Origin of the sequence: Oceanobacillus sp. FSL W7-1304, assembly GCF_037969805.1 — a bacterium.
Taxonomy (GTDB): Bacteria; Bacillota; Bacilli; order Bacillales; family Amphibacillaceae; genus Oceanobacillus; species Oceanobacillus profundus.
In genome coordinates, this window is record NZ_CP150211.1 from 115,344 (window position 1) to 230,686 (window position 115,343).

121 protein-coding genes (2 of these 121 cut by a window edge) are annotated in these 115,343 nt (G+C 37.7%); 118 read left to right on the forward strand and 3 right to left on the reverse strand.

Annotated features, from left to right (window positions below; all coding sequences use genetic code 11):
* The 14 genes from NYE61_RS00575 to spoVM all read left to right on the forward strand — a co-directional run.
* Nucleotides 1-633, forward strand: partial view of a YicC/YloC family endoribonuclease gene (locus NYE61_RS00575; protein ID WP_339316594.1) — the 3' portion only. 234 nt of this gene lie to the left of the window's left edge; 633 of the gene's 867 nt are visible here — the last part of the coding sequence; its start codon lies beyond the left edge, outside the window; the stop codon is at nt 631-633.
* 336 nt (nt 634-969) lie between these two features.
* A complete protein-coding gene (locus NYE61_RS00580; RefSeq protein ID WP_095308538.1) occupies nt 970-1,230 on the forward strand; it encodes a DUF370 domain-containing protein in 261 nt (86 codons plus the stop codon).
* Nucleotides 1,231-1,269: 39 nt separating this feature from the next.
* Nucleotides 1,270-1,890 carry a guanylate kinase gene (gmk, locus tag NYE61_RS00585; protein ID WP_095308539.1) on the forward strand — a complete coding sequence of 207 codons (621 nt, stop codon included), beginning with the start codon at nt 1,270-1,272 and terminating at the stop codon, nt 1,888-1,890.
* Nucleotides 1,887-2,090, forward strand: coding sequence for a DNA-directed RNA polymerase subunit omega (gene rpoZ / locus NYE61_RS00590; protein ID WP_095308540.1), 204 nt, complete (start codon nt 1,887-1,889; stop codon nt 2,088-2,090). The genes gmk and rpoZ overlap by 4 nt, the downstream gene beginning before the upstream one ends.
* A 761-nt stretch (nt 2,091-2,851) precedes the next feature.
* Complete coding sequence (gene coaBC / locus NYE61_RS00595) at nt 2,852-4,054, forward strand: bifunctional phosphopantothenoylcysteine decarboxylase/phosphopantothenate--cysteine ligase CoaBC (RefSeq protein ID WP_095308541.1); 1,203 nt, start codon at nt 2,852-2,854, stop codon at nt 4,052-4,054.
* 2 nt (nt 4,055-4,056) lie between these two features.
* Nucleotides 4,057-6,465: a primosomal protein N' gene (gene priA / locus NYE61_RS00600; RefSeq protein ID WP_095308542.1), complete on the forward strand. Its 2,409-nt coding sequence runs from the start codon at nt 4,057-4,059 to the stop codon at nt 6,463-6,465.
* Nucleotides 6,466-6,497: 32 nt separating this feature from the next.
* Nucleotides 6,498-7,442 carry a methionyl-tRNA formyltransferase gene (fmt, locus tag NYE61_RS00605; protein ID WP_095308544.1) on the forward strand — a complete coding sequence of 315 codons (945 nt, stop codon included), beginning with the start codon at nt 6,498-6,500 and terminating at the stop codon, nt 7,440-7,442.
* 1 nt (nt 7,443) lies between these two features.
* On the forward strand, nt 7,444-8,787 hold the full coding sequence (gene rsmB, locus NYE61_RS00610) for a 16S rRNA (cytosine(967)-C(5))-methyltransferase RsmB (RefSeq protein ID WP_303448222.1): 1,344 nt from the start codon (nt 7,444-7,446) through the stop codon (nt 8,785-8,787).
* A gap of 111 nt (nt 8,788-8,898) precedes the next feature.
* Complete coding sequence (locus tag NYE61_RS00615) at nt 8,899-9,657, forward strand: Stp1/IreP family PP2C-type Ser/Thr phosphatase (protein WP_095308546.1); 759 nt, start codon at nt 8,899-8,901, stop codon at nt 9,655-9,657.
* A complete protein-coding gene (gene pknB, locus NYE61_RS00620; RefSeq protein ID WP_339316598.1) occupies nt 9,654-11,816 on the forward strand; it encodes a Stk1 family PASTA domain-containing Ser/Thr kinase in 2,163 nt (720 codons plus the stop codon). The genes NYE61_RS00615 and pknB overlap by 4 nt, the downstream gene beginning before the upstream one ends.
* A 4-nt stretch (nt 11,817-11,820) precedes the next feature.
* On the forward strand, nt 11,821-12,702 hold the full coding sequence (gene rsgA, locus NYE61_RS00625) for a ribosome small subunit-dependent GTPase A (RefSeq protein ID WP_118888945.1): 882 nt from the start codon (nt 11,821-11,823) through the stop codon (nt 12,700-12,702).
* A gap of 2 nt (nt 12,703-12,704) precedes the next feature.
* Nucleotides 12,705-13,361 carry a ribulose-phosphate 3-epimerase gene (gene rpe, locus NYE61_RS00630; RefSeq protein WP_118888944.1) on the forward strand — a complete coding sequence of 219 codons (657 nt, stop codon included), beginning with the start codon at nt 12,705-12,707 and terminating at the stop codon, nt 13,359-13,361.
* A gap of 2 nt (nt 13,362-13,363) precedes the next feature.
* Nucleotides 13,364-14,017, forward strand: a complete 654-nt coding sequence (locus NYE61_RS00635) for a thiamine diphosphokinase (RefSeq protein ID WP_339316601.1) — start codon at nt 13,364-13,366, stop codon at nt 14,015-14,017.
* A gap of 40 nt (nt 14,018-14,057) precedes the next feature.
* Nucleotides 14,058-14,141, forward strand: a complete 84-nt coding sequence (gene spoVM / locus NYE61_RS00640; protein ID WP_095308552.1) for a stage V sporulation protein SpoVM — start codon at nt 14,058-14,060, stop codon at nt 14,139-14,141.
* A gap of 128 nt (nt 14,142-14,269) precedes the next feature.
* Here spoVM and rpmB read toward each other — a convergent pair whose 3' ends face one another.
* A complete protein-coding gene (rpmB, locus tag NYE61_RS00645) occupies nt 14,270-14,458 on the reverse strand; it encodes a 50S ribosomal protein L28 (protein WP_095308553.1) in 189 nt (62 codons plus the stop codon).
* Nucleotides 14,459-14,799: 341 nt separating this feature from the next.
* Here rpmB and NYE61_RS00650 point away from each other — a divergent pair, with 341 nt between their 5' ends.
* The 13 genes from NYE61_RS00650 to NYE61_RS00710 all read left to right on the forward strand — a co-directional run bounded on the left by NYE61_RS00650 (nt 14,800) and on the right by NYE61_RS00710 (nt 26,215).
* The gene (locus NYE61_RS00650; protein ID WP_095308554.1) at nt 14,800-15,162 is read left to right on the forward strand and encodes an Asp23/Gls24 family envelope stress response protein; all 363 of its coding nucleotides are present in this window, start codon (nt 14,800-14,802) and stop codon (nt 15,160-15,162) included.
* 31 nt (nt 15,163-15,193) lie between these two features.
* Nucleotides 15,194-16,852: a DAK2 domain-containing protein gene (locus tag NYE61_RS00655; protein WP_095308555.1), complete on the forward strand. Its 1,659-nt coding sequence runs from the start codon at nt 15,194-15,196 to the stop codon at nt 16,850-16,852.
* 888 nt (nt 16,853-17,740) lie between these two features.
* Nucleotides 17,741-18,043 carry an urease subunit gamma gene (locus NYE61_RS00660; protein WP_095308556.1) on the forward strand — a complete coding sequence of 101 codons (303 nt, stop codon included), beginning with the start codon at nt 17,741-17,743 and terminating at the stop codon, nt 18,041-18,043.
* Between the two features lie 13 nt (nt 18,044-18,056).
* Entirely contained in the window at nt 18,057-18,380 is a 324-nt protein-coding gene (locus tag NYE61_RS00665) for an urease subunit beta (protein ID WP_095308557.1), read from the forward strand.
* On the forward strand, nt 18,377-20,089 hold the full coding sequence (gene ureC, locus NYE61_RS00670) for an urease subunit alpha (RefSeq protein ID WP_095308558.1): 1,713 nt from the start codon (nt 18,377-18,379) through the stop codon (nt 20,087-20,089). Before NYE61_RS00665 ends, ureC begins: the two co-directional genes overlap by 4 nt.
* A gap of 10 nt (nt 20,090-20,099) precedes the next feature.
* Complete coding sequence (gene ureE / locus NYE61_RS00675; protein WP_095308559.1) at nt 20,100-20,555, forward strand: urease accessory protein UreE; 456 nt, start codon at nt 20,100-20,102, stop codon at nt 20,553-20,555.
* Nucleotides 20,548-21,234: an urease accessory protein UreF gene (locus NYE61_RS00680; RefSeq protein ID WP_095308561.1), complete on the forward strand. Its 687-nt coding sequence runs from the start codon at nt 20,548-20,550 to the stop codon at nt 21,232-21,234. Before ureE ends, NYE61_RS00680 begins: the two co-directional genes overlap by 8 nt.
* Before the next feature lie 187 nt (nt 21,235-21,421).
* Nucleotides 21,422-22,033 carry an urease accessory protein UreG gene (gene ureG, locus NYE61_RS00685; protein ID WP_303448221.1) on the forward strand — a complete coding sequence of 204 codons (612 nt, stop codon included), beginning with the start codon at nt 21,422-21,424 and terminating at the stop codon, nt 22,031-22,033.
* Nucleotide 22,034: 1 nt separating this feature from the next.
* A complete protein-coding gene (locus tag NYE61_RS00690) occupies nt 22,035-22,859 on the forward strand; it encodes an urease accessory protein UreD (protein WP_303448219.1) in 825 nt (274 codons plus the stop codon).
* 336 nt (nt 22,860-23,195) lie between these two features.
* Nucleotides 23,196-23,732: a sigma-70 family RNA polymerase sigma factor gene (locus NYE61_RS00695; protein WP_095308564.1), complete on the forward strand. Its 537-nt coding sequence runs from the start codon at nt 23,196-23,198 to the stop codon at nt 23,730-23,732.
* On the forward strand, nt 23,716-24,591 hold the full coding sequence (locus NYE61_RS00700) for an anti-sigma-V factor rsiV (protein WP_118888941.1): 876 nt from the start codon (nt 23,716-23,718) through the stop codon (nt 24,589-24,591). The genes NYE61_RS00695 and NYE61_RS00700 overlap by 17 nt, the downstream gene beginning before the upstream one ends.
* Before the next feature lie 100 nt (nt 24,592-24,691).
* The gene (locus NYE61_RS00705; RefSeq protein ID WP_303448218.1) at nt 24,692-25,510 is read left to right on the forward strand and encodes a polysaccharide deacetylase family protein; all 819 of its coding nucleotides are present in this window, start codon (nt 24,692-24,694) and stop codon (nt 25,508-25,510) included.
* A 243-nt stretch (nt 25,511-25,753) separates the two neighbouring features.
* The gene (locus NYE61_RS00710) at nt 25,754-26,215 is read left to right on the forward strand and encodes a HicA family toxin-antitoxin system (protein WP_095308567.1); all 462 of its coding nucleotides are present in this window, start codon (nt 25,754-25,756) and stop codon (nt 26,213-26,215) included.
* Nucleotides 26,216-26,276: 61 nt separating this feature from the next.
* Here NYE61_RS00710 and NYE61_RS00715 read toward each other — a convergent pair whose 3' ends face one another.
* Nucleotides 26,277-27,533: an NCS2 family permease gene (locus NYE61_RS00715; protein WP_095308569.1), complete on the reverse strand. Its 1,257-nt coding sequence runs from the start codon at nt 27,531-27,533 to the stop codon at nt 26,277-26,279.
* Between the two features lie 197 nt (nt 27,534-27,730).
* Here NYE61_RS00715 and sdaAB point away from each other — a divergent pair, with 197 nt between their 5' ends.
* The 9 genes from sdaAB (at nt 27,731) to rnc (ending at nt 35,986) form a co-directional block, all read left to right on the forward strand.
* Nucleotides 27,731-28,393, forward strand: coding sequence for an L-serine ammonia-lyase, iron-sulfur-dependent subunit beta (gene sdaAB, locus NYE61_RS00720; RefSeq protein ID WP_303448217.1), 663 nt, complete (start codon nt 27,731-27,733; stop codon nt 28,391-28,393).
* 22 nt (nt 28,394-28,415) lie between these two features.
* A complete protein-coding gene (gene sdaAA / locus NYE61_RS00725; RefSeq protein WP_095308571.1) occupies nt 28,416-29,291 on the forward strand; it encodes an L-serine ammonia-lyase, iron-sulfur-dependent, subunit alpha in 876 nt (291 codons plus the stop codon).
* 30 nt (nt 29,292-29,321) lie between these two features.
* Entirely contained in the window at nt 29,322-31,355 is a 2,034-nt protein-coding gene (recG, locus tag NYE61_RS00730) for an ATP-dependent DNA helicase RecG (RefSeq protein ID WP_303448216.1), read from the forward strand.
* Between the two features lie 142 nt (nt 31,356-31,497).
* Complete coding sequence (fapR, locus tag NYE61_RS00735) at nt 31,498-32,079, forward strand: transcription factor FapR (RefSeq protein WP_095308573.1); 582 nt, start codon at nt 31,498-31,500, stop codon at nt 32,077-32,079.
* Nucleotides 32,076-33,074, forward strand: coding sequence for a phosphate acyltransferase PlsX (gene plsX / locus NYE61_RS00740; protein WP_303448215.1), 999 nt, complete (start codon nt 32,076-32,078; stop codon nt 33,072-33,074). The genes fapR and plsX overlap by 4 nt, the downstream gene beginning before the upstream one ends.
* A gap of 4 nt (nt 33,075-33,078) precedes the next feature.
* Nucleotides 33,079-34,017, forward strand: a complete 939-nt coding sequence (gene fabD / locus NYE61_RS00745) for an ACP S-malonyltransferase (protein WP_303448214.1) — start codon at nt 33,079-33,081, stop codon at nt 34,015-34,017.
* Nucleotides 34,017-34,757 (forward strand): 3-oxoacyl-[acyl-carrier-protein] reductase, encoded by a 741-nt coding sequence (gene fabG, locus NYE61_RS00750; RefSeq protein WP_095308577.1) that lies wholly within the window; start codon nt 34,017-34,019, stop codon nt 34,755-34,757. Before fabD ends, fabG begins: the two co-directional genes overlap by 1 nt.
* Nucleotides 34,758-34,965: 208 nt before the next feature.
* On the forward strand, nt 34,966-35,199 hold the full coding sequence (gene acpP / locus NYE61_RS00755; RefSeq protein ID WP_095308578.1) for an acyl carrier protein: 234 nt from the start codon (nt 34,966-34,968) through the stop codon (nt 35,197-35,199).
* Between the two features lie 100 nt (nt 35,200-35,299).
* Complete coding sequence (gene rnc / locus NYE61_RS00760; protein ID WP_095308579.1) at nt 35,300-35,986, forward strand: ribonuclease III; 687 nt, start codon at nt 35,300-35,302, stop codon at nt 35,984-35,986.
* Between the two features lie 47 nt (nt 35,987-36,033).
* Here rnc and NYE61_RS00765 read toward each other — a convergent pair whose 3' ends face one another.
* Complete coding sequence (locus tag NYE61_RS00765) at nt 36,034-36,255, reverse strand: DUF1128 domain-containing protein (protein WP_095308580.1); 222 nt, start codon at nt 36,253-36,255, stop codon at nt 36,034-36,036.
* A 530-nt stretch (nt 36,256-36,785) separates the two neighbouring features.
* Here NYE61_RS00765 and smc point away from each other — a divergent pair.
* The 82 genes from smc to dpaA all read left to right on the forward strand — a co-directional run.
* Nucleotides 36,786-40,352, forward strand: coding sequence for a chromosome segregation protein SMC (gene smc / locus NYE61_RS00770; protein WP_303448212.1), 3,567 nt, complete (start codon nt 36,786-36,788; stop codon nt 40,350-40,352).
* 13 nt (nt 40,353-40,365) lie between these two features.
* Entirely contained in the window at nt 40,366-41,367 is a 1,002-nt protein-coding gene (gene ftsY / locus NYE61_RS00775) for a signal recognition particle-docking protein FtsY (protein ID WP_095308582.1), read from the forward strand.
* Between the two features lie 80 nt (nt 41,368-41,447).
* A complete protein-coding gene (locus NYE61_RS00780) occupies nt 41,448-41,765 on the forward strand; it encodes a putative DNA-binding protein (RefSeq protein ID WP_095308583.1) in 318 nt (105 codons plus the stop codon).
* 13 nt (nt 41,766-41,778) lie between these two features.
* Nucleotides 41,779-43,122, forward strand: coding sequence for a signal recognition particle protein (gene ffh, locus NYE61_RS00785; RefSeq protein ID WP_303448210.1), 1,344 nt, complete (start codon nt 41,779-41,781; stop codon nt 43,120-43,122).
* Nucleotides 43,123-43,460: 338 nt separating this feature from the next.
* Nucleotides 43,461-43,739 (forward strand): 30S ribosomal protein S16, encoded by a 279-nt coding sequence (gene rpsP, locus NYE61_RS00790; RefSeq protein ID WP_095308586.1) that lies wholly within the window; start codon nt 43,461-43,463, stop codon nt 43,737-43,739.
* Nucleotides 43,740-43,748: 9 nt separating this feature from the next.
* Complete coding sequence (locus NYE61_RS00795) at nt 43,749-43,976, forward strand: KH domain-containing protein (protein WP_095308587.1); 228 nt, start codon at nt 43,749-43,751, stop codon at nt 43,974-43,976.
* A 252-nt stretch (nt 43,977-44,228) separates the two neighbouring features.
* Nucleotides 44,229-44,618 carry a YlqD family protein gene (locus NYE61_RS00800; RefSeq protein ID WP_095308588.1) on the forward strand — a complete coding sequence of 130 codons (390 nt, stop codon included), beginning with the start codon at nt 44,229-44,231 and terminating at the stop codon, nt 44,616-44,618.
* Between the two features lie 19 nt (nt 44,619-44,637).
* Nucleotides 44,638-45,150 (forward strand): ribosome maturation factor RimM, encoded by a 513-nt coding sequence (rimM, locus tag NYE61_RS00805; RefSeq protein WP_095308589.1) that lies wholly within the window; start codon nt 44,638-44,640, stop codon nt 45,148-45,150.
* Nucleotides 45,150-45,890 (forward strand): tRNA (guanosine(37)-N1)-methyltransferase TrmD, encoded by a 741-nt coding sequence (gene trmD / locus NYE61_RS00810; RefSeq protein ID WP_095308590.1) that lies wholly within the window; start codon nt 45,150-45,152, stop codon nt 45,888-45,890. Before rimM ends, trmD begins: the two co-directional genes overlap by 1 nt.
* 162 nt (nt 45,891-46,052) lie before the next feature.
* The gene (gene rplS / locus NYE61_RS00815; protein ID WP_095308591.1) at nt 46,053-46,397 is read left to right on the forward strand and encodes a 50S ribosomal protein L19; all 345 of its coding nucleotides are present in this window, start codon (nt 46,053-46,055) and stop codon (nt 46,395-46,397) included.
* 144 nt (nt 46,398-46,541) lie between these two features.
* Complete coding sequence (gene lepB, locus NYE61_RS00820) at nt 46,542-47,111, forward strand: signal peptidase I (RefSeq protein WP_095308592.1); 570 nt, start codon at nt 46,542-46,544, stop codon at nt 47,109-47,111.
* A gap of 4 nt (nt 47,112-47,115) precedes the next feature.
* The gene (ylqF, locus tag NYE61_RS00825; protein WP_251658728.1) at nt 47,116-47,967 is read left to right on the forward strand and encodes a ribosome biogenesis GTPase YlqF; all 852 of its coding nucleotides are present in this window, start codon (nt 47,116-47,118) and stop codon (nt 47,965-47,967) included.
* Between the two features lie 145 nt (nt 47,968-48,112).
* Nucleotides 48,113-48,883, forward strand: coding sequence for a ribonuclease HII (locus tag NYE61_RS00830; protein ID WP_303448209.1), 771 nt, complete (start codon nt 48,113-48,115; stop codon nt 48,881-48,883).
* Between the two features lie 23 nt (nt 48,884-48,906).
* Nucleotides 48,907-50,655 (forward strand): hypothetical protein, encoded by a 1,749-nt coding sequence (locus NYE61_RS00835; protein WP_095308596.1) that lies wholly within the window; start codon nt 48,907-48,909, stop codon nt 50,653-50,655.
* Nucleotides 50,652-50,918, forward strand: coding sequence for an EscU/YscU/HrcU family type III secretion system export apparatus switch protein (locus tag NYE61_RS00840; protein WP_095308597.1), 267 nt, complete (start codon nt 50,652-50,654; stop codon nt 50,916-50,918). Before NYE61_RS00835 ends, NYE61_RS00840 begins: the two co-directional genes overlap by 4 nt.
* Before the next feature lie 225 nt (nt 50,919-51,143).
* On the forward strand, nt 51,144-51,998 hold the full coding sequence (locus NYE61_RS00845; RefSeq protein WP_303448208.1) for a peptidoglycan-binding protein: 855 nt from the start codon (nt 51,144-51,146) through the stop codon (nt 51,996-51,998).
* 397 nt (nt 51,999-52,395) lie between these two features.
* Complete coding sequence (gene sucC / locus NYE61_RS00850) at nt 52,396-53,556, forward strand: ADP-forming succinate--CoA ligase subunit beta (RefSeq protein WP_095308599.1); 1,161 nt, start codon at nt 52,396-52,398, stop codon at nt 53,554-53,556.
* Between the two features lie 45 nt (nt 53,557-53,601).
* Entirely contained in the window at nt 53,602-54,504 is a 903-nt protein-coding gene (gene sucD / locus NYE61_RS00855; RefSeq protein WP_095308600.1) for a succinate--CoA ligase subunit alpha, read from the forward strand.
* Between the two features lie 284 nt (nt 54,505-54,788).
* Nucleotides 54,789-55,493 (forward strand): DNA-processing protein DprA, encoded by a 705-nt coding sequence (gene dprA, locus NYE61_RS00860; protein ID WP_275669469.1) that lies wholly within the window; start codon nt 54,789-54,791, stop codon nt 55,491-55,493.
* A gap of 113 nt (nt 55,494-55,606) precedes the next feature.
* A complete protein-coding gene (topA, locus tag NYE61_RS00865; RefSeq protein ID WP_339316617.1) occupies nt 55,607-57,685 on the forward strand; it encodes a type I DNA topoisomerase in 2,079 nt (692 codons plus the stop codon).
* A gap of 158 nt (nt 57,686-57,843) precedes the next feature.
* On the forward strand, nt 57,844-58,161 hold the full coding sequence (locus NYE61_RS00870; protein WP_095308606.1) for a hypothetical protein: 318 nt from the start codon (nt 57,844-57,846) through the stop codon (nt 58,159-58,161).
* Between the two features lie 306 nt (nt 58,162-58,467).
* Nucleotides 58,468-59,388, forward strand: coding sequence for a tyrosine recombinase XerC (gene xerC, locus NYE61_RS00875; protein ID WP_339316619.1), 921 nt, complete (start codon nt 58,468-58,470; stop codon nt 59,386-59,388).
* A 10-nt stretch (nt 59,389-59,398) separates the two neighbouring features.
* Nucleotides 59,399-59,944 carry an ATP-dependent protease subunit HslV gene (gene hslV, locus NYE61_RS00880; protein WP_095308610.1) on the forward strand — a complete coding sequence of 182 codons (546 nt, stop codon included), beginning with the start codon at nt 59,399-59,401 and terminating at the stop codon, nt 59,942-59,944.
* Between the two features lie 274 nt (nt 59,945-60,218).
* Nucleotides 60,219-61,613, forward strand: a complete 1,395-nt coding sequence (hslU, locus tag NYE61_RS00885; RefSeq protein WP_339316621.1) for an HslU--HslV peptidase ATPase subunit — start codon at nt 60,219-60,221, stop codon at nt 61,611-61,613.
* Nucleotides 61,614-61,640: 27 nt separating this feature from the next.
* Nucleotides 61,641-62,420: a GTP-sensing pleiotropic transcriptional regulator CodY gene (codY, locus tag NYE61_RS00890; protein WP_095308614.1), complete on the forward strand. Its 780-nt coding sequence runs from the start codon at nt 61,641-61,643 to the stop codon at nt 62,418-62,420.
* Between the two features lie 456 nt (nt 62,421-62,876).
* Entirely contained in the window at nt 62,877-63,272 is a 396-nt protein-coding gene (gene flgB, locus NYE61_RS00895) for a flagellar basal body rod protein FlgB (RefSeq protein ID WP_118888934.1), read from the forward strand.
* Between the two features lie 3 nt (nt 63,273-63,275).
* A complete protein-coding gene (gene flgC / locus NYE61_RS00900; RefSeq protein ID WP_095308618.1) occupies nt 63,276-63,725 on the forward strand; it encodes a flagellar basal body rod protein FlgC in 450 nt (149 codons plus the stop codon).
* A 19-nt stretch (nt 63,726-63,744) separates the two neighbouring features.
* On the forward strand, nt 63,745-64,050 hold the full coding sequence (fliE, locus tag NYE61_RS00905) for a flagellar hook-basal body complex protein FliE (RefSeq protein WP_118888933.1): 306 nt from the start codon (nt 63,745-63,747) through the stop codon (nt 64,048-64,050).
* Between the two features lie 295 nt (nt 64,051-64,345).
* On the forward strand, nt 64,346-65,935 hold the full coding sequence (fliF, locus tag NYE61_RS00910) for a flagellar basal-body MS-ring/collar protein FliF (protein WP_118888932.1): 1,590 nt from the start codon (nt 64,346-64,348) through the stop codon (nt 65,933-65,935).
* Nucleotides 65,936-65,947: 12 nt separating this feature from the next.
* Nucleotides 65,948-66,961: a flagellar motor switch protein FliG gene (fliG, locus tag NYE61_RS00915; protein ID WP_095308624.1), complete on the forward strand. Its 1,014-nt coding sequence runs from the start codon at nt 65,948-65,950 to the stop codon at nt 66,959-66,961.
* Entirely contained in the window at nt 66,954-67,712 is a 759-nt protein-coding gene (fliH, locus tag NYE61_RS00920) for a flagellar assembly protein FliH (RefSeq protein ID WP_158586215.1), read from the forward strand. Before fliG ends, fliH begins: the two co-directional genes overlap by 8 nt.
* Complete coding sequence (gene fliI / locus NYE61_RS00925) at nt 67,709-69,031, forward strand: flagellar protein export ATPase FliI (RefSeq protein ID WP_118888930.1); 1,323 nt, start codon at nt 67,709-67,711, stop codon at nt 69,029-69,031. Before fliH ends, fliI begins: the two co-directional genes overlap by 4 nt.
* A complete protein-coding gene (fliJ, locus tag NYE61_RS00930) occupies nt 69,031-69,477 on the forward strand; it encodes a flagellar export protein FliJ (protein ID WP_118888929.1) in 447 nt (148 codons plus the stop codon). The genes fliI and fliJ overlap by 1 nt, the downstream gene beginning before the upstream one ends.
* Nucleotides 69,478-69,482: 5 nt before the next feature.
* The gene (locus tag NYE61_RS00935; RefSeq protein ID WP_118888928.1) at nt 69,483-70,070 is read left to right on the forward strand and encodes a hypothetical protein; all 588 of its coding nucleotides are present in this window, start codon (nt 69,483-69,485) and stop codon (nt 70,068-70,070) included.
* 26 nt (nt 70,071-70,096) lie between these two features.
* On the forward strand, nt 70,097-71,464 hold the full coding sequence (locus tag NYE61_RS00940) for a flagellar hook-length control protein FliK (protein WP_339316628.1): 1,368 nt from the start codon (nt 70,097-70,099) through the stop codon (nt 71,462-71,464).
* Between the two features lie 9 nt (nt 71,465-71,473).
* Nucleotides 71,474-71,944: a flagellar hook assembly protein FlgD gene (flgD, locus tag NYE61_RS00945; protein WP_118888926.1), complete on the forward strand. Its 471-nt coding sequence runs from the start codon at nt 71,474-71,476 to the stop codon at nt 71,942-71,944.
* Nucleotides 71,945-71,956: 12 nt separating this feature from the next.
* Nucleotides 71,957-72,328, forward strand: a complete 372-nt coding sequence (locus NYE61_RS00950; RefSeq protein WP_118888925.1) for a TIGR02530 family flagellar biosynthesis protein — start codon at nt 71,957-71,959, stop codon at nt 72,326-72,328.
* Between the two features lie 84 nt (nt 72,329-72,412).
* On the forward strand, nt 72,413-73,204 hold the full coding sequence (gene flgG, locus NYE61_RS00955; RefSeq protein WP_095308640.1) for a flagellar basal body rod protein FlgG: 792 nt from the start codon (nt 72,413-72,415) through the stop codon (nt 73,202-73,204).
* A 45-nt stretch (nt 73,205-73,249) separates the two neighbouring features.
* Nucleotides 73,250-73,468 carry a flagellar FlbD family protein gene (locus NYE61_RS00960; RefSeq protein ID WP_095308642.1) on the forward strand — a complete coding sequence of 73 codons (219 nt, stop codon included), beginning with the start codon at nt 73,250-73,252 and terminating at the stop codon, nt 73,466-73,468.
* Nucleotides 73,461-73,880 (forward strand): flagellar basal body-associated protein FliL, encoded by a 420-nt coding sequence (fliL, locus tag NYE61_RS00965; RefSeq protein WP_118888924.1) that lies wholly within the window; start codon nt 73,461-73,463, stop codon nt 73,878-73,880. Before NYE61_RS00960 ends, fliL begins: the two co-directional genes overlap by 8 nt.
* A 34-nt stretch (nt 73,881-73,914) precedes the next feature.
* Nucleotides 73,915-74,910, forward strand: coding sequence for a flagellar motor switch protein FliM (gene fliM / locus NYE61_RS00970; RefSeq protein WP_118888923.1), 996 nt, complete (start codon nt 73,915-73,917; stop codon nt 74,908-74,910).
* On the forward strand, nt 74,900-76,069 hold the full coding sequence (fliY, locus tag NYE61_RS00975) for a flagellar motor switch phosphatase FliY (protein WP_339316634.1): 1,170 nt from the start codon (nt 74,900-74,902) through the stop codon (nt 76,067-76,069). Before fliM ends, fliY begins: the two co-directional genes overlap by 11 nt.
* 17 nt (nt 76,070-76,086) lie before the next feature.
* Nucleotides 76,087-76,449, forward strand: a complete 363-nt coding sequence (locus NYE61_RS00980) for a response regulator (RefSeq protein ID WP_095308650.1) — start codon at nt 76,087-76,089, stop codon at nt 76,447-76,449.
* Between the two features lie 46 nt (nt 76,450-76,495).
* Nucleotides 76,496-77,125, forward strand: a complete 630-nt coding sequence (locus NYE61_RS00985) for a flagellar biosynthetic protein FliO (protein ID WP_251658737.1) — start codon at nt 76,496-76,498, stop codon at nt 77,123-77,125.
* Entirely contained in the window at nt 77,118-77,783 is a 666-nt protein-coding gene (gene fliP, locus NYE61_RS00990) for a flagellar type III secretion system pore protein FliP (RefSeq protein WP_095308654.1), read from the forward strand. Before NYE61_RS00985 ends, fliP begins: the two co-directional genes overlap by 8 nt.
* 50 nt (nt 77,784-77,833) lie before the next feature.
* On the forward strand, nt 77,834-78,103 hold the full coding sequence (gene fliQ, locus NYE61_RS00995; protein ID WP_095308656.1) for a flagellar biosynthesis protein FliQ: 270 nt from the start codon (nt 77,834-77,836) through the stop codon (nt 78,101-78,103).
* Between the two features lie 3 nt (nt 78,104-78,106).
* On the forward strand, nt 78,107-78,886 hold the full coding sequence (fliR, locus tag NYE61_RS01000; protein ID WP_118888920.1) for a flagellar biosynthetic protein FliR: 780 nt from the start codon (nt 78,107-78,109) through the stop codon (nt 78,884-78,886).
* Between the two features lies 1 nt (nt 78,887).
* Nucleotides 78,888-79,967, forward strand: a complete 1,080-nt coding sequence (gene flhB, locus NYE61_RS01005) for a flagellar biosynthesis protein FlhB (protein ID WP_118888919.1) — start codon at nt 78,888-78,890, stop codon at nt 79,965-79,967.
* A 98-nt stretch (nt 79,968-80,065) separates the two neighbouring features.
* Nucleotides 80,066-82,102 (forward strand): flagellar biosynthesis protein FlhA, encoded by a 2,037-nt coding sequence (gene flhA / locus NYE61_RS01010; protein ID WP_303448198.1) that lies wholly within the window; start codon nt 80,066-80,068, stop codon nt 82,100-82,102.
* Nucleotides 82,099-83,202 (forward strand): flagellar biosynthesis protein FlhF, encoded by a 1,104-nt coding sequence (flhF, locus tag NYE61_RS01015; RefSeq protein WP_251658739.1) that lies wholly within the window; start codon nt 82,099-82,101, stop codon nt 83,200-83,202. The genes flhA and flhF overlap by 4 nt, the downstream gene beginning before the upstream one ends.
* On the forward strand, nt 83,192-84,052 hold the full coding sequence (locus NYE61_RS01020; protein ID WP_118888916.1) for a MinD/ParA family protein: 861 nt from the start codon (nt 83,192-83,194) through the stop codon (nt 84,050-84,052). Before flhF ends, NYE61_RS01020 begins: the two co-directional genes overlap by 11 nt.
* 5 nt (nt 84,053-84,057) lie before the next feature.
* Nucleotides 84,058-85,101 (forward strand): chemotaxis response regulator protein-glutamate methylesterase, encoded by a 1,044-nt coding sequence (locus tag NYE61_RS01025; protein WP_095308668.1) that lies wholly within the window; start codon nt 84,058-84,060, stop codon nt 85,099-85,101.
* 52 nt (nt 85,102-85,153) lie between these two features.
* The gene (locus NYE61_RS01030) at nt 85,154-85,594 is read left to right on the forward strand and encodes a chemotaxis protein CheW (protein ID WP_095308742.1); all 441 of its coding nucleotides are present in this window, start codon (nt 85,154-85,156) and stop codon (nt 85,592-85,594) included.
* Nucleotides 85,595-85,597: 3 nt separating this feature from the next.
* A complete protein-coding gene (locus NYE61_RS01035; RefSeq protein WP_118888915.1) occupies nt 85,598-86,233 on the forward strand; it encodes a chemotaxis protein CheC in 636 nt (211 codons plus the stop codon).
* Complete coding sequence (locus NYE61_RS01040) at nt 86,226-86,723, forward strand: chemotaxis protein CheD (RefSeq protein ID WP_285844415.1); 498 nt, start codon at nt 86,226-86,228, stop codon at nt 86,721-86,723. The genes NYE61_RS01035 and NYE61_RS01040 overlap by 8 nt, the downstream gene beginning before the upstream one ends.
* Before the next feature lie 428 nt (nt 86,724-87,151).
* Entirely contained in the window at nt 87,152-87,934 is a 783-nt protein-coding gene (locus NYE61_RS01045; RefSeq protein WP_095308674.1) for a FliA/WhiG family RNA polymerase sigma factor, read from the forward strand.
* A gap of 150 nt (nt 87,935-88,084) precedes the next feature.
* Entirely contained in the window at nt 88,085-88,363 is a 279-nt protein-coding gene (locus NYE61_RS01050) for a hypothetical protein (protein ID WP_240033746.1), read from the forward strand.
* A 13-nt stretch (nt 88,364-88,376) separates the two neighbouring features.
* Nucleotides 88,377-88,802, forward strand: a complete 426-nt coding sequence (locus tag NYE61_RS01055) for a hypothetical protein (protein ID WP_095308678.1) — start codon at nt 88,377-88,379, stop codon at nt 88,800-88,802.
* A 186-nt stretch (nt 88,803-88,988) separates the two neighbouring features.
* Nucleotides 88,989-89,765, forward strand: coding sequence for a 30S ribosomal protein S2 (gene rpsB, locus NYE61_RS01060; protein ID WP_095308679.1), 777 nt, complete (start codon nt 88,989-88,991; stop codon nt 89,763-89,765).
* A gap of 97 nt (nt 89,766-89,862) precedes the next feature.
* Complete coding sequence (tsf, locus tag NYE61_RS01065) at nt 89,863-90,747, forward strand: translation elongation factor Ts (protein ID WP_095308681.1); 885 nt, start codon at nt 89,863-89,865, stop codon at nt 90,745-90,747.
* 306 nt (nt 90,748-91,053) lie between these two features.
* Nucleotides 91,054-91,776, forward strand: coding sequence for a UMP kinase (pyrH, locus tag NYE61_RS01070; RefSeq protein ID WP_095308683.1), 723 nt, complete (start codon nt 91,054-91,056; stop codon nt 91,774-91,776).
* A 3-nt stretch (nt 91,777-91,779) separates the two neighbouring features.
* Complete coding sequence (gene frr, locus NYE61_RS01075) at nt 91,780-92,337, forward strand: ribosome recycling factor (RefSeq protein WP_095308685.1); 558 nt, start codon at nt 91,780-91,782, stop codon at nt 92,335-92,337.
* A 245-nt stretch (nt 92,338-92,582) separates the two neighbouring features.
* Nucleotides 92,583-93,341: an isoprenyl transferase gene (locus NYE61_RS01080; RefSeq protein ID WP_095308687.1), complete on the forward strand. Its 759-nt coding sequence runs from the start codon at nt 92,583-92,585 to the stop codon at nt 93,339-93,341.
* 15 nt (nt 93,342-93,356) lie between these two features.
* Entirely contained in the window at nt 93,357-94,148 is a 792-nt protein-coding gene (locus NYE61_RS01085; protein ID WP_095308689.1) for a phosphatidate cytidylyltransferase, read from the forward strand.
* Between the two features lie 289 nt (nt 94,149-94,437).
* The gene (gene rseP / locus NYE61_RS01090) at nt 94,438-95,712 is read left to right on the forward strand and encodes an RIP metalloprotease RseP (RefSeq protein ID WP_095308691.1); all 1,275 of its coding nucleotides are present in this window, start codon (nt 94,438-94,440) and stop codon (nt 95,710-95,712) included.
* 171 nt (nt 95,713-95,883) lie between these two features.
* The gene (locus NYE61_RS01095; RefSeq protein WP_095308693.1) at nt 95,884-100,173 is read left to right on the forward strand and encodes a PolC-type DNA polymerase III; all 4,290 of its coding nucleotides are present in this window, start codon (nt 95,884-95,886) and stop codon (nt 100,171-100,173) included.
* A 254-nt stretch (nt 100,174-100,427) separates the two neighbouring features.
* On the forward strand, nt 100,428-100,898 hold the full coding sequence (gene rimP, locus NYE61_RS01100; protein ID WP_095308696.1) for a ribosome maturation factor RimP: 471 nt from the start codon (nt 100,428-100,430) through the stop codon (nt 100,896-100,898).
* Nucleotides 100,899-101,007: 109 nt separating this feature from the next.
* Nucleotides 101,008-102,108 (forward strand): transcription termination factor NusA, encoded by a 1,101-nt coding sequence (nusA, locus tag NYE61_RS01105; RefSeq protein WP_095308698.1) that lies wholly within the window; start codon nt 101,008-101,010, stop codon nt 102,106-102,108.
* 13 nt (nt 102,109-102,121) lie between these two features.
* Complete coding sequence (locus NYE61_RS01110) at nt 102,122-102,403, forward strand: YlxR family protein (RefSeq protein WP_095308700.1); 282 nt, start codon at nt 102,122-102,124, stop codon at nt 102,401-102,403.
* A complete protein-coding gene (locus tag NYE61_RS01115) occupies nt 102,393-102,692 on the forward strand; it encodes a ribosomal L7Ae/L30e/S12e/Gadd45 family protein (RefSeq protein WP_095308702.1) in 300 nt (99 codons plus the stop codon). Before NYE61_RS01110 ends, NYE61_RS01115 begins: the two co-directional genes overlap by 11 nt.
* A 20-nt stretch (nt 102,693-102,712) precedes the next feature.
* The gene (gene infB, locus NYE61_RS01120) at nt 102,713-104,845 is read left to right on the forward strand and encodes a translation initiation factor IF-2 (protein ID WP_095308704.1); all 2,133 of its coding nucleotides are present in this window, start codon (nt 102,713-102,715) and stop codon (nt 104,843-104,845) included.
* Nucleotides 104,842-105,120, forward strand: coding sequence for a DUF503 family protein (locus tag NYE61_RS01125; RefSeq protein WP_095308706.1), 279 nt, complete (start codon nt 104,842-104,844; stop codon nt 105,118-105,120). Before infB ends, NYE61_RS01125 begins: the two co-directional genes overlap by 4 nt.
* A 47-nt stretch (nt 105,121-105,167) precedes the next feature.
* Nucleotides 105,168-105,512 carry a 30S ribosome-binding factor RbfA gene (rbfA, locus tag NYE61_RS01130; protein ID WP_095308708.1) on the forward strand — a complete coding sequence of 115 codons (345 nt, stop codon included), beginning with the start codon at nt 105,168-105,170 and terminating at the stop codon, nt 105,510-105,512.
* An 87-nt stretch (nt 105,513-105,599) separates the two neighbouring features.
* Complete coding sequence (gene truB, locus NYE61_RS01135) at nt 105,600-106,499, forward strand: tRNA pseudouridine(55) synthase TruB (protein WP_303448195.1); 900 nt, start codon at nt 105,600-105,602, stop codon at nt 106,497-106,499.
* A 17-nt stretch (nt 106,500-106,516) separates the two neighbouring features.
* Complete coding sequence (locus NYE61_RS01140; protein ID WP_095308712.1) at nt 106,517-107,455, forward strand: bifunctional riboflavin kinase/FAD synthetase; 939 nt, start codon at nt 106,517-106,519, stop codon at nt 107,453-107,455.
* A gap of 146 nt (nt 107,456-107,601) precedes the next feature.
* Entirely contained in the window at nt 107,602-107,871 is a 270-nt protein-coding gene (gene rpsO / locus NYE61_RS01145; protein WP_067730023.1) for a 30S ribosomal protein S15, read from the forward strand.
* A 313-nt stretch (nt 107,872-108,184) separates the two neighbouring features.
* Nucleotides 108,185-110,296, forward strand: coding sequence for a polyribonucleotide nucleotidyltransferase (locus tag NYE61_RS01150; protein ID WP_095308744.1), 2,112 nt, complete (start codon nt 108,185-108,187; stop codon nt 110,294-110,296).
* A gap of 221 nt (nt 110,297-110,517) precedes the next feature.
* Nucleotides 110,518-111,462: a polysaccharide deacetylase family protein gene (locus NYE61_RS01155; RefSeq protein ID WP_303448194.1), complete on the forward strand. Its 945-nt coding sequence runs from the start codon at nt 110,518-110,520 to the stop codon at nt 111,460-111,462.
* Between the two features lie 118 nt (nt 111,463-111,580).
* The gene (locus NYE61_RS01160) at nt 111,581-112,804 is read left to right on the forward strand and encodes a pitrilysin family protein (protein WP_118888913.1); all 1,224 of its coding nucleotides are present in this window, start codon (nt 111,581-111,583) and stop codon (nt 112,802-112,804) included.
* 386 nt (nt 112,805-113,190) lie between these two features.
* Nucleotides 113,191-113,433: a YlmC/YmxH family sporulation protein gene (locus NYE61_RS01165; protein WP_095308718.1), complete on the forward strand. Its 243-nt coding sequence runs from the start codon at nt 113,191-113,193 to the stop codon at nt 113,431-113,433.
* Between the two features lie 327 nt (nt 113,434-113,760).
* On the forward strand, nt 113,761-114,600 hold the full coding sequence (locus tag NYE61_RS01170) for a 3D domain-containing protein (RefSeq protein ID WP_118888912.1): 840 nt from the start codon (nt 113,761-113,763) through the stop codon (nt 114,598-114,600).
* 212 nt (nt 114,601-114,812) lie between these two features.
* A protein-coding gene (gene dpaA, locus NYE61_RS01175) for a dipicolinic acid synthetase subunit A (protein ID WP_095308722.1) crosses the window boundary here: on the forward strand, nt 114,813-115,343 show its 5' portion. Its footprint extends 354 nt past the window's final position; only the first 531 of its 885 coding nucleotides appear in the window; the start codon lies at nt 114,813-114,815; the stop codon falls past the right edge of the window.

Genomic DNA, 115,343 nt, shown 5'->3' on the forward strand with positions numbered 1-115,343 from the left:
GAATTAATAGATCAGTATGTGACTCATCTCGACAGAGCAAAGCAAAAATACCACTTGAATGGTGAGATTCCACTAACAGTTTTATCATCAATGCAAGACTTTTTTCATATTAAGGATACTGGTGGTTCTTTGGAAAAAGTACATCAGCTTATTCTGGAAGGAACATTGGATGCATGTAAGCAAGTTTCGGTTATGCGACAGGAAGAAGGAGTCTATTTAACAAATGATTTGACAGAAAGGCTCCGTTCAATCACTGAAACGGTGTTACAATTGCGTACGAAAAGAGATATCGTACGTAAGGAATATCAAGAAAGAATTATGGAACGTATTCGTGTTTATGTAGATGATGAAATTTCTAAAGATGGGAAATTCTATCAAGAAATTGTCTTGCTGGCAGAAAAAGGGGATATTACAGAAGAAATAACAAGACTATTAGGTCATATCGAGCATTTTGAGAGAACGATGAATAGCAAGGAAGCCGCAGGTAGAAAACTTGACTTTATTATTCAAGAGATGCACCGAGAAGCAAACACAATTGGTTCAAAATCAACTGATGTTTCAATCAGTGAATGGACAGTTTCGCTCAAAAGTATGATCGAAAAAATGAAGGAACAAGTGCAAAATATAGAATAATAAAGGCTTTGTCTGAAAACCATTGTGAGCAAATATAGTTAATATAAAATAATGCTTCAATTCATATCAAATTCCTTGAAAGATATGCAATAAACCTTTACTGTTTTATTTTTTAGTGTAAATTTCCACTAGGATAAAGTATAATATATATAATCTTGCCTTGATAATAAGATTGTATATAGATTTTTTACGGTATGTGAATAAAATATATAAAAAACAAAGCGAAATTTGTTGGCAGATAAGTTAGTCTAAACCTTTCTTATTTGCATAAGTGCAATGAAGGCATTTACTGGTGCATGCCAAGTTTTCTAAGAACTTTTGCAAGGGGGAAGTCAGTTGAGCTTGAGTTTAATTAATATCGGTTTTGGAAATGTGGTGTCGGCAAATCGTATTATTTCGATTGTGTCACCAGAATCTGCACCGATAAAACGGATTATTACAGTGGCTAGAGAAAATAATAAATTAGTAGATGCTACATATGGAAGACGAACTCGCGCTGTGATCATAACAGATAGTGACCACGTCGTTCTATCTGCTGTTCAGCCGGAGACGGTTGGACAACGGGTAATTAGCAATGATGAAATTTCAGATGAATAGATTATCCATCTATTCTTTAGAGCTTTAGGAGGTACTATGTTGATTGAAGAGAAAGGGATTTTATTTATTCTTTCTGGTCCTTCAGGTGTTGGTAAAGGAACAGTAAGAAAAAAACTATTTGAGGAAGCATCGGAACTGCAATATTCCATTTCGATGACAACAAGAGATATGCGCCCGGGTGAACTCGATGGAATCGATTATTTTTACAAATCCGTTGAAGAATTCGAGACGCTAATAGAGCAAAATCAGCTATTAGAATATGCGAAATATGTAAGTAATTATTATGGTACTCCACGTAAATATGTTGAAGAAACGTTAGCCAAAGGGCAAGATGTCTTTTTGGAAATTGAAGTGCAAGGTGCCTTACAGGTAAAAGAGAACTTTCCTGAGGGCGTATTTATTTTTCTTTTCCCGCCGAGCCTCGAAGAACTTAAAAATCGTATTGTGAATCGTGGTACTGAGTCACAGGAGTTAGTGGTTAATCGATTGAAGGAAGCTCGAAAGGAAATTGAAATGATGGATGCTTATGATTATGTTGTTGTAAATGATCGTGTTGAGCATGCGGTAGACAAGGTAAAAGCAATTATTAAAAGTGAGCATTTAAAACGAGAACGAGTTGCTAAACAGTATAAAAAAATATTGGAGGATGAATTAAAATGATGTTAGAACCATCAATTGATGCATTGCAAGAGAAAATAAAATCAAAATATACACTTGTTACGTTGTCAGCAAGACGAGCAAGAGAATTAAGTGATACAAAGGATATGATGATTGAAAAACCAAAATCTCATAAGTATGTTGGAATGGCGTTGGAAGAAATAGAAGCTGAAAAATTATATATTGCAAAAGATAATAAATAATGAAGTTTACCCTCCGTTCTTTTCTCACGGAGGGTATTCTTGTCATTGCGTCATTTATAAAGTAGCTTTATACAAGATATATGTATTGCGATATGTTATAACTAAATTAATGCAATAGTTGTAGTGTGATAATAAAAAATGCGTCTTGAACGAATGAAAAAAAACAGAAGATATACTGTTCTTTAATTGACAGAAAACCAACTGAGCCTAAGGTAGTGCTTATAATAATTAATAGTGTAACTACATATCATCGCATTTGAAGGCAATTGCGAACTAACTGCTTTGGTAGGAGCAACTGTCGCCGTCCGGAATCGCTTCAGACGGATGCGCACCTTAGCGCACGGCTTCAGTCTTTCCGGAAGAAAACCACTTCCCGTGAGTTTTCAGACACGTGTTATTCCCGCAGGACAAGGAATGCTCCGTCAGCTTTTACATCGCACGAAGAAAATTGGTTTTTATTTTAGAGGAGTCACCGGCCTACGCTCATCCGGACTGGTTAGAGCAACGCTTTTGTTTTTGATAACGTTGTTGTAATAGCCAATAAGCCAGTACGAGCGAAGTGTATTTCCAAAGCAGTGCAAAGGCTCTATACCCCATCGCACATTTGTTCGCAGTTTAATCCTGTTATGTAAAAACAACAACTTTATTTTGATAGGAAAAGTACTCGTAGTCCAATTTTTTACTAAACTTGCTTAAGTACAAGGATAGTATGTTTTAGGGATGTTTCCAACTAGATATTAGGTTTGAAAGGGGTAAAATAAATGGTTAATCAAAAAAATATTCTACTCGGAGTTTCTGGTGGAATTGCCGTGTATAAAGCATGTGCGCTTGCCAGTAAATTAACTCAAAAAGGCGCAAATGTGAAAGTAATGATGACAGAAAGTGCAGCTAAATTTGTTTCACCATTAACGTTTCAAGCTTTATCAAGAAACCCTGTATATATTGATACATTCGATGAAAAAAATCCAAAAAAAATTGCTCATATTGACGTTGCAGATTGGGCAGATATTGCAATTATTGCACCCGCGACCGCAAATATAATTGGTAAACTTGCAAATGGCATTGCTGACGATATGTTATCAACAACACTATTGGCTACGGAAGCGGATGTTTACATTGCACCTGCAATGAATGTTCATATGTATGCCCATCCTGCAGTTATACAAAATATGAAACAACTTGAGGATTGGGGCTACCACTTTATCGAACCCGGAGCAGGTTACTTAGCCTGCGGGTATGTTGGAAAAGGTCGATTAGAAGAACCTGAAAGTATAATTGCAGCAGTTGAAAGTCATCAGCTTAAAGAGCAAATGCTTGCCGGAAAAAAGGTGCTAATATCGGCTGGTCCAACACGTGAAAAGGTTGACCCTGTACGCTTTTTTACAAATCGATCCTCAGGAAAAATGGGTTATGCACTTGCAGAAGTTGCTGCAGAACTAGGTGCTGAAGTGACACTTGTTTCTGGTCCTGTTTCGGAGCGTATTTCACACCCAAAGGTTAAACGGGTTAGCGTATTGACTGCTGAAGATATGTATAAAGCAATGCACGCACATTTTGCAGACCAAGATATTGTGATAAAAGCTGCTGCTGTAGCAGATTACAGACCAAAACTTGTACATGAACAAAAAGTTAAAAAACAAGATGGTAATTGGCAAATTGAAATGGAGCGTACGAAAGATATTCTAAAATCACTTGGTGAAATGAAAACAAATCAATTCTTGGTAGGGTTTGCTGCTGAAACAAATAACCCACTCGAATACGGAGAGAAAAAGTTATTGCAGAAGCATTTAGATGCCATCGTTGTGAATGATGTATCAGCAGAAGGTGCGGGTTTTGAAGGGGATACCAATATGGTGACCTATTTAAATAAAGCGATGCATCAAGATGAGGTTTCTATAGCTTCAAAAAGGGAAGTAGCAGCAAGAATCTTAGAATTTATTGACCGTGATATGAAGGATGAATGAATTTGAATATAGCTAGAGTTATTGTTGATGTACCGTCAAGTTCAACGAACCAAACGTTTGACTATGTAATACCTGAAAAATTTCAAGAAATGCTTACAGTAGGGATGCGTGTAATTGTCCCCTTTGGCCCCCGTAAAATCATGGGGTTTGTTGTAGATAGAGTAAGTGAATCTTCTTTTACCAAACTAAAAGAAATCATAAATGTTTTAGATTTCACACCAGTGTTGACAGAAGAATTGCTTGAACTCGGAAAATGGGTGGCTAATGAGACGCTTAGCTTATCGATTACTGCATTACAAGCAATGCTTCCGCAAGTATTAAAGTCGACCTATGAGAAGGAACTTGTGCGTATGACAGAGGAGCAGCTTCCTGAAGCGTTTGAACTATTATTTGCTGGTCGAGACTACATTCCATTTGCGGAGTTTGAAGCAGCCTCTATTCGTTACTACCAGCTTCAAAAGTTAATTGAAGCAGGAGATATTTCCGTTGATTATCTTGTGAAATCTCGTATTACCAAAAAGCATGTAACAATGGTTAAACCTACAAAAGATATGTACTTGTTAGAGGAAGCATTACACGATTTAAACAAAAATGCGAAAAAGCAAAAACTCCTCCTTTCGTTTTTTATGGAATATGAAAAGCCGATTGAACAGCAGGAATTATTAAAGAAAGTAGGGACCACCAAAAGTACAGTTAAGACGCTCGTTGATAAAGGTTTGCTGGAAACCTACCAACAGGAAGTAATGCGTGACCCCTATCAAAATCGTGAATTCGAGAGAACAACACCACTGACTTTAACCAAACAACAAGAGGAGGCAATTGCACCGATTAATGATGCAGTTCAAGCGGACAAGCATGATGTTTTCCTGATTCATGGGGTTACAGGCAGTGGTAAAACAGAAATTTATTTACAAGCGATTCAAGAAGTCTTGAATAAAGGGAAAGAAGCAATTGTACTTGTGCCGGAAATTTCATTAACACCGCAAATGGTCAACCGGTTTAAAGGCAGGTTTGGCTCCATGGTTGCTGTAATGCATAGTGCGCTTTCAGCAGGAGAAAAATATGATGAATGGCGCAAAGTTCAGCGAAAAGAAGTGAAAGTCGTTGTCGGGGCTCGTTCAGCCGTTTTTGCTCCATTCGAGAATTTAGGAATTATTATTATTGATGAGGAACATGAAACGACCTATAAACAAGAGGATCAGCCACGCTATCATGCGCGTGATGTTGCTATTCATCGCGGGAAAACCAATAGCTGCCCAGTTATTTTGGGAAGTGCCACTCCAGCTTTAGAATCTTATGCAAGAGCCAGTAAAGGCGTTTACCAGCTAGCAACTTTAAGTGAGCGGACGAATCAGATGGACATGCCGGAAGTGAAGATAGTTGATATGCGGCAGGAGTTACATGCTGGAAATCGTACAATGTTTTCCAGAGACTTAATGGAAAAGATGGAACAATGCCTTGAAAATAGGGAACAAATCGTATTGTTGCTTAACCGAAGAGGCTATTCAACTTTTATCATGTGTCGAGACTGTGGACATGTAAAAGAATGTCCACATTGTGATATAGCTTTAACGTATCATAAAAACAGTAATCAAATGAAATGTCACTATTGTTCTTATGAAGAAAGGGTACCTGTTGTCTGCCCAGAATGTGAAAGTGATTTAATTCGCTATTTTGGTACAGGGACACAACGTGTGGAGGAATCATTAACAAAGCTTCTACCTGAAGCAAGAGTGATTCGTATGGATGTTGATACTACTAGAAGAAAAGGCGCACATGAAAAGCTGTTAAAGCAATTCGGGGAAAAGCAAGCAGATATATTATTAGGAACACAGATGATTGCGAAGGGGCTAGACTTTGAGAATGTTACACTAGTTGGTGTTCTGACAGCAGATTCAATGCTGCACCTTCCAGACTTCCGTTCATCAGAGAAAACATTTCAACTGTTAACGCAAGTAAGCGGTCGTGCTGGAAGGCATGAACTTCCTGGAACGGTAATCGTTCAAACATATACACCAGAGCACTATAGTATTGAGCTGGCAAGTCAGTATGACTTCCAAACCTTTTATAAACGGGAAATGGCTATGCGTAAAGCTTTTCAATATCCACCCTATTATTTTTTAGCACTTGTAACGGTTTCTCATGAGAATCAAGTGAAAGCTGTCCAGACAACACAACAAATTGTCCAAATGCTTTCGCAGCATGTCGGAGATGGAACGGTATTATTAGGGCCGACACCGTCTCCTATTCCGCGGATCAAAGATAGATATCGCTATCAATGCATGATAAAATATAGAAACGAACCAAACTTACGAACCTATTTAAATAAATTAAAAGCTATTTTTGCAGACGACATACGGAAAAACGATTTGCTAATTACCGTCGATATGCAACCTTACCATATGATGTAAGACAAGCTATTGAATAGAAAGAAGGCTATAAAATGAAACGAATTGTTTTTATGGGTACACCGGATTTCTCTGTTCCGGTTTTACAAACACTAATTAATTCTGAATATGAAGTTGTGCTAGCTGTTACACAACCAGATCGTCCTAAAGGGAGAAAGCGTGTTATTACGCCTCCTCCAGTTAAAGTAGAAGCAGAGAAAGCAAATATTCCAGTATTTCAGCCAGAAAAACTTAAGGATGAATACGAAGAAATTCTATCCTACAATCCAGATTTGATCGTAACTGCTGCATATGGCCAGTTGCTGCCAAACGAATTGCTTGAAAATCCACCATATGGCTGTATTAATGTACATGCATCATTATTACCAGAATTGCGTGGTGGAGCTCCAATCCATTATGCAATCATGGAAGGAAAGAAAGAAACAGGAATTACCATTATGTACATGGTTGAAAAATTAGACGCTGGAGATATTCTCACGCAACGAGCAGTTCCGATTGAACGAGATGATCATGTTGGGTCAATGCATGATAAATTATCGCAAACAGGCGCATCGCTTTTAATGGAGACCTTGCCAAAGCTCTTCTTAAATGAATTGCAACCAAAAAAACAAGACAACTCAAAAGCTACGTTTGCATCAAACATTAAAAGAGAACAGGAAAAAATTGATTGGAACCAAGATAACATCGCTATTTACAATCAAATCCGCGGCATGCATCCATGGCCAGTTGCATTTACGACATATGAAGGAAATGTGATGAAAATCTGGTGGGGAAATCCCGTTGAGACACTATACGACGGAAGAACTCCGGGTGAAATTGTTGAAAAAATAGGTACAGAAGGATTTGTCGTTGTTTGTGGGAACCAAAAAGGGATAAATGTAACAGAAATTCAGCCCGCAGGCAAGAAGCGAATGTTTGTAAAAGATTACCTGCAAGCTTCAGAAGATCGTATTAAAATTGGAACGGTATTAGGTGAATAATATGACAGTATATCAGCTGCGAAACACAATTCTGGATTTATTACTTCGCATTGAGAAAGATAGTGGATTCAGCCATTTACTAATCGACAATGAGATGAAATCCAAGCGAATTGCTCCAAAAGATGAAGGGCTATTAACAGAAATTGTTTATGGTACAATTCAGCGGAAAATGACTTTAGACTATTATTTAGACAGTTTTGTGAAGAAAAATAAGAAAATGGATGCCTGGGTTCGTATGCTATTACGAATGTCTGTGTATCAAATGGTTTACCTAGATAAAGTTCCTGATCATGCAATAATTCATGAAGCAGTGGAAATTGCAAAACAGCGTGGTCATAAAGGAATTGCTTCTTTTGTTAATGGTGTATTACGTAATATACAGCGTAACGGTGTACCAGATATAAAAGGGATCAAAGATGATGCAAAAAGGCTCTCTATCGGGACAAGCCATCCCGAATGGCTTGTGGAACGATGGATGACAATGTATGACTATGAAACGGTTAAAGCGATGTGTGAAGCCAATCTGACGAAAAAGCCGATTGCCATTCGAATTCAACCGATGAAGATTACGAGAGAGAAAGCGATGCGCAGTTTAGAAGATCTTGGCTTTGAAACAAAAGCATCTCTTTTTTCAGAACAAGGTATTATTGTGGAAAAAGAGAACATTCTGCATACGGAATTGTTTCGACAAGGCTATGTAACAATTCAAGACCAAAGCTCGATGCTTGTTGCAGAAATGTTAGAAGTAGAACCAGGCATGAAAGTACTGGACGCATGTAGCGCACCAGGCGGTAAAGTAACGCACATCGCTGAAAAAATGCGGGATGAAGGGGATATTCATGCATTTGACCTGCACAAAAAGAAAGTTAAGCTTATTGATGATAAAGCGCATCAACTGGATTTGACGATTATTGATGCTAAACCTGGCGATGCTAGAAAGCTTGATGAACTCTATGAGGAAGCTACCTTTGATCGAATTTTGATTGATGCTCCTTGCTCTGGATTAGGAGTAATCCGTGGAAAGCCAGAAATCAAATATCATAAAAACGAAGAAGATATCAAAAGGTTAGCGGTAATTCAATCGGAAATACTTGAACATGTAGCACCATTGCTTAAAAAAGACGGATTGTTGATTTATAGCACATGTACAGTCGATGTGTTAGAAAATGAAAAAGTAGTGCAAAATTTCCTAGCTAATCAGCATGACTTTCAAATCGATGAAACGTTTTTTGAAACATTACCAGCTACATTAAAGTATGCACAAGGAATAACTGATATTGGTCTACAGTTATTTCCTCATGATGGGACGGATGGATTCTTCTTAACACGCTTGAAAAAAAATTAATAAATTTGGTTCTTTTATTGGGAAAATTGTGCAATACTTTAAATGACGTTTTTAACCTGAAAATAACACGTAATTTACGTATATATTACTTGAAAGCAAGGGGGGAATAAGATGGAAGGTTATTTTCTAACAGATCGTGGTAAGATTCGGGCTCATAATGAAGATTCAGGTGGTCTATTTTATAATACAGATGATCAGCTAATTGCGATTATCGCTGATGGAATGGGTGGTCATCAGGCGGGAGATGTAGCGAGTCAGCTTGCTACAAAATTAATGAAACAAAAATGGCAAACAACAGATCGCGTAAATGCTCCAGATAAAGCCGAAGTATGGCTATCGGATACCATTTCAGATGTGAATCAATCTATATATGAACATTCGTTGCAAAACAAGGAATGTGAGGGAATGGGCACGACCATTGTTGCGGCCATTTGTACAGACGAATTTTTAACCATCGCACATGTAGGTGATAGCCGTGGCTACCTTTTAAATGAGAATGGTTTTAAACAAGTGACAGAAGACCACTCATTAGTAAATGAGCTATTACGTTCGGGACAAATCTCAGAACAAGATGCAGAATGGCATCCAAGGAAAAATATAATATTGAAGGCTGTGGGTACGGAAGAAACTGTTTCAGAAGATATATTAACCGTAGAATGGGAGGCAGGAGATAAGCTACTCCTCTGTTCTGATGGTTTGTCCGATAAGCTGAGTGAACAGGAAATGGCTGCTTATTTAACAGCAACGGGAGACTTGAAAGAAACAGGCTTGGAGATGATCAGATTAGCCAATGAACGAGGCGGAGAAGATAATATTACACTTATTCTCTTACAACATGGATCTTCGTTGGAAGCGGGTGAAGATGAATGAGAAGTGGTCACCTTTTAAATGAGCGCTATAAGATAATTGAAAAAATTGGCGGAGGTGGAATGGCGAATGTATTCCTTGCACGGGATACGATTTTAAACCGTGATGTTGCAGTAAAAGCGTTGCGTATGGAGTATATCCATGATGAAGAATTTATTGCACGCTTTGACCGGGAAGCGCAGTCAGCTACAAGTCTCTCCCATCCGAATATCGTTAATATTTTCGATGTAGGTGAAGAGGATCAAGTCCTCTATATGGTTATGGAATATGTGGACGGAATGACACTAAAGGAATACATACAAAATAATGGTCCAATTGATGTGCGTGTTGCATTGGATATTATGAAGCAACTAATATCTGCAATTGCGCATGCTCATGCAAACGATATTGTACATCGCGATATTAAACCGCAAAATATTTTAATTAACAGCTTTGGCCAGGTGAAAGTAACTGATTTTGGTATTGCTATTGCGTTAAGTGCAACATCTTTAACGCAAACAAATTCAATACTCGGATCGGTTCATTATTTATCTCCAGAACAAGCCAGAGGCGGTATGGCAACAAAAAAGTCAGATATCTATTCAATTGGAATTGTTCTCTATGAGCTATTAACAGGTAAACTTCCATTTTCAGGACAATCTCCTGTATCAATTGCATTAAAACATTTACAGACGAATACACCATCTGTAAGAAGGTTTAACCAAGATATTCCACAAAGTGTAGAAAATATTGTTTTGAAGGCGACTGCAAAAGATCCATTTCATCGGTATGAAAATATTTATGAGCTAGAGGAAGCAATTGAAAATGCATTACATCCCGATAAGCTGAATGAGCCTTTATACGCTCCACCAGTCGAGGTTGGAGAAGAAACAAAGGCAATTCCGATTATTACAGATCAGCAAATAGAAGAGGATATGGATCAGGCTACATTAGTTCATCAATTCGATGATGGCACAAAAAATTATCCTGAAGATCATCCAGCAGAAAAGAATGCAGGCAAAAAGGCTAAGAAAACGAAGAAAATAAAGGACAAAAAACCAGCCAAAATGAAGCCGCCTAAGAAAAAACGTGGCAAGAAAAAATGGATTATCATAATCGTTGTGTTACTTCTTCTTGCAGCAGGTATAGCAGCAATGTTCATAATTCCCGATCTGATGCAGCCGAAGGACATTATTGTCAAGGATGTTTCGGAGATGGAAGTTGAAGAGGCACGGGAAGTACTGGAAGCAGATAAATTTATTGTTGAGGAAGAGGAGACATACTCAGATGAAATTGAAGAGGGTCTAGTCGTACAAACGGATCCAAAGGCCGGAAGATCTGCGAAAGAAGGTAGTACTGTTACACTATTTGTAAGCCAAGGAAAAGAACGTGTGACATTTGAAGACTATGTAGGACGCGATTTTAGCCAGGTGAATCGATTACTGGAGGATGAAGGCTTTACGAATATAATAACCATTGAAAAGCATTCTGATAATCCAGAGGGCGAAATTATAACACAAATTCAGCCAGAACCAGGAAGTGAAGTTGTACCAAGTGAAGAAAGAGTTATTTTTGAGGTCAGCATTGGGCCAGAAGCGATTAGATTAAATAACCTCGCAGGAATGACGGAAGATGAGGCAAGGTCTTACTTAGAAGGTGAAAATCTTGTTATGAATGTGATAAAAGAAAATTCTGAAACGGTTCCTGAAGGAGAAGTCATTAGACAAGATCCAGCCTCTGGAGCTGAAGTGGAAGAAGGTTCAACGGTTAACGTGTATATTTCGAGTGGACCTGAAGCAAGGCCACCACGATCACACACAATAAGTCTTACTGTTCCGTACAATCCTGAAACAGAGGACGATGAGGAAGACCAAGGAAACGAAGGTAATCAAGGTAACCAAGGAAACGAAGGAAACCAAGGAAACCAAGGGAACCAAGGGAACCGAGGGAACGAAGGAAATCAGGAAGAAGATTCAGAACCCGTAGAACAGATTGTTCGCATTTATATTGGAGATGCAAACAACGAAATATCAGATGTGTACAGGGAAGAAGTAATTACAGAAGATCGTGAGTTTGAGTTTACATTAACGATTGCCCCTGATAGTGAAGCGGAATATACAATTACTAGAGACGACGAAGTCATACGAAACAGAACGGTTTCCTATGATGGCGAAGAGGAGTGAATCGATGGCAGAAGGAAGAATTGTTAAAGCTTTAAGTGGATTTTATTATGTGAAATCAAATAATATGATTTACTCCTGCAAAGGTCGGGGTGTTTTTCGGAATCGGAAAATCACCCCGCTTGTTGGGGATTTTGTAGAGTTCGAGGAAAGCAATCCCGGCGAAGGATATATTATGGAGATTAAAGAAAGAACGAACGAACTCGTTCGTCCACCGATAGCAAATATCGATCAAGCGATAATTGTTAGCTCTGCTGCTTCTCCGGATTTTAGCACTCTGTTATTGGATCGTTTTCTAGTGTTAATAGAATCGAAGGAAATAGAGCCGGTTATTTTTATCACAAAGATTGATTTAGTTTCTGCAGAAGCACGTCATGACATTGAAGCATATCAAGCTATATATAAGAAAATTGGTTATGCTGTCGAATTAATTTCATCCAAGCAACAAGATTTGCTTCCTGAATTGAAGCATTACTTCAGGAATAAAGTATCTGTTTTTGCAGGACAATCAGGTGTTGGAAAATCAACGCTTTTAAATGTATTAAAGCCATCTTTATTGCTAAAGACCGCAGAGATATCTAAAAGTCTTGGTAGAGGAAAGCATACGACAAGACACGTTGAACTGATGCAGGTAAATGGTGGACTTGTAGCAGATACACCTGGTTTCAGTGTGCTTGATTTTAATGAAATCGAAGCAGAATCATTATCAGATTGTTTTCCTGAAATGAGGGAGATACAAGAGTATTGTAAGTTCCGAGGCTGCATGCATTATAAAGAGCCTAAATGTGCTGTTAAGGAAGCGGTGGAAACGAACGATATTGCGCGCTTCCGTTATGATCATTATTTAAGTTTTCTAGAAGAAATACAATCACGAAAGCCGAGGTATTAATTATGACTAAAATTGCACCATCTATTCTATCGGCAGACTTTGCCAAACTAGGTGAAGAAATAATCGATGTTGAAAAAGGCGGGGCGGATTATATCCATGTTGATGTAATGGATGGACATTTCGTGCCTAATATTACAATTGGACCGTTAATTGTCGACGCAATCAAGCCAGTTACAAGCCTGCCGCTGGATGTCCATTTAATGATTGAAAACCCGGATCCGTACATTCCTGTATTTGCTGAGGCTGGTGCTGCCATCATAACAGTACATCAAGAGGCATGTACACATCTCCACCGTACACTTCAGCTAATTAGAGCAAATGATGTAAAGCCTGGGGTAGTAATTAATCCAGCAACACCAGTAGAAATGCTTAAACCTATTTTAAATGAAGTAGAACTTATATTAATTATGACAGTAAACCCAGGCTTTGGAGGACAGTCATTTATTCACGAAGCAGTAGAGAAAATTGAAAAATTATCCATGTGGCGTAAGGAATTAAATCTAGATTTTGAGATTGAAGTTGATGGGGGTGTAAACCCAGAAACTGCAAAATTGTGTACCGATGCAGGTGCTGATGTTTTAGTAGCTGGCAGCGCTGTTTTTGGACAAGCTGATCGACGTGAAGCGATTCAAGCGATACGTAATGCAACGAAAGGGTAATTATGATGAAAGTAGTAGCAATAGTAGGGAACGGACCATCCGGTTTGGTTCCCAATCTTCATTTGTTTAAAGACAAGATCGATAGCTGGATTGGTGCTGATCGTGGTGCATATTTGATAGCTGAGCAAAAAATTCCGTTAGAATATGCTGTTGGTGATTTTGATTCAATTGATAAACATGAAAGACAAGTAATTTCCAAAAATGCTGCATACATGGAAAGGCATCCAATCGAAAAAGACGAAACAGACATGGAAATTGCATTAAATCGAGCATATGCAATGAACCCTAGTAAAATATATTTATTTGGTGTCACCGGTGGCAGGCTGGATCATGAATTAATTAATATTCAGTTGCTATATACTATTTTAAATAAGGGTATTCAAGCTGTTATTGTGGATCAATCCAATCAAATAGAAATGCTGTCTCCTGGTATACATACAATAGAAAACCATGAAGCATACCCCTATATATCTTTAATCCCTTTTACAAAAGAAGTGGAAGGGATTTATTTATCTGGATTTTATTATCCTTTATCGAATACAACTATTTCATGGGGATCAACACTTTGCATCTCAAACAAGCTTCTTTCAAAAAAAGGTACTTTTTCATTTGATAAAGGCATAGTATTACTAGTAAAGAGTGGTGATACGATTTGAACGGTATGTTTGAATTGTAAAACAGGAGGGGTCCCTACTTATGAAATTCTATACGATTAAACTTCCAAGATTTGTCGGTGGATTTGTAAAAGTTGTAATTGGGATGTTTAAAAAAGAAAAATAATTGCCTAAGCTAGAAGGTTTTCGTTCATCTTTGTACACGCACTTATAGTTTCCTAAACATTAAAAAGCACCAGGTGCATTGCATCCGGTGCTTTTGGTCGTCTAATGTTAAGCTGACGCTCTGGTATATTATACGCGCTCTACTTTACCTGACTTAAGTGCACGAGCAGAAACATAAACTTTTTTAGGTTTACCGTCTACCATAATACGTACTTTTTGTACATTAGCTTTCCAATTACGTTTGTTGGAATTCATAGCGTGAGAACGAAGGTTACCACTGCGAGTTTGACGTCCAGTTACAACACATTTTCTAGCCATAATATTCACTCCTTACTCTATCATGTGTCAGTAATTACTTATACAATTTATCACAAGTAGACTAATAATGCAACGAATCTTTTTTTAAAATGTCAGATGGAGAGAGGATTGTGTCAATGGGATAAAGCGAAAATACTTGACAGATTATACGAAATCATTCATTGTAGTATGAGGTATTTTTAATTTTATTCGTATCATATTATAGTTGCTTTTAAATATGTTCTGTGTATAGTATAATTTGCTTATATTCTGTTTAAAGGTAATAAGAAATCAAAAGTATTAAGTACTATGATTTGCTTTTCATTCGATGCTTTTTGATATGTACGTTAAGGAGGATAATTATGTCCATTGAACTTCATACAACTGATGGTCAAGTAACAATTACAAATGAAGTTATCGCTACAATTGCTGGCGGAACTGCAGTTGAATGTTATGGAATTGTAGGAATGGCATCTAAAAGCCAAATTAAAGATGGAATTGCAGAGATTCTCAGAAAAGAAAATTATGCAAGAGGAATTGTAGTTCGACAAGAAGAGGATAAGTTGCATATTGATATGTATATTATTGTAAGTTATGGGACGAAAATTTCTGAAGTAGCAAATAATGTGCAATCACAAGTCAAATATACATTACATCAATCTTTAGGTTTATCCATCGACTCAGTAAATATTTATATTCAAGGAGTCCGTGTAGCAAAAGACTAGTTTTGTTTCGGGTTGTGGAGGAGGAAATTCAGTGACGGTAGAAAAGTTAGATGGCGTTACATTAGCACAGATGATACTCACTGGAGCACATCATTTAGCGAATAATGCCAAGAAAATAGATGCGTTAAATGTATTCCCAGTACCAGATGGTGATACGGGAACGAATATGAATTTATCGATAACTTCGGGTGCAAATGAAGTGAAACAACATACAAGTAATAATGCATCTGAGATAGCCAATGCTTTCGCAAAAGGACTGCTAATGGGAGCAAGAGGCAATTCTGGTGTTATTTTATCCCAAATTTTTCGTGGCTTTGCAAAAGGTATGGAAAAGAAGCAGGCATTGACGGTTGCTGATTTAGCTCAAGCATTCGATGCCGGTGTGGTTAGCGCCTATAAAGCAGTAATGAAACCTGTTGAAGGGACCATTTTAACTGTGGCAAAGGATTCAGCCAAGGAAGCTGTACGCCTGTCTGAGACAGAAAAAGATATTATTCTGTTCATGGAAAAGGTGCTTGCTGAGGCAAAAGCATCTCTAAAGCGTACGCCAGAGTTATTGCCTGTTTTAAAAGAGGTAGGAGTAGTTGACTCTGGTGGACAAGGACTTGTAACAATTTATGAAGGCTTTTTGGCTGCTTTAAAAGGGGAAGCATTACCGGCTGATACAACAGAAGTAAAGATGGAAGAAATGGTGAATGCTGAGCATCATAAAGTTAGCCAAGATTTCATGGATACGTCAGAGATTGAATTTGGTTACTGTACAGAGTTTATGGTGAAATTTGAGGATGATAAATTAGCAGAGTATCCATTTAGTGAAGAAAAATTCCGTAATGAATTAAGTGAGCTGGGAGATTCATTATTAGTAGTGTCAGATGATGAAATTGTAAAAGTTCACATCCATTCAGAAGAGCCAGGAACATGCCTTACAATGGGACAGCGTTTCGGAAGCTTGATCAATATGAAAATCGAAAACATGCGTCAGCAGCATGCGGCAATCGTTGGTGAAAAGTCACAAAATACAAAGAAGCAAAAAAGTAAGTATGGTGTTGTCACAGTAGCTATGGGAAGTGGACTAAAGGCATTATTTGAAAGTTTAGGTGTATCTGTGGTCATTGAAGGTGGACAAACGATGAACCCAAGTACACAGGATATTACGGATGCTATTCAAAAAGCAAATGCTGAGAATGTAATTATTTTGCCAAACAATAAAAATATTTGGATGGCAGCTGATCAAGCAGCAGAGCTTGCTGAGGGAAATGTAGCAGTTGTCGCGACAAAAACAATTCCACAAGGAATAAGTGCAATGTTGGCATTTAATTCGGAAGCTGGCATTAATGAGAATAAAGAAGCGATGGATGAAGCCCGTAAACATGTAAAAACTGGACAAATAACATATGCTGTAAGAGATACGCAAATTGATGGTATTACAATTGAAAAAGACAGCTTTATGGGTATTAATGAAGGTAAAATCGTTACAACACATAAAGATAAAACAGAAGCTGTTAAATTATTATTGAATGAATTAATTACAGATGAAGATGAAATATTGACTGTTTTACAAGGCGAGGATGTAGAAGAAAGTGAAGTTGCGGAGCTTGTGAACTATATTGAAGCAACATATGGGGATATCGAGGTTGAGATTCATAATGGTAATCAGCCCATCTATTCTTATATTTTCTCTGTAGAATAATGTTAAGGATTAAGATCGTGCGATAATGCACGATCTTTTATTGTGGATAAAACACTATAAAATTTGAATGCTGCGAATAATTTAGGAGCTGAGGCTTAGTTGGACTAGAAGCAGCCACACTTATGGACAGTCTGTATGTTGCAACGGCGTGTAAGGCAATAGAGGTGCATAAGACGAATCTTATCGATGAAACGATAAAACGTATCACGATTAAGGATTTTAAATTGTGCTCCTGATGCTGCTCAAATTTCTGCAGTTTTACTAAAGAGAAATGTTCAACATCAAAGAATATCGTTTTTGTAAACGAAAAGCTTGATTTCTCGCCAAAAATCTGTATCATAGATATAGTATTGAATTAATCATATATTGATTAAAGATTTATTTACACTCTCAAACTATTTTGTCTTTAGTTAATCTACTAACAGACGAAGTAGACAAACCTCTCTTTTCGTTGTTCAGAAGATCCACCGTCTTCATCAGTCCCTAACTGAAAATGAGCGACATGTATGACAAACTTTTATAAACCATTAAAAATTAAATACAGCGTACTACGTGGTTCTCCTATGGAATCGCTTATTTGTGATTGTTTTCACATAGTTTCAAGTATGATCAATAACGATTAATTTAAATACGAAAAAAATCTACTGTCTTTGAAGGGGCCAATATGATTAAAAGATGGTTCTTTGTGAACCAAGATTTCTTACATCTACTTCTGTAAACGGTATGCCTTTTAACTCTGTTAAATAATTTAATTTATAGGTATTAAACAGTGTGAAGGTTCCCAATAATAATACAAACATATTTTTAAAATTTAGTATTTGTTTTGGATTTTGAAGAGGTGGGAAAACTGGTTATAGCACAATGATAGTAAAAGGAGGAAATGAATAGATGCAATTATTACCGCGTGAAATGGACAAGCTCTTAATTGTAGTAGCAGCTGATCTGGCAAGACGCAGAAAAGATCGAGGTCTGAAACTGAATCACCCTGAAGCAATGGCATTGATTACATATGAGCTGTTAGAGGGTGCGCGTGATGGTAAAACGGTTGCTGAGTTAATGGAATTCGGAGCAACGATTTTAACGCGCGAAGATGTAATGGAAGGTATACCGGAGATGATTGATGATATTCAAGTTGAAGCTACCTTTCCTGATGGTACAAAATTAGTAACGGTTCATCATCCGATACGTTAAAAGGAGTGACAAAATGATACCTGGTGAATTGATTTTAAAAGATGAAGAGATCATCTGTAATCAAAATAAAATAAGCTCGAAAGTTACTGTAATCAATACTGGCGATCGACCAGTACAAGTTGGCTCACATTATCATTTTTATGAAGTAAATGAAGCGTTGATATTCAATCGTGAGGAGGCATATGGAAAACGATTAAATGTACCTGCGGGTGCAGCAGTTCGTTTTGAACCTGGTGATGAAAAAGAGATCGAACTAATTGATTATGCAGGTGCGCGCGTTGTATATGGATTCACAAATAAAGTTGATGGGCCATTAGAAGGTAGGGATTCAAAATGAGTTTTAAGATGTCCAGAGAGCAATATTCACAAATGTATGGACCGACAACTGGAGACTCGGTTCGGTTAGCGGATACAGACTTATTCATTCAAATCGAAAAAGATTATACGACCTATGGTGAAGAAGTAGTGTTCGGAGGTGGCAAGGTCATCCGAGACGGAATGGGACAGCATCCACTAGCTACTCGTGAAGAAGGAGTTCCAGATACCGTAATTACGAACGTGATTGTGCTCGATTATACAGGGATTTATAAAGCAGATGTTGCATTGCGAGATGGATTGATTTTTGCCATTGGAAAAAGTGGAAATCCGCTTGTTATGGACAATGTAGATATTGTTATCGGAGCTGCAACAGAGGTAATTGCAGGTGAGGGTAAAATTCTGACGGCAGGTGGAATCGATACACATGTTCACTTTATTAACCCTGCGCAAGTAGATGTTGCACTTACAGCTGGATTAACAACTTTAATTGGTGGAGGAACCGGACCTGGTGCAGGTTCGCGAGCGACTACGGTAACGCCGGGCGAATGGAACATGCATCGAATGCTTCAAGCTATTGAGGGACTTCCGATAAATATCGGTTTAACAGGTAAAGGTCACGCTGCAACAGCCGGCCCGCTTGAAGAGCAGATCCGTGCGGGAGCAATAGGTTTGAAGGTACATGAAGATTGGGGAGCAACACCATCTGCATTAGATCATTCATTAAAGGTAGCTGACGAATTTGACGTTCAAGTTGCCCTTCATGCAGATACATTGAATGAGGCAGGTTTTTTTGAAGATACGATGAGAGCAATTAAAAATCGTGTAATTCATATGTACCATACAGAGGGTGCTGGTGGCGGGCATGCACCAGATTTAATTAAATCTGCCGGTATGTTAAATGTGCTTCCATCATCGACGAATCCAACGATGCCATATACAGTCAATACAATTGACGAACACCTTGATATGCTAATGGTTTGTCATCACTTGAATCCATCTGTTCCAGAGGATATAGCATTTGCTGATTCACGCATTCGCAGAGAAACGATTGCAGCAGAGGATATCTTACAGGATATGGGTGTGTTCAGCATGATGAGCTCCGATGCACAGGCGATGGGACGTATTGGTGAAGTTGTCCTTAGAACATGGCAAACTGCTGATAAAATGAAGATGCAAATGGGGACAATGAAAGGCGATAGCAAATATGCGGATAATAATCGTGCTAAACGGTATATCGCCAAATATACCATTAACCCTGCAATTACACATGGAATTTCTGAATATGTCGGTTCGATTGAAGTAGGAAAGTCAGCCGACCTTGTATTATGGGAACCGCGCTTTTTTGGGGTAAAACCAGAGATGATTCTAAAAAATGGTCTTGCTGTACAAAGTTTGATGGGGGATGCCAATGCAACAATTCCAACCCCGCAACCAATGATTTATCGACCGATGTATGCTACAACTGGAAAAGCACTGGCAAAAAGTTCGTTTACTTTTGTATCACAAGCTGCTTATGACGATAACATTCAAGAAAAACTTGGACTGGAAAAAATGGTAAAACCGGTACGTGGGATTCGTCAGCTTACAAAGAAGGATATGAAGCTAAACACAGAAACGCCAGAAATTGATGTTGATCCACAAACGTATGAAGTACGAATAAATGGTGAAATAATTACATGTGATCCTGTTGACACGGTACCAATGGGTCAACGGTATTTCTTATTTTGAGGTGAAATGATTGATAATCGAAAAAATAGTTGGAAATATAAACGAAATGAATCAAGAAGAAATTAGTAAGCGACATAAAGAAAAGGTTTATCTTGAAAGTGCTCACCTAGTCAAGCGGATTCAACGAGTCGAAACAGATCATGGGAAAGAAATTGGAATTCGTCTAAGGGAGCCACGTGATTTAGTAGCTGGTGATGTACTATACATGGATGAAAAAAATATGATAATTATTGATGTGCTGTCAGACGATTTGTTGGTTATTAGTCCAAGAAGTATGCATGAAATGGGAACAATCGCTCACCAGCTTGGAAATCGTCATCTCCCAGCCCAGTTTGAGAAGGATGACATGCTTGTTCAATACGATTACTTAGTAGAGGAACTATTGCAAGAACTTGGCATTCCTTTCAAAAGAGAGGATCGTAAAGTGAACCAAGCGTTCCGACATATAGGACATAGCCATGATTGATCGTGCATTGGCTTTATTTCAGCTATGCGATTCAAATTTTCCTACGGGTTCTTTCAGTCACTCGTTTGGAATGGAAACATATATCCAAGAAAACCTAATTTTTGACAAAGAGTCCTTCTCCAAATGGCTAAAAGTGTATTTACATGAACAGCTCGTCTATTCAGATGGCTTAGCCTCGAAGCTTGCATATGAGGCACTAGTTGAAGACGAGTTGGACAAGGTATGGGAACTGGACCGGCTTTTAACTGTTCAAAATCTTGCGCGTGAATCACGGGTAGGTACACAGCGAATGGGAGAACAGATGATAACTATCGTAGAGGCATTATATAAAATTCCAATTACATCACAATATCGACAACGCATTAAAGAAAAGCGTTCATTTGGTCACTCCGCGCTTGCGTTTACAATCGTTGGTCATTATTTGCAAGTTGATAAGGAAATGACCATTCGATATTACTTATATTCAACCATTGCAGCGCTCGTTCAAAATGCTGTACGTGCGATTCCCTTAGGGCAAACGACAGGACAGCAGATAATCCACGAATTTCAGCAAGAGCTTAGTGTTGCAACGGCTAATGTAATGAAACTTGATAGTATTGATTTCGGAATTGTTTCACCAGGCTTGGAATTAGCTCAAATGCAACATGAACGTGTTAATATCCGAATTTTTATGTCGTAGTTTTAAGTGTGTGTTCAAGAGGAGAAAGAAAAGGTACGAGGTCGGCTAAGTCGCAACGTATTGGGATTTCGATGTTCAACATAGAATGTGGAGGTTTTTAGTCGAAGGTCCTTTGTTCTCGAACTGTCATTTTTACCGGACTTTTTGAACATCCTCTTTAATGAAATTTTATAAAGGAAGTGTTTGTATGGAACCAATTAGAATTGGAATAGGTGGCCCTGTTGGTGCAGGAAAAACGATGCTCGTAGAAAAACTTACACGTGCATTGGATGGAGAAATTAGCATGGCGGTTATTACGAATGATATTTATACGAAAGAGGATGCGAAGTTCCTTGTAGCAAATGGTATTTTGCCAGATGATCGAATCATTGGAGTGGAGACAGGTGGTTGCCCGCATACAGCGATTCGCGAAGATGCATCGATGAACTTCGCTGCAATTGAGGAATTGAAAGAAAAACATCCGGATGTTGAGCTGATTTTCGTAGAAAGCGGTGGTGATAACCTCGCTGCTACATTTAGTCCGGAGCTCGTTGACTTTTCGATTTATATTATTGATGTGGCACAAGGAGAAAAAATCCCGCGTAAAGGTGGACAAGGGATGATTAAATCTGATTTGTTTATTATTAATAAAACAGATTTAGCCCCATTTGTCGGTGCGAACCTTGAAATTATGGAGTCAGATACGAAGGTCTTCCGTGGTGATAAGCCATTTATTTTTACGAATTTGAAGGATAATGAAGGACTTGATAAGGTCGTAGATTGGATTAAAAAGCATGCATTGCTTAAGGGATTGGAGTAACATGACTGATTGGACTGGGATTCTCGAGTTAGACTTGGAGAACAGACAAGGAAGAACAGTAGCTAAAAAGGTTTATTTTCAAGGTGCATTAAAAGTGATGCGCCCTGTATATCTTAATAATTATAATTTTCCTTGTTATTACTTGCTAAATCCTGGTGGTGGCTATTTGGATGGCGATACGTACCGTATGAAAGTAACACTTGATGAAGGTGCCGAGGTTACGCTAACAACACAATCTGCAACAAAAGTGTATAAAACACCGAGTAAAGAAGCATACCAGGAAACAGAATTTCATTTGAAAAAAGATAGTTATTTAGAATATCTGCCAGATCCGCTGATTGCTTACCAGGACGCGCGTTACTTTCAGAAAAATACAATATATATGGAAAAAGGTGCAACATTGCTTTATTCCGATATTTTGACACCTGGATGGTCTCCGGAAGGAAAGCAATTCAGCTATGATCAATTACGGTTAATTAACGAGATTTATATGGATAATGAATTGATTGCCTTTGACCATATTAACTTAAATCCAGGTGCTCAAGAAATTGGTGGTCTGGGATTTATGGAAGGCTATACACATTTAGGCTCGTTAATTGTGATTGGGGAAAAGACAGATTCTGCTCTGCTTGATCTGTTATATGAAACAATTAATGAAGAAACGGCTGATATAAAAGCAGGTTTATCAGAGCTTTATGTACCTGGTTTTACTATAAGATTACTGGCTAATTCTACACAGGTTATTGAACGTGTTTTCACTGCTTGTCATCACGCAATAAGCAATCAATGGTATCAAATGAAGCCGAGTTTTCTAAGAAAATATTAACCTCGTCCGACAATCGAAAAGGTTGTCGGGCTTTTTTCATTGCATTACATTTTAGTATAGATTCATACTATTGGATAAAGAGGGCATTTCTGTTACAAGAAGCACTCTTTTTGTTATTTCAGATTAATAAACGTAAGCAACTAGTTCGTTTTTAAAACTGGTATTTCAAACTTGCTGCGCCTCTACGAACTTTTATCAATAAAGGGATACATATAACGACAACAATTCCTTAAAATAACCTTTTAAAAAATAAATTAAAAATGCGCAAACTTTTTACGCTGTTCGAACGTCTAGTATGTATAAGCTTATTAACCGCCGAAAAAGGAGCTCTTTTAGATGGGTTTGTTTAAAAAATCAAAATTAGAAAAAGAATTAATCGCGTTTATTATAGAGAATAAGGAGAGTTGTTATCGGATTGCCTATAGCTATGTGGGGAATCAAGAGGATGCGCTTGATATCGTACAGGATGCAATTCATAAATCACTAATTCGCATCAACACATTGGAAAATCAAGTTGGTTTAAAAAGTTGGTTTTATAAGATAGTTGTAAACACTTCCCTGGATCATTTGCGAAAGCATAAAAGGCTGAGTGTAGTCGATGATACTGTGATGGAGGTTTTAGCAAATGGCAGAGAAGATGAGTATCACCATTTAGATTTACAAGAGGCGATTGACCACCTTCCAGATAAGTACAAAACAATAATCATACTTAGATATTTTGAGGACATGAAAATAGAAGAAATCGCTAAAATTGTAGGGGAAAATGTTAATACGGTTAAAACAAGGCTATACAGAGCATTGAAAATACTGAAAGTTGAACTGGACGAAGATTCAACAATTGAGGAGGAGGTAAAACGTGGGAAGAAATTTTAAATCCTTAAAGAAAAGGTATGATGAAATCGCGATTCCAAAGGAGCTTGATCGTGTTGTGCAAGATACACTGAAAAAACGAAGAACTAAAAGACTTACAGCTAAATGGTCTGCTGGTGTTGCAGCAGCTGTTTTACTATTTACAATGAGTGTGAATGTCAGTCCAGCAATGGCTCAGGCTTTATCTGAGGTACCTATTGTTGGAGAGGTTGTAAAGGTCATCACAATTACACAATTTGAGGAGGAAGATGAGCTTCTATCAGCAGATATTAAAGTACCGGCAGTGACAGACTTAGAAAACAAAGAACTTGAAGATAGTCTAAATGAGGACTACTTAGAGGAAGGCAAAACCCTTTATAAAGAATTTGAAGCTATTATGAAAAAGGTTAATGAGGGGGAAACTGGGCATTATGCGATTTCTAGTGGCTTCGAAGTGAAGACAGATAATGAGCAGATCTTTGTGTTAGAGAGGTATGTTAATAGAATTGCTGGTTCAGGTTCAACGACGCTTCAATATGACACGATAGATAAAAATAATGAAATATTGCTGTCGCTACCAATGTTGTTCAGTGATGAAAGCTACATTCAGATAATCAGCGAAAATATCAAGGATCAAATGCGTGAACAAATGAATTCAGATACTAATAAAATATATTGGGTGGAAGATGCTGGCTTGGAAGACTTCGGTGATTTCTTTGAAGCAATACAAGCTGAACAGCAATTTTATATTAATAATGATGGAAAGCTTGTTATCTCTTTCGATGAATATGAAGTTGCACCAGGATATATGGGAACCGTTGAATTCATAATTCCAACTGAAATTTTAAATGAAGTACTCGTTAGTAATGAATACATTCATTAATGACTTTGACCGTAATTGTAATCGAATTGCAAAAAAAAGTATAACATGTAGGTAAGGCTATTAGCTCTGCTAATAGTCTGGTAGAAAGGATAAATATAAAATGATTAGGAGAATACGTTGGCCGGGGTGGGTATTAATTATACTTATTGCGTTAACCATTTTTTTCATTTCAGGTGGGTCCGTTGGAAGTAGTACACAAACTGTGTCAACAGTTAAAAAAGAAGCAGATCATGAGTTGAAAGAAATGGTACTGCACGACAAACAGTTTCTGGTACAAAAGGATTCCGAAGTAGTAAATAGTTTGGATCCTAACGAGAAATATATTGCACTTACATTTGATGATGGCCCTAATTCTAACGTTACTCCCCAAGTACTAGAGGCTCTTGCTGAGCATGATGCTAAAGCTACCTTTTTCATGCTTGGCAGTCAAGCGACAGCGAACCCATCGATGGCTAAGGAAATTGCTATGGCAGGTCATGAAATTGGTAATCATACAAATTTACATCAAAATTTAGTTAAGTTAGATACATATGATATTGAAGAAGAAATTTCTGAATCAGCTAGAAATATAGAAGAAGCGAGCGGACAGTATCCGACAATGACTCGACCTCCCTATGGTATATTTGATGAGCGTGTTGAAGAAACAGCTACAGGATTAGGAAACTCTCTTATTTTATGGTCCGTCGATTCCCTGGACTGGAAAACGAGAAATGCGAAAAAGATAAAGGAGGAAATTCTGAACAGTATCACTCCCGGTGCAATTGTTTTGATGCACGATATCCACCAAGAAACAGCTGATGCTTTGCCTGAATTATTAACTGCACTTATCAACGAAGGTTATCATTTTGTAACTGTTAGTGAGATTTTATCTTTGCCAGTAGATGTGGGTGCTGGACCATATTACAAAGTGAAATATTAAAACTTAAAGCTAATTCTATGGGGCTGAAGATGGGAACCAATTTATGTACATTATAAAAGTTGCTGGTGCAGTTTTTTTACTTCTGATAAATAAATTACAATAATTGTCATAAATACAATACTTTACAAATGCAATTGAATAGTACATTATTGTTGTTATAAAAATATTGTTATTTAGTTTGAAAGCCGATTTTTTTTATGAGATTCGGGAATATAGTAAGTAAAGAATCAATTCGAGGAGGCGTTGGCGCTGGTCGATAATTTTGAAGTTGAACAAATTTTTGAAGATCGCACGTATGAAAGACATCAATTCAAGTTAAAAGTGCATGGAAACCAATATGTTGGTAATTTCCATGATGGTGAAATTCAATGGCTTAATCCGCATCCACAACAGGATTTGGGAGATGCGTATTTGAAAGCTGTTGAATTAGAAGTGCATCGGCTTTTAGATGAGCATGGAGTAAAAGATGAAACAGATGACATTGAAGTAAAACCCCTGTTTGCTGATCAAACGCACGATGTGCATCAGTTTAAGCTGTCGATCCAAGGGAATGAATATAAAGGAATCTTTCGAGATGATGAGATCAGGTGGTTCCATCCAAAGCCAGAGAGGCATTTAAAAGATGAGCGAGTAGAAAAAGTAGAAGTGATGGTACAAGAAAAAATTCAGAAGCATATTGAAGAATCGAGAGATGATGCGAAATAGACAAAAACCGCCCCGACTTAGAGGATTTAGGCTAATCCATCTAGCATGCCGGGGCGGTTTTTTATATGCCTGTAATTTTCAAGATAAATTCAATGAAAAACAGGGAAGAAATAATAATTAACGGCTTTGTCAATTCCTTTTGTTTTCCTAAAGCTATTTTTACAATCGGATATGCAATAAAACCGAATGCCATTCCATCTCCAATACTATAGGTGAATGGAATCATAACAACGATTAAGAGAGCTGGAATTGAATCGGCAATGTCATTTAATGGCAAGTGCTTAATATTTTGTGCCATTAAAAATCCAACAATTATTAAGATGGGACTAATGGCAGAATTTGGAACCATTGATATCCAAGGAATGATGAAAATGGTAGCCAAAAAGAAAATACCAGCTGTAATTGCTGCTCGACCTGTTTTTCCGCCAGAAGCTATCACCGCAGCATTTTCAGCGCCAGAAACCGTTGGCGAAGTGCCTAAAAAAGCGGATGTAACAGTTGAAAAAGCAGTAATTCGATATGCCTTATTATAGCTTTCATGGCGTTTTAGCATTCCAAGTTGTCCTGTTAAAATTCCCATATTTTCAAAGATAAGAATCAATGCTAATGGAAATACCGCCAACCAGAACGCAAAGTCTCCGATTGCTGTAAACGAAGGAATAAAAAGTAACTCATTGACATGTACCTGAACCGGCTCTACTTCCGGTTGCTGCAGACCGAAAATAGCAGCAAGTATCGTACCGATAATCATTGTAATTAAAAAGTTTGCAGGTACATTTTTTACGAAAAGAAATATGGCGATAAATAAGGTAAGTAGCCCAACGATTACAGGTGTTGATGTAAAGTCACCGATAGCGACAATTGTGCTACCACCACCAATTACGATTCCGCTTTTTTCCAAACCGATTAAAATTAAGAAAAAGCCGAGACCAACTGTAATTGCATGTGTCAAGGATTCTGGAATCGCATTTTTCAAAATAACGCCGATTTTTGTAAATGCTGTTATAAGAAAGATAAGAGCTGCTACAAGTACTACAGCAAGACCTTCTTGAAACGTAAAGTCGTTATTGTTTATAATCGAATAGGCAAAAAGAGCATTGATACCCATCCCAGGAATTAAAATTAACGGCAGCTTTCCAAAAAGCCCCATCATCATCGTGCCGACAAAGCTGGCCATGATGGTGGCAATCATCCCAGTTTCGAGTGAAATACCTGCTTCACTCAAAATGGAGCCATTGACTACAACAATATAGACAGTTGTAAAATACCCGATGATACCGGCGATTATTTCATTTTTTAATGAAATTTGTTGTTTCATTTGATTTCCTCTAACATTTTACTATCCCTCTCCCACCCGATATATAGAATTGTTATCCCGTTTGAGTCGATTGGTAATACATGGTTAGACTTCTACGAATAAACAATTGTTCTATAATCCACAAATGATTATTATAAACTTTTTTGTTATACTTTACAATAGAGCAAGAACTATGCAATGAAGAGGCGGTGAAATTCATGAAATATAATTCAGTGTTCGATATTATTGGTCCTGTCATGGTTGGACCATCCAGTTCGCATACGGCTGGAGCTGCTCGGATTGGAAAAGCTGCCCGTAATCTCTTTGGTAAGCAACCAACTTGGGCGAAAATTTATTTGTATGAATCTTTTGCTAAGACATATAAAGGTCATGGTACAGATTTTGCATTAGCAGGCGGGCTTTTAGGATTAGAAACGGATGACCCGGAGATAAGCAAATCTTTAGATACGGCTAAAGAGAAAGGTCTTGAAATTGAGTTTATTGAGGACAGTGCCTCCGCAGACCATCCGAATACTGCCCGACTCGTTATTGGTGATGATTCCGAACAGTTGGAACTTGTCGGCATTTCTATTGGCGGCGGGAAAGTTGAAATTACAGAGCTGAATGGATTTGCACTCCGTTTATCTGGAAACCATCCAGCTATTTTAATCATGCATAGTGACCGATTTGGTGCAATTGCTTCCGTAACAAAAATCTTAGCAAAACACGAAATTAATATTGGTCATATGGAAGTAAACCGAAAAGATGTCGGAAAAGAGGCATTGATGGTAATTGAAGTTGATCAGAATGTGGAAGATACAATATTAAAAGAGTTGGAAAGTGCTGATCATATCATTCAGATATCAAAAATTGTCAGATAATTTCCAGAAGGGGGTTAAAGCAATGTTTCGAACAGTAGCCGAATTGGTTGAAATAGCTGAGAAGGAAAATATTTTAATTTCTGAAGTGATGATCCGCCAGGAAATGGATGTACAAGAGAAATCACGTGATGACGTTTTTGCTGAAATGGAAAAAAACCTCCAGGTGATGGAGCGCGCAATTGATGATGCGCTAAAAGGTGTGGAATCAGTAACAGGACTGACTGGTGGCGATGCTGTCCGGATCCAAACGTATATGAAGGAAAAAACACCATTGTCAGGTCATTTGCTATTAGACGCAGTAAGTAAAGCAATGGGAACGAATGAAGTAAATGCAGCAATGGGAATCATCTGTGCAACACCAACTGCTGGCAGTGCTGGCTGTGTCCCAGGCACTCTATTCGCTGTGAAAAATCAGCTGAATCCAACCAGGGAACAAATGATTCGTTATTTATTTACGGCAGGTGCCTTTGGCTTTGTAGTAGCAAATAATGCTTTCATATCTGGAGCCGCTGGTGGCTGTCAGGCTGAGGTTGGTTCTGCTGGAGCAATGGCTTCAGCAGCTATAGTTGAGATGGCTGGTGGAACACCTCAGCAATCAGCAGAAGCTTTTGCAATAACGCTGAAAAATATGCTTGGGCTTGTTTGTGATCCGGTAGCAGGTCTTGTAGAGGTACCTTGTGTCAAACGAAATGCTGCAGGCTCGTCCTTGGCAATTGTTTCAGCTGATATGGCATTAGCTGGTGTTACAAGCAAAATACCATGTGATGAAGTAATTGGAGCAATGTACCGAATTGGTAAACAAATGCCATCGAGCTTGCGTGAAACAGGTGAAGGTGGATTGGCAGATACACCAACAGGGAGATTGCTGAAAGAAAAAATATTTGGAATATCGGTTTAGTGTAACCTTATATAGAAAGAGTGATTTACTGTGCTTAATGAGCCTGTAATACACGTTAAAGGTATCGGAGAGAAGGCAGCAGAAGATTTGGCATTATTAAAAATCTACACCATTGCAGATTTACTGCTGTATTTCCCATACCGCTACGATGTGTATGAAATTAAACCACTTAGTGAATTAATACATGACGATAAAGCAACGATTGAGGGGAGGGTGGTACATGATCCTTCCCTCACTTTTTTCGGTAAGCGAAAATCCCGACTCACGTTTACAGTCGAAGTAGAAGGTGTTGCGATCAAAGCTGTGATGTTTAATCGAGCATTTGCAAAGAAACAAATTCAGGCCGGTGACACAATTACATTAACAGGGAAATGGGATGCGCATCGCCTGCAAATTACAGTTAGTAATTATAAAAAAGGTAGTGCCGATGAACAGGCTGATGTACAACCAATGTATTCAGTAAAAGGTGATGTAACCAATTATAAATTAAAAAAATATATGCAAGCAGCATTAACAGAGTATGGTGATGCAATTACAGAAATATTGCCGGCGAACCTTTTGGTTTCCTATAAGCTGCCAAGTCGTTCAGAAGCAGTTAAGACAATGCATTTTCCTGCTGATCGAATCGCATTAAAGCATGCACGTCGTCGTTTTACATATGAAGAGTTTCTCGTTTTTCAATTGAAAATGCAGCTATTACGTAAACTGAAACGCGAAGCAACTAAAGGAAATGCGCAACACTATGACGCAGAAAAAGTGAAAGCATTTATTTCTAGTTTCCCTTTTGAATTGACAGGAGCACAACAAAAATCTTTACACCAAATAATGGCAGACTTAAAGTCTCCATATCGAATGAACCGACTGTTGCAAGGGGATGTTGGCTCAGGGAAAACAGCCGTCGCAGCAATTGGTCTCTATGCCGCAATCACAGCAGAAAAACAGGGAGCATTAATGGTCCCGACTGAAATTCTAGCAGAACAGCACTTTCAATCCTTAACAGCATTATTTGGACAGCTAGCAAAAATTGCATTGTTAACAGGTTCGGTAAAAGGGAAAAAACGAAAAGAAATGCTGCAAGCCGTCCAAAATGGAGAAGTAGATATAGTGATAGGAACACACGCATTGATCCAAGATGATGTCTTCTTTCATGATTTAGGCTTTGTTATTGTCGATGAGCAACATCGGTTTGGTGTCGAGCAAAGGAGAACATTAAGGGACAAGGGATTAAATCCGGATGTGTTATTTATGACAGCAACTCCAATTCCGCGAACTTTAGCAATTACGGCATTTGGGGATATGGATGTTTCAATCATTGATGAGATGCCTGCTGGAAGAAAAGAAGTCGAAACCCTTTGGGCAAAGGAAAACACGTTTGAAAGAATCCTGGATTTTATTGCAAAACGTATCGCGGAAGGTGAGCAGGCATATGTCATTAGTCCGCTCATTGAGGAGTCTGACAAGCTTGATATTCAGAATGCAGTAGATTTATTTCACCAGCTCGAAGCATATTATCCAGAAGAAATAAATGTTGGATTAATGCATGGCAGATTATCAGCACAAGAAAAGGATAGTGTGATGAAGGAGTTTGCTGCCAATAATATTCAGGTGCTTGTTTCAACAACCGTAGTAGAAGTTGGCGTGAATGTGCCAAATGCGACCGTAATGGTCATTTACGATGCAGAACGATTTGGTTTGTCACAGCTACATCAGTTGCGAGGCCGAGTAGGACGAGGCAGTAAACAGAGCTATTGCATTTTAATTGCTGAACCAAAAGGTGAAGTTGGAAAAGAACGGATGCGAATTATGACAGAAACAACAAATGGCTTCGAACTATCTGAACAGGATCTTCAATTAAGAGGACCAGGTGACTTCTTTGGCAGAAAACAAAGCGGTGTTCCTGAATTTAAAGTAGCGGATATGATACATGATTATCGTGCCTTAGAAACTGCAAGGAACGATGCACAGGAAATCGTGGAAACAAATCAATTAGAAGAAAATGAAGAATATCGTGCGCTAAAGCATTATTTAGAGCGCGAGTTTTCGTTTGCGGATAAAATTGATTAAAAGTATGCTTGCATAAATAAAGTAGCTATTATATATTACTATTAGTACCAAGTCATAAACGAGTAGTTCTAAAAGTCCGGTTATCCTCATTTAGAACTCTTCAATAAAGTGAAAATATGATGAATGGTGGATGGTGCGGTCAATGAGAAAAACAAAAGTGGAACGTCAGCGACTGTTAAAAGAAAAAATAGAACAGACGCCTTTTATTACGGATGAACACTTAGCAAAAACGTTTCAAGTTAGTATTCAAACAATACGACTCGATCGAATGGAATTAGCTATTCCTGAATTAAGAGAACGAATTAAATATGTTGCGACGAATCAGTGGAATGAAACGGTTAAAGCTTTGTCATTAGACGAGGTTATTGGTGAAATTATTGATTTAGAGTTGGACAAGCGTGCGATCTCTATTCTCGATATTACATCTGATCTTGTTTTCTCAAGAAATAAAATTGCTAGGGGACATCATTTATTCGCGCAGGCAAATTCATTAGCTGTTGCAGTAATTAATGATGAGCTTGCACTTACTGCAAAGTCCGAAGTTAAATTCAGACGTCAAGTAATCGAAGGAGAACGTGTGATAGCTAAGGCGGCAGTGGAAGGTAAAGATGAAAAAAGCCGGACCATTGTTGCGGTCCATAGTTATGTTGATAATGAAAAAGTATTTTCCGGTGTATTTTATATGTACCAATCAAATGAAAATAAAGGGGAAAAAAATAAATGAGATTAGCAATTGACGCCATGGGCGGAGACAATGCGCCCAAAGAAGTTGTATTAGGTGCAATGGATGCTATTTCAGAAATTAAAAATCTGAATATCACCCTTTATGGTGACGAAAAACAAATAAAACCATTTTTAACAAATGATAAAAATATTGAAATTGTACATACGGACGAAGTCATTACTAGCGATGATGAGCCAGTTCGTGCAGTGCGTCGCAAAAAGAATTCCTCACTTGTATTAATGGCGAAGGCCGTAAAAGATGGCTATGCAGATGCATGTATTTCTGCTGGTAATACGGGAGCATTAATGAGTGCGGGATTATTTGTTGTCGGGAGAATACCTGGGATTGATCGGCCTGCATTAAGCCCTACATTGCCGACCGTTGATGGAAAGGGATTTCTAATGCTAGATGTTGGGGCAAATGTGGATGCAAAGCCTGATCACTTAGTACAATATGCAATTATGGGATCCATCTATTCTGAAAAGGTACGACAAATTCAAAATCCAACTGTTGGTTTACTAAATGTTGGTACAGAAGATGGAAAAGGGAACGATCTAACGAAAAAAACGTTTGAATTGCTCGAAAAGGCACCTATAAATTTTATTGGAAATGTCGAAGCGCGTGATATATTAAATCATGCTGCTGATGTAGTTGTTACAGATGGGTTTAGTGGTAATGTCGCATTAAAAACGATTGAGGGAACTGCTCAAACTATTTTTACGTTATTAAAAGAAACCTTTATGTCTTCAGCAAAAACGAAAATTGCCGCAGCACTAGCGAAAAATGATTTACGTGGGCTCAAAGATAAACTGGATTATTCAGAGTATGGTGGTGCTGGTCTATTTGGACTCGCAGCTCCTGTTATTAAGGCTCATGGTTCATCGAATAGTAGAGCAATTTTAAGTGCCATTAAACAAGCTAGCTATATGGTGGAAAATGATGTAACAAATACAATTAAAACAACAGTTGAATCAATTGAATCAGAAAAGGAGTGATTGAATGAAGCGCGTAGCTTTAATGTTTCCTGGTCAGGGCTCACAGGCTGTTGGAATGGGAAAGGAATTCTATGATGAATTTCCACAAGTTAGAGAACTGTTTCAGAAAGCAAATGATGTATTAGGTAAGGATATAAAGGAAATTATATTTGAAGGTCCTGCAGAAGTGCTAACAGAGACAGAAAACACACAACCAGCATTACTATTAACCAGCATTGCGATCCATCAATTACTCGAGCAGGAAAAGGTCGAAGCAGTGATGACAGTCGGCCATAGTCTTGGGGAATACAGTGCACTAGTTGCTGCAGGAGCATTAACTGTTGAAGATGCATTGCCGCTTGTTGGTGTTCGTGGCAAGTTAATGGAAGAAGCCTTCCCAAAAGGACAAGGTACAATGGCAGCAGTTCTTGGGCTGTCGGAAGCAGAGATTACAGAAGTCCTGACTGGTATAACAGATGAAATAGCGGATATTGCTAACTTAAATTGTCCTGGGCAAGTTGTTATTTCTGGTTCGCAAAAAGGAATTGAGCTTGCTTCTGATCTATTAAAAGAAAAAGGAGCAAAACGTGTCCTGTCGTTAAATGTGAGCGGGCCATTCCATTCTCGATTAATGAAATCTGCGAACGAAGAATTTGCAGGATATTTGGATAAAACACCAATTAAAGATGCTATAATTCCGGTTTTTGCCAATGTTTCAGCAGAGGCTGTAACAGATGAAGCAGCGATTAAGGATTTACTTCTTAAACAATTGTATTCACCAGTTCGATTTGAAGAATCCATTAACCATATGATTGACCAAGGTGTTGACGCATTTGTTGAAGTAGGTAACGGAAAAGTTCTTTCTGGCTTGCTGCGGAAAATTGATAAAAAGGTGAAGACATTTGCGGTTCAGGATTTGAAATCAATGAACGAGTTTATTTCGTGGTATAGGGAGGATGCATAATGTTAAAAGGGAAAAATGCGTTAGTAACAGGTGCATCTCGTGGAATTGGAAGAGCAATTGCATTAGAGCTTGCGCGTCAAGGTGCAAATGTTGCGATTAATTACGCTGGTAGTGAGCAGAAAGCACAAGCAGTTGTAGAAGAAGTTGAACGGCTAGGCGTAAAGGCCTTTAAAATACAAGCTGATGTTGCGGATGAAACTAGTGTAAAAGCTATGGTTAAAGAAGTTGTGACACAATTTGGCAGCTTGGACATCTTAGTCAATAACGCTGGTGTTACAAGGGATAATTTGTTAATGCGCATGAAAGAAGAAGAATTTGATCAAGTTATAAATACAAATTTAAAAGGTGTGTTTATTTGTACGAAAGCTGTTACAAGACAAATGATGAAGCAGCGGGCAGGTAGAATTATTAATGTAGCTTCTATAGTAGGAGTTAGTGGAAATCCTGGACAAGCAAACTATGTTGCTGCAAAAGCAGGAGTTATTGGACTTACAAAAACATCTGCCAAAGAGCTAGCAACACGGAATATTTTAGTAAATGCAGTTGCACCAGGGTTTATTGCAACAGATATGACAGACGAACTAAATGAAGAACAAAAAGCAGCAATCTTAGGAGTGATTCCTTTAGAAAAACTGGGATCACCAGAAGACGTTGCAAAAGTCGTGCGATTCCTAGCCTCCGATGACGCCAACTACATCACCGGCCAAACCATCCACATTGATGGCGGAATGGTAATGTAATTTAGTTGCAAAGGCTGTATATAAAGAAACTAGGAACCAATGTGCAATGATGGATTTTGCGTATACCTGCTACGAAACATACAACGCTTTGCGGGTGTATACCTTTTATGAATAAAAGGGTTAAATGTGTAGGTGGTTGTTTTAATTCGGTTCCTGCTAGAATTTCTTATCCATATATTTTATACTACTTGAAGGGAGGTGAAGTAAAATGGCAGACGTATTTGATCGTGTTAAAGCTATTATCGTTGACCGTCTTGATGTTGAAGAGTCTAAAATTACAATGGAAGCCTCTTTTAAAGAAGATTTAGAAGCTGATTCACTAGATGTAGTAGAACTTGTAATGGAACTAGAAGATGAATTTGACATGGAAATTGCTGACGAAGATGCTGAAAAAATAAATACAGTAGGTGATGCTGTAAACTACATAAACAGCAAAGCTTAAGCAAATTACTCAAGCAATTACGCTTGTTCGTAATATGAACAGAAAGTCTCGCTTCATGCGGGACTTTCTGTATCTATATTAAAAAATGGAGGTGAAAATAATGAACGTAGAACAATTAGAAAAAGAGCTTAATCTTACATTCAATAACCATAACCTGATAAAACAGGCTTTTACACATTCATCGTATGTGAATGAGCATCGAAATGTCGTTTTTTCGGATAATGAACGACTTGAATTTCTTGGCGATGCAGTTCTAGAATTAGGTGTTTCACAATACTTATATCGAAAAAATAAAGAGATGCCAGAAGGTGAAATGACGAAACTACGTGCTGCAATTGTTTGTGAACCATCTTTAGTAAATTTTGCTCAAGAATTAAACTTTGGTAAGTATTTATTACTCGGTAAAGGTGAAGAACAAACGGGTGGGAGAGATAGACCTGCTATTTTGGCTGATGTATTTGAAGCTTTCCTTGGCTCACTTTATTTAGATCAAGGATTTGATGAAGCGATCAATTTTTTAGAAGTTCATGTATTTCCTAAAATCAAAAAAGGTGCTTTTTCGCATGCGATGGATTATAAAAGTCAACTGCAAGAGTTAGTACAGCAAAACAAAAACCAAACCATTGAATACAAAATTATAGATGAGAAGGGACCTTCCCATAATAAGGAATTTGTTGCCCAGGTTGTTATAAAAGGGAAAAATGCTGGGGAAGGAATTGGGAGAACCAAAAAAGAAGCAGAACAACGTGCAGCAAAATATGCGCTTGATTCATTTATTCCACATTAATTAAAAAAGGCTGTTATCCATCAGGTGGACACAGCCTTTTGCATTATTTATTTCCGAATTAATGAAAGTTCCTCTATAAATGCCTGTGTTTCAGATGCACTTAGTCTTCCTTTTTGATTAACCATATCATACATAAATTTTAAATCATCGTATTTTTCAAGATCGTAATCCTCTGGATCCATGATTGTCCGATTAACAACCTGCAATTTATCTGCTAAATCCTCCAGCAATATTTTCATATTTTCTACAGATGCGACTTCTAAACTCATTTTATCCTCCTTTTTTGCAAAACACTTGCGATTCGTTGAAGCCTGAAACAGTTCTGCACTTCTTTTGTTAATAAGTTTATGATAAAATAAATAAGTTAAAAAGCCAAACTATTTTTTTGTTAAGCAAATTCAAATGGAATATAACAACAATGAGAAGCAGGAAGCAGAGGATCTCATTTAAAATAATACTTAAAGTGCGTGTTTAAAAGGAAGATGATAAGGACCGAGGTAGGCTAAAGCCTAAACGTTCTGGGGCTGCGATTACTTGTCCCACCGAAAAGCTTGGTGCAAAGCCGACACTAGCACGCCCTTGGCGTCGAAGTTCAAGACGGCAAAGCTCCCTGTACCAGGCTTCCACAGGATATGGTGGCTTCGACGTTCGACACAGGATGGGTCGGCTTTTAGTCGAAGGTCCTTGTTCTCGATGTATGATTTTCACCGGACTTTTAGAACAACTTTTTAAAAATAAAAAAAGAAATATAGCAAGGAACTAAGGGGAATAGGGTTCTTTTGGAATTAGGAGAATGTATATGTATTTAAAACGATTGGAAAGTGTGGGCTTCAAATCATTTGCAGAACGGATCAATGTGGAATTTGTGCCAGGAGTAACAGCTGTGGTTGGTCCGAATGGAAGCGGGAAAAGTAACATTACCGACGCAATTCGTTGGGTGCTCGGTGAACAATCAGCTAAATCATTACGTGGCTCCAAAATGGAAGATATCATATTCCAGGGCAGTGAATCAAGAAAAGCATTAAATGTCGCTGAAGTTACACTCGTACTCGATAATCAAGATAAACGAGTGCCACTTGATTATGAAGAAATTAGTGTTACACGTCGAGTTTATCGTTCTGGTGATAGTGAGTTCTATATTAATAAGCAGTCATGCCGATTAAAGGATATTATTGATCTTTTCATGGATTCTGGTCTTGGAAGAGAAGCTTTCTCCATTATAAGCCAAGGAAAAGTCGAAGAAATCCTTAGCTCAAAAGCTGAGGAAAGACGAACGATTTTTGAAGAAGCTGCAGGAGTACTGAAATACAAACAGCGCAAGAAAAAAGCGGAATATAAATTAGCGGAAACCCAGGAAAATCTTAATCGGGTTGAAGATATTATCCACGAGATTGAACAGCAGATTAATCCGTTGAAGCAACAGGCTGAAACAGCTGAGAAGTATATAGAGCTAAAAGAAATGCTGAAAGAAAAGGAAATTTCCTATCTATTATCTGAAATTGAACAGCTGCACCAGCAATGGAAAACACAATTAAAGGAGCTTGAGGAAGAAAAGTTATCCGAAAGTGCCCTTAAGTCTACGATCCAAAAAAAGGAAGATGAAATCGAGAACCAGAATAAAGCAATTCAGCATCTGGATGAAAAAATAGAGGAAATGCAAGAAAATCTATTAATTGCTACTGAGCAGCTTGAAAAGTACGAAGGCAAAAAACAACTGCTGGATGAAAGATCGAAGCATTTTGGTGAAAATAAGCATAAATTAGAAATACAGAAAAAAGAAAGCAATACGAGAATTGCTGCGTTAGAGGATGAGCTGGCAAAAGAAAGGAAGCTACTTGTACAATTGCAGCATGATCGAAAAAGATATAAAGAACAAGCAAACGAGCTAGAAGCTAAATTAAACACAAGTAAAGAAAGTATTTCAGAGCAAATTGAAGATTTAAAATCGGATTATATTGAATTACTTAACAAGCAAGCAGCGAAAAGGAATGAAAAGCAATCTGTCGCCCAGCAATTACACCAGATAAATGGAAAAAAGGAAAAACAGTCAAATAAATTTCAAAGTCTAATTGAGCAAAGAGAGCAATTGACGGAAGAGAAGAATCGATTAGAAGCAAGCTATAGAGCGAGAGAATCTGGCTTTTCAGCAATCGAATCCGATGTCAAGCAATTAAAATTGAACTTAGAAACCGAGCGAAGCCTTTTTCAAGAATCGCAAACAAAACTATACCAAGGCTATCAATATATAGAAAAATTAAAATCAAAAAAAGAAATGCTGGAAGAAATGAAAGAAGACTTTCAGGGGTTTTTCCATGGGGTTAAAGCAATTTTGAAGGCTCGTGAAGAAAAGAAGCTGGAGAATATTTACGGTGCCGTAATCGAATTGATTGATGTTCCGAAAAAATTTATTACAGCAATTGAAACTGCTCTTGGTGGACAAGCACAGCATATTGTTGTAACAGATGATATGGCAGCAAGAAGGGCAATCGCTTGGTTGAAGCAAACAAATAATGGAAGAGCAACCTTTTTACCGCTTGGTTCTATCCAGGAACGTTTTATTACGCAAGATATGTTAGCGAAAATGGAAGGTCATCCAGGCTTCCACGGAATAGCATCAAAACTCGTACATACAAACGCTACTTACCAGAAGGCAGTTAATCATTTAATGGGACATGTTATTATTGCTGAAAAATTAAAGGATGCAAATGAAATTGCTGCACTCGTTAACCGTCGATTTCGCGTTGTTACACTTGATGGGGATGTCGTAAATCCTGGAGGTTCCATGTCTGGTGGAGCTCAAAAGAAAACGAATCAGTCGCTATTTACAAGAGAAAAGGATTTGCAAGAAGTAACCGAAAAAATCGAAGGATTCCAGCAGAAAATATTTCAATTTGAATCAATTGTCGGGCGTAAGAAGCAATTGATTAAGCAGCTGGAAAATGATCTAAGAACGAAAGAGAGCACGATTTCTTCGGAGCAAAATGCACTACAAGAATTACACTCGGAGTGGAAACAAGTAGAGATGAGACTTTCTTCTATTAACGATAGCCTGTCAATCTATGATCAGGACAAGCAGCAGTTTGTTCAAGATAGTAAAGAACTTACTAAACGAGAGGAAAGTTTAACAGAAGAATTAACTGCACTTAAAGTACAGTTGGATTCCATTCAACAGAAAATCGACTCGCTTACGAATGAAGAAGCTGCATTTAAAGAGAATAAAAAAATGCTGCAGGATAATCTGCATCAATTACAAATCCAACTTGCTGAACAAGAAGAAAGAGTGAAGTATCAGCGCGAAAAAACAAATTCAACTGGTGAGCAATTAGATAAACTAAAAGAGCAGCATCATAACTATGCGATGGAATTGAGCAATTTATTAGAAATTGAACAATCGAAAGAAACAGAAGAAGAGGTGGCGGCACGGATTGCGGCTGCTAAGCAAGAGAAGGAAATGTTAACGAATGAAATTCATCAGAAACGTACTGAAAGAGCACAACAAACACAGTATGTTCTAGATGAGGAAAAAGAACGGAAAGAAAAAAGTAACAGGCTTCAAATACTGCAACAATCCATTCAGCAAAAAGAAGTTCGTGCAGGTCGCCTTGATGTTGAACTCGAAAACCGATTGAATCATCTACAGACGGAATATACCATCACATACGAGAAGGCAAAACAGCAGTATCAGAAGGCAGAAAATATGATAGAAGCAAAAACAATCGTTAGTGAGTTGAAATTACAAATAGATCGTCTTGGAACCGTTAATCTTGGTGCTATTGAAGAATACGAACGGATATCGGAACGCTACACTTTCCTGTCTGAACAGCAAAATGACCTTGTCGAAGCAAAAGAAACACTTTATACCGTTATTGATGAAATGGATGAAGAAATGAAAAAGCGGTTTGATGAAACATTTAACAAGATAAAAGATGAATTTCATGATGTATTCAAACAGTTATTTGGTGGCGGCTATGCTGAACTGAAATTAACCAATCCGAAAAATTTATTGGATACAGGTGTTGATATCATCGCACAGCCACCAGGGAAAAAACTGCAGCATTTAGGCTTGCTATCTGGTGGAGAACGTGCACTTACGGCAATTGCTCTACTATTTGCTATTTTAAGGGTAAGGCCAGTTCCATTTTGTATTCTTGACGAGGTTGAAGCAGCGCTTGATGAAGCAAATGTTGCCCGTTTTGCGAAATATGTTAAATTATACAGTGATAACACACAATTTATTGTGATTACACACCGAAAAGGTACAATGGAAGAAGCGGATGTGTTATATGGTGTTACGATGCAAGAATCAGGTGTGTCACGGCTTGTCTCGGTTCGATTAGAGGAGACGAAAGAATTAATAAATTCTTAGGAGGGAAACAAATATGAGCTTTATCAATAAGTTAAAGAATAAATTTAAACAGAATGAAAAAGAGGAAGAGGTTTCTAAAAAATACCAAGAAGGTATGACAAAGACACGTAATTCTTTCTCATCAAAAATTAATGATTTAATTGCTCGATATCGTAAAGTCGATGAAGATTTTTTTGAAGAGCTAGAAGAAGTTCTTATAACTGCAGATGTTGGTGTTACAACTGTAATGGATCTCGTTGAAGAGCTGAAGATGGAAGTGAAACGCCAGAACATTAAAGATACAAACGGGATAAAAGATATTATATCTGAAAAACTTGTGGAGATTTATTATGGTGAAGATCAAGCAGAAATCGAAAAATTGAACATCCAGGAACAAGGTCTTTCTGTTATCCTTGTGGTTGGCGTTAACGGTGTTGGAAAGACGACGTCAATCGGAAAACTAGCACACCAGCTAAAGCAAGAAGGAAAACAGGTAATCTTGGCAGCAGGGGATACATTTCGCGCAGGCGCGATTGAACAGCTGGAAGTATGGGGGGAAAGAGCTGAAGTTGATGTTATTAAACATAATGCAGGCAGTGACCCAGCAGCAGTAATTTTTGATGCAATTAAAGCAGCGAAATCACGCCAGGCAGACGTGTTAATTTGTGATACTGCAGGCAGACTTCAAAATAAAGTGAATTTAATGAATGAGCTTTCGAAGGTGAAACGTGTCATCGAAAGAGAAATACCAAATGCACCGCATGAAGTTCTCCTCGTGTTAGATGCGACAACTGGTCAAAATGCCCTAAGCCAAGCCAAAACATTTTCAGAGGTAACAAATGTATCTGGTATCGTATTAACGAAGCTTGATGGCACAGCAAAAGGTGGGATCGTACTTGCGATACGAAATGAACTTCATATCCCTGTGAAGTTTGTTGGGCTAGGGGAACAAGTGGGAGACTTGCAGCAATTTGATGCCAATGCATTTGTATATGGTTTATTCGCAGATCTTGGAACCGAAGCAAATGCAGAGTAGAATTTGAAATTCCTTGACAATAAACAAAAGCATTCGCTATGATAATGTAAAGGAATTTCACTTAACAAGGGGTGTGAATTATGATTGAAAAAACAACCCGCATTAATTATTTATTCGATTTTTACCAAGCGCTTTTGACACCGAAGCAACGTAATTACATGGAAATGTATTACTTAGAGGATTATTCTCTCGGAGAAATCTCCGAATTGTTTCATGTGTCCCGCCAAGCAGTATATGATAATATCAAACGTACAGAGGCTATGCTTGAATCATATGAAAAAAAATTGCATTTATATGAGAAATTTGAACAGCGAGCAGCACTTATTGAAAAATTGGAGCAATCAGTTGCAGATCAGTCTGTTTTGAAAATGCTTCATCAACTAAAAGAATTAGATTAGGAGGACACCTTCTATGGCATTTGAAGGATTAGCCGACCGCCTGCAAAGTACAATCAAGAAGATAACTGGTAAGGGGAAGGTTTCTGAGCAAGACGTAAAAGAAATGACACGTGAAGTCCGCCTTGCATTACTGGAAGCGGATGTAAACTTTAAAGTGGTCAAAGATTTGATCGCCCGTATTAAGGAGCGTGCAATTGGCCAGGAGGTAATGGAGAGTTTAACACCTGGTCAACAGGTTATTAAAGTAGTAAAAGAGGAACTAACAACATTAATGGGTGGTGAGCAAAGTAAAATTGCTGTGGCTGACCGCCCGCCAACCGTCATTATGATGGTAGGTTTACAAGGTGCTGGTAAAACAACAACAACCGGTAAACTAGCTAATTTATTACGCAAGAAACATAATCGATCGCCACTATTAGTCGCGTGTGATGTGTATCGTCCTGCGGCAATTAAGCAATTAGAAACACTTGGTACACAACTTGATATGCCTGTGTTCTCAATGGGGACAGAAGCAAATCCAGTAGATATTGCAACAGGAGCGATTGAAAGAGCGAAGGAAGAGCACCGGGATTATGTTATTATCGATACAGCTGGGCGCTTGCATGTAGACACAGATTTGATGGATGAATTACAACAAATTAAATCAGCTGTCACCCCAGATGAAATATTTTTAGTTGTTGATTCCATGACAGGTCAAGATGCGGTGAACGTTGCAGAAAGCTTTAATGAACAGCTTGATATTACAGGAGTTGTGCTAACAAAATTGGATGGGGATACCCGTGGCGGTGCTGCATTATCTATTAAAGCCGTTACGGACAAGCCTATTAAGTTTGCTGGGATGGGTGAAAAACTAGACCAGTTAGAGGCATTCCATCCCGATCGAATGGCCTCTCGTATCCTAGGCATGGGTGATGTGCTTTCGTTAATTGAAAAAGCACAAACAAACGTTGATGAAAAGCAAGCGAAAGAACTGGAAGAAAAAATGCGTACGATGTCCTTTACATTTGACGATTTTCTTGAACAGATGGGACAGGTAAAGAAAATGGGACCGCTAGATGATTTGATGTCCATGATTCCTGGCGCAAGTAAAATGAAGGGTCTTAAAAACGCACAGCTGGATGAAAAGCAGCTAACGCAAGTAGAGGCAATCATTCAGTCGATGACAAAAAAAGAAAGAGTAGACCCAAGCATTATTAATGGGAGTCGCAGAAAGCGGATTGCCAAAGGCTCTGGAACATCCGTATCCCAAGTGAACCGCTTGATAAAACAATTCAGTGAAATGAAAAAGATGATGAAGCAAATGACAAACATGCAAAAAGGAAAAAAAGGAAAAGGCATGAAATTTCCTTTCATGTAAATTCGGAAGCAGGAGTGCCTGAGAGGCGTATAGACTGCGCCTCGCACTTTAGGGGGATTCCGACGTTAGGCGTAGCTGATTTTAGTCAGCCATCCTTTTACTTGAAGTCGATGCCCGATTTCACCGCGAGGGTATAAATACGACTAAGCTACATGTCTTGGTAGTCGGCAAATCTTCTACAGATTATCATGAGATGAAGGAAGCCTGGCCTCTGGGAATCGGAGCTGGAAGTAATAAAAAAATACTTTTTAACGTTGTAATGTAAAAACACTTTACAGACCCATTTTTTTCTGTTAGAATCTTAAATTGTGAATAACATTTTATTGGAGGTGCAAATAATGGCTGTTAAAATTCGTTTAAAGCGTATGGGATCAAAAAGAAACCCATTTTATCGTATCGTTGTAGCTGATTCACGTTCTCCTCGTGACGGACGTCAAATCGAACAAATCGGAACATATAATCCGGTAGTCAACCCGGTTGAAGTTAAGATTGATGAAGCAAAAGCACTTGATTGGATGACAAAAGGTGCAAAACCAAGTGATACAGTTCGTAATCTTTTCTCAAAAGAAGGCATCATGAAAAAATTCCACGACCAAAAAAATCAAGTAGAGAAGTAGTGTGATATCATGAAGGCCCTAATAGAATCGATTGTTACCCCATTGGTTGATCACCCGGAAGATATCGTTGTTAAGGAGACAGAAGAAGATACAAAAATTGTATATCATCTTACTGTTCATCAGGAAGATGTCGGAAAGGTAATTGGAAAAAATGGACGTATTGCAAAGGCAATTCGTACAGTTGTCTATGCAGCAAAAACGGATGGTAATAAACGTATTTATTTGGACATTATGTAAAGGGAAAGCGGACCTCCAAAGGGTTCTTCTTTCCCTTTTACACATCTTGAAATGATTGTTTGGCAGATAGTTCTTGACTCTATAAATGCAACTAATGAATCTGTTAAAGACTCGGTGAATACTAACTTTTCACCCCCATTAACGGCAGTAATCCCCACCACCTTTAAGCATGAGAAAAATAAAATGTAAAGTTGTGGGAGGGGCACAAAACTGATCGAAGTTTCATTTTTATAACGGGAGCGAGGAAATCCAGTGAATATCATTAAAAAAGTAGTGATTAAGCAAGTTGTCACAGAGAAAAGTAAAGAAAAGATTTATCGCAATTTCCATGATCATAAATTGCGGCTTGAACAAGAGTGTCAACAGCTCCTTTTTGAAAAAAGAAAATTGCAGAATAAAGCTGGTAGTGCAAAGCAAGAAATTGAACAACGTTTCCAGCAAGAAATAAATAATCGTAAAGAAAAGATTAAACTGCTCGATTTTAAAATAAGTCAATTGGAAACGCTGGAGCTTGGAAGTGAGATTATTGAAAAAGAAGTTGAAGCTCTTGTTGAAGTAAATGTTGGTTCTAACTGGAACGAAATTATGGAAGAACAAATAATCGTCATTAAAGATGATATTGTTGTCCGAATTAATGAATGAATAATGAGTAGGTGAGAAGATGAACGAACGTATGTTTAATGTAGGAAAAATAGTCAATACTCATGGTATCCGAGGTGAAGTAAAAGTATTGCGTATTAGTGATTTTGAAGAACGCTTTGCTCCGGGTGAAAAGCTTTTTGTTGTAAAGGACGAGCAGTCCATCGAACTTGAAATTACTGCCCATCGGATGCATAAGGGTTTTGATCTTTTGCAATTCGAAGGCTACACGAATATTAATGATGTGGAAACATTCAAAGGCTGTAAATTAAAAATTAGTGAAGCGCAATTAACCGAACTACAGCAAGATGAGTATTATTATCACGAAATCATTGGTTGTGAGGTTTTTACTACTGCTGGAGAAAATATAGGAAAAATTAAAGAGATATTATCTCCTGGTGCAAATGATGTATGGGTGGTAAAGCAGCAAGCTGGTAAGGATATTCTCATCCCATATATTGATGACGTTGTAACAGAAGTAGATGTAGCAAATAAGAAAATTGTGGTTGAACTAATGGAAGGACTGCTTGACTAATGCATATCGATATTTTGACCCTTTTTCCAGAAATGTTTACCGGCGTTTTTCAATCATCAATATTAAAGAAAGCCGCTGAAAAAGAAAAGTTTAGCTATAACCTTGTTAATTTCCGAGATTATACCGTGAATAAGCATTTAAAGGTAGATGACTATCCGTATGGCGGTGGAGCAGGAATGGTATTAACCCCGCAGCCTGTATTCGATGCCGTAGCCGCTGTGAAAAAAGAGAGGCAGACAAAACCTCGTGTGATTCTCATGTGCCCGCAGGGTGAATCGTTCACGCAAAGAAAAGCAGAAGAGCTGGCTGAAGAGGAACATCTTATTTTTATTTGTGGTCATTATGAAGGATACGATGAGCGAATTCGAGAAAATCTTGTTACCGATGAAATCTCAATTGGTGATTATGTCCTTACTGGTGGAGAGCTTGGATCAATGGTCGTTGTAGATAGTGTCGTTCGTTTACTGCCTGATGTACTTGGGAATCAAGAATCAGCTCCAGAGGATTCTTTTTCTACGGGGTTATTGGAGCATCCTCACTTCACGAGGCCAGCTGATTTCCGTGGTATGAAAGTTCCAGACGTATTGCTATCAGGAGACCACGGGAGAATAAGAGACTGGCGAAAAGAAGAAGCATTAAAACGAACCTATAAGCGCCGTCGTGATTTACTTGAGCATTATGTTTTAAATGAGACGGAGCAGAAGGTAATAGATAAGCTTAGAGCAAACGAAGAGAAATAAGCATTGCTAAAAAACCTTGCAATTGTCTAAAAAGGGTGTTGAACTATCATTTTCAATATGGTATATTTATTATTGTGCTTAAGTGCGCTTAGGTACATATAAACGATGTTCCGCTTATTACAAAATGAATAATGAGCATTGGTTTGGAAGGAGTGAAGGATAATGCAACAACTTATTGCAGATATCACAAAAGATCAACTTCGTACGGATCATCCTGATTTTCGTCCTGGTGATACGGTAAAAGTTCACGCAAAAGTAGTTGAGGGGACTCGCGAACGTATTCAGGTGTTCGAAGGTGTTGTAATCAAACGTCAAAATGGTGGAATTAGTGAATCATTTACAGTAAGAAAAATTTCTTATGGTGTAGGTGTTGAACGTACTTTCCCATTACATTCACCTAGAGTTGATAAGATCGAAGTTACTCGTCGCGGTATTGTACGTCGTGCGAAACTATACTATCTTCGTAATCTACGTGGAAAAGCAGCTCGTATTAAAGAACGTCGCTAATCGACATGAGCTGTCCCGAAAAACGTTATTGGAAAGGAGCTTGGCAAATGTGCGCAAGCTCCTTTTTGCTATTTAGCTTGTATGAATACGTCATGCTAGCTTAAAATAGAGTAAATACATATAGAATCGGTCGGAGGGGAATATATGGCGAAAAAAAAGAAAAACGAATGGTTAGATTGGATAAAAGCGCTATTACTAGCGTTTGGTTTGGCGTTTATCGTCCGCGCCTTTCTATTTGCTCCGATTGTAGTTGACGGACCTTCCATGCTGCCGACACTGCATGACCGAGATCAAATGATCGTTAATAAATTTTCTTACCTAATCCAAGACCCAGAACGATTTGATATTGTTGTTTTTCACGCTTCAGCTCAAAAGGATTTTATTAAACGAATAATTGGCCTGCCAGGTGAACATGTGGCGGTAGAGGATAATGTGCTCTATATCGATGGAGAGCCAGTAGAAGAGCCTTTTCTAGATGAACAAAAGGATCAAATGAAGCCTTATCAAATGCTGACAAACGATTTTACATTAGAAGAGCTTCCTGGAGGATTTGAGGTAGTTCCAGATGGACATGTATTTGTTTTAGGTGACAATCGAGGTAATTCAACAGATAGCAGAATGCTGGGTGTCATACCGATGGATGAAATTATTGGGAAGACCAGTTTAATTTATTGGCCATTCGATCGAATGCAATTAATTGGAAAGGAGGAATAAAATTATGACCATACAATGGTTTCCAGGGCATATGGCAAAAGCGAGAAGAGAAGTAGAAGAAAAGCTGAAACTTGTAGACTTCGTAATGGAATTAGTTGATGCGAGGGCCCCGCTTTCCTCACAGAATCCAATGCTCCAGCAAGTGTTACAACAAAAATCAAAAATGGTTGTTTTGATGAAGAAGGATTTAGCTGACGCCAGACAAACGGAAAAGTGGATAGCACACTTGAGAGAAAAGAAAATTCCTGCAATCGCGGTTGATGTAAATAATAAGGCAGATATTAAAAATGTTATTCAGATGGCGAAAGAACTTGGCCAAGCAAAAATGGATAAGCTTTTGAAAAAGGGAATTAAACCAAGAGCTGCAAGAGCGATGATTGTTGGAATACCAAATGTTGGTAAATCAACACTTATTAATCGGCTAGCGAATAAAAAGATTGCTAAAACTGGAGATCGGCCAGGAATTACAAAGCAACAGTTATGGATTAAAGTAAAAAAGGACTTTGAATTACTTGATACACCTGGTATCCTTTGGCCCAAATTCGAGGAAGAAGCAGTTGGCTACCGATTAGCTGCAATTGGAACAATTAAAGATCAGTTGCTTTCGTTACAAGATATTACTGCATTTGTTATTAACTATATGCAAGTACATTACCCAGTTCAGCTTGAAGATAGGTATGAAATTGACAGAAATATGAATGATATGTTAGAGATATTTAATGCAATCGGAAAGCAACGCGGAGCACTGCTAAGTGGTGGAGATATCAACTTTGATAAAGTTGCTGAAATTGTGTTACGGGATCTTCGTACAGGGAGATTAGGGAATATCACATTAGAAGCACCGCAAGAAGCATAAGGCATACATCTCAGGAGATGTGTGTCCTATTTTTTGTACAAAAGCGTGAGCAAATGCATTTAGCCGAAATAATAGGTAAATGTAAGGTACTAACCCTAAATCAAATAAGAAGATAAGCCGATATAAAAGAGAGTATGGTGATAAGGTGAAAAAGCAATCGATTACTGTTATAAGACAACAAATTAAAAATAACGAAGTAACAGACGAAATGATTCAGGAATTGAAGGCAGACGAACGAAAGGGCGTTCAGCAATTACTGAAAAGCTATGAAAAGCAAAAAGCGAAAGAGAAACAGTTAGCAGATCAGTTTGTCGAGATGTCCCATTATGAGCAAGTTGCTTATTCAAAGGGGTGTCAATACATTGCTGGGGTTGATGAGGCAGGGCGCGGACCTTTAGCAGGACCAGTTGTTGCAGCAGCAGTCATATTACCAGTGGATTTTACATTATACGGCCTAAATGATTCAAAACAGTTAAATCAAGCGACAAGAGATTATTTTTTTACAAAGATTAGAGAACAAGCTGTCAGTTACGGAGTTGCAATCATTGATAATCGAACAATTGATGAAATGAATATTTTTGAAGCGACAAAGCTAGCGATGCGCCAGGCGATAAATCAGTTGAAACCGAGTCCAGATCATGTCCTGATAGATGCTGTTGAGCTAAGGGACTTACCTTATTCTACAGAGTCGCTCATAAAAGGAGATGCCAAAAGCATTTCAATAGCAGCTGCGAGCATACTTGCCAAAGTAACTCGAGATAATTTAATGAGAGAAATGCACGAAGAATACCCTGATTATAATTTTATGTCTAATATGGGTTACGGCACAAAGCATCATCTAGAAAAACTTCGTGAGATTGGTGCTTCACCATATCATCGTAGATCTTATGCACCCGTCAGAAATAGCATTAGTTAAAGAGTTGGAAGGGATGTTCACCAATGAGTATTTATAAGCTTACTGGAGAAAAATTAGCTAAGGTTACACAGACTGAACAGCGATTGAGACCCGGACAAATTGTTCAAGGGAAAATTTTGAAAATATTTCCAGAAAATAAAGCGCAAATACAGCTTGGTGGACAAAACATGATTGCCAAGCTAGAGGCGGCTCTTTCAATTGGTAATACATATCATTTTCAAGTGCAAACCTCAGATGAAATGATTTATTTGAAAGTGCTTAGTGAATACATAAAAAAACAAACAAAAACTAGTTTAGCACCATTAATGAATCAGCTAAACGTGAAACCAAATAAGGCTAACAGTTCTTTTATACAAGCTCTAATTCATGGAAATATACCATTTGATCAATCGCAATTAAAAGAAGCGTTGCATATCTTCGAACAATCGAAGGATAGGTCAGCGGCTAAGCAAATCTTGTTAGAAATGATTGGAAGAAGGTTTCCAATTACCTGGGATGTTTTTCAGGCATTATCGATAAAAAATTCAAGTCAATTCTCGAGTCAAATGAATGAGCTATTAGAAGAAATGAAGTCAACAAACAATAAAACAGAACTTTGGACAAAGCTGGAACAACTGATATCAAGGCCTATTAGTGAAACTGCTTCTTTAACGAAACAGTTTAATCTACTAAATGAACAAAATAAGCAGCAAATATTTCACGTTGTAAAAGGACTAGGGATGCTGAATCAAGATGTTGATTTCAAGGGATGGGTCTCGGAGTGGCAACAAGTTGGACAAGTATTAAAAGAGAACCAACATAATATAAGACTGCCATTTTCTCTTCACTCCAATGATATTGTGGAAGTTTTTGAACAGCTACATTCCAACCAATCTGGATTATTGAATCACTCACAACAATTCTTACAAGCGTGGAAAAATGCGTTGAATCAACCTGTATTAGCACAGCGTGAATTCATTCAGTTAAAAGAACAACTGAATCAAAACATTCTTCCGCTTCTTCCGATTGAACAAACGAAATTTATACGAGAACTGTCAAACAATCCAGTTCAATTAAATAGTATGATGAATTTAATAGTGTCGCTGGGTAGTCCTATTACCTATAAAGAGATAGATACGCTGCTGAAAACCGCTCAGTTTGATAAACTCTTCCTGTCAAAGGGTCCGAACGAGCAATTTATGCTGCAATTACAGCAAGTGCTCACATATACAGGACTTAATTATGAACATCAGCTTGCACAAAAAAATCTTGAGCAACAAAGTTTAAAATCACTGTTGCTTCAGTATGTACAGCAAAGTGACGGTACTGCGCACGAAAAGGCCGGACAGTTGCTGCATTTTATTAACGGCATGCAACTTAATTCCATAAACGAATCGGATAGTGTGATTCAAGCATCCCTGCAAATTCCAGCTGAGAAGCTTGGACTAGTCAATGACTTAGAGCTTGAATTTGAGAGTAGGAAAACAGAAGACGGGAAGGTTAACCCAGATTACTGTCGTATTCTATTTTATTTGGACTTACATGGATTAAAGCAGACGATTATTGATATGCATATCCAGAAACGCTCCGTTACTGTTACGATTTATAATGATATACAAGAATTAAAGCGTCAGACAGTGAAATTAATACCTGTACTAAGACAGGGATTGGAGGCTTTAGATTATAAGCTGACATCCGTGGACTTTAAAGCGCTGCAAGAATTAAAAAGTCCTGCTAAGGAGACAACAGAAAAAGTATATTCATCCTATCAAGGAGTTGATTATCGAATATGACAGAGGGACGAAAGAAGGCCGCAGCGCTCCGGTATGATCAAGGAAAAGATTTTGCTCCTAAAGTTACTGCAACTGGGAAAGGACTAGTTGCGGAAGAAATTTTAAAAAAAGCAAAAGAAAATAATGTACCGATATTAGAGGATTCTTCACTCGTTGAATTATTGGCAGAGCTAAATATTAATGAAACAATACCAGAGGAATTATTTCAGGCGGTTGCTGAAGTATTTGCATTTGTTTATCGTGCCGATAAGCAATTGAAATAGGAAGATCCAAAGAATCTTCAACTGGAGAACTTCGATTAATTGCACTTGTATGAAACGTTGAAATCAACAAATACGAGAAGCTTGAAGGGTTAGAAAACTTCTATCTTGCCTGTATTTATTTTGGCGAGGTAGAAGTCACCTTTAGCAGAAAATAAAAATAATTACCTACAAACATCCAAGAGGGTGTTTTTTATTTTGCATAAAATAAGAAGGAGGGTTGTTTTTATGCCATTTAAAGGATATCGAGAAACTTCACCATACGGATATCGAACACATCCTATCACGGGGGTAAGAGGTACCTTTCATGCAGGGATTGATCTTGTTAAATACCACAGAGCACCAATTAATGCTTTTACTGCAGGCATCGTTATATTTGCCGGAATGGGGAAAGCTGGGTCAGGCTTTGGCGGATATGGAAATGTAGTGTTTATTCAAGATAAAAATGGAAGAGGGCAGTTATACGCCCACCTGGATAGTGTAAATGTCAGAAGAGGGCAACGCATCAATAAAGGTCACATTCTCGGCAGACAAGGTAATACTGGGAATTCTACAGGTTCACACTTGCACTATGAAGTAAGAAAAACGGCACCAAGTACACCACCATATGGCTATACAGCAGATAGGGCAAACGACAGTTTAAATCCTGCCACTTATCTAAAATCGTTTGGTGCATCCGATATTAAAAATAGTTCTAGTCGAATTCGAACAATCCAGTCTACTTTAAATAGAAGATATAATACGGCTTTAAAGGTAGATGGTGTGTATGGACCACAGACTAAAAGAGCGTTGGTAAAAGGCTATCAAACCGAGTTAAATGAGCAATATAATGCAGGATTACCCGTTGATGGCATATGGGGTCCAAGAACGGAAGCGGCTACGGTTACCATCAGAAGAAATGCCAAAGGAAATATAACATGGATATTACAGGCAACTCTGTATGCACTAGGATATAACCCGAATGGACTTGATGGGTTGTTTGGGCCAGGTACAGAAAAAGCAGTGCGAGACTTTCAGCGTGATAGGAAAATAAAAGTCGACGGAGAATCAGGTAAAAATACCTTCGCTAAAATGTTTGGATAAAAGATAAAAAGTGCTCAGTTAGCGACATGCAAAGGTGAGGAAAGTCTCGCTAGTCGCTAACCAGGCGCTAGAACTGGATGTGTCTTTAGCAGTGGTATTTATATATTATAATATTCTAGTGTAGTAAGAAAGCCGTCCTAAAAACGTCCTTCACGTAATTATCAATACTTTCTATAATTTAGTCATTCACACCTTTTCATCATGGACCAATCTATCTATGAAAGCTAAAGCAGACTCGAATTATTTGTTCCCTAAATCGTTTTTGTTAATGAACAAAAATGAAGCATTAAGGTTTAGCAATTCGTAACACGATTTAAACAATTTTCACTAATTCTTGTGAAATTTGTTTTTTTTTAATACAATGGAGATGCATTCAAATTGAATAGGAGGATGGAAGATGAACATTCACGAGTATCAGGGGAAAGAAGTCTTACGCAATTTTGGTGTGAAAGTTCCAACAGGCTATGTAGCGTATACAGTGGATGAAGCGGTAGAAGCAGCGGAAAAATTGGGCACATCTGTAACCGTTGTCAAGGCGCAGATTCATGCCGGTGGAAGAGGTAAGGCCGGAGGAGTTAAAGTAGCAAAAAGTTTGGAAGAAGTTCGTACATATGCGGATGAAATTCTTGGGAAAACATTGGTAACCCATCAAACGGGACCAGAAGGAAAAGAAGTTAAACGTTTACTTATTGAAGAGGGCTGCGACATTAAGAACGAATATTATGTGGGGGTTGTTTTGGACCGTGCAACTTCACGTGTCGTTTTCATGGCATCTGAAGAAGGCGGTACAGAGATTGAAGAAGTAGCAGAAGCAACGCCTGAAAAAATCTTTAAGGAAGTTATTGACCCAGTTGTTGGTTTGACACCTTTCCAAGCTAGAAGACTAGCATTTAACATAAATATACCAAATGAATTAATTGGAAAAGCAGTTCAGTTTATGACAGCACTTTATCAAGCTTTTGTAGAAAAAGATTGTTCTATTGCTGAGATCAATCCACTTGTCACGACTGGAGATGGTGAGGTTTTAGCATTAGATGCAAAGTTAAACTTTGATGATAATGCGTTATACCGTCAAAAAGATATCGTTGAATTACGAGATTTAGAAGAAGAAGATGAAAAAGAAATTGAAGCATCTAAATATGACCTAAGCTACATTTCCTTGGATGGAAATATTGGCTGTATGGTAAATGGTGCGGGGCTAGCGATGTCAACAATGGACATTATTAAGCACTATGGCGGGGATCCGGCTAACTTCCTTGATGTTGGGGGCGGCGCAACTGCTGAAAAAGTAACAGAAGCATTTAAAATCATTCTATCCGACTCGAATGTAAAGGGAATTTTCGTCAATATCTTTGGTGGTATTATGAAATGTGATGTTATTGCCGAGGGTGTTGTAGAGGCAACAAAACAAGTAGGTCTTGAAATTCCATTAGTCGTTCGCCTAGAAGGTACAAACGTGGAAAAAGGGAAGAAAATTCTTGAAGAATCAGGTTTAAATATTACATCAGCGAGTTCAATGGCTGATGGTGCAGAAAAAATTGTATCAATGGTGAACTAATCGAGAGGCTATATTAAACTTTTAATTTTGGGAGGACGGACGAAAATGAGTGTTTATATAAATAAAGATACGAAAGTAATTGTCCAAGGAATCACTGGTGCAACAGCTACATTCCATACGAAGCAAATGCTTGAGTACGGCACGAAAATCGTTGGGGGAGTGACACCAAAGAAAGCTGGTACAGAGGTTGAAGGTGTACCTGTTTTTAATACAGTAAAGGATGCAGTAGATGCAACTGGTGCAACGGCATCGGTAATTTATGTACCTGCTCCATTTGCTGCGGATGCGATTATAGAGGCAACAGATGCAGAGTTAGATTTAGTTATCTGTATTACAGAACATATTCCAGTCTTAGACATGGTAAAAGTAAAGCGTTACATGGAAGGAAAGAAAACACGTCTAATTGGCCCGAACTGTCCGGGTGTTATAACTGCAGACGAATCGAAAATTGGAATTATGCCGGGTTATATTCATAAAAAAGGACATATCGGGGTTGTCTCTCGTTCTGGAACGTTAACATATGAAGCAGTTCATCAATTAACTCAAGCTGGATACGGTCAAACAACAGCAGTCGGTATTGGTGGAGATCCTGTCAATGGGACAAACTTTATCGATGTTCTAAAAGAATTCAATGAGGATCCAGAAACAGAGGCAGTTATTATGATTGGTGAAATTGGCGGTACAGCTGAGGAAGAAGCTGCGGAATGGGTTAAAGCTAACATGAAAAAACCTGTTGTAGGCTTTATCGGCGGTGCGACTGCACCTCCAGGAAAACGGATGGGACATGCTGGTGCAATTATTTCTGGTGGTAAAGGTACTGCCGAGGAAAAGACTCGTATCATGGAGGCGTGTGGCATTACAGTTGCTGAAACGCCTGCCGTAATGGGCGAGACAATGATTAAGGTTCTAAAAGAAAATGGACTTGAAGAAAAGTGTAAAACACATTAAGAACAAAGCTTTTAGGTGACCCTAGAGGTGAGCCGGAAGAGATAGTTTCTTCAGGCTCTCCTACAATTTTAACTGGAGAAAGGATTGGTGTATGCTTGGATACACTTCGCTTAAGGTTAATACATTTGCACCGCTGTCGTGGAATTACGAGAAGGTTTATCCGTAAACTTCTTCAATACGATCCCTCGCTTGAACAGATCTATCATTTTTCTTCTGCAGAGATTACAAATCGATTTACCCTCCCAAATAAAAATGCCGCATTATTTTATTCTGATCTTCATAATTTGGCTATAAGGCAGCAAATAGTACACGATATAAATAAGTATAAAATCATCACAATAGTTGACGAAAGTTATCCTCCTATGTTAAATACAATTAAAGATGCTCCACTTGTACTGTATGCGCTTGGCGATATCTCGTTATTAGCATATAGTCCGGCAATCAGTGTAATTGGAACGAGAAATCCATCAAGTGAGGCCGCTCAAAAGATAGATCATGTAGTAAAGCCGCTTGTAAAAAATGAATGGTTAATTGTAAGCGGTATGGCTAAAGGGATTGATAGTTTAGCACATAAAATCGCCTTAACCTATAAACAGAAAACGATAGCTGTTTTAGGAGGCGGTTTCATGCATGTTTACCCTAAGCAGAATATGAGCCTGTTCCACCAAATTGTGAAACATGGTCTCGTTTTAACCGAATATGCCCCAGATGTTCGGCCAGTAAAATACCATTTCCCAGAAAGAAATCGCATTATTAGCGGCCTTGGATTTGGAACATTAGTGATTGAGGCAACTGAAAGAAGTGGCACACTAATAACAGTTGACCAAGCCCTTGATCAAGGAAGAGAGGTATATGCAGTTCCTGGATCACCTTTACTTTCACAAACAAAAGGTTGTCATCAAATGATTCAGGACGGGGCGAAACTTGTTCATAACGCACAAGATATATACGAAGATTGGATGGCTATTCATAATTTAATGACCAAATAGATTTTAATAATAAAGTATAAAATAAAGTATGTTTGACAAATTCATAGGATAAATTTAGTATTAGTAAAGATTTCAAGTGTAAATTGTCAACCTCATTCTAGGAGGCACGGATCATGTCAGATTATTTGGTAATCGTTGAATCGCCTGCAAAGGCGAAAACGATTGAACGTTATTTAGGAAAAAAGTATACAGTAAAAGCATCGATGGGACACATAAGAGATTTACCGAAGAGTCAAATGGGTGTTGACGTCGATGAAAATTATAAACCAAAATATATTACGATTCGCGGTAAAGGCGATGTATTGAAAGAGCTAAGAAAGTCAGCAAAAAAGGCAAAAAAAATATATCTCGCAGCCGACCCCGATAGAGAAGGGGAAGCAATTGCTTGGCATTTGGCACATATTTTGAGTGTTGATGAAAATTCCAAATGCCGTGTTGTTTTTAATGAAATTACAAAAGATGCAATAAAAGAATCGTTTAAACATCCGCGTGCAATCGATTTAGATTTAGTTGATGCACAACAAGCTAGAAGAATTCTTGATAGGCTCGTAGGTTATAATATTAGTCCGCTTTTATGGAAAAAAGTGAAAAAAGGGCTTAGTGCTGGTCGTGTACAGTCAGTTGCTTTAAAGATGATTCTTGATCGTGAGAAGGAAATTGAGAATTTTGTTCCAGAGGAATATTGGTCCATTGATGCAGCTTTTCAAAAGGATAAAGAAGTATTTGAAGGTTCTTTTTATGGAATTAATGGTAAAAAGACAGAGTTAAAATCGGAAGACGATGTAAAAGAAGTGAAAGCAAAAATGAAAGGGAATTCGTTTGACATTACTAAAGTTAACAAACGTGAACGAAAGAAAAACCCGGCACAGCCTTTTATCACTTCCTCTTTACAGCAAGAGGCTGCTCGAAAGCTGAATTTCCGTGCGAAGAAAACAATGATGATTGCTCAACAGCTGTATGAAGGAATTGATTTAGGTAAAAAAGCAGGCGGGATTACCGGGCTAATCACCTACATGCGTACAGATTCAACTCGTATTTCTGAAACAGCAAAGCAAGAAGCAAAAGGATATATTGAAGAAAACTTTGGTAAAGAATATCTTGGAAATGTAAGAGCTGCAAAAAATAAAGAAGGTGCACAGGATGCCCATGAAGCAATCCGACCAACCTCAACATTAAGAGATCCAAAATCACTAAAGGATGTATTATCACGAGACCAACTCCGATTATACAAACTGGTTTGGGAACGTTTTGTAGCTAGTCAGATGTCACCAGCTGTAATGGATACAATGACAGTACATTTACTAAATAATGATGTAGAGTTTCGTGCAACAGGTTCAAAGGTGAAATTTAAAGGATTTATGAGAGTTTATATTGAAGGAACAGATGACAATAAAAAAGTGGAAGATAAGTTATTGCCTGATTTAGCTGAAGGGATGGTCGTAGAGTCGAAAGAAATTACACCGAATCAGCATTTTACGCAGCCGCCACCAAGGTACACAGATGCAAGGCTTGTACGAGTAATGGAAGAACTTGGTATCGGCAGACCTTCGACCTATGCGCCGACTCTAGATACGATTCAGCGCAGAGGCTATGTTACAATGGATAACAAACGCTTTGTCCCAACAGAGCTGGGCACAATCGTATCGGACTTAGTAGAGGAGTTCTTCCCAGAAATTATTGATGCTGATTTTACTGCTAAAATGGAAAACGATCTCGATTCAATTGAAGATGGAAAGATCGAATGGATAAAGATTATTGATGAATTCTATAGCGGATTTAGCAAACGGCTTGAAGTTGCGGAAGAAGAAATGGAAAAAATCGAAATTAGAGATGAACCAGCAGGTATTGATTGTGAAGAATGCGGACATGAAATGGTATATAAAATGGGTCGATATGGTAAATTCTTAGCCTGTTCCAACTTCCCGGATTGTCGTAACACAAAACCGATTTTAAAGGAAATTGGTGTGAAGTGTCCGAAGTGTAAAGAGGGCAATGTCGTTGAAAGAAAATCCAAGAAGCGAAGAGTATTTTTCGGCTGTGACAGGTTCCCTGACTGTGATTTTGTCTCATGGGATAAACCAATCTCAAGACCTTGTCCAAAATGTGAATCTTTGTTAGTAGAAAAGAAGGCTAAAAAAGAGACGCAGGTTCAATGTACGAATTGTGAATATAAAGAAGTAGCGCAAAGTTAGCTGTTCATTACTGGACAGCTAATACTTTTTTGTGCATTAAAAAATCTTCTTCTTAGCATTTCGATTTTTTTTGGATTTTAAGTTTGGTGGAATGCATCAGTACAAGAGTTTTACTTGTCTGTCAAAAGGGAATGCCATCTAACAAGGAGGCTATAATCATGACAGAAAAAAATCATTACTTTGTTGTTGTAAAGGAAAGAGAAATTAGAGAGATCCCAGTGGATGATAATGAAGAGGAATTCGAAATTATCGCAGATGACAGTGAATTAAGTGCAATGCGTGAATTATTTTTAAACATGAAAGACCATGCTAATACTGCAACAAGTTTCATCATTAAAGATCCATTTGATGATCGCAGGGCAGATAGAGAGAGAGAGGCATACGAAAGGAATCTTCAAAAAGTATATCGAAAAATATATGAACTTGGAACAAATGGAACAAAAGCAAAAATTCGAGAAACAGGAATAATTAAGTAGCAATTTGGTTATAAAGGTAATACCCATTGTTCACAAAACTTTCACTGTATTACATTTTTGCAAAAAAAATAATATTTGTTTGTTGACTATACTATTCTAAATAGATATAATTACGCATTGGAAAGGCAATTTACTTTACAGACAATATTAATTTATATTAAATTTAACGAAATAGCATGACAAATCAAATTATTGTGATATAATAAGTGTGGTTTCGATTCTGAATTTTGTTGCAATTTAGTTAAGTTTATTGCATAATTATTCGAAGTATGCTATGATTTATCCGCTGTTTGATGGGGTGAAGAATTGAATACATTCGTAGCGTACAGTGAAGCGTTCATCGAATATTTGCAGATTGAGAAAAATGCTTCACCTTATACGGTAAAGTATTATCAGAATGATCTGGAAGTATTTTTTGATTTTCTTCGTCAAGAGGGGATTGACGATCTAGATGTTGTTTCACAACGAGAAGTAAGGCTTTTTCTAACAAGATTATATGAGCAGAAATTAAACAGAAGGTCAGTTTCAAGGAAGCTTTCATCGTTGCGTAGCTTTTACAAGTTTATAGAGCGAGAGGAATGGGTGTTGGCAAATCCGTTTGTTCATATTCATTTACCAAGGACTGCTAAACCAATACCAGGCTTTTTCTACATGGAAGAATTGGAAAAGTTATTTGAAGTAAATGATTTGAATAGTCCAACTGGCCAACGTGATCAGGCTATACTAGAAGTGTTATATGGAACGGGTATACGAGTGAGTGAATGTCAAGGTCTAAAGCTTTCGGATATTGATTTTTCGATCGGAACCATTTTGGTTAAAGGGAAAGGTCGAAAAGAGCGGTATGTCCCATTTGGCAGGTTTGCAGAAATAGCATTAGAGACATTCATTCATGACGGCAGAATGAAACTAATGGAAAAATCTCAAGTCTCTGATGCTGTCTTTTTAAATGCTCGAGGTAATCCGCTCACGACAAGAGGTATACGAGTGATTCTAAAAAAATGCGTAGAACGAGCTGCATTAACTGTGGAAATTCATCCACATAAGCTGAGGCACACATTTGCAACGCACATGCTTAATGAAGGTGCGGATCTGCGTACTGTACAGGAATTACTTGGTCATGAAAATCTATCCTCTACCCAGATTTATACCCATGTGACAAAAGATCATTTACGTGATGTGTACATGAAAAGCCACCCAAGAGCGAATGATCAATATCGTAATGAGTGAGGTGAAAGGAATGGCTACTGAAATGCACGCAACCACAATTTTTGCAATTCAGCATAATGGTCAGTGCGCCATGAGTGGAGATGGGCAAGTAACATTAGGAAATGCAGTGGTAATGAAGCATAAAGCCAAAAAAGTAAGAACCTTGTACAATGGGAAGGTGTTGGCGGGCTTTGCTGGATCCGTTGCAGATGCTTTCACACTTTTTGAGAGATTTGAAAGCAAGCTTCAGGCCTATAATGGGAATCTAACTCGAGCATCGGTTGAGTTAGCCAAGGACTGGCGCTCAGATAAGGTGCTCCGTAAATTGGAAGCAATGCTGATTGTCATGAATAAGGAAAATATGTACTTGGTTTCTGGTACTGGCGAAGTTATCGAACCAGATGATGGTATATTGGCCATTGGTTCGGGAGGTAACTATGCATTAAGTGCAGGAAGAGCTTTAGTTAGGCATTCTGGTAACTTGACTGCAAAGGAAATTGCTCAAACAGCCTTGGAGGTTGCAGGTGAAATTTGTGTATACACAAATAATCATATTACATTGCAAGTACTTGATTAATAGTGTGTGTTCAAAAGGAGGATGAAAAGGACCGAGGTCGGCTACAGTCGCAACGTCCTGGGGCTGTGTTTACTCGCCCCGCAGAAAACCTTTGTTGCGGGCGCCGGCGCTAGCACGTCCTGTGCGTCGAAGTTCGAGGCGGCGAAGCTTTGAGTACCGGAACGTATGCAATTAATACGTGAGGAACGGAAAAGCAAGCCAACGGAGAAATTCGATGTGTCATTTTCACCGGATTTTTTGAACATCCTCTAAATAAGGGAGGTTTTTCCTAAGAATGGGAATTGACTACACTCCAAAACAAATTGTTGGTCAGCTAGATAAATATATTATTGGTCAGCAACAAGCAAAGCGATCTGTAGCTGTTGCTTTGAGGAATCGTTATCGACGAATGCAACTTGAAGATTCAATGAAAGAAGAAATCGTTCCAAAAAATATCTTAATGATTGGACCGACTGGAGTGGGGAAAACAGAGATTGCCAGAAGGCTGGCAAAACTTGTTGGTGCCCCGTTTGTGAAAGTCGAAGCAACTAAGTTTACAGAGGTCGGTTATGTCGGTAGAGATGTAGAATCAATGGTACGTGACCTTGTAGAAATGGCTGTACGAATGGTAAAGGAAGAAAAAATGAGTGGCGTAATGACAACAGCGGAAATTGAAGCAAATAAACGACTTGTTAAATTGCTTGCTCCATCAGCCAAAAAGCAATCCGGTGTTAAAAATCCATTTGAAATGCTTTTCCAAAATCAAACAGTAAATGATAATGCTGAAAATGATTTTGAAAAAGATGAAGAAATTAAAAACAAACAGCAACGAATTGAACATCAGTTAGCTTTAGGTGAACTGGAAGACCGAATGGTTACCATCGAAATCGAGGAAATTCCTCCTTCCATGTTTGATATGCTGCAAGGTTCGGGTATGGAACAGATGGGAATGAATATGCAAGATGCAATCGGGCAATTCATGCCATCAAAAAAGAAAAAACGTAATCTAACTGTATCTGAAGCTAGAAAGGTATTGACACAACAAGAAGCTCAGAAGTTGGTAGATATGGATGAAGTAGCTGGGGAAGCTGTCAAGCGTGCAGAACAAACGGGAATACTTTTTATAGATGAAATTGATAAAGTAGCTGGAAAGCAAGAAGCAACTGCAGATGTTTCCAGAGAAGGTGTTCAGCGTGATATATTACCGATTGTTGAAGGATCAACGGTTGTAACGAAGCACGGGCCAGTGAAAACAGACCACATGCTTTTTGTCGCGGCTGGAGCTTTCCATATGGCAAAGCCCTCTGATCTTATCCCGGAACTACAAGGAAGATTTCCAATTCGTGTTGAATTAGAAAAATTATCTGTAGGGGATTTCAAGCAAATACTTACCGAACCATCTAATGCATTGATTAAGCAATATCAATTAATGTTAAAAACAGAAGGTATAAATGTTGTTTTTACAGACGATGCTATAGAAAGACTTGCAGAAATTGCCTTTCAAGTAAACCGGGATACCGACAATATTGGCGCGAGAAGGCTTCACACCATACTAGAAAAACTTCTTGAAGATTTGTCGTTTGAAGCGCCCGAAATTACGTTGGAGGAAATAGAAATTACTCCTGCCTATGTAGATCAAAAACTCAACAGTATTGTACAAAACAAAGACTTAAGTCAGTTTATACTATAATTCATAATAATGAAATGGAGGATCATCATGGATCTATTAAATCGAGCAAGAAAAATTAACGCAATGTTACAGAAAGCAACAGGTAAATCAGTAAACTTTAATGAAATGTCAGCATCATTAAGAGATGTAATCAAAGGGAATGTATACATCGTCAGCAGACGTGGGAAGTTACTTGGATTTGCAGTAAATCAAGAAATTGAAAACGAGCGTATGAAATCAATGCTTGAGCAAAGACAATTCCCGGAAGAGTATACACAGGGGCTGTACAATATTTATGAGACAACAGCAAACCTTGATATTAATAGTCAGCATTCCGTATTTCCAGTGGAAAATAAAGACTTATTTAAAGACGGTCTGACTACAATTATCCCGATTATCGGCGGTGGAGAGCGTCTTGGTACGTTAGTTCTTGGAAGAGTAAATGAAAGTTTTAACGATGATGACCTTTTACTTGCTGAATACGGTGCAACTGTTGTAGGTATGGAAATACTTCATGAAAAAACAGAAGAAATTGAGATGGAAGCACGTAGTAAAGCTGTTGTACAAATGGCAATCAGTTCACTATCATACAGTGAATTGGAAGCAATTGATCATATCTTTGAAGAATTAAACGGACATGAAGGACTATTAGTAGCAAGTAAAATTGCAGACCGCGTAGGGATCACTAGATCTGTAATTGTAAACGCGCTAAGAAAATTAGAGAGCGCAGGAGTTATTGAGTCCCGTTCACTAGGTATGAAAGGTACGTACATTAAAGTATTGAATGACAAATTCCTTGTGGAGCTAGAAAAGCTACGTTCAAGATAAGTTTATAAAATAATATAAAAAGACACAAAAAAGCCAAATTATTTGGCTTTTTTTGTGTCTTTTTATAGTTAATTATCCTTATAATTAAATATAGGACTTTCGTATGTAGAGGAATATCGAAACATGGGAAACAGCTAAAAATCAATTGTAAATGCTGTGTAAATGTTTTTGAATTGCTTGTAAATTCCACAAAACAGTACATTTATGTTACTAAATACCTAGTCTTTTTTTACTGTTTTATTTTCTTTTAGGAGAAAATGTCGAAAAGTAATAGACTTTGTCTAATTTATAACTTACAATATTCGTAGTAGATGAAGTAAGTATGACTGTCAATCAAAATTTTCATAGAAATGGAAGCACAATGTACATATAAGAGGATAAATAGAAACAAGATCTTCTGTTCACGACAGGCCATTTTTACTGGACTTTTAACAACATACATAAGGAGTGCTTGTAATGAATTTATTTGGAGGGACAATTAGTAAGTTAGAAAACTCTCTCAACTACGCTGCAATGAAGAATAATACGATTTCAGATAATATTGCTAATGCAGATACACCTGGTTATAAAGCGAAGGATGTTCAATTTAAAAATATTTTAGATGATACACTTACTTCCTCAATTCAAGCTAAGCGTACAACTGAGAAGCATATCCCCTTTAATTCAAATCAAAATTCATCTTATCGTGTCGTATCACAATCCAATACGATGTACAACCATAATGGAAATAATGTTGATATTGATAAAGAAATGACAGAGCTTGCGAAGAATCAAATCTATTATAATGGTTTGATTGATCGGATCAACGGGAAGTTTGGGAGTTTGCAGACGGTTATAAGAGGGGGGAACTAATCGATGTCAATATTTAATTCTATTAATACAAGTGCTAGTGCATTAACTGCACAAAGACTTCGAATGGACATCGTTTCCTCTAATATTGCGAATGCACAATCAACAAGAGCAGTCATAAATGAGAATGGTGAGTTTGAGCCGTATCGGAGAAAAATGACAGTTTTAGAAACACAGGATAATCGTTTTAAATCGATGCTTGCAAATGCATCTGGTGATATAAAGCATAGTGGTGTGCGAGTTGCTGCCATCGTTGAGGATGAGGAGCCGTTTAAACTTGTCTATAACCCTGTTCATCCAGATGCAAATGAAGCTGGCTATGTAGAGATGCCAAATGTTGACCCCTTGCAAGAAATGGTTGACTTAATGAGTTCAACGAGGTCTTATGAAGCAAACATTACTGCTTTGAATGCAAGTAAAGGTATGTTAATGAAAGCATTAGAAATTGGTAAATAGACGATAAGGAGTTAAAAAAATGGACTTTTCAATAAATAATGTTTCGCAGCCTATTCAATCTTTATCGAAAGTTTCGAATGCTGCAGTGACACCTGGAGAGGCACAAGCTAATTTTGCAGACACGTTAAAAGGTGCAATTGACAACCTTAATTCTGTTCAGATGGAGTCAGATAATAAGACGGAGGCATTAGCTAACGGTAATATTGATGATCTTCATGACGTGATGATCACAGCACAGAAGGCAAGCATTACGCTCGAAACTACAGTGCAGATCCAGAAAAAAGTTATCGATGCATACAACGAAATAATGAGAATGTCGATATAATCTTCGAATAGCAACGACAAGCAATCAATAGTAGTACGTGTTCAACAATGAGGATGATAAGGTCCGAGGAGGCTAAGTAAGCAACGTCCTATTCGTCGAGGTTCGAAGGGGTGAAACTCCCCGTACCGGACTTCCAAAGGATGTGGTGACTTCGACGTTTCGACAAAGGGCTTATCGGTAGTTAGTCGAAGGTCCTCAGTTCTCGGATGTATTACTTTTACCGGATGTTTTGGACATCCTATAGTAGATTAATGATGAAATATCGATTACTTAATGCACTTTGGTGGGGGAAATTATGAAGGAAACTTTGTTGAAATGGAAAGAATCGGTAACTTTGTTTTGGCAGAATCGGTCAAAAAGCCAAAGGGGTCTCTTTCTTGGGTCAGTTATCATAATAATTTTATTTATAATAGGTATTGCTTTTTTTAGTTCCAATACTCGTTTTGTTCCATTATATAATAATTTGACCATTCAAGAGGTCGGACAAATTAAAGCAGAGCTAGATACAAGAGGCATTCCTTACGAATTAAATAACGGAGGCACGAGCATTAATGTTCCAGAGGAACAGGTTGAATCATTGCTCGTTGATCTAGCTGGAATGGGCTTGCCAAACAGTGGGAATATTGATTATTCCTTTTTTAGTGAGAATACATCTTGGGGAATAACCGACAATGAATTTAATATCATGAAGCTTGATGCAATGCAAACAGAGCTTGCTAATCTGATTCAGAGCATTGAAGGTATCAATAATGCGCAAGTAATGATTAATATGCCTGAAGAACCGGTATTTGTTAGTGATGTGACTGGTGAAGCTAGTGCATCAATCGTGTTAAACACACAGCCAGGCTATCAATTTCAAGGAAATCAAGTAGAAGCGCTCTATCACTTAGTTTCAAAAGCGCTGCCGAATCTTCCATCTGAAAATATTGTTATTATGAACCAATATTTTGAGTACTTTGATCGAAATTCACAAACTGCTTCTGGAGCTCAAGATGCGTACACTCATCAGCAAACCGTGAAGAAGGATACTGAGCGAGATATCCAAAGAAGATTACAACAAATGCTTGGAACAATGGTTGGAATGGATAATGTCATCGTTTCTGTGACTGCAGATATTGATTTCACTCAAGAGAATCGTACAGAGGAACTCGTGGAGCCTGTTGATATTGAAAACGTGGAAGGAATACCTGTTAGTCTGGAAACAATTCAGGAATCCTATACTGGTGATGGTGCTACCGGTGGTATCGGTGGGACAGGTGATGAGGATGTTACCAACTACCCGGCTGGAGATGCTGGATCTGGTGAATATGAGCTAGATAAGGAAACAATAAACTATGAATATAATCGAATTCGTAAGGAAATTGTTGAGAGTCCCTATAAAGTTCGCGACCTTGGAATTCAAGTTGCAATCGATAATACAAGAACAACAGAGGGAAACAATGTAGAGTTTCTAAGCGGGCAAGAACAGAATGATGTGGAACAAGGAGTTTCTTCTATTCTCAGTTCTATCGTAGGAGCGACAATTGACGCAGATTACGGCGAAGTTGTCCCAGAAGACAAGATATCCATTGTGTTTCAGGAATTCACAGAACCTCCTGCAACAGTCAGTGCGTCTTCTCCTGTTATTCCATTATGGATGTATATTGTCGGAGCTGTATTACTTGTTGCTATTATCATACTAATCATTTTATTAGTCCGAAATAGGAGTAGTGAAGAGGAAATAATAGAGGAAACAGTTACAGAAAGTCCAGTACTGGAAGTTCCTGATCTACCACAGGAAGAAGAATCTGAAGCAGTTGTAAGAAGAAAGCAGTTAGAAAAAATTGCGAAAGAAAAACCAGAGGAATTTGCTAAATTGTTGAGAAGCTGGATTGGAGAAGATTAGGAGGGTAAAAAAATGGCAAGGCAAAAAGGCGTTTTAACTGGAAAGCAAAAGGCAGCAATTCTTTTAATCTCCCTAGGTCCAGATGTATCGGCGCAAGTTTATAAGTACTTATCAGAAGAAGAAATTGAAAAGTTAAGCTTGGAAATATCATCGGTTAAAAAAGTAGATACAAATTTGAAAGAAAATGTCTTAGAACAATTCCACCAAATTGCTGTAGCACAAGACTACATAACACAGGGAGGAATTGGTTACGCGAAGACCGTTTTGGAAAAAGCTTTTGGAAAGCAAGAAGCTTCCAATATAATAAACCGTCTAACTTCATCTTTACAGGTAAGACCATTTGATTTTGCAAGAAAAGCGGATCCTCAACAAGTATTGAATTTTATTCAAGGAGAGCATCCGCAAACAATTGCTTTAGTTCTTTCTTACCTTGACTCCGAACAGGCAGGACAGATTTTATCCTCATTGCCCCAGGAGCTGCAAGCTGATGTGGCTAGACGAATAGCTACAATGGATTCCACTTCACCTGAAATTATAAGTCAGGTAGAACAAGTGCTGGAGAAGAATATATCTGCTTCTGTTTCTGAGGATTATACACAAACTGGTGGAATACAGGCGGTTGTTGAAGTGTTGAATGGTGTAGACCGTAGTACGGAGCGAACAATTCTTGATGCTCTAGAGGTTCAAGATCCGGAACTGGCAGATGAAATCAAAAAGCGAATGTTTGTTTTTGAAGACATTGTTGTCCTTGATAATCGAGCGATACAACGTGTAATTCGTGAAGTTGAAAATGAAGATCTGCGATTAGCTTTGAAGGTTGCTAGTGATGAGGTTAAAGATGTTGTCTTTACAAACATGTCTCAGCGCATGGCAGAAACTTTCAAAGAAGAAATGGAATATATGGGACCAGTTCGCCTAAGAGACGTAGAAGAAGCACAAATGAGAATTGTAGCTATTATTCGTAGACTTGAAGATATAGGAGAAATTGTCATCGCTAGAGGTGGAGGAGACGATATCATTGTCTGATTCAGAAAATAAACAGCTCTTCAATCAGAAATTGATAAAAATTAAACCGATTCGGTCGATACAGCACACCATTGAAGATGAACCAATTGATAGTAATAAAGAATTGGAGACAATCCAAGATGAGATCGAAAGCATGCAACAGGAATTGCTGGATTTAGCTCAAAAAAAAGAAGTATTACTGGAACAAACCAAGCGAGCAATTGAACAAGAGAAAAACAACTGGGAAGAAACGAAGCATCAGTTGATTGAAAGTGCAAAGCAGGAAGGTTATCAAACCGGTTTTTTTCAAGGAGAGCAAGCAGGTAAAGCTGCATATGAAGAAAAGTTGAATCAAGCTAATTTAATTATTGATGCAACGACGTATGATTACAATAAAACGATTGAAAATAGCGAAGAGTCGATATTACAGCTGTCACTTAGTATTGCAGAGAAAATTATCGGTAAGGAAATTTCCAAGGAACCAGCAACATTTTTGGGAATTATACGACAGGCCATCCGGGAATTAAAAGATCAATCAACTGTAACGATTTATTTACATCCTCTAAATTACAGTGAGGTCATAGAGCAAAAAGATGAATTAAATCGAATTATGGAAGATGAATCAACTTTATCTATCTACTTAGATGAAAACTTGAAGAAAAACACTTGCTTAATCGAGCATGCTTTTGGTCAAATTGATGCGAGTGTTGACACACAACTATCAAAAATCCGTGAAGCATTGCAGGATTACCTAATGGAGAAGAAGCAATGAATTTATCCGATTACAAATCTGTTATAGAAAAAGCTGCAACATATAAGCATTATGGTAAGGTCCTGCGTGTTGTAGGGTTGATGATTGAATCAGAAGGACCCGCGGCAAACATAGGAGAAGTATGTTACATTCATTCTTCCTCCTCTAATCGACCACCTATTGTATCAGAAGTTGTAGGTTTTAATAATGAAAAAATCCTTCTTATGCCATATGCAGAGGTAACGGAGATAGGATCCGGATGCTTAGTTGAATCTACTGGAAAGCCTTTAACTGTAAAGGTTGGACGATCTTTGATTGGAAATGTTGTGAACTCGCTTGGTCAGCCATTGGATGATCAAGCATCACTTCCAAAAGGGCTCTCTAACTATTTAACCGATCAAGCTCCACCAAATCCAATGACACGACCACCGATACGCAAACCAATTCAAGTTGGCGTGAAAGCAATTGATTCGCTTTTAACAATGGGTAAAGGCCAGAGGGTTGGAATTTTTGCTGGTAGTGGTGTTGGGAAAAGCACACTACTCGGAATGATTGCAAGAAATAGTAATGCTGATATTAACGTTATTGCATTGATTGGTGAACGTGGTCGTGAGGTGCGTGAGTTTATTGAGCACGATTTGGGCGAAGAAGGGCTAAAAAAGACAATTGTTGTAGCGGCAACATCAGACCAACCTGCTCTAATGCGGATTAAAGGAGCATATACTGCTACTGCAATTAGTGAGTATTTCCGCGATCTTGGCTACCATGTTAATTTAATGATGGATTCCGTCACTAGAGTAGCAATGGCACAAAGAGAAATTGGTCTGGCGATTGGTGAGCCACCAACGACAAAAGGATATACACCATCTGTGTTTTCCATTCTTCCCAAGTTATTAGAAAGAACGGGAACAAATAAAGCTGGGACAATCACCGCTTTCTACACTGTACTTGTTGATGGGGATGATATGAATGAGCCGATTGCAGATGCAGTTCGTGGAATATTAGATGGACACTTTGTAATGGATAGAAAGCTAGCAGAGCGCGGTCAATTTCCTGCTATTAATGTACAGAAGTCAGTTAGTCGAGTTATGAATATGGTTGCAACAGCGGAACAAAAACAGATTGCACAAGAGCTTCGGAAGCTGATGGCAGTATACGAGGATAATCGTGAATTAATTAACATAGGTGCTTATAAACGTGGCACCAATCAGGAGATTGATCGGTCAATTTCCTATTATCCAAAAATCCAAGAATTTTTAAGGCAGGATATACATGAAGTAAATACGTTAGAAGAAACGATTCAATTGATGAAATCACTGCTTAATGGAGGAATTGAGTGATGGCCGAGATTGTTGCATTATCAAAAATATTGGATATTCGTGAAAATGAAAAGCAAGTTGCACAGAAAGCGTATAATCAATCACTTGATTCTTTTGAAAAAGTTGCTACAGAGCTGTATCAAATTTTGCGAAAAAAAGAACGTGCTGAGGATTCATATGATCAATTTTTTCACTCACTAACACCGATTGACCGAATAAAAGAGCAAGCCAATTACATTGAGCAACTAAACAGACAAATTAATAATTTGCAGTCTCGTGTTCAAAAGGCTAGAACAGATATGGAATCAAAACAACATCTGCTGTCAGATGCGCACGTGGAAGTAAAGAAATTCGAGAAACTAATTGAAGTAAGAAAAGAAACAAAAGCAACTATACAAAAAAAGATGGAAGATGCTTTTATGGATGAAATTTCAATAACACAATTTTTAAGCCAAAAAAATAGGTGAAATAAATGGTTGAGACTACGAAAAAGAAAAAAAGGAATCCAATTCTCTGGTTTTTATTTGCAGTTGTAATTCCGTTAATCATCATCATTACTCTAGTTGTTATTATCATGGGGGTTGCAGGATTTAATGTTATCGATTGGACGAAGCAACAAGCTAGTTCAATGCCAATCATATCGAATCTAGTAGCATCAGATGAAGCAAAGCCTGTACAAGATGATTCGCGGGCACAAGCAATTGTAAATGAGAAAGATGAAGAGATTACAAGCTTAAATGAAACGATTCGTGAATTGGAAGCTACAATAAATGATCAAAACCAAGATATTGTTCGTTTGGAAAATAGTTTAGAAGATGCACAGATTGATGAAGAATTGTTAGAGGAAGATTCTTCAGATGAATCTTTTTCTACAATTATTGATTCATTTGAAGAAATGAAGGGCTCTAAAGCAGCCCCTATTATTGAAAATTTAGAGACAGATACGGCGGTTTCAATTTTGCAGGAACTATCTAACGAACATCGTGCAACGATACTAGGTGCGATGAATCCTGAACAGGCAGCAGAGCTAACACAATTGCTTCTCTCAAATGAAAATTAAAAAAGTTATTGGAAGGAGGTGAGAATTTGAATAGTGTCGCGGTGTTTCTACAACAGGTACAGCCAGCAAAGTTGACAAATACGCAAATGAAATCCGGTTTACGAGGGGATGTTTCATCATTTCACCGTATATTAGATGAGAACATTGTTAATGTATCTGAGCATGAAAATCAGGAACTGTCTTCAATGAAAAAAGAGGTTGCTCTAGAGAATCTGTTACAACGAATCAACAGTGGAAATGATACAGAAAATGTAGCGAATTCAGCTACTGCAAGCTTAAATAATGAGGTGGAGAATCAAGATGTCTTTATCCTGCAACCTTCATCTGTTTTTCCTGACGTGGAGGAAGAAGTCTCACTATCTAGCGAATTGCATGGATTTCCAATAGTAAATCCTGAAAGTGGAACGAGTAATACAGATGTTGAGGAACAACTAGCCTTTTTGCTTGAGCAGATTGAAAAATTAATCTCCAAATTAGATACAGACGAAGATGTTCGGGATGCCTCATCAAAAGTATTGGAATTGCTTCATCAATGGAAGGATTTAACACGGTTACAAGCAAACCTAACGTCTGTGACAGACAGAGATACAGCAGGGTTTACCTTGTTACAACAAAGACAGCATGTAAATAAAGAGCAAGTAAATCCAAATACATTGATAGCTGGGGTAACGGCAGTAAATGGCGAAGAGATGAATGAATTAACAGCAGGGAATAAGCAAGAAACGAGAGAGACGAAAATATGGAATTACATATTTGATTCATTCCAAAAGCGAGAGCATTTTTCTGGAATGCAACGGTACAATGCAGATTCAAATGTAACAGTTAAGGATATAGCGAAATGGCTTCGTAGTGCAATTGAAAAAGAAAATTTAGTTGTTATGACAAGTCAGACGAACCAGGCGGTGCCGATTTCAAAACTAGAGCAACATGTGATTCATATTAATCAACTACAACCGACTCAAAGCCCGGATCAGCAGTTAATGGACCAGTTTGAAAAAATTATGGAATCAACTAAATTGTCGGCTTTGCCCAACCAGAGGAACCATTTAACAGTATTGTTAAGACCCGATAATATGGGGGAATTAATGGTTCGTTTTACACAGGTAAATGGTGAAGTATTGGTAAAAATTTTAGTTACCACTGCTACTGCAAAAGAGATGTTAGAATCAAACATACATCAGCTTAAGAATATGTTTTCCCCGCACCAAGTAGTCGTGGAGAAGCAAGATGCAAATGTGCCGCAAACGACAAATTTGCAGGAAGAGCAAGAAAATAAACAGTTAAAAGAACAGGAACAGCAGCAATCGAATCAATCCGATCATAAGGATAATCAACAAACAGAAGATAGCTTTGAGAGACAGTTTGAAGAGCTGCTTCTAAATGAGAAGGTGTAGGTGGAGGAAATGACAACAATTGATCCATCGTTATATTTAAGTAACCAGCCAAAGACCAGAACACCGAGCGCAAGCCTTGGTAAGGATGAATTTTTAAAAATACTAATGACGCAGTTACAAAATCAGGATCCTACAAATCCGATGGACGATCGTGAATTTGTATCACAAATGGCCACTTTTTCATCATTGGAGCAGATGATGAACATGTCTAATTCAATCGAAATGCTCGTACAAAGTCAGTTGGTCTCTCCTGTAATCCAATACAGTCATATGATTGGTCAGGAAGTATCATATATGGATGTGGACCAAGAGACAGGTAAGGAGCTTGGTAAAGTAACTAGTAAAGTAGTGGCTGTTAGTCAACATGAAGGATGGGCAATATTGGAGCTTGAAAATGGAGAAAAAATATACGCGGATGCGATTATTCAAGTTAGCGATCCAGGTACAAAAGAAGAAGCCGGAGATAGGATAACGGAATAAGGGGGAAAGGTTATGGATCATCGGATTCATCAAGTCCCACAGCATGCATTACAGTTTCCAGCAATCAATGGACCTAAGTCTAAGCAATCACCCATTCCATTTAAGGATATTTTATCACAGGAACAAGGATTGAAAATAAGTAAACATGCATCACAGCGAATAGCAGAGCGAAATATTCAAATTGATGAGCAGCAATGGGAAATAATCGGCGAGAAAATGCAGGAAGCTAAGAAAAAGGGGATTACAGATTCACTTATCGTCATGAACAATGCAGCATTGCTTGTTAATGCAAAAAATCATACTGTAGTGACAGCAATGAATCGTGAGGAAGCAACAAGTAGAATTTTTACAAATATCAATGGAACCATTCTAATAAATGACTAGGCTGGACCCTTATGGGAGGCCAATATAAGCTGTTGAATGCTAGATACAGCTAACCAAAATAACCATAAAAAAGGGGATAAAAAAATGTTACGTTCAATGTATGCAGGTATTTCAGGTATGAAAAATTTCCAAACGAAATTAGATGTTATCGGAAATAATATCGCCAATGTTAATACAACAGGGTATAAAAAAGCAAACGTGACTTTCCAAGATTTAATGAGTCAGACAACAACAGGTGCACAAGGTGCAACTGCTACTCGTGGGGGAGTCAATGCTACACAGGTTGGGCTTGGTTCTCAGCTTGGTACAATAAGCAACATTCACACACAAGGATTTCAGCAGGTGACAAATAACCCGCTTGACTTGACAATCGAAGGTGATGGAATGTTTGTATTGCAGGAACAAGGGGGTACAACGTATTATACAAGAGCTGGAAATTTCTATTTAGATGATAATGGCGCGATTGTTAATCCGAATGGATTGTATCTTCAAGGTGCTAATGGAAATATAACAATACCAACTGATGCGCAAAGCTTCAGTATTCAAACAGACGGTACGATAAACTATATTGATGCTGCTGGTGCAACACAAGAAGCTGGGCAAATAACGCTGGCAAGCTTTTCGAATCCTGCCGGGTTAGTAAAAGACGGTAGCAATTTATACTTAGATTCACCTAATGCAGGTTATAACGGTACAGTTACTCCTGAACAGAATGGAGCAGCTTCGATCATAAGTGGCTCACTTGAAATGTCAAACGTTGACCTTTCAGAAGAGTTTACAGAAATGATTACAGCACAGCGTGGTTTCCAGGCAAATACTAGAATTATCACAACATCTGATGAGATTCTTCAAGAGCTAGTAAACTTAAAACGATAATAAGGGGGTAGGGAGTATGGTTAAACCTGTACTCCCGCCATATACATGATTACTTTAAAAAGGCTGAATGACGATGAATTTGTACTAAATGCCGTTTTAATTGAACAGGTTCAGTCGCTGCCAGATACAACGATTTCCTTAATTAATGGAAAGAAAATTGTTGTAAAGAACAAAGCCGATGATGTTATACAAAAAATTACAGAATACTACCAACAAATAGGATTAGCACGAGTTCAAATAAAGGCTGGTGAAGAGGATGAGTAAGTTAGTAAAGACAATGATTACATCACTTGTTGTATTATTAGTTATTGCAATTGCTTCATTAGTAGTTGTATTAAATGTGGCAGGCGAAAATGAAAAAGGTGATGCACAAACGATTGATGACATTGTAAACTATTCCTATGAATCACCTGAAATCACAACCGATTTAGCAGATGGAGCATTTGTTAGAATTCAGTTTCAAATTGTAACGGATGGGAAAGAAACATTAAAAGAGGTTGAAAAGCGTGATTTCCAATTGAAAAATATTATTATTAAAGAGCTTGCAACGAAAACAGAAGAAGATTTTAAATCCGGACTTTCCGAGTTAGAGCAAGTTGTTAAATCAAGTTTAAACGAACTAGTGGAAGAAGGAGAAATCACAGAAGTATATACAATCAACAAAATACTTCAATAGAATGAAAGCTCCTAATAGGAGGTGGGTATGATTAATGGATGAAGTTCTCTCACAAAATGAAATAGATGCACTATTATCTGCGATAACCTCAGGTGAAATGGATGCTGAAGAACTAAAAAAAGAAGAGCAAGAGAAAAAAGTACGCGTGTATGATTTTAAACGCGCATTGCGTTTCTCTAAAGATCAGATAAGAAGCATCTCTAGAATTCATGAAAATTATGCAAGAATGCTAACAACTTATTTTTCATCGCAGCTAAGAACGTATGTTAATATTTCGGTTACATCTGTTGATCAGGTGCCATTTGAAGAGTTCGTACGCTCAATACAAAAAGTGACAATATTAAATATTTATAGTGTTGAACCGTTAGATGGTAATTTAATCATGGAGGTTAATCCAAATATTGGTTATGCATTGCTTGACCGAATTCTAGGCGGAAAAGGTAACACGATTAACAAAAACAACAATTTAACGGAAATCGAAAAGTTATTACTACGTCAATTTTTCGAAAAAGCTGTGTATACATTAGAAGAATCGTGGGCTTCTGTAACAGAAATAAAGCCACGATTAGAAGAGTTTGAAGAAAATCCTCAATTTTTACAGATGGTTGCACCAAATGATACGGTTGTCGTCGTTTCGATGACAGCTGCAATTGGGGAAACAACTGGTATGATTAATATTTGTATCCCACATATAATTTTGGAGCCAATTATTCCGAAGCTCTCTGTGCATTATTGGATGCAAGCGGAGAAAAAAAATCGGGATGCTACAGCATTTAATAAAATGTCGAAGAACTTAAAGCAAACTGAAGTTGAAGTAAAATCGATTCTTGGTGAGGGTGCGATTGCAATCAATGAGTTTTTGGCACTAAAGCAAAATGATGTGATAACACTAGATCAGAAAATCGATTTACCGCTAAGACTTACTATTAATAATGAAGTTAAATTCCTCGTGCAGCCAGGCAAGTATAAAAATAAAATGTCTGTACAAATATTAGATGAAATAAAAAGGGGTGAGCAATATGATGAATGATGGCATGCTTTCACAGGAAGAAATTGATGCGCTATTGAATATTTCTGATGAAGACAAGTCAGATGAAAATAAGCAAAGCTATCTTTCCGATATTGAAATTGATGCACTAGGAGAAATTGGTAATATTTCTTTTGGTAGCTCTGCCACCACACTTTCCACTTTATTAAATCAGAAGGTGGAAATAACAACACCAATAGTAGACGTCATAGAAAGAACGGATATTGGTGATGAATTTACCTTTGAGCCAGTAAGTATTCAAGTGAATTACATAGAGGGATTTACGGGAAAAAACGTGTTTGTTATAAAAGCTGGGGACGCAGCTATTATTGCAAATATTATGCTTGGTGGTGATGGGACAAATCCAGATAGTGAATTGAATGAAATCCATTTAAGCGCAGTTCAGGAAGCGATGAATCAAATGATGGGTGCAGCTGCAACGAGTATGTCAACCGTGTTTAATAAACGCGTTGATATCTCTCCGCCTTCAATATTGGATGAAGAAGTAACTGGAGTTAAAAACGAAAATGTTTTTGATGAAGAAGTCTATGTAAAGGTGTTTTTTAAATTAACTGTTGGGAATCTGATCAATTCGAATATGATGCAATTAATTCCGTTGCGCTTTGCAAAAGAGCTAGTTAATGAGCTGTTAAATGGGTCGGAAGAACACGCAATTGAGAAAAAGGAGAGCGCTGCGACGCTTGAAGCTGAAATCCCGGTTACTGAGAATAGTGTAGCTAAACAGCAGGAGCAGGCTGTTTATAATAACTCCTTACAAGCAGAAACAAGAGATGACCCAGCTGAACCGCAATATTTGGGTCATAAAGTTACAAGCTCACATGCAGAGGTGCATCAGGCAGCTTTCTCTGATTTTGAAAAGGTTGAGCTGAATACTGGTCAGCAACGTAACCTTGATATGTTACTTGATATCCCATTAAAAGTTACCGTTGAACTTGGCCGAACAAAAAAATCAATTAACGATATACTTGAACTGGCTTCAGGTTCTATTATTGAGCTTGATAAGCTAGCAGGTGAACCGGTTGATATTCTAGTAAATGATAAACTTGTAGCTGAAGGTGAAGTTGTTGTGATTGAAGAAAACTTCGGTGTTCGTGTTACAGATATTATTAGTCAGTATGACCGGATTAGGAATTTAAAATAATTAGGGGGAATAACCAAATGGCAGAACGAATTTTAATTGTGGATGATGCAGCATTTATGCGAATGATGATTAAGGATATCCTTACAAAGAATGGTTATGAAATAGTTGGGGAAGCACAGGACGGAGCGCAGGCGGTTGAAAAATACAAAGAATTGACACCTGATTTAGTAACCATGGATATTACGATGCCAGAAATGGATGGAATTACAGCATTAAAAGAAATAAAGAAAGTTAACCCAGACGCTAAAATCATTATGTGTTCTGCGATGGGACAACAGGCAATGGTGATTGACGCTATTCAAGCGGGAGCAAAAGACTTTATTGTAAAGCCGTTCCAAGCAGATAGGGTAATCGAAGCGATTCAAAAAGCTTTAAACTAAGAAACGAGTGAGCAGGTTGAAGAAAAAAATTCTTTACAGTTTCTGTTTGAGTACCATTCTTATTCTATCATTTTTCTCCTTCCAGACGGATGCAGCACCAAACAGTGTGTTGGAATGTCTGGGGGAGGAAGCTGATTGTGAAGATGATGAAATTCCAAAAAACGAATTGGAAGAAAACGAAAATGATAGTGATTTACTAACGGATAATAATAAGTCCAGTTCCATGGCGTTTGAATTAGTTAGAATGTTTTTTGCATTATTACTAGTTCTTGGATTAATTTATGTGCTGCTTAAGTTTTTAAATAAACGAAACAAACTTTTCAACCAGGTGAAGGCACTAGAAAATTTAGGTGGGATATCTGTAGGACAAAATCGTTCTATTCAAATCATTCGAATTGGAAAAAGACTTTATTTAGTTGGTGTAGGAGAAAATGTTGAATTGCTTCAAGAGATTACTGACGACGAAGTAAAGCAAGATATTGTACGTAATAATCAAGATACTCAAGATAGTTTTCCAATCAGTTCGTTGTTGTCACCTTTTGTTTCTTCCAAAAAAGATCAGACAAATCAATCGTCTAGCAGTGAATTTAAGAAGCTTTTCTCGAATGAACTTAACAATTTGAAGCAAAGCCGAAAAAATATGATTAATAAGCACAAGGAAGATACACATGAATGAATTTATCGATATATTTTCTAGTTCGGATCCAGCTAATGTATCCACGTCTGTTCGGTTAATACTTTTACTAACCATCTTTTCGCTAGCGCCAGGAATATTGATTTTAATGACAAGCTTCACGCGAATAATTATTGTGCTTTCATTTGTTCGGACTTCTTTAGCAACACAACAGATGCCGCCAAACCAAGTACTCATTGGTTTAGCCCTATTTCTTACTTTTTTTATTATGGCTCCTACATTCAGTGAGGTCTATCAAGAAGCGCTACAGCCACTTTTTGATGAAGAAATTACTTTGGATGAGGCATATGAAAATGCCAGTGCACCTTTAAAGGATTTTATGGCAAGGCATACGAGGCAAAAGGATTTAGCTCTATTTCTTGATTATACGCAAACAGAGCCACCTGAAACGGTACAAGATATTCCCCTAACTACATTAGTTCCTGCTTTCGCAATAAGTGAATTAAAAACGGCATTCCAAATGGGCTTTATGATTTTTATCCCATTTTTGATTATTGATATGGCTGTGGCAAGTGTTCTGATGTCAATGGGAATGATGATGCTTCCACCAGTTATGATCTCGTTGCCGTTTAAAATTTTACTCTTCGTGTTGGTGGATGGATGGTATTTAATAACGCAATCCTTACTTAATGGTTTTTAGAGGTTCACGCACTTTAAATGTGAGTATAGTAAAGAAAGGAGCTTCTACTTATGAGCAGTGAATTCGTATTGACCTTGGCTGAGCAAGGAGTTTATACAATATTACTTGTTACAGGCCCATTGCTTATATTAGCTCTTGCGGTCGGTTTGTTGGTAAGTATTTTTCAGGCAACGACGCAAATACAAGAACAAACATTAGCCTTTATCCCAAAGATTGTCGCTGTTTTTATAGGGCTGATCTTCTTTGGACCGTGGATGCTTACGACAATGGTTGAATTTGCATCCTCTATTTTTCAAAATATTAATCAGTTTGTAGGGTAAATCATGCTTGATTTAATTTCTATTACGAGTCTACCAGTTTTTCTGCTTATATTCGTACGGGTATTGGCATTTTTTGTTACGATGCCGTTATTTTCTTATCGAACAGTGCCATTACCATTTAAAATAGGTTTTAGCTTCTTTCTAGCAATGATTATGTTTTATACAGTCGATGCTTCCCAACTGGTCGTCGACGAAATGTATATTTTTCTAATAGTTAAAGAAGTGTTAGTTGGAGTACTAATTGGCCTCATTTCATTTATTATCGTATCTGCAATACAGGTAGCTGGTGGTTTTATTGACTTTCAAATGGGATTTGCGATTGCGAATGTGGTGGACCCACAAACAGGAGCACAAAGTCCATTGACAGGACAATATTTATATATGATTGCACTATTATTTTTATTAGCGGTTGATGGGCATCATTTGATTATTGATGGAATATTTAATAGTTATCGTTTTATTCCGCTGGAAACATTTATTCCATTTCAGAATAATTCAATTGCAGAATTTGTCATTACAGCTTTTAATAGTATGTTTATTATCGCTTTCCAAATTGCAATTCCAATCGTTGGCTGTTTGTTTTTGGTAGATGTGGCACTTGGAATTATTGCGCGTACTGTACCGCAAATGAATGTGTTTGTTGTAGGGCTGCCGCTTAAAATATTAGTTAGTTTTCTTGCGATCCTAGTGTTTCTAGCTTTGTATGTGACGCTGGCAAGAAACCTTTTTACAGCAATGTTTGAAACGATGCGTGGACTAATGCAGCTTTTCGGAGGTGCTTAATTTGCACTTGAAACTTGATTTACAATTTTTTGCAGGTGAAAAAACAGAAAAAGCTACTCCAAAAAAGCGTCTCGATGAACGAAAAAAAGGAAAAGTAGCAAAAAGCCAGGACATAAATACAGCAATTTTATTATTATTTTGTTTTTCTACATTGTTTTTGTTTGGCGGATTTATTTTGGAGCATATGACAGGAATATATGAGCGTACTTTTATTGAATTTCTCGACTGGGAATTAACGGAGAATACTGTTCAGCAAATACTGAACAGTGCAACGGTCGAAGCAGCAAAGATGCTTGCACCTATAATGTTAATCGCAATTGTCGCAGGTTTCGCCTCTAACTTAATGCAAGTAGGTTTTTTGTTCACAACAGAGCCATTAAAGTTTGATCTAAAGAAAATTGATCCGATTCAAGGAGCAAAACGGATTTTTTCAATCCGAGCACTTGTTGAGCTATTAAAATCCTTATTAAAAATCACCTGTATTGGCGGGATAACATTCTCTGTGATTTGGCTTTATAAAGATGAAATGCTGATGACGGCATTTACGAACGCTGAAAATGCATTAGCTTTCTTTGGAAGAGTTACGAGTGTTATGGCGTTTGCAGCAATTATAGCTTTATTATTATTAGCGGTGTTTGACTATGCTTATCAACGGTTTGATTTCGAAAAAAATATGCGGATGTCCAAGCAGGATATTAAGGACGAATATAAGAATGTTGAAGGGGATCCTTTAATTAAATCGAAAATCAAGGAAAAACAAAGGCAGATTGCAACGAGAAGAATGATGAGTGAGGTACCAAATGCGGATGTTATTATTACAAACCCTACGCATTATGCAGTAGCAATTAAATATGACGAAGAAAAGGCTAATGCTCCTTATATACTTGCAAAAGGTACAGATCAAATAGCATTAAAAATAAAAGAAATAGCTAAAGCAAATGACGTAATTACCGTTGAAAACAGGCCATTAGCAAGAGGGCTGTATCGTGCGGCAGAGATAGGGGATATCATACCGGAAGAATTCTTTAAGGCTGTTGCAGAAGTACTAGCATATGTATATCGATTAGAGAAAAAGATTTAAAAAGTATATAAACGACTGGGCGTGGCTGTCTTGGGAACTAAGCTATACACAGCTTTAAAATTTCGGGCACACCAAACAGCAAGTAAGGAGAGACATAAATGAAAGCGCGGGATTTATCAGTACTTTTAGCAGTTATATTAGTAATCATCATGCTGGTCATCCCGCTACCGGGTTGGCTGTTAAGTGTGCTGATTTTAGTAAATATTATTATAGCGCTAATGGTTATCTTAGTATCGATGAATACACAGGAGCCATTACAGTTTTCGGTATTTCCAACAATTATCTTACTCGTAACTTTATTCAGGCTTGCGTTAAATGTTTCGACCACAAGGTCAATTCTAGCGGAAGCAGATGCTGGTGGAGTAGTTGATACCTTTGGATCATTTGTAATTGGAGATAATCCACTTGTTGGTTTTGTTGTATTTATCATATTGGTTATTATAAACTTTCTTGTTATTACAAAAGGTTCGGAACGTGTCTCTGAAGTAGCTGCGCGATTTTCACTTGATGCGATGCCAGGTAAACAAATGAGTATTGATGCAGACCTAAATGCTGGTTTGATTTCCGAAAGTCAAGCTAGAGAGCGACGTGAAAAAGTGGAAAGGGAAGCCGATTTCCATGGTTCGATGGATGGTGCGAGTAAATTTGTTAAGGGTGATGCAATTGCAGGAATCATTATTGTTCTAATTAATGTTGTATTCGGTTTAATAATTGGGATTGTACAAATGGGAATGCCTTTTGGAGAAGCTGTTAATACTTTTATTCGTTTAACTGTGGGAGACGGTTTAGTCAGTCAGATTCCAGCATTACTTATGTCAACCGCTACAGGAATTGTTGTGACGCGATCAGCTGGTAATGGAAATCTTGGCTCAGAAGTAACAGGCCAATTACTGCAATACCCAAAATTATTATATATTGCGGCGGGTACGATTTTTCTTCTTGGCCTAACTCCGATTAATTTCTTTTTAACGACAATGTTAGCGTCTATATTAGCATTGAGCGGTTACTTTCTGGAAAAGCAATCCAAGATGCCGCCGGAAATACAAACAGAAGAAGAAGAGGATCAAACAGAGAGCTCTGCGATGAAGTCTTCTGAAAATGTTGTCAGCCTTCTAAGTATGGACCCAATTGAATTTGAATTCGGTTATGGACTAATTCCTCTGGCAGATACGAATCAAGGCGGCGATTTACTGGACCGAGTTATTATGATTCGAAGACAGCTTGCAATTGAACTTGGGATTGTTATTCCGGTTGTCCGGATTCGAGATAATATTCAACTAAACCCAAATGAATATCGATTAAAAATTAAAGGAAATGAAGTCGCATCGGGTGAACTTTTACTAGATCACTATTTAGCAATGGCTCCAGATTTCAGCGATGATACTCTTGATGGAATAGATACGAAGGAACCGGCATTTGGTTTGCCTGCAAAATGGATTAGTGAAGAAAACAAGGATGAAGCAGAACTATCCGGTTATACGGTGGTAGATCCACCATCTGTTGTATCGACACACATTACAGAAGTAATTAAGCGACAGGCACATACATTGTTAGGCAGACAGGAAACGAAACAATTAATCGATCATTTGAAGGAAAGCTATCCAATTTTGGTTGACGAGGTAACCCCTGAACCACTTGCAATTGGCGATGTGCAAAAAGTTCTTGCTAAATTGCTGAGAGAAAATATTTCCATTCGTAATTTGCCAATTATCTTTGAAACATTAGCTGATTTTTCGAAAATGACGAATGACACAGAGCTTCTTGGGGAATACGTGAGACAAGCACTTTCTTCACAGATTACGAATCAGTATGCAGGTGAGGATATGCAGATGAAGGTGATTACAGTTTCAGGTAAAGTTGAAAAGCTGATAGCTGATCATATACAGCAAACGGAACATGGCAATTATTTAGCGCTTGATCCAGACTCCCAGCAAGAAATTATTAAGACGATTCATACAGAGGCAGAGAAACTTGCACTTCAAGAAGAGTCTACCATTGTACTTTGCTCACCTGCCATTCGAATGTATTTAAAGCAATTGCTTGATCGATTCTTACCGCAAGTAATTGTGCTTTCTTATAACGAACTTGAACCAGATGTACAGGTACAAAGTGTTGGGGTGGTGAATGTAGCATGAAGGTAAAAAAATATATAGCAGACACTATGCCTGAGGCAATGAATCAGGTTCGAAAAGAACTTGGTCCTGATGCAGTAATTCTTAATTCAAAAGAAATTCAACAACGTGGGATGTTTGGTTTTTTTAAGAAGAAACAGATTGAAGTTGTGGCGGCTCTTGATCCTAGTCCACTAACACCTAAGAAAAATCCTGAGCAAGTGGCAGAACAACCTCGAATGAATAAAACAAATAAACCAAAGTTAGAAAATGAGCATGTACTACTGGAAATTAAAAACCTGAAAAAAATGATTGAAGTTCAGTCTCGACAGGGAGGGTTAAGTTTCTCCCCTTCTTATCAAGTAGCTTATGAACATTTGATTGATCAAGAGGTTCACCCTAAGCTGGCCAAGGAAATTGTGGAATTGGTGTTAGAGAAGCAAGGTGACACAGAAATAGATGTTATCATGAATAATATCGGTTTAATAATAGAAGAGAGACTAAGCAACGTTTTAGCACCCATTCCATTAAACAAGAAGATTATTCAATTTGTAGGTCCAACAGGAGTAGGGAAGACGACTACGATTGCAAAGGTTGCGGCTAAGATGATGCTTGAAAGTGATAAAAAAGTTGCTTTCGTAACAGCTGATACGTATCGAATTGCTGCAGTGGAGCAATTAAAGACCTATGCGCGAATTTTAAATGTGCCACTTGAGGTTGCCTACAGTATTGATGATTACCATCAGGCGATTACTAAATTTTCGAGTTATGATGCAATTTTTGTTGATACAGCTGGTAGGAACTTTCGTGATCCGAAATATATTAATGAATTGAAAAAAACGATTGATATGTCCATGATGGAAACCTATCTTGTGTTATCTTTAACAACAAAGCCTAAGGATATTGTAGAAATCTACGAGCAATTCGAGCACCTTTCGATAGCGGGTGTCATTTTCACAAAACTGGATGAAACAAGACAATATGGCAGTTTACTAAATATTGCTCTAGAAAAGCAAGTTGGAATTGCTTATTTGACAAATGGTCAAGATGTTCCTGATGATTTGCTCGAAGCAGATAAACGAGTAATACGTAATCTTCTGGTAGGTGATTATGATGAAGCATGATCAAGCAGAGGGGCTGAGGAGAAAGCTTGATAGTCGCAACCATCCAAATAACGCAAAAACGGTCGCAGTTATAAGTGGAAAAGGTGGCGTAGGTAAGTCCAATTTTGCGTTAAATTTCTCTTTGCAACTCATAAACAACGGCAAAAAGGTATTACTCTTCGACTTGGATGTTGGAATGGGAAATATCGATATTTTGCTAGGTAGCCGAGCAGAGAAAACGATTGTTAATTTGTTTGAAGAACGTTTATCTATACTTGATGTAATTGAACAAGGACCAAAAGGGCTAGCGTATATTGCAGGAGGTTCTGGATTGTCAAATTTCTTCCAGATGGACGAATCAGACCATGATTATTTTTACGAACAATACAAGGAATTGTCCTTAATTTATGATTATATTTTATTTGACATGGGTGCAGGTGTTACGGAGGACAGCTTATTTTTTATTCTTGCCTCAGATGAATGTATTGTGATTACAACACCGGAACCAACATCCGTTACAGATGCATACGGGATGATAAAGCATGTCGTCAATCGCAAACAGGATATGCCTTTACATGTCATATTAAATCGTGCATCCAATTATCAAGATGGTTTGAAAGCATTAGAACGATTTAAAGCTGTTGTGACCAAGTTTTTAAAAGTAGAAATTCAATCGATTGGGATTATTCCTGATGATAGGGTTGTTACACAGGCAATTGTAAGACAGATTCCTTACACGTTATATAATGAAAAATCCAAAGCAGCTAAAGCATTAAAAGATATTACATACAATTATGTAACACATACAAAACAAGTGAACCGAACACCTTCTTCCTTCGTTCAACGATTAAAACATTTGATGGAGAGGTAGTTATTATGAAGCAAATTCGCGTTATTGTTATCGATGATTCTGCTTTTATGAGAAAAGTGATTTCCGATATTCTTGCAAGCGATCCTAGAGTGAATGTGATCGCAACTGGTCGTAATGGAGAAGATGGAATAAAGAAGATTATAGAACTACAACCAGACGTCGTAACGTTGGATGTGCATATGCCAGTAATGGATGGGATCGAAGCACTTTCGATTATTATGAGGGAAAATCCAACTCCGGTTGTGATGCTTTCAAGTGAAACGAAAGAGGGTACAACAAAAGCGATTCAGGCTATATCGAATGGCGCCGTTGATTTTATTACAAAACCATCTGGAGCTATCTCATTAGATATACGAAATATCCAACAGGAAATTATTTCGAAAGTTGTTACGGCTTCACAAGTTAATTTGAATAAGAAGCAATTGCACAAAGCGACTGATTGTCAGATGGAAGCTCCGATCCAAAAATACTATGATAAATCAATCATAACGATTGGTACATCGACAGGAGGGCCTAGGGCACTTCAACAAGTGCTTACAAGTATTTCAGATTCATTTACTGTACCAATCTTAATTGTCCAGCACATGCCTGCCCGCTTTACAAAATCGTTAGCTGAACGTCTTAATACACTTAGTCCAATTCGTGTGAAAGAAGCGGTGCACGGTGAAATTATTGAAAACAGTACTGCTTACATTGCTCCTGGTGATTTTCATATGACAATTAATAAAATTGGCACTTCACTTGCAATCAGTTTATCAAAGGATGCGCCTGTCAAAGGGCACCGTCCATCAGTAGATACATTATTTTGCTCGATAGCTGGTCTGAAACGAATAAACAAAATCGCAATTGTATTGACTGGAATGGGAAATGATGGATCGGCTGGTATTATCGAAATGAAAAAGCAGGATCCCAATACGATTGTCCTAGCTGAATCGGAAGAAACATCGATTGTATATGGTATGCCGAAAGCAGCTGTTCAGACAGGATATGTTAACCAAGAACTTTCATTAAATCAATTTGGCTCAATACTTGCTAACTTAACAAAATAGAGATTTACTAGGAGGAATAAAATTGGAAAAGGCATCGACACAAGATCGAAAAATGATTGTATTTCAATTGCAGGATGAAGAATATGCGGTTCCTGTTAATCAAATTGGGTCTATCGAGAGGCAACAACCAATAACTAGGGTACCCCAAACTTTACCATATGTGAAGGGAGTAATAAATCTTCGCGGAGTCGTAATTCCGATTATTGACTTACGATTACGATTTGGTATGGAAGAAACTGATTTTGATGCAAATAAACGGATTATTATTGCTCAAATAAACGAGATGGAAGTAGGTCTGATTGTTGACGTAGCAAATGATGTTATTGATATTCCTGAAGAACTAATTGAGCCTGCACCAGAGGTTATTGGTACCGTTAATGCTGATTATATTGAAGGTGTTGCCAAAGTAGATAACCGTTTACTTATTCTACTTGATCTGCAAAAAGTACTATCCTTCCAGGATATTGATGTGCTTAATGCAGTGGAAGGCTAAGCAATGGAATTTGTACAGTTAACAACGATGCAGAAAGATGTGCTTAGAGAAATAGGAAATATTGGTGCGGGAAATGCAGCTAGTTCGCTCTCTATCCTATTAAACAAAAAAATTGAGATGAAGGTACCCTCTGTTCGTATTGCTGGATTTGATGAAATCATGGAATTAACTGGTGGCTCTGAGAACACAATTGTTTGCTTATTATTTCGCATTCAAGGAGAGGCTCCAGGTACAGTTTATTTAATATTTACAATTGAAGAAGCTGAGTATTTTGTAAGAGAATTGACAAATGATCCGGGGTTTACCTTGCTCCAATCAGAGCAAGAAAATGAAATAGCGCTTTCAGCATTACAAGAAATCGGCAATATTGTAACAGGATCATATCTAACAGCTCTATCAGATTTTACAAATATTAATATGCAGCCTTCTGTCCCATATCTTGGAATCGATATGGCAGGAGCGGTGTTAACGGTTGGTTTGCTGGAGCTCTCGCAAGTTTCTGATTATGCCATTGTTATTAATACAGAAATTAGTCATGATGGAACAAATCAAGGTATTCAGGGGAATTTCTTTTTATTACCAGACCCTGAATCTTTCGCTAAAATATTTGATGCGTTAGGAATAAATGATTATGAATGAAGCAGGTTTAGTAGTCAAAGTTGGAATTGCTGACTTAAAAGTTGTGCAAGTTCCTGATTTAATTCGAACCTCAGGTTTAGGTTCATGTGTTGGTGTGATCGTCTACGATTCTTCGAAAAAAATTGCGGGGCTTTCTCATATCTTGCTTCCGGATTCAGCCTTGGCAAAGCAAGCTAAATTGAATGTGTACAAATATGCAGATACAGCAATTCCTTATCTCATTAACTTGCTGCTTGAAAGAGGTGCAAGAAAATATGCACTAAAAGCGAAACTGGCAGGTGGTGCTCAGATGTTTCAATTAAGTTCAGGTTCAGATATTATGCGAATTGGACCAAGAAATGTTGAAGCGGTCGAAAAACAACTGGCAGAACTTAAGATTCCTGTTGTTGCATCCGACGTAGGCGGAAATGCTGGAAGAACAATTGAGTTCGATCCAGAAACAAGTCAATTAAAGATACGACAAGTGAATAAAAAGGAATTTTATATTTAAATTCTCAACTTTCATAATGAGAAATAGACGTTTGTTTTTGATCAAATTAAGCAAGTTAACTATATTCGTTTCACTTGTTTTTGGTTTAGGTTAACTTTTTAAAGTCGCGGTTGGTAGAAACTACGGACTAATGATTATTTGCTTAATCTGAGCAATGATCGCCGTCCGGGATCGCTCCGGGCGGAGGCTCACCAGCCCCCCCTAAGGCGTGCGAAGTATATTTTCGGAGCGGATATACGCACAAACATTATGTGTTAATTCGAAGTTTATATATTTTATGCTGTAAACAATAACTATTGTAATGGAAACATATCCAGTCTGATATTTAGAAAAGAACGTTCGTTTTATAAGGATCTGATAAGCTATTTATTGCACGAATGATTGAGTGAATACTTATTTATTAACGGAAAAGGAGGAGCGTAGAAAAAATGAAATCAGGAAATTCCCTTCTTGAAGATAAGCTTTGGAATGACTGGATAACGAATAAAAGCAGTGAAGCAGCGAATGAATTAATTGTCAATTACATGTATCTCGTCAATTTCCATGCGGAACGTATTTCAAGCCAACTCCCAAAAAGCGTAAGTAAAGAAGATGTCAAAAGCTTGGGACTTCTTGGGCTTTATGACGCGTTGAAAAAATTTGACCCAACTCGTGATTTGAAATTCGATACGTATGCCTCCTTTCGAATTAGAGGTTCGATTATTGATGGATTAAGAAAAGAAGACTGGCTTCCTAGATCAATACGAGAAAAAGCAAAAAAAGTTGAACAAGCAGCAGAGCAATATGAACAAAAACATCATAGAGAAGCGACTGCAGGTGAAATAGCCGAAATGTTGGGGATGTCGATAGAAGAAGTGGAAACCGCTATTAAAGACTCACTCTTTGGTAACATTCTTTCAATTGAAGAAAAGCCAAAAGGTAATTCGAGTGAATTGAAAGAAGGAATTGGTTATTCGATTCCCGATAATTCCACGATATTACCCGAGAGTCATCTAACGAAAAATGAATTAAATAACGAACTCGTTCAAGGGATAAAAATGTTAAACAAAAATGAACAGCTTGTTGTCAGTCTGTTTTATAATGAAGAATTAACCTTTACAGAAATAGGACAGGTTCTTGGGCTAACAACCTCCAGAATATCGCAAATCCACAAACGGTCTATTTTTAAGCTGCGAAAAACGTTAAATAAAATGCAAGTATTTGCTAATTGAATTGAAAACATATCAAGAATCTCCAGTGCAAACAACATATTGATGGAAGTACAGATGCACACAGCTTCTTTACGACAAAATTTAGATTCAACCTTAGCGTTACGACTAAACAAAAAGGAATGATAGCTTCTGAGTTGGAAATCCATTGAAATGCAGGTTGCACTTCCTAGAACGCAGGATGCTGGGAAGATGCAGGATAATATGGTAAAGCAGGGACAGCATTTCCAGGAATCATTGGCACAGACTCAAAGGAAACAAGAAGAACGAACCCGGAAGCGGGTTAATGAATTTGAAAAAACCGAGAAAGTAAAGAATAAAGAACAGCATTCGAAAAACCTCATTAACAAAAAGACTCAACTGGAGCAAAGTGAAGAAGAGTACAAAATGAACCATCCTTATTTAGGAAGTCAGATCGATTTTAACGGATAGAAGGAGAAAGAATATGGTTTCATTCTTAATCATTATCAGTTTTTTATTGCATTTTATTACGTTTATTGCAATCTATATGTTTTTCAAACAGTTACAAAACGTAAAGACACAAGATCTGAATGAGATAATAGCGTTATTTGATACGTACTTACAAGAGGTTAAAGCAGAAAATAACCGATTACAGCAACTATTAGAGGATCGCAATATAAAGACTGATCAAACGCATACAAAGCAGGAAGAACCAGAAACTGAGGAATACGAAAAATCTCACGATATTCCTATCCCAGACGATGTTGGAGATACCGTGGTTGCATCTCTGGAATCCAGGGTTTTGCAACTGCATAATCGGGGTGTTCCAGTTGATGAAATAGCTAAAGAATTAAATTGTGGTAAGACAGAGGCAGAAATAATTATAAAATTACATGAAAAGATGCAGTAAAAGCTTGATATCAACAAATCATTATGGTATAGTAACTTTTGGTGTAAATACTATGTTTATTTTCATAGAATGAACAAGTTTTATAAAACACACGTTCAGTAATTTGTATGTTTGGTGCTATTTTATAAATAGTCTACATACAAAAATGACCTGAACGGAGGAAAAAAACCATTAGGAGGAATTAAAATGTCAGCAATTTCTATGAAGCAATTGTTAGAAGCAGGTGTACACTTTGGACACCAAACACGCCGTTGGAATCCGAAAATGAAAAAATACATTTTCACGGAGCGTAACGGTATCTATATCATCGACTTACAGAAAACAGTTAAAAAGGTTGATGAAGCATACAACTATGTAAAGGATATCGCTGCAAATGGCGGAACTATTCTTTTTGTAGGAACAAAAAAACAAGCACAAGATTCTGTAAGAGACGAAGCAATTCGTTCTGGTATGTACTATGTTAACCAACGTTGGTTAGGTGGTACACTTACTAACTTCCAAACAATCCGTAAACGTATCAATCGTTTGAAATCAATTGAGCGTATGGAAGAAGACGGAACTTTCGAAGTTCTACCGAAAAAAGAAGTTGTTAATTTACTAAAAGAAAAAGATCGCTTAGTGAAATTCTTAGGTGGAATTAAAGAAATGACAAAGCTTCCAGATGCATTGTTCGTTATCGATCCACGTAAAGAGCGTATTGCTATCGCTGAAGCGCATAAATTGAACATTCCTATCATCGGAATTGTAGATACTAACTGTGATCCAGATGAAATTGATTATGTTATCCCTGCAAACGATGACGCAATTCGTGCGGTTAAACTTTTGACTTCAAAAATGGCAGATGCTATTTTAGAAGTAAAACAGGGTGAAGAAACTGAAGTTGTAGAAGAAAAAGCAGAAGATGCTACAGAAGAAGTTGTAGAAGAAGCTGCTCAAGCTGCTGCAGATTCAACTCAAGAGTAATCTTAGAAAAGGTGGGGTGATAAGAGGATGGAAACCTTTTATCACCTTTTTTAAAGACTGAAATCAAAAGGGTTAATATTCAAAGGAGGACAATGCAATGGCTATTACTGCTCAAATGGTTAAAGAATTACGTGAAAAAACTGGTGCTGGAATGATGGATTGTAAAAAGGCACTACAAGAAACTGACGGTAACATGGATAAAGCAATTGACTACCTACGTGAAAAAGGTATTGCAAAAGCTGCTAAAAAAGCAGATCGTATTGCTGCTGAGGGACTTACACATATTGAAATTGATAACAATACAGCTGCAATTCTTGAAGTGAACTGTGAAACAGATTTTGTTACAAAAAATGATCAATTTAAAACGCTACTTACTCAATTAGCACAACATATTGTGAAGCAAAAACCTGCAACTGTTGAAGAAGCACTTGGACAAGAGCTAAACGGTGAAGGTGAGTCATTAGAAACGATTATTAACAGAGCCGTTTCAACAATTGGTGAAAAAATCTCTTTACGTCGTTTTGCAGTTGTAGAAAAAACAGATAGTGATGCATTTGGTGCGTACCTTCATATGGGTGGCCGTATTGGTGTTCTATCTTTAATTGAAGGAACAACAGATGAGCAAGTTGGAAAAGATGTTTCCATGCATGTTGCAGCTGTAAACCCTCGTTATGTTTCACGTGATGCAGTTTCTGAAGAAGAAGTAAATCGTGAGCGTGAAGTATTAAAAACACAAGCACTAAATGAAGGAAAACCTGAAAATATCGTTGAAAAGATGGTTGAAGGTCGTTTAGGGAAATTCTTTGAAGAGATCGTCCTTTTAGAACAAAGCTTTGTTAAAGATCCAGACCAAAAAGTGAAAAAATATGTTGCTGATAAAGGTGCAACTGTTAAATCATTCGTTCGCTATGAAGTAGGAGAAGGAATGGAAAAACGCGAAGAAAACTTTGCAGATGAAGTAATGAGCCAAATTAAAAAATAAGACTTAGGGTGCGTGTTCAAAAAGGAGGCTAAAAAGGACCGAGAAGTTCAAGGCGGCGTAGTTTTGAGTACCGGGTTACACAGGATGTGTTGACTTCGACGTTCGATACAGGATGTGTCGGTACTTAGTCAAAGATCTACTGCTCTCGACGTGTCTTTTTTACCGGACTTTTTGACATCCTCTTAAATGATTATGTATACAAGGTTAAAATTGGGAACATGTATGTGTTCCCTATTTTATAACCGTTTTACAAACATTTTTAGACATAATTAGCAAAATAATTATTAATTTTCTATGGAGGTTATTATGACAACAGCACGGTACCGTAGAATTGTGTTAAAATTAAGTGGTGAAGCCTTAAGTGGTGAGCAGGGTTATGGAATTGATCCAAAAACAATCGCGTCCATCGCAGAACAAGTTAAAGAAGTAGCAGAACTAGGTGTTGAGGTTGCTATTGTTGTCGGTGGAGGGAACATTTGGCGTGGTAAAGTAGGAAGCGAAATGGGAATGGATCGTGCTTCAGCTGACTATATGGGAATGTTAGCAACAATAATGAATTCACTCGCATTGCAAGATGGCCTTGAAACGATTGGAATTCAAACAAGAGTGCAAACTTCCATTGAAATGCGCCAAGTTGCGGAACCATACATAAGGAGAAAAGCAATTCGCCATTTAGAGAAAAAGCGTGTTGTCATTTTCGCAGCAGGAACAGGCAATCCTTATTTTTCAACTGATACAACTGCAGCATTAAGAGCTGCTGAAATTGAAGCAGAAGTAATTCTAATGGCTAAAAATAATGTTGACGGTGTGTACACGGATGATCCTAAAACAAATAAGGATGCCAAAAAGTATGAAAGCCTAACATATTTGGAAATGCTTAATGAAGGTCTTGGGGTAATGGACTCCACAGCATCCTCATTATGTATGGATAATGATATCCCATTAATTGTATTCTCTATAACGGAAGAAGGAAATATTAAACGAGTTGTCGAGGGTGAAACCATCGGCACGACAATAAGGGGGAAATAGAATATGTCACAAACAATTCTAAAACAAATGAAAGAAAAGATGGAACAAGCTGTCCAAGCGTTTTCCAAAAATCTAGCATCTGTTCGAGCTGGCAGAGCAAACCCTAGTCTGTTAGACAGTGTTTATGTAGACTATTATGGTGCATCAACTCCATTAAACCAGTTAGCGAATGTCGGAGCTCCGGAAGCAAGACTCTTAACAATCACTCCTTATGACAAAACAGCACTTGCTGATATCGAAAGAGCAATTCAAATTGCCGACCTTGGTTTATCACCATCAAATGATGGAAATATGATTCGTATTAGCATTCCACCACTAACAGAAGAGCGAAGAAAAGACTTAGTTAAAGTTGTTGGGAAATATGCGGAAGAATCACGAGTTCAGATTCGTAACATAAGACGTGATACGAATGATAGCTTGAAAAAAACTGAGAAAAATGGTGAAATCACAGAAGACGATCTACGCGGTCTGCAGGATGATGTTCAAAAATCAACCGATGATCATATTAAACAAATTGATCAGCTTGCAAAAAACAAAGAAAAAGAAATTATGGAAGTTTAACGGTTGTCTGTTAAACGTTTATATCCATTCTTTTCATGGATGTATTATTAAATTTCAGAGTAAGTTGTAAAAGCTCTCTTATTTAAGAGAGCTTTTGTATTCTATCCAAATTATCGGTATAATAAAAAAGTATGATCAAGTTATAATGTAGATTCATCTTGTTGACACTATGTAATCATTCCTTTTCGTTCGTAATAATTATGTTAAAAGGATTGTATAGATGAACAACATTCGGGGGACAGACTATGTCGATGAAAATTCCTTTTTTTAATAAACAATCAAAAGAAACAGAAATGGCAAACCTAGAAAGCGCTCCGGATCATGTTGCAATTATTATGGATGGAAATGGACGCTGGGCACAAAAACGCGGGCTTCCACGTATAGCAGGGCACAAAGAAGGCGTTAGTACTGTTAATAAAATTGTGAAAGCTGCAGTGAAAGCTAATATTAAAATCCTTACATTATATACGTTTTCCACAGAAAATTGGAAAAGGCCGAAATCGGAAATTGATTTTATTTTGAGACTCCCGAAAGAGTTTCTGCATATTTATTTACCGGGGCTTATTGAAAATAATGTTCGTATTGAAACAATTGGCGATTTTGATGCACTTCCTAAGCATACAAAGGATGCAGTTCAATATGCAAAGGAAAAAACAAAAAATAATGACGGCCTGCTTTTAAACTTTGCTTTGAATTATGGAAGTAGGCTTGAAATTATGCATGCCGTTAAACGTATAATGAGTGATTTAGATTGCTCGAAAATATCGATTGATTCACTGGATGAAAACCTATTTTCAACGTATTTATATACAAATGGTATTTCTGATCCTGATTTGCTTATTCGTACTGGCGGCGAACAAAGACTGAGTAATTTCCTTCTTTGGCAGCTGGCATATACAGAATTCTGGTTTACAGATGATCTTTGGCCAGATTTTAATGAAACAACCTTCTTAAACGCATTGTATGAATATCAGCAGCGAAAAAGACGATATGGAGGTATTTAAGGTGATGAAAGGTTTATGAAGCAACGAACAATAACCGCATTAATTGCACTAGCCATATTTTTACCCTTCGTCATTTTTGGCGGACTTCCGTTTACAATATTTGTATATGTATTGGCATCTGTAGGGTTAGTGGAATTGATTAGGATGCGCAACATAGGGAGCTATTTTGTACCTTATCTATTAGCTGTATTATTATTATGGCTAATCTTAATACCTAGCTCATCTATCCTACTTACAATAAGTTGGTTTTCTAAATTTGAAATGATTGCATTAATCATTTTATTGTTACTAGCATATACGGTACTAGTTAAAAATCAATTTACATTTGATCAAGTAGGTTTTATTCTTTTAGCCTGCTTTTATGTAGGTCTTGGTTTCTATTATTTACTGGAGACGAGAGATGGAAATCAAGCATTAAGTAATATTCTTTACGCATTTTTCATAATTTGGTCTACTGACACAGGCGCGTATTTATTTGGCAGAGCTTTTGGAAAGCGTAAATTATGGCCAACGATTAGCCCGAATAAAACAATTGAAGGTGCATTAGGTGGGATTGTGCTCGCTTGTACTGTCGCTATCATTTTTCACCTCGTGGAACCATTCCGCCATTCAATGCTAACAGTAGTTGGTGTCACGATTCTTGCTTCCATATTTGGACAAGTTGGTGATCTAGTTGAATCTGCATTGAAACGCAATTATGGAGTTAAAGATTCCGGTAAAATATTACCTGGACACGGTGGTATTTTAGATCGATTTGACAGCATGCTATTTGTTATTCCATTGCTCCATTTTATTCACTTTGTTTAGAATAATTGATAAGGTGACAAGCTTGTTTCACACAAAAACTTGTACAACTTATGAAAAAGAGGTTAAACTTAACTAAAAGTAAGAATATAATTTTATCGGAGTACTAGTTTCATTTCAAATGTGTTCAAAGAAGAGAGGGTGAAAAGAATCGAGGTTGTCTAACATCTCAAACGTACTATTGTATGCTGATATTGGATGTCTAAGCCAGATCTCGATGTTCATTTTCTTCACATTTTTTGAATTTCATTTACTAAAAACAGATTTGCTCCAATAAAGGAAGGTGCTTCTATTGACCACTGTAATTGCATTTATTTTTATGTTTGGATTACTCGTTTTTATCCACGAATGGGGCCATATGATCTTTGCAAAACGAGCAGGTATGCTTGTTCGGGAATTTGCAATTGGATTTGGGCCGAAAATTTTCTCCTTTGTAAGGAATGAAACGTTATACACAATTCGTCTCATTCCGGCGGGTGGCTATGTACGAGTAGCAGGTGAAGATCCTGAAATCATAGAGTTAAAGCCGGGACACCATATCGGGCTTGAATTTAATGATGAAGGTAAGGTAAATAAAATAATCGTCAACAACAAATCCAAACATCCAAATGCCAGAGTGATTGAAGTAGAGCATGTTGATCTTGATCATCGATTGATTATTCAAGGATATGAGATCGGTGATGAAGATGAGAAGCTACACTTTGAAGTTGACCAAAAAGCATTTTTTATTATGGACGAGCGTGAGACACAAATTGCACCATATGATCGTCAATTTGCATCGAAATCTATTGGTCAGCGAGCAATGCAATTGTTTGCAGGACCTATGATGAACTTTATCTTAGCGATTGTTATTTTTATTATCTTAGGAGTTGCACAAGGGACTCCGGTTGATGAAGCAATAATGGGTGAGATACAAGCTGATTCACCAGCTGCAGAAGCAGGATTTCAAGCAGATGATGAAGTGATTCGAATTGGGGAAACTGCAGTTTCTACATGGGAAGAGTTTACTTCAGTCGTAAGAGAAAATCCAGGACAAGAATTAAGCATGGTTGTCCTGCGAGATGGTGCTGAAGAGCAATTAACTGTTGTTCCCAATACAGCTGAAACAGTGGATCAACAAGGAGAACCAATTTCTATTGGTCAAATAGGAGTCCGTCAAGCATTTGAGAAAACAGTTCTTGGAACATTGACATATGGCTTTGAACAAACCTATGAAATAACAAGATTAATCTTAACGAATTTATTGATGCTTGTAACTGGTCAGGTTTCGCTTGATTTACTGTCAGGTCCCGTTGGAATCTATGATGCAACAGATCAAGTTGTACAGACTGGCTTTATGAACCTCTTGTTGTGGACAGCAATGTTAAGTGTTAATCTCGGAATAGTGAACCTAGTTCCTCTGCCTGCCCTTGATGGTGGAAGACTCTTGTTTGTTGGTTTGGAAGCTTTGCGCGGAAAACCAATTGCGCCAGAAAAGGAAGGTATCTTCCATTTCGTCGGATTTGCATTATTAATGCTTTTAATGATTGTTGTAACATGGAACGACATTCAACGGTTATTTTTATAAAAGAAAACTTTCGGTTATTGTAGCCAGTTGATGCATGAGAAAATAAATAGGTACGTTACGAAGTGAAAACCCTTGTCTTATTTCTGACAAGGGTTTACATTGTTCCTGTAAGGGTTGTTCAAGATAAGATAAACAACCTATGTAATTGTTTAGCTGGAGGAGGCATAATAAATGGATATATCGAAAAAAGAAAAAATGAGTTTATTATTGAAGCAGCTGCAATTATCCGATGATTACATAGTAGACTATTTTCAAGATAGCTACCTAGATAAATTAGAAGTTTATAAAAATACAAAGACTTGGCATTTTTATATTTGTGTTGCGCGTATCTTACCAATTGATGTATATCAAGTTTTCTCGGTTAAATTGAAGGAGTCGTTCCAACAGATAGCAAATGTAGAGCTAACAGTGCTGGCAAATGAACAAGCTTGCGATAGTAATACGATTAGTGGTTATTGGAAACACTTTGTTACTTCAATGACGCAAATATCACCTGCTTATAAGGAGCTTGTACAAACTCAGAATCCAGAAGTTAACAATAATAAGATTATGTTAACTGCGAGAAATGATGCGGAAGCAAGTGCGCTCAAACGAAGATTAGAACCAGAGTTTAAAACATTTTGTTCGCGCGTTGGTGCACTTTCCTATAGTCTTGATATCCATGTAAAAGCAGATGCGATGGATATGCAGAAATTTAGAGAACAAAAAGCACTTGAGGATCAGCAGCTTGTTCAAAAGACCGTACAAGAGAAAGTGAAACGGGACAAGCAAAAAGACAGTGAAGATAATGGACCGTTCATGATTGGATATAATATTAAAGACGATGCGATTACGATGGAACAGATTCTGGAAGAGGAGCGTCGTATAACGGTACAAGGTTATATTTTCTCAGCAGAAGTACGCGAATTACGTTCTGGAAGAAGTCTTTTAATTATAAAGGCAACGGACTATACAGATTCATTACAAATAAAAATGTTCTCTAAAAACGATGAGGACGCAGCTAAATTTGCATCTGTTAAGAAAGGGATGTGGGTTAAAGCAAGAGGTAGTATTCAAACAGATATGTATACCAATGAACTTGCAATGATGGCTAATGATATCCATGAGATTAAGGTCGACGAACGGATGGATAATGCTCCTGCTGATGCAAAACGAGTTGAACTGCATGCGCATACGACGATGAGTCAAATGGATGCTGTTATTTCTCCAGAAACATTAGTTACACAGGCTGCAAAATGGGGACATCGTGCGGTTGCAATTACAGATCATGCTGGTGTGCAGGGATTCCCTGAAGCACATGCAGCAGGGAAGAAAAATAATATTAAAGTCCTTTATGGTGTTGAAGTGAACCTTGTTGATGATGGTGTGCCGATAGCATATAACGATTCGGACAGAGACTTGGAAAATGATACATTTGTAGTCTTTGATGTTGAAACAACAGGGCTATCAGCTGTTTACGATACCATAATTGAACTTGCAGCAGTGAAAATCCATAAAGGTGAAATTGTTGACCGATTTGAGGCATTTGCAAACCCACACCATCCGTTATCACAAACGACCATCGAATTAACTGGGATAACGGATGATATGGTCAAAGATGCACCAGAAGTCGAAGAGGTTTTAAAGGATTTCCATGCTTGGATGGGAGAAGATATACTCGTTGCCCATAATGCAAGCTTTGATATGGGGTTCTTAAACCAGGGACTGAAACGAATTAATTATGAAAAAGCGGTAAATCCGGTTATGGATACACTGGAGCTTGCTAGATTCCTTCTGCCCGAATTAAAGAATCACCGATTAAATACATTGTGTAAGCATTTGGATATTGAATTAACACAACATCACCGCGCTATCTACGATGCAGAAGCCACTGGTTACCTGCTCTGGAAGCTTGTTCAAAAATTGTTAGAAAAAGATATTCGAAATCACAATCAATTAAATAACCATATGGGAGAGGGTAATGCTTATCAGCGTTCTCGTCCATTTCACGCTACGCTTCTAGCTAAGACACAAGAGGGCCTGAAAAACTTATATAAACTTGTTTCCTATGCACATATTAATTATTTTTATCGAGTACCACGGATACCAAGATCACTTTTACAAAAGTTTCGCGAAGGGCTTATCGTCGGAACAGCATGTGATAAAGGTGAAGTTTTTGAAACAATGATGCAAAAATCTACGGAGGAAGCAGAAGAGGTTGCTGAGTTTTATGATTACATTGAAGTTCAGCCGCCAGCCAATTATGCTCATCTCGTGGAAAAAGATCTTGTGCAAAACGAGTCGCAGATTATTGATATAATTAAAAAGCTTGTTGATTTAGGAAACAGGATGAACAAAAAAGTTGTTGCAACAGGCAATGTGCATTATAGGGACGATCATGATAAATTATACCGGCAAATCTTAATTGCCTCACAGGCTGGTAATCCATTGAACAGACAAACGTTACCAGACACCCCTTTTCGAACAACAAATGATATGTTAGACTGCTTTAAGTTTCTTGGCGAAGAAGTAGCACGTGAAATTGTTGTGACCAATCCAAATGCATTGGCGGATGAGTTAGAGGACTTATCACCTGTGAAAGATGGTTTATTTACACCAACCATTGAGGGTGCAGAACAAGAAATGCGGGACCTCTGCTATACACGAGCGAAGAAAATATATGGGGAGCCTGCACCACAGATTGTAGTCGATCGACTTGAGAAAGAATTGGAAAGTATCATAGGGAATGGGTTCGCGGTTATTTACCTAATCTCCCATAAGCTAGTTAAGAAGTCTTTAGATGATGGCTATCTTGTTGGTTCGAGGGGATCTGTTGGATCGTCCTTTGTTGCAACAATGACAGAAATTACGGAGGTAAATCCACTTCCTGCCCATTATATTTGCGGAGAATGTCATTACAACGAATTTATTACAGATGGTTCTGTTGCAAGTGGATTCGATTTACCAGATAAGAACTGTCCGAAATGTGATACAGCATTGAAAAAAGATGGTCAGGATATACCGTTTGAAACATTCTTAGGATTTAAAGGTGATAAAGTTCCAGATATCGATTTAAACTTCTCCGGTGCATACCAGCCAAGGGCACATAACTATACGAAGGAACTATTCGGAGTCGATAACGTATATCGTGCTGGTACGATTGGTACAATTGCTGAAAAAACGGCCTATGGATATGTAAAAGGTTATGCTTCTGATAAACAGTTAGTTTATAAAAATGCAGAGGTGGACCGTCTTGTACAAGGATGTACTGGTGTAAAACGGACTACTGGACAGCATCCCGGCGGAATTATTGTAGTGCCAGATGACAAAGAAATTTACGATTTTACACCAATTCAATTTCCAGCAGATGATCGTAACAGTGAATGGCGAACAACGCATTTTGATTTCCATTCTATTCATGATAATTTGTTAAAACTAGATATTCTCGGACATGATGATCCAACAGTTATCCGTATGCTGCAAGATTTGAGCGGCATTGATCCAATGACGATTCCGACAGATGATGCTGAAGTAATGAAAATTTTCTCGGGAACAGAGTCACTTGGAGTCACACCACAACAAATTAATTGTAAGACTGGAACCCTCGGGGTACCTGAGTTTGGGACAAAATTTGTTAGGCAAATGCTTGAGGACACGAAGCCAAGTACTTTTGCCGAGTTGCTTATTATCTCAGGTCTATCACATGGTACGGATGTATGGTTGGGCAATGCTCAAGATCTGATTAATGATGGTATTTGTGAATTACCAGATGTTATTGGTTGCCGAGATGATATTATGGTTTATTTAATGCATAAAGGCTTGGAACCATCACTTGCATTTAATATTATGGAGTTTGTTCGTAAAGGAAAGGGACTCAAAGACGAATGGATTACCGAAATGAAGAAGCATAGTGTTCCGGACTGGTATATCGAGTCATGTAAAAAGATTAAATATATGTTCCCGAAAGCTCACGCAGCTGCATATGTACTAATGGCAGTTCGTATCGCGTATTTCAAAGTACACCATCCCATTCTGTTTTATGCTGCTTATTTTACAGTTCGTGCAGATGATTTTGAATTGGATACAATGATTAAAGGGTCTGAAGCAATTCGGAATCGGGTCGATGAGATTGTTGCTAAGGGGAATGATGCTGCACCAAAAGAAAAAAGTTTACTTACTGTATTAGAAATCTCTCTTGAGATGTGTGAGCGTGGTTTCTCATTCCAAAAAGTAGACCTTTATAAATCGAGTGCAACTGACTTTATTGTAGATGGGAACTCTTTACTTCCACCATTTAATGCAGTGGATGGACTAGGAACAAACGCTGCCTTAAATATAGTGAAAGCACGTGAAGAAGGGGAGTTTTTGTCAAAAGAGGATTTAAGAGAAAGAAGTAAAATCTCTAAAACAGTATTAGAATACCTTGATAATCATGGATGTCTTGAAGGAATGGAAGAAAAAAATCAGCTTTCTTTATTTTAGTCGTAAAGCAATGTAGTTATTCTTGCACAAGCTAAGACTTTATGCTATACTATTTTTTGGAAAGTAAGGATACGAACGGTCTAAAGAGTGGGTGCACACCCACTCTTTCTTCATATCTGATTATCCACCTGGACAATTCCCCTCGCCCCAATTTTAGGCAGGGGTTTTATATTGATTTGGATGTACACAGATGAATTTGGGGAAGATAGTTCATAATAAGTAATATAGTTACAGTTAATAAAGGAGGATGGAAATTGAGCTCCCAAGTAATTAAAACGACAGAAGAATTGGTACTCCCTATTGTTGAGGAAAAGGACCTTGAACTAGTAGATATCGAATATGTAAAAGAGGGTAAAAATTGGTTCCTTCGTGTATATATCGATAAAGCTGGCGGTGTTGATATTGCTGAATGCGGAGAAGTCTCTGAACAGTTAAGTGAAAAATTGGATGAAACAGACCCGATTAAAGAAGCATATTTCCTGGAAGTTTCCTCGCCTGGAGTGGAACGTCCGCTTAAAACGACAGAAGACTTTGAAAAAAATATCGGAAAGAATGTATTCGTCAAGTTATACGAGCCTATTGATGGGGAAAAACAATTTGAAGGTATTCTAAAAACCTTCCATGACAATATAGCTACGATTGAATACAAAGTAAAAACGCGTACAAAGCAGGTAGAAATATCATTTGACAAAATAGCAAAAGCTAGATTAGCGGTAACGTTCTAGTAAATGTTAAATAGCTTGTCAGGAAATCATTTACGTACAACGAAGGCTTTCGTTATCAGGCTTGGTAATCGGCCAAGTTTTCAACTAATTTAAAAGGGGGAAAAAACAGGTGAGCAATCAGTTGTTTGATGCGATTGATAATTTAGCAAAGGAAAAAGGAATTGAAAAGGAAATTTTAATGGAAGCATTGGAAGCCGCTTTGATTTCTGCATATAAGAAAAACTTTAAATCTGCTACAAATGTTCGAGTTGAACTTAATGAAGTATCAGGTAAAATGAGTGTTTACGCTAGAAAGACAGTCGTAGAAGAAGTGGAAGATACTCAGCTGGAAATTTCAGTTGACGAAGCAAGAAAAATTGACCCAAATTACGAGGTTGAAGATATTATTGAAGTAGAAGTAACACCGAAGGATTTCGGACGTATTGCTGCCCAAGCTGCAAAGCAAGTTGTTACACAACGAGTTAGGGAAGCAGAGAGAGGCGTCATCTTCTCTGAATATATTGACCGTGAAGAGGATGTTATGACGGGTATTATTCAACGGAAAGACGCACGATTTGTCTATGTTAATCTTGGCAAAATTGAAGCAAAGCTAGCAGAGGCTGAACAAATGCCAACAGAAGAATATCATGTACACGATCGTTTAAAAGTATTCGTTACGAAAGTAGAGAATACAAGCAAGGGACCACAAATTTATATTTCAAGATCACATCCTGGTCTTCTAACACGTTTGTTTGAAATGGAAGTACCAGAGATATTTGATGGAACAGTCGAAGTTAAATCGGTAGCCAGAGAAGCCGGTGACCGCTCTAAAATCTCCGTATATGCCGGTGACCCGGAAGTAGATCCGGTTGGTTCCTGTGTCGGCCAGCGCGGCCAGCGTGTGCAAGCAATTGTTGATGAATTAAAAGGAGAAAAAATCGATATTGTGGAGTGGTCAGAAGATCCAGTTGTCTATGTTTCGAACGCGCTTAGTCCTTCTAAGGTTATTAAAGTATTAGTTAATGAAGAAGAAAAATCTACAACTGTTATTGTACCTGATTACCAACTATCCCTGGCAATTGGGAAACGTGGTCAAAATGCGAGACTCGCTGCTAAGTTGACAGGCTGGAAAATCGACATTAAAAGTGAAACAGAAGCACGAGAAGAAGGTCTATTAAAAACGGAAACAGAAGAATCCTATTCTGACAATAATGAGGATTTGTTTGAATAAGGGGGACTCCAATATGGTGAAGAAAAGAAAAGCACCTGAAAGAAAATGTGTTGTCACTAATGAAACGAAACCGAAAAAGGATCTTATTCGGATTGTCCGAAACAAAGAAGGAGAGGTCTTTGTGGATCCCACTGGAAAGAAAAATGGTCGTGGCGCATACCTTTCGCGTAATTTGGATGTTGTTTTAAAAGCAGAGAAATCAAATATACTGAATCGAACGTTAAATACAGAAGTAAATCCGGCTATTTTCGAAGAACTGAAACAATTAATTGATGGTAAACCCAATGAAAAATAACTATTTAAATATGATTGGTCTTGCTTATCGTGCTGGAAAATGTTCTCTTGGAGAAGAAACGATTCTGAAAGATATTCGCTCCAATCGTGCAAAGCTTGTTATCATAGCTTCGGATATTGGGCCACAGACGAAAAAAAAGCTAACAGACAAATGTAATTACTATGAAGTACCTTATAGAATAGCAGATGATCGAGAAACATTGTCAAATGCTATTGGAAAATCCCACAGAGTGGCGATTGCAATCTTAGATACGGGATTTGCTGCGAAAATAAAATCGTTACTCGGGTAATCAAATTCGGGGGTGAACGTATGAGTAAAATACGTGTATATGAATATGCTAAACAAAATAATACGTCAAGCAAGGAAATAATCAACTATTTAACGAACTTAAATATAGAAGTGTCAAATCACATGTCAACGATTTCAGATGATACAGTTCGAAAATTAGATGAAAAATTCAATGCTAGTAAATCGAAGCAAGCTCAACCAGATGTGAAAAATTCGAAAAACAATCCAGGAAGTAATCAAGCGAAAAAGCACTCTAATCCATCGGCTAAACAAGGGAAAAATCATTCCCAGCCTAAAGGCCAGCAACAAAAGCAACAGCAAACGAATAAAAAGAAACAAAAAGGTCCAAGAAGAGGTAATCAGCCGGTTCAAAATGAACAAAAAGTTGTCATCAAAGAAACACCATCAAAAATTGTCTATAACGATACGCTGACAGTAAGTGAACTTGCATCTAAATTAAATAAAGAAGCTGCAGAAATTATTAAAAAGTTAATGTTTCTTGGCGTCATGGCAACAAAGAACCAGGACTTAGATGATGATGCAATCGAATTAATCTGTGGTGAATATAATGTAGAAGTAGAAAAAGAAATTATTTTAGAAGATACTGATTTTGATAAATATGTTGTGGAAGAAAAAGAAGAGGATCTAATTGAAAGACCAGCCGTTGTAACGATAATGGGTCACGTTGACCATGGAAAAACGACAACACTTGATTCAATCCGCCACACAAAAGTTACAGCAGGAGAAGCTGGTGGGATTACACAGCACATCGGTGCATACCAAGTTGAAACGAATGGGAAGAAAATCACATTCCTTGATACACCAGGTCACGCAGCGTTTACAAGCATGCGTTCCCGTGGAGCACAGGTTACAGATATTGCTATTCTTGTAGTAGCAGCAGATGATGGTGTTATGCCTCAAACTGTAGAAGCAATTAATCACGCAAAAGCTGCAGAGGTTCCAATTATTATTGCGGTAAATAAAATTGATAAAGAAGCGGCTAACCCGGATCGCGTGATGCAAGAGCTAACGGAATATGAATTGGTTCCTGAGGCTTGGGGCGGAGATACAATATTTGTTAATATTTCTGCAAAAAATAATCAAGGTATCGATGATTTACTAGAGATGATTCTACTCGTTGCCGAAGTAGAAGAGTTAAAAGCAAATCCAAAAGCAAATGCCTTTGGTACCGTTATTGATGCGCAATTAGATAAAGGTAGAGGATCTGTATCGACATTACTTGTTCAAAACGGAACTTTACGAGTAGGAGATGCAATTGTTGTTGGAAATACGTATGGACGTGTACGTGCAATGGTAAATGATATCGGTAAGCGTGTGAATGAAGTTGGTCCATCTACACCGGTTGAAATTACGGGACTGCATGATGTGCCACAGGCTGGAGATCAATTCCTTGTGTTTGACGATGAAAAGAAAGCACGTCAAATTGGGGAAGCTCGCCAGCAGCAACATTTGATTGCTAGCCGCGGCGAACAGTCAAAAGTTAGCTTGGATGATTTATTCGAACAAATTAAGCAAGGTGAAATGAAAGACTTGAATATTATTGTAAAAGCAGATGTACAAGGATCTGTTGAAGCACTAGCTTCCTCATTACGTAAAATTGAAGTCGAGGGTGTAAAAATTAAAATCATTCACACAGGTGTAGGGGCTATAACGGAATCCGATATTATTCTTGCATCTGCATCCAATGCAATTGTAATTGGGTTTAATGTTCGACCAGATGTTAATGCGAAAAAAGCAGCAGAATCAGAGAAAGTAGATATCCGTCTGCACCGTGTTATTTATAGTGCGATTGAAGAAATTGAAGCAGCGATGAAAGGTCTACTGGATCCTGAATTCGAAGAAAAAGTTATCGGACAGGCAGAAGTCCGAGAAACGTTTAAGGTTTCTAAAATTGGTACCATTGCAGGAAGCTATGTTACAGACGGTAAAATCACACGAGATGCAAGTGTAAGGATAATCCGTAATGGTGTTGTCCTCTATGAAGGAGAACTACTTGCGTTAAAACGTTTTAAAGACGATGTAAAAGAAGTTGCACAAAACTATGAGTGTGGAATTACAATTAAGAATTTCAATGATATTAAAGAAGGCGATATTATTGAAGCTTTCGTTATGGAGGAAATTGAGCGCAAATGATTGTCTATGCTGAAGTAGAGTGTATCATGTATGATGGGCATTCTCTAAAGGCTAAACGAACGATTATCAAAAAAGTGCTTGCAAAACTACAGAACAATTTTAATGTCGCTGTTACAGAATTGGATTACCATGACCTGTGGCAGCGAACAAAAATTGGTATTGTAACAATTTCTACAGATTATGTTCATGCAGAAAAAGTAATCCACGCTGCTCTTGGGACGATTGATGGATTTACCGAACTTGAACGTACGATTACCAATGTGGAAAGACTTTAAGAGTGAAACCCACTTTAAAGTCTCACGTTATTCTAGAGGTGAATAAAATGGCTGAATTAAGAGCAAACAGAATAGCTGAACAAATGAAAAAAGAATTAAGTGACATTCTAGCAAGAAAGATTAAAGATCCTAGAGTTGGTTTTGTTACAGTAACAGACGTAGAAGTAACGGGTGATCTCCAACAAGCAAAGGCTTTTATTTCTGTATTAGGTGATGAGAAACAAAAACAGGATACTTTGCTTGGTTTAGCAAAAGCAAAGGGATTTATCCGTTCTGAAATTGGTAGTCGCATTCGTCTACGTAAAACACCAGAACTTACATTTGAATTTGATGAAGCATTCGAGTATGGAAATCGAATTGATTCCATTTTAAAAGACTTAAATAAAGAATAATTCTCGAAATCTGACCTGTCCACTTAGAAACAGGTCAGATTTTCCCATATTCGAATACATACAAAGAAGTTAGTGGAGGCTAGTGCAGTGGAAGGCATTTTACCATTATGGAAGCCAAAAGGGTATACATCTCATGATTGTGTTATGAAATGTAGAAGGTATTTTAAAACAAAGAAAGTGGGTCACACAGGTACACTTGATCCAGAAGTGGAAGGCATATTACCAATTTGTATAGGACAAGGTACGAAAATTGTTCCCTTCCTTACGGATACAAAAAAAACGTATATTGCTGAAGTGAAGCTTGGGTTTGCAACAGACACAGAAGATGCGCACGGAAGCATCGTTGATCAAAAAGAAGTAATGGAATTTCCAGCTGAATCGATAATTAATCAGACACTTAAAGATTTTTCAGGTGAAATTACGCAAATCCCACCGATGTATTCTGCTGTAAAAGTGAATGGAAGAAAGCTATACGAGTATGCTCGAGCAAATGAAACAGTAGAACGTCCAAAGCGCAAAGTTACAATTTACGAAATTGAAAGACTGTCAATTGATCCGATAGCTCATACAATTCGTTTAAAAGTAGTTTGTTCTAAAGGAACGTACATTAGAACGCTTTGTGTTGATATTGGGGCAAAGCTTGGTTATCCTGCACATATGTCTGCACTTGTCCGAACTAAAACTGGGACATTTTCCGAGAAAAATGCAATTTCATTTGCTATGATAGAAGAGGCGGTTGAACAGAACGAACAGAATCGTTTGTTACACCCAATTATAGACGGACTTTCTCATTTGAATCGGCTATATGTTAATGAGGAGACGAAACGGAAAGTAATGAATGGACAAAAACTAGCTAAACCAAAGGATACTGAGCTCGAAGATCCTTTCGTCGTAATGCATCACAATGAATTATTAGCAATCTATCAACATCATCCTGATAAAGCTGAACAAATAAAACCTGTTCGCGTTTTCAGTGAAAGATCATAAAGTGCAGGTGAAAAAGTATGAGAACAATTGAATTAACCTACCCGCATACATTAGCGTTAGGGGAATTGCCGGAGACAGTTTGTGCAATTGGCTTTTTTGATGGTATTCACCGAGGACATCAACAAGTGATTCAAACAGCTGTCGATGAAGCGAAAGCTAGAAATATGGAAAGTGCTGTTATTACATTTCATCCACATCCGTCAGTCGTTTTAAAAAAGGGGACAGAGCGTGTACAATATATTACCCCGATGAAGGAAAAGCAGGAGTTATTGCAAAAGCTTCAGGTGGATCGGGTATATATTATTCAATTTAATCAAGAGCTATCAAAATTATCACCACAAGCTTTTATTGACCATTTTATTATAGGACTTAATATAAAACACCTAGTAGGTGGTTTTGATTATTCATTTGGTCATAAAGGGCAAGGTAATATGGAAAATATTGAAGAGTTTACTCGTGGACAATTCAGTTATACAATAATTGATAAAATAATATCCAATGATGAAAAGGTAAGCTCTACAAGAATCCGTAAATTACTGCAAAATGGGTTAGTAGATGAGGCAAATCATTTACTAGGCCACCCGCTGAAATTTAGTGGAATTGTGATTAAAGGGGCCCAAAGAGGACGAGAGCTAGGTTATCCTACAGCCAATTTGGAACTGCACGCAGAAGTGTTGCTGCCAAAACCCGGAATCTATGCTGTTTGTGTCATGTATAAGAATGAAGTATATGAAGGCATGGCGAGTATTGGTACGAACCCGACTTTTACAGCTGACAGGAAAGATTTATCAGTCGAGGTTAATATTTTCGATTATAGCAATGATCTATATGGCGAAGAATTACAGGTTGAATGGCATAAATATATTCGAGAAGAAGTGAAATTTGATAATGCTGAAGCATTAATTGCGCAGATAGAGCTAGACGAGAAGAATATTCGTGACTATTTTTCGGACTAATATTTATGAAAGAAACTAGCTTGAACACTTGATTTTTTCTTGCGGAAGCGTTATGCTTAGTAAGGTAAAACCATCCCTTGGCAAATCGTAACTCCGACGTTTGCTAGGAGACTGGGGTTATTATATTTTATTAGGAGGTGCGCCAAATGGCTATCACACAAGAACGTAAGAACGAGATTATTAATGAATACAAAGTTCACGAAACAGATACTGGTTCTCCAGAAGTACAAATTGCTGTACTAACGGAAGATATCAATGCGCTGAACGAACATTTACGTGTTCACAAAAAGGATCATCATTCACGTCGTGGTCTTTTGAAAATGGTTGGTAAACGTCGTAACTTGCTTACTTATCTACGTAACAAAGACGTTACTCGTTACCGTGAATTAATTAAAAAACTTGGCTTACGCCGATAATTTTAAAAAGCAGGAGAAATCCTGCTTTTTCTATTCATTCAAAGTTGTATTTTTACATGTCAAGCTACATGAATAGTAATAGTATATGTATAATAGGGTTTGGTTATATTTCTTAATTTACCTATTATTGACTATTTAGATTACATAAAGCTAAACATAGTATAAATAGGGATTCTTCTAGTATATCAAGTGCTTTCTCGCATTTGATTCCTTAACATCTTTAGTTTATTCTAAAGGAGGAAACCTATTTATAGGATGATATCTATTAATAATGCTTATAAGGAAAGTTGTATTGAAAGGAGCACTACGACTAATGGCTGAAGAAAAACAAGTCTTCTCTACTGAAATTTCTGGTAAGAAATTCACAGTAGAAATTGGAGAACTAGCAAAGCAAGCGAATGGTGCATGTATGGTTCATTATGGCGATACTTCGGTACTAGCTGTTGCCACTGCATCGAAAGAACCTAAGGATTTACCTTTTTTCCCTTTAACCGTTAACTATGAAGAACGATTATATGCGGTAGGTAAAATTCCAGGAGGATTTATTAAACGTGAGGGACGTCCGAGCGAGAAGGCAATCTTAGCATCTCGTTTAATTGACCGTCCAATTCGTCCACTTTTCCCAGATGGCTTCAGAAATGAAGTTCAAGTGATCAGTACAGTTATGAGTGTGGATCAAGATTGTTCATCTGAAATTGCAGCAATGGTTGGATCATCGATTGCACTAAGCGTTTCGAATATCCCGTTTGCTGAACCAATTGCAGGTGTTCATGTAGGTAGAGTAAATGGTGAATTTATTATTAATCCAACTGTTGAGCAAGAAGCGCAGAGCGACATTGAATTAACGGTTGCAGGTACAAAAGATGCGATCAACATGGTAGAGGCTGGGGCAAATGAAGTACCGGAAGAAGTAATGCTAGAGGCGATCATGTTTGGTCATGAGGAGATTAAACGTCTTGTTGCATTTCAAGAGCAAATCGTTAAAGCTGCTGGCGTAGAAAAATCAGAGATTACCTTATTTGAACTAGATGAAGCTCTGCAAGCCAAAATTGAAGCAGATGCAAAGGATAAGCTAATTGCTGCAATTCAAGTACAAGAAAAGCATGCAAGAGAAGATGCCATTAACGAAGTAAAACAAGAGGTGTTAGCGGCATATGAAGAGGCTGAGCCTGAGGAAATTAAACAGGTGAAGAACATTTTAGATAAAATGGTAAAGGAAGAAGTGCGTAGACTGATTACGAAAGAAAAAGTTCGTCCAGACGGTCGTAAGCCAGATGAAATTCGTCCGCTTTCTTCACGTATTCATGTCCTTCCAAGAACGCATGGTTCAGGATTGTTTACACGTGGACAAACCCAAGCGCTTAGTATTTGTACATTAGGAGCTTTAGGTGACGTACAAATCTTAGATGGTTTAGATCTAGAAGAGACGAAACGCTTTATGCATCATTATAACTTCCCACAATACAGCGTTGGAGAAACTGGCCCAATTAGAGGACCTGGTCGTCGTGAAATAGGTCATGGTGCATTAGGTGAACGAGCACTTGAAAAAGTTGTTCCTTCAGATAAAGATTTCCCTTATACGATTCGTCTCGTATCCGAGGTTTTAGAATCGAATGGTTCTACTTCCCAAGCAAGTATTTGTGCTAGTACGTTAGCGATGATGGATGCCGGTGTACCAATTAAGGCACCAGTTGCTGGAATTGCAATGGGACTTGTTAAATCAGGAGAAGACTACACAATTTTGACAGATATCCAAGGAATGGAAGACGCTTTGGGGGATATGGACTTTAAAGTTGCCGGAACAGCAGAAGGAATTACAGCATTGCAAATGGATATTAAAATTGAAGGCTTATCTAGAGAAATTTTAGAAGAAGCATTAACCCAAGCTAAAAAAGGACGTCTGCAAATTTTAGATTCCATGCTTGCTACAATCGGTGAACCAAAAACAGAGCTCTCTGAATTCGCGCCGAAAATTTTAACCATGTCTATTAACCCGAATAAAATCCGTGATGTTATTGGACCAAGCGGTAAGCAGATTAATCAAATTATTGATGAAACTGGTGTTAAAATTGATATCGAGCAAGACGGTAGTGTATTCATTTCATCTATAGATGCTTCTATGAATGAAAAAGCGAAAAAAATCATTGAAGATCTTGTTCGTGAGGTAGAAGTAGGTCAAATGTATTTAGGTACAGTTAAACGTATTGAAAAATTTGGTGCCTTTGTAGAGCTATTTAAAGGTAAAGATGGATTAGTCCATATATCTGAACTAGCGGAAGAACGTACCAATAAAGTCGAAGACGCCGTATCGATTGGTGATCAGATTATGGTAAAAGTAAAAGAAATTGATCGCCAAGGTCGAGTAAATCTTTCCCGTAAAGCTGTACTGCTAGAAGAAAAGGAAAGAGCAGAAAAAGCAAAATAAAGATAATTGTAAAAGAAGGAAGCTGAGATTTCAGTTTCTTTTTTTATATTCTAGCATTATTATTTGATGGATAGTGGTTAAACTAATAAGTACCTCACCACGTTAAGTGTACGCAAAAATAATGGCGATATGCTTCTTTCTATTTAAGAGTTCGCTTTTTCGAGATTTATTTTTTCATACTTGTCCCACTTTTGCATAGAAATGTAAGGGGAGGGGTGTCTATGAGAAGCTATCGTAAATATGTAAATCTTTGTGTCTTTTTATTAATTTTAGCGACAGCATTTCAAGTCGATTATAATCCATTTACTATAAATTTAGCTGCAATGGGATCTCAAGTGATTAACCAAAAAGATGCTTTATACCAGAAAATACAAGAAAAGAAAGAATTATATTCAGTGAAGCCACAAGATGCTTATATTGATCGAGTTTGGAAAAAAACTGCAGGTCGAAATGGTTTAGAAGTAAACATCGAAAAATCTTATGAAAAGATGAAAGAAACTGGAATATTCGATGAGTCAAAGCTCGTATTTGATCAAATATCTCCAGAAGTTAGCCTTATGGATCTCGATGGCTCGCCTATATATCGTGGTCATCCAGAGAAGGATATGGTGGCCTTTTTCATAAATGTGTCTTGGGGTGAAGAGCATATACCGGAAATGCTTCGCATATTGAAGGAAAATCAAGTTAAGGCTACTTTTTTTATTGAAGGTAAATGGGCACAACAGAATTCAGAAATCGTAAAGATGATAGATGAACAAGGTCATGTCATTGGTAACCATGCTTATAATCATCCTGATATGGCTAGACTTTCTAATCAAGCGATGATTGATCAAATAAGTCAAACAAACCAGATTCTAACTGCTATTACTGGTAAGAAGGCAAAATGGTTTGCCCCGCCTAGTGGAAGTTATAATGACCAAGTTGTCTATTCTGCAGAAGATTTAAATATGGAAACGATTCTCTGGACAGTGGATACGATTGATTGGAAGAATCCGTCAGTTTCTGTTATGATTAACCGGGTGAAGGATAAAATTCACCCTGGTGCTACAATATTGATGCACCCTACACCTGCCACAGCAAATGGATTAGAACAGCTAATTCAATTAGTAAGAGAAAGTGGTTACAGATTAGGAACAATTGACATGCTGCTTAGTGAAGAAAGGTAAGGCGTTGGTTTTCACGTTTTGGTGCTTAAACAGGGAAATGCCAAAGCGATAAATTAGTCCTGGAGTGTTATGATGTTTCGCTCCTTTGATAGATCTCGTTACTTTAGGAGGAAGAATATTGATAGATAAACACATTAGTAAAAATGGTGTGCGAATTGTGTTAGAAAAAATACCAGCAGTTCGTTCAGTTACGATTGGTATTTGGGTATTAACTGGTTCTAGAAATGAATCAGTTGAAAATAATGGGATATCCCATTTTTTAGAGCATATGTTTTTTAAAGGTACAATAACAAGAACTGCTCAAGACATCGCAGAAGCGTTTGATTCCATCGGCGGGCAAATAAATGCATTCACATCCAAAGAATATACGTGTTTTTATGCAAAAGTATTGGATACACATAAGGATTATGCGTTAGAAATTCTTGCAGATATGTTCTTCAATTCAACATTTGATGAAGCGGAAATGGAACGCGAGAAAAAAGTTGTATTTGAAGAAATCAAAATGTATGAAGATACGCCAGATGATATTGTCCATGATTTGTTGGCAAAGGCTTCTTATGGAGATCATCCATTAGGGTATTCCATTCTTGGGACAGAAGCACATTTAAAATCATTTAAGCCAGAAACATTAAGAGAGTATGTAAAACAACGCTACACTCCTGAAAATGTGGTGGTTTCCGTAGCGGGTAATGTGGATGATTCCTTCATTTATAAGATTGAGGATTACTTTGGTGCATATGAATCACCAGCAGAGAAAACAAAAATTTTAAAACCAGCATTCTATGCAAATTCTATTGAGCGCAATAAGGACACGGAGCAAGCACATCTTTGTTTCGGTTTTGAAGGGCTTCCATTAGGGGACGAACATATTTATAGCCTTATTATAATGAATAATGTACTTGGTGGAAGTATGAGCTCCAGATTATTCCAGGATGTCCGTGAAAAACAAGGATTAGCGTACTCTGTATTCTCTTATCATTCCACTTTCCTTGATAATGGTTTGCTTACAATTTATGCGGGTACTGGCAAGGAACAGCTTTCTTTATTAAAGGATACAATTAATCAAACAATGGAGATATTGATAAATAAAGGTTTAACCGATAAGGAACTACGAAACAGCAAAGAGCAATTAAAAGGCAGTTTAATGCTTGGTTTAGAGAGCACCAATAGTAGAATGTCAAGAAATGGCAGAAATGAATTGTTATTACAACGTCATCGCACACTAGATGAAATTATTCGTGAAATTGACGCAGTGAATCACGATTCTATTGGGAAAGTTATCAAAAAAATATTTAATAAACCAGCTTCAACTGCATTAATCGCACCTGCCAGTGTTCTTTAAGCTATTCGAACATGTGAGAATTTTTCTAAGCTATACATGAGACATAGTAAGCTACTATGAAACGTAAGATGTATTTACTTATTGAGCGAGAATTTTTGTGAATTTACGTCTTTCAAACGAGCATTTCCCCCGTGAGAGGAGGAATGCTCGTTTTTATTATAAACATACTGTGTAATGACAATAGAGTCATTAAAACTTTTTCTGTCCAATCCAGATTCTACTCACATTTTTCTTCCGTTATATTCTTTTATTATTAGTTGCCGTTTTCCACTAGATCGCCTAATCCCAGATAGAAAGAATGATGTTTTAAACATCTACATGATCATACATAGCTTGCTTCAAACAACATATATATGAAGTATAAAGGAAAAGGAGAAGGTGATTAGATGCGGTTTCGTGATATGGGTGATAAAGAAATAATCAATGTCAATGAGGGTACAAGATTAGGCATGCTTGGGCAGACAGATTTGGAAATCGATGAATCAACTGGACAGATAGAAGCATTTATTATTCCAAATTATAAGTGGTTTGGACTTGTAAAAGAAGGGGAAGAAACGAAGATCCGCTGGAACTCAATTAAGAAAATCGGAGAAGATATGATTATGATTGAAACAGATAAGCTAGAATAGTTAGTTGTGTTGCAAGAGCAGGTATCAAATAGATGATGCCTGTTTTTGTTTAGCGTACTGAGCAGCCGAAACAGCCACAAGGCACTAAAAGACGTAAAGAGACTTCTAATTATAACTTCTCTAAAACTGAGTGCTTGTGTTTCTATTCTTCTATCCATAGCTACCCTTACTCTATTGTATGCACGTGATAGAGCAAATAGAACCGATTAATCGAAAAAACTTGTATTTGTAATTTAAGACATATACTCTTAAACAAGCCGTAACCGCACATAATCCGTCCCCGTGGTACGATTACGTTACAGTAATTAAAACGAGGGGGACTACATAATGAAAAAGATAGTAGCTCTAATTATTGGTTTAATTATTACAGGTGTAACTGCGACAACAGTGTCGGCAGCAACTGATTATGAAGTTAAAAAAGGAGATAACCTTTGGACAATAGCACATCATAACAATACGACTGTAGAAAAATTAAAGGATATTAATGAATTGGATTCTTCGCTGATTCATCCAAAGCAAATGTTAAAGTTGGATGAGGCAGAACCAGAATATTACATCGTAGAAAAAGGAGATAGTTTGGGTGAAATTAGTAGAGGTTATGGTGATGATGTTACAGTTGAAAATTTGAAGGCATGGAATAATCTTAATTCAGATTTAATCATCATTGGGCAGCAGTTGGTTGTTAATGATGCTAGTGAGTTGAACACGGAACAAGTGGCAGCCGAACAAGCAAATGCCGATTCAACAATTGAAATGAAAGAGGCAGAATCAGTGCCAGAGAATGAAACAGAAGAGGCAACGGAAGATGAAGTTGTAACGCTGGAAGCAGAAGAAGAGGTCAATTCTACCGCTGAATCCGAATCAACACAGCCGAATGGCAAAACAATTTCAGTTGAAGCAACTGCTTACACTGCATATTGCTCTGGATGCTCAGGAATTACAGCTACAGGTATTGATTTAAAAGCAAATCCTTATGAGAAGGTGATTGCGGTTGATCCAAATGTTATTCCACTCGGTACGAAGGTTTTCGTAGAAGGTTATGGTCATGCAGTAGCTGCTGACACTGGAGGAGCAATAAAAGGTAATAAAATAGATATTCATGTACCTACAAAGGATCAAGCGTATAACTGGGGAAGAAAAGTAGTGGAAGTAACGATTTTGGAATGATTAGAGAATAACATACAAAAGAGAGCTTTCCATAACATAGAAGGAAATTAAGCTGTTAGAAAAGGTTTGAAATAAAGGTGTAGACAGATATCGTATAAGGATATCTGTCTTTTTGCTTTCTTTTTTTATTCAGACAATCACTCTCACTGCGAGTTCACATAAGCTATAAAGAAAATGAAAACAGGAAGTATGTCTGGAGGGTCTATATAATAATGAGTCAATTTATAGCTGTAATTGGCGGAGACGCACGCTATTTAGAATTAATCAGGCAACTAAAGACATTACCTGATACCACTTTGATGTTAGTTGGCTTTGATAAACTGGAACAGGGATTTACAGGATCAAATCAAATGGACTTTGAAGAACTCGAACCGTCTAAGTTAGATGCAATTATATTACCAATAACTGGTACAGATATGTCCGGAAATATCGAAACTGTATTTTCAGATAAACAGATCCAAATAGAAAAGTCGTGGTTTAAGAAATTAAAAAGCAATACCCTGGTTTTTACCGGAATAACAAATGAGTATTTAACTTCAGCTACAACGGCGGCAAATATTGATTTGGTACCGTTACTGGATAGGGATGACGTAGCAATTTATAATTCAATACCTACAGCAGAAGGTGCAATAATGATGGCCTTTGAAGAAACAGATTATACAATCCACTCGTCACGTGTTGTTGTAGTCGGGTTCGGCAGGGTTGGGAATACAGTGGCAAATAAGTTTTCAGCTTTGGGAGCG

What these genes read in the sequence shown, in the direction of transcription:
- spoVM (WP_095308552.1), top strand. Translation starts at nt 14,058, where the DNA reads ATGAAATTCTATACGATTAAACTTCCAAGATTTGTCGGTGGATTTGTA.
- NYE61_RS01115 (WP_095308702.1), top strand. Translation starts at nt 102,393, where the DNA reads ATGAAAAATAACTATTTAAATATGATTGGTCTTGCTTATCGTGCTGGA.
- NYE61_RS00765 (WP_095308580.1), bottom strand. Translation starts at nt 36,255, where the DNA reads ATGAGTTTAGAAGTCGCATCTGTAGAAAATATGAAAATATTGCTGGAG.
- sucD (WP_095308600.1), top strand. Translation starts at nt 53,602, where the DNA reads ATGAGTGTTTATATAAATAAAGATACGAAAGTAATTGTCCAAGGAATC.
- flhF (WP_251658739.1), top strand. Translation starts at nt 82,099, where the DNA reads ATGAAGGTAAAAAAATATATAGCAGACACTATGCCTGAGGCAATGAAT.
- fliR (WP_118888920.1), top strand. Translation starts at nt 78,107, where the DNA reads ATGCTTGATTTAATTTCTATTACGAGTCTACCAGTTTTTCTGCTTATA.
- fliQ (WP_095308656.1), top strand. Translation starts at nt 77,834, where the DNA reads ATGAGCAGTGAATTCGTATTGACCTTGGCTGAGCAAGGAGTTTATACA.
- ylqF (WP_251658728.1), top strand. Translation starts at nt 47,116, where the DNA reads ATGACCATACAATGGTTTCCAGGGCATATGGCAAAAGCGAGAAGAGAA.
- trmD (WP_095308590.1), top strand. Translation starts at nt 45,150, where the DNA reads ATGCATATCGATATTTTGACCCTTTTTCCAGAAATGTTTACCGGCGTT.
- fliJ (WP_118888929.1), top strand. Translation starts at nt 69,031, where the DNA reads ATGGCCGAGATTGTTGCATTATCAAAAATATTGGATATTCGTGAAAAT.
- ureG (WP_303448221.1), top strand. Translation starts at nt 21,422, where the DNA reads ATGGAACCAATTAGAATTGGAATAGGTGGCCCTGTTGGTGCAGGAAAA.
- rimM (WP_095308589.1), top strand. Translation starts at nt 44,638, where the DNA reads ATGAACGAACGTATGTTTAATGTAGGAAAAATAGTCAATACTCATGGT.
- NYE61_RS00980 (WP_095308650.1), top strand. Translation starts at nt 76,087, where the DNA reads ATGGCAGAACGAATTTTAATTGTGGATGATGCAGCATTTATGCGAATG.
- rpe (WP_118888944.1), top strand. Translation starts at nt 12,705, where the DNA reads ATGACTAAAATTGCACCATCTATTCTATCGGCAGACTTTGCCAAACTA.
- rbfA (WP_095308708.1), top strand. Translation starts at nt 105,168, where the DNA reads ATGGCTGAATTAAGAGCAAACAGAATAGCTGAACAAATGAAAAAAGAA.
- NYE61_RS01080 (WP_095308687.1), top strand. Translation starts at nt 92,583, where the DNA reads ATGTCGATGAAAATTCCTTTTTTTAATAAACAATCAAAAGAAACAGAA.
- NYE61_RS00660 (WP_095308556.1), top strand. Translation starts at nt 17,741, where the DNA reads ATGCAATTATTACCGCGTGAAATGGACAAGCTCTTAATTGTAGTAGCA.
- NYE61_RS01095 (WP_095308693.1), top strand. Translation starts at nt 95,884, where the DNA reads ATGGATATATCGAAAAAAGAAAAAATGAGTTTATTATTGAAGCAGCTG.
- NYE61_RS01040 (WP_285844415.1), top strand. Translation starts at nt 86,226, where the DNA reads ATGAATGAAGCAGGTTTAGTAGTCAAAGTTGGAATTGCTGACTTAAAA.
- NYE61_RS01140 (WP_095308712.1), top strand. Translation starts at nt 106,517, where the DNA reads ATGAGAACAATTGAATTAACCTACCCGCATACATTAGCGTTAGGGGAA.
- NYE61_RS01085 (WP_095308689.1), top strand. Translation starts at nt 93,357, where the DNA reads ATGAAGCAACGAACAATAACCGCATTAATTGCACTAGCCATATTTTTA.
- NYE61_RS01110 (WP_095308700.1), top strand. Translation starts at nt 102,122, where the DNA reads ATGGTGAAGAAAAGAAAAGCACCTGAAAGAAAATGTGTTGTCACTAAT.
- NYE61_RS01025 (WP_095308668.1), top strand. Translation starts at nt 84,058, where the DNA reads ATGAAGCAAATTCGCGTTATTGTTATCGATGATTCTGCTTTTATGAGA.
- fabD (WP_303448214.1), top strand. Translation starts at nt 33,079, where the DNA reads ATGAAGCGCGTAGCTTTAATGTTTCCTGGTCAGGGCTCACAGGCTGTT.
- fliL (WP_118888924.1), top strand. Translation starts at nt 73,461, where the DNA reads ATGAGTAAGTTAGTAAAGACAATGATTACATCACTTGTTGTATTATTA.
- NYE61_RS01155 (WP_303448194.1), top strand. Translation starts at nt 110,518, where the DNA reads ATGAGAAGCTATCGTAAATATGTAAATCTTTGTGTCTTTTTATTAATT.
- NYE61_RS00870 (WP_095308606.1), top strand. Translation starts at nt 57,844, where the DNA reads ATGACAGAAAAAAATCATTACTTTGTTGTTGTAAAGGAAAGAGAAATT.
- NYE61_RS01020 (WP_118888916.1), top strand. Translation starts at nt 83,192, where the DNA reads ATGAAGCATGATCAAGCAGAGGGGCTGAGGAGAAAGCTTGATAGTCGC.
- frr (WP_095308685.1), top strand. Translation starts at nt 91,780, where the DNA reads ATGTCACAAACAATTCTAAAACAAATGAAAGAAAAGATGGAACAAGCT.
- NYE61_RS01035 (WP_118888915.1), top strand. Translation starts at nt 85,598, where the DNA reads ATGGAATTTGTACAGTTAACAACGATGCAGAAAGATGTGCTTAGAGAA.
- rpmB (WP_095308553.1), bottom strand. Translation starts at nt 14,458, where the DNA reads ATGGCTAGAAAATGTGTTGTAACTGGACGTCAAACTCGCAGTGGTAAC.
- plsX (WP_303448215.1), top strand. Translation starts at nt 32,076, where the DNA reads ATGAGATTAGCAATTGACGCCATGGGCGGAGACAATGCGCCCAAAGAA.
- rpsB (WP_095308679.1), top strand. Translation starts at nt 88,989, where the DNA reads ATGTCAGCAATTTCTATGAAGCAATTGTTAGAAGCAGGTGTACACTTT.
- flgB (WP_118888934.1), top strand. Translation starts at nt 62,877, where the DNA reads ATGAATTTATTTGGAGGGACAATTAGTAAGTTAGAAAACTCTCTCAAC.
- NYE61_RS00680 (WP_095308561.1), top strand. Translation starts at nt 20,548, where the DNA reads ATGATTGATCGTGCATTGGCTTTATTTCAGCTATGCGATTCAAATTTT.
- NYE61_RS00835 (WP_095308596.1), top strand. Translation starts at nt 48,907, where the DNA reads ATGAGTATTTATAAGCTTACTGGAGAAAAATTAGCTAAGGTTACACAG.
- NYE61_RS00650 (WP_095308554.1), top strand. Translation starts at nt 14,800, where the DNA reads ATGTCCATTGAACTTCATACAACTGATGGTCAAGTAACAATTACAAAT.
- fliF (WP_118888932.1), top strand. Translation starts at nt 64,346, where the DNA reads ATGAAGGAAACTTTGTTGAAATGGAAAGAATCGGTAACTTTGTTTTGG.
- acpP (WP_095308578.1), top strand. Translation starts at nt 34,966, where the DNA reads ATGGCAGACGTATTTGATCGTGTTAAAGCTATTATCGTTGACCGTCTT.
- fliG (WP_095308624.1), top strand. Translation starts at nt 65,948, where the DNA reads ATGGCAAGGCAAAAAGGCGTTTTAACTGGAAAGCAAAAGGCAGCAATT.
- fliP (WP_095308654.1), top strand. Translation starts at nt 77,118, where the DNA reads ATGAATGAATTTATCGATATATTTTCTAGTTCGGATCCAGCTAATGTA.
- rplS (WP_095308591.1), top strand. Translation starts at nt 46,053, where the DNA reads ATGCAACAACTTATTGCAGATATCACAAAAGATCAACTTCGTACGGAT.
- flgG (WP_095308640.1), top strand. Translation starts at nt 72,413, where the DNA reads ATGTTACGTTCAATGTATGCAGGTATTTCAGGTATGAAAAATTTCCAA.
- NYE61_RS00960 (WP_095308642.1), top strand. Translation starts at nt 73,250, where the DNA reads ATGATTACTTTAAAAAGGCTGAATGACGATGAATTTGTACTAAATGCC.
- NYE61_RS00840 (WP_095308597.1), top strand. Translation starts at nt 50,652, where the DNA reads ATGACAGAGGGACGAAAGAAGGCCGCAGCGCTCCGGTATGATCAAGGA.
- NYE61_RS01055 (WP_095308678.1), top strand. Translation starts at nt 88,377, where the DNA reads ATGGTTTCATTCTTAATCATTATCAGTTTTTTATTGCATTTTATTACG.
- fliY (WP_339316634.1), top strand. Translation starts at nt 74,900, where the DNA reads ATGATGAATGATGGCATGCTTTCACAGGAAGAAATTGATGCGCTATTG.
- NYE61_RS00615 (WP_095308546.1), top strand. Translation starts at nt 8,899, where the DNA reads ATGGAAGGTTATTTTCTAACAGATCGTGGTAAGATTCGGGCTCATAAT.
- smc (WP_303448212.1), top strand. Translation starts at nt 36,786, where the DNA reads ATGTATTTAAAACGATTGGAAAGTGTGGGCTTCAAATCATTTGCAGAA.
- NYE61_RS01045 (WP_095308674.1), top strand. Translation starts at nt 87,152, where the DNA reads ATGAAATCAGGAAATTCCCTTCTTGAAGATAAGCTTTGGAATGACTGG.
- fliE (WP_118888933.1), top strand. Translation starts at nt 63,745, where the DNA reads ATGGACTTTTCAATAAATAATGTTTCGCAGCCTATTCAATCTTTATCG.
- NYE61_RS01125 (WP_095308706.1), top strand. Translation starts at nt 104,842, where the DNA reads ATGATTGTCTATGCTGAAGTAGAGTGTATCATGTATGATGGGCATTCT.
- NYE61_RS00705 (WP_303448218.1), top strand. Translation starts at nt 24,692, where the DNA reads ATGATTAGGAGAATACGTTGGCCGGGGTGGGTATTAATTATACTTATT.
- NYE61_RS00795 (WP_095308587.1), top strand. Translation starts at nt 43,749, where the DNA reads ATGAAGGCCCTAATAGAATCGATTGTTACCCCATTGGTTGATCACCCG.
- lepB (WP_095308592.1), top strand. Translation starts at nt 46,542, where the DNA reads ATGGCGAAAAAAAAGAAAAACGAATGGTTAGATTGGATAAAAGCGCTA.
- NYE61_RS00845 (WP_303448208.1), top strand. Translation starts at nt 51,144, where the DNA reads ATGCCATTTAAAGGATATCGAGAAACTTCACCATACGGATATCGAACA.
- ftsY (WP_095308582.1), top strand. Translation starts at nt 40,366, where the DNA reads ATGAGCTTTATCAATAAGTTAAAGAATAAATTTAAACAGAATGAAAAA.
- NYE61_RS00935 (WP_118888928.1), top strand. Translation starts at nt 69,483, where the DNA reads ATGGTTGAGACTACGAAAAAGAAAAAAAGGAATCCAATTCTCTGGTTT.
- NYE61_RS01170 (WP_118888912.1), top strand. Translation starts at nt 113,761, where the DNA reads ATGAAAAAGATAGTAGCTCTAATTATTGGTTTAATTATTACAGGTGTA.
- flgD (WP_118888926.1), top strand. Translation starts at nt 71,474, where the DNA reads ATGACAACAATTGATCCATCGTTATATTTAAGTAACCAGCCAAAGACC.
- fmt (WP_095308544.1), top strand. Translation starts at nt 6,498, where the DNA reads ATGAAACGAATTGTTTTTATGGGTACACCGGATTTCTCTGTTCCGGTT.
- sdaAB (WP_303448217.1), top strand. Translation starts at nt 27,731, where the DNA reads ATGAAATATAATTCAGTGTTCGATATTATTGGTCCTGTCATGGTTGGA.
- fabG (WP_095308577.1), top strand. Translation starts at nt 34,017, where the DNA reads ATGTTAAAAGGGAAAAATGCGTTAGTAACAGGTGCATCTCGTGGAATT.
- ffh (WP_303448210.1), top strand. Translation starts at nt 41,779, where the DNA reads ATGGCATTTGAAGGATTAGCCGACCGCCTGCAAAGTACAATCAAGAAG.
- NYE61_RS00950 (WP_118888925.1), top strand. Translation starts at nt 71,957, where the DNA reads ATGGATCATCGGATTCATCAAGTCCCACAGCATGCATTACAGTTTCCA.
- sucC (WP_095308599.1), top strand. Translation starts at nt 52,396, where the DNA reads ATGAACATTCACGAGTATCAGGGGAAAGAAGTCTTACGCAATTTTGGT.
- fapR (WP_095308573.1), top strand. Translation starts at nt 31,498, where the DNA reads ATGAGAAAAACAAAAGTGGAACGTCAGCGACTGTTAAAAGAAAAAATA.
- NYE61_RS00780 (WP_095308583.1), top strand. Translation starts at nt 41,448, where the DNA reads ATGATTGAAAAAACAACCCGCATTAATTATTTATTCGATTTTTACCAA.
- NYE61_RS01150 (WP_095308744.1), top strand. Translation starts at nt 108,185, where the DNA reads ATGGCTGAAGAAAAACAAGTCTTCTCTACTGAAATTTCTGGTAAGAAA.
- rpsO (WP_067730023.1), top strand. Translation starts at nt 107,602, where the DNA reads ATGGCTATCACACAAGAACGTAAGAACGAGATTATTAATGAATACAAA.
- rsgA (WP_118888945.1), top strand. Translation starts at nt 11,821, where the DNA reads ATGGCAGAAGGAAGAATTGTTAAAGCTTTAAGTGGATTTTATTATGTG.
- tsf (WP_095308681.1), top strand. Translation starts at nt 89,863, where the DNA reads ATGGCTATTACTGCTCAAATGGTTAAAGAATTACGTGAAAAAACTGGT.
- NYE61_RS00690 (WP_303448219.1), top strand. Translation starts at nt 22,035, where the DNA reads ATGACTGATTGGACTGGGATTCTCGAGTTAGACTTGGAGAACAGACAA.
- pyrH (WP_095308683.1), top strand. Translation starts at nt 91,054, where the DNA reads ATGACAACAGCACGGTACCGTAGAATTGTGTTAAAATTAAGTGGTGAA.
- sdaAA (WP_095308571.1), top strand. Translation starts at nt 28,416, where the DNA reads ATGTTTCGAACAGTAGCCGAATTGGTTGAAATAGCTGAGAAGGAAAAT.
- rsmB (WP_303448222.1), top strand. Translation starts at nt 7,444, where the DNA reads ATGACAGTATATCAGCTGCGAAACACAATTCTGGATTTATTACTTCGC.
- fliI (WP_118888930.1), top strand. Translation starts at nt 67,709, where the DNA reads ATGAATTTATCCGATTACAAATCTGTTATAGAAAAAGCTGCAACATAT.
- flgC (WP_095308618.1), top strand. Translation starts at nt 63,276, where the DNA reads ATGTCAATATTTAATTCTATTAATACAAGTGCTAGTGCATTAACTGCA.
- rpsP (WP_095308586.1), top strand. Translation starts at nt 43,461, where the DNA reads ATGGCTGTTAAAATTCGTTTAAAGCGTATGGGATCAAAAAGAAACCCA.
- ureC (WP_095308558.1), top strand. Translation starts at nt 18,377, where the DNA reads ATGAGTTTTAAGATGTCCAGAGAGCAATATTCACAAATGTATGGACCG.
- NYE61_RS00695 (WP_095308564.1), top strand. Translation starts at nt 23,196, where the DNA reads ATGGGTTTGTTTAAAAAATCAAAATTAGAAAAAGAATTAATCGCGTTT.
- codY (WP_095308614.1), top strand. Translation starts at nt 61,641, where the DNA reads ATGGATCTATTAAATCGAGCAAGAAAAATTAACGCAATGTTACAGAAA.
- NYE61_RS01050 (WP_240033746.1), top strand. Translation starts at nt 88,085, where the DNA reads ATGCAGGTTGCACTTCCTAGAACGCAGGATGCTGGGAAGATGCAGGAT.
- NYE61_RS00635 (WP_339316601.1), top strand. Translation starts at nt 13,364, where the DNA reads ATGATGAAAGTAGTAGCAATAGTAGGGAACGGACCATCCGGTTTGGTT.
- flhA (WP_303448198.1), top strand. Translation starts at nt 80,066, where the DNA reads ATGAAAGCGCGGGATTTATCAGTACTTTTAGCAGTTATATTAGTAATC.
- hslU (WP_339316621.1), top strand. Translation starts at nt 60,219, where the DNA reads ATGGGAATTGACTACACTCCAAAACAAATTGTTGGTCAGCTAGATAAA.
- rnc (WP_095308579.1), top strand. Translation starts at nt 35,300, where the DNA reads ATGAACGTAGAACAATTAGAAAAAGAGCTTAATCTTACATTCAATAAC.
- hslV (WP_095308610.1), top strand. Translation starts at nt 59,399, where the DNA reads ATGGCTACTGAAATGCACGCAACCACAATTTTTGCAATTCAGCATAAT.
- rpoZ (WP_095308540.1), top strand. Translation starts at nt 1,887, where the DNA reads ATGATGTTAGAACCATCAATTGATGCATTGCAAGAGAAAATAAAATCA.
- topA (WP_339316617.1), top strand. Translation starts at nt 55,607, where the DNA reads ATGTCAGATTATTTGGTAATCGTTGAATCGCCTGCAAAGGCGAAAACG.
- infB (WP_095308704.1), top strand. Translation starts at nt 102,713, where the DNA reads ATGAGTAAAATACGTGTATATGAATATGCTAAACAAAATAATACGTCA.
- NYE61_RS00665 (WP_095308557.1), top strand. Translation starts at nt 18,057, where the DNA reads ATGATACCTGGTGAATTGATTTTAAAAGATGAAGAGATCATCTGTAAT.
- NYE61_RS00715 (WP_095308569.1), bottom strand. Translation starts at nt 27,533, where the DNA reads ATGAAACAACAAATTTCATTAAAAAATGAAATAATCGCCGGTATCATC.
- NYE61_RS01030 (WP_095308742.1), top strand. Translation starts at nt 85,154, where the DNA reads ATGATTGTATTTCAATTGCAGGATGAAGAATATGCGGTTCCTGTTAAT.
- fliM (WP_118888923.1), top strand. Translation starts at nt 73,915, where the DNA reads ATGGATGAAGTTCTCTCACAAAATGAAATAGATGCACTATTATCTGCG.
- coaBC (WP_095308541.1), top strand. Translation starts at nt 2,852, where the DNA reads ATGGTTAATCAAAAAAATATTCTACTCGGAGTTTCTGGTGGAATTGCC.
- pknB (WP_339316598.1), top strand. Translation starts at nt 9,654, where the DNA reads ATGAGAAGTGGTCACCTTTTAAATGAGCGCTATAAGATAATTGAAAAA.
- NYE61_RS01165 (WP_095308718.1), top strand. Translation starts at nt 113,191, where the DNA reads ATGCGGTTTCGTGATATGGGTGATAAAGAAATAATCAATGTCAATGAG.